Origin of the sequence: Paenibacillus sp. GYB004 (assembly GCF_036577605.1) — a bacterium.
Taxonomy (GTDB): Bacteria; Bacillota; Bacilli; order Paenibacillales; family NBRC-103111; genus Paenibacillus_AB; species Paenibacillus_AB oceani.
In genome coordinates, this window is record NZ_JARBDB010000004.1 from 230,687 (window position 1) to 346,029 (window position 115,343).

Sequence of the window (115,343 nt, forward strand, 5' to 3'; positions counted from 1 at the left end):
CGACATCTCCTTTTTGGATAAACCGGTTTTTGCTAAGGTCCCGGCCCATCCCTTCGACTTCCATGCCGGGTACATCGTATACCGATTTCAAAGCGGCCAGCCATGGAATCCACCTTTCGCTCATCAACTGCGCCCGTTCGGATTGCGGATTGGCCAGCGGAGCCAGCTTCGACATATGGTTCAGCAGGAGAGAGCGGTCTGCCGCGAAACCGACGTACCGGATCTCCCGGTCCACCCGTGTCAATCGGGCCGTCAGCTCCTTCGTCTCGCCCCAGGTCAGTCCTTCTGCGGGATAAGGAATCCCGAATTTATCGAAGATGTCCTTGTTAAAATACAGGGAAGCGCCCTTGCCGGGAGGCAGCAGACCATAGGTCCCTTCGGTGCTTCTAATTTTCTCCGCGCCGTTAAGCGGATCGGTGTCCTTCGGAAGCTGACCGAGCTTGCGAACTTCAACGGTCATTTCCTGGATGACGCCGGATAGATCGAGCCATTCGTTCGCAGCCTGCCCCGATTCGAGCTCGGACAGCGGAATAAGCGCAAGATCGGGGGATTCGCCGGCCAGAAGCGTCCGCCAGTCGGTTCCTTCCGGATAGGCGACCGGCTCGATGGTGATCATCGGCTGGCGCTTAAGCAGCAGATCCGTTACGGCGCTCTTGAACGTATCGGCCGGCATTCGGCTCGCATCGAGCAGACGGAGCTGGACGGGCTGCTGGATCACAGGACCTGCGTAGGCTGGCGTGGAGCCGGCACCGTTGCCCCAGCTGCCCCGCGATGTTTGGATGCAGCCCGCCGTGAGCGTCCCGATCAGGACGGCGGTTATCGCCAGCAAGCTTTTTCTCTGCATACGAAGCATCCTAATTACACCCTTTAATGTTAAAGTTTATATTTACTTGATTAGACGATCGGGAGAGGAAATAGTTTCGACACTCCGAACTTTACCCGCAAGGAGGATAACCAGATCCATGAGACAAACCGAGCAAACGTTCACCACCCCGGCCGTGTGGGAGCCGGTCTATCAGTTGGAGATTGCGGCCGAGCCATTCGAGGTTGAGCTGTTTCAATGCGCCGCTGTCAGAAGGTTAAAGCATTTGCATCATTTTGGCGCGGGCGCTCTGATCGGTCCGGTTACACATTCAAGATACGAGCATACGGTGGGGGTGTGGGCGCTGACGAAGCGGTGGTTCCCCGAGTGGCGGGAACTGCATGCCGCAGCCATTTTGCATGACGTCGGGCACTTGCCCTTCTCGCATTCCGTGGAAAAAGCGCTGGGCCAATGCCATCACGCGCTTACGGAAGAGGTGATCCGGTCGGCTCCCGTTGCATCGATTTTGGCCAGGCATGGGTTATGCGCGTCCCGGTTGATCGAGCTGTTGAACGAGGATACTCCGCTTAGCGGCCAATCGGACGGCATCCGCATCGATCATCTGGACAGCTTCCTGCGCGATACGTATGGCGCGGGTCTTTACATTAGGCATCCGTCGGACATTATCCGCGGCATCACCTTTTGTGGGAACCGAATTGCGGCGGACGACGAGACGGCCTTGCATATTTGCCGTGCGGTTGCGGCCGATAATCGGATTTTTGCGCATCCGGCTTATTTGGCGGCGGACGAGATATTGTCGAGGGCCGTGCTGGAGCAGCTTAAGGCGGACGGGAGCACAGCCGCTTCGCTGGATGGGCTGACCGATTACCAGTTGTTACAGCTGCTGGAGAGCTCCTCTTCCGCCATCGTTCGGGATTTGACGGGCGTGCTGACCTTCGAGCCCCATCGCATCGTGATCAGGCCGGGCGGAGGAGGGGCGTATAACGCCGAGCTAAGGAAGATTTACAACAAACAGCCGTTGGCGGGGGATCGGCCGGTATCCGACAGGCTGCCTGAGGCGAAGCGGCTGATGAGCGAGCTGGAGCAGCTGCCGCGGTCGTGCAGCTTCGATATTTTGCCTGCGGGCCGGTGACCGGGCAACCGCGGGTGGCCTGCTATGAGTTGCACGGGCGTACACAGGCTGTTGTCCAACCTCGTGAAAATCCGACATGGTTAGGGCGTGAAGCCGGGGTCGGCCGTTTTTCGACGGCAAGCGTGATGTCCGACATGAAGTAGGCGTTACGTCCCAACGGACGGGTCCCGTGCCCGTCTCCATAAGTAATGCTCTTTTGACAGCGGCCTTCGACAGTAATCTTACTGGAAGTGCGGTAGGATAAAAACTACTAATCTAGTAGTCCAGTTATTTTATTGAAGGAGGCCGAAGCCGTGGAACCGCATATCGAAACAGTCGCTAATGATCCAATGTCGTCGCAGCCGTCCGATCGTTCTGGAGAAGAGCAACAAAAGTCGCGTAAGTCGAGACTTACGATGAAAGTTTTGCTGGAGCAAATCGAGGAGCTGCAGAAGGAAAACGCTCAGCTTGCGAAACGTCTGCATGTGCTAGAAGGGAAAATGATCTATCCGCTCTGGCGGGAAGAGGCCGCAGCCGCTGTGGAAATCCCGGCGGCAGAGGGGCGCGGGGGAGACAGGGAGCTGGAGATTCCGCTGCTGCTGTCGCAGTTGATGCCGGATCGCGGCGGCGTGCAGGAAGCGCCGGATGCTTTCGCGAAAGACGCTTCAGCGCAAGCGGCATTGCCGGCTCTGTCCGATCTGGTGCAGGCCGTCACCTCGCAGCAGGCGGCTGCTCCCGCCTGGTCGACACTGCCCGTCCCGGTGAACGACCGTTCTGGCGGCGGCAAGCTTCTGGCAGGGGGGCTGCAGCCGGTCCTGACTCCGCGGTCCGTGCGCCACCCGGTGCGCCGCAGAAGCTTTTGGTTATTCTTCCCGTTTTTCCGAAATCGGTCGGTTTGATGGGGCGCATGAGTGTTGCGTGAAAGCGAATAAAGAATGAGACTGGGGCTGTCCCAAAAGTGCTCGTATGGCATGGGGACGCCCCGGTTTCCAAACGAAAGGACCTCAAACCCCGCTGCATTGTGGGAGCCGAGGTCCTTTTTTCGGGGAACCGAAGAAGGGAGAGGGCAATAGGAGCGATCTGTACCCCTTATTTAGTCGGAAATCGGTCGTGGCGAGAAAATGAGGGCGGTTTGCAGCAGCTATTTTCCTCGTAACGCCCCATTTGCCGCCGAGAGTGCCGGAATTAGAGGTACAAACCGCCCTTAAGTCGCCCCCATAGGCACAAAGCGGCCGAATAAGAGTCTCAAACCGCCTTTAAGAGGTATCGGCCGGCTCCCCGACTACTCATACGAGCGCTAACCCTCTTCCGCTGCGCTTCCGCCAGAGCCCGCCCCTGGCTCCGCCTCGTACCGCTCCCCGTCCGCTTCCCATGACGATCGGCCTCCGGCCCGGGGCGGATCTCCCATATTCCACCTGTATTGCTTAACAACCCGCCTACAGCTCGATGAGCTTTAAATTGCGGAACTCGATGTAGCCGCCGTGGTTTTGCAGCCCGATATGTCCCCGGCGGGGCTGGTCGCGCCAAGCGTACTTGAACTTATTGTCCGTGCCGTCCGGGTTTTTGCCGGCGACGGTCCACTGGTCGAGATCGGCCTTGACGACGAGCATCCCGTTCAGCGTGAGCTCGACGATGCTGCCGTCGCATTTGACGACGATCCGGTTCCACTCTCCCGCCGGCCGCACGGCGTTAACGGATGGAGCGACCAGATCGTACAAGGCGCCGGAGCTGTTTTTAACCATTTCCTCCTGGTGGAACGTATCCCAGATCTGCATCTCCAGTCCGGTGTTCACCGGGTCGCTCAGATCCGTCCATCTGAAAAATACGCCGCTGTTCGTCCCGGGCGCTCCCTTGTACTCGAGCTCCAGGATGAAGTTCTCAAACTGATCCTCCGTATGCGCATAGCCGTGACTGTCTCCGGTGCACACCAGGTTCCCGTCGCGGACGAGCCATTCCTCCGGCTGGCGCGTTACCGCCCAGCCGCCTAGCGTGCTGCCGTCAAACAACAGCCGGTATCCTTGCTGGCGTTCTTGTTCCGTCAGAGCGTTCATCGTGTTCCTCCCGGTTATCGGCGTCGGAATGCGGGTCTGCCCTTCCGCAAGGAGGACAGTTTTCCGCGTCTATGGCGGCCTTGCACTCCGGCAAAGCTCCACCCGCGCCATGATATGGAAACGTACGAAGCTACATATTCGTCCTCATCTCCGGATCTCCTGCCGCCATTTTCCAATTCGCAAATCGAGCAATAAAAATCAAATGAGGAGCAGGAACCGGCAATAAAAATCAAATTTCCGCCATGGAATTGTGATACAGTAGACTCAACATCATTTGATCAATCTTGCCCATCCATCGAAACCAACTAATCGAATTTGGAGGGATTATCGATGAGGCACCCCCGTCAGCATTTCCCTTTTGCCACGTATGAGTATAAGAAAAGCGACCCTGGCGTCACTCCCCACGACTGCACCCAATACCATTTTTATTACGTCCATAGCGGCCAATGCGATTACAGGCAAGGCGAGCATACGGTCCGTTGGGGGCGCGGCGACATGATCATTACGAACGGCATCACGCCTTACAGTCCGAAGGCGGAACCGGGATGGGACTGCGTGCAGACCCGGTTTTCGTTCGACCCGCAGCTGGCCCACGTATTCGACCCTTACTTCTGCACGGACTCGCCGCTCAAACCGTTCACCGAGCTGCGCAACCACCAGATCCGGCTGAGCGAGGAGCAGGTTGCGGATTGCGAGAACATTTTACTGCGGATCAACCATTTCTATGAAGAAGAGGAGAAGGCGTATTACAATCGTTTCCTGATGGCGTTTTACGATTTGCTGATGTTCATCAGCAATTTATGCAAAGAGACGATGGAGAGCAATCCGAAGATATCGGCGGAAAAAGAACGGAACGTGCAGAAGATGATCGCCTTTATTGAAAATTATTACATGCAGGACGTCACGCTGGAGCAGATGGAAGCCGAGCTTCATATGAGCAAATATTATTTGACGAGAATGTTCCGCGAGATGACCGGCATGACGATCTTCGATTACTTGCGCCATAGACGCATCAAGCAGGCCAAGCTGCTTTTTTATTACCGGAAGGACAGTACGGTTACGGATGTATGCTACCAGGTCGGCTACAATAATTTGGCTCATTTCAGCCGAGTGTTCAAAAAGCAGGTCGGCATGTCCCCGGATCAATACCGCCGGGAGCAAAGCGCCACGTCATGAGCGGGCCGTACGACGGGCTGGGCGGCAGGGACGGCAAGGACGCAAGAAAGCAAGATTAGGCAAATAAGAGTCGAAAACGATGCAAGATAGATCATATCCCGGAAATGAGGGTATGGTACGCTATAGTTGTGGTTCAGCATACGGAACGACATTCCGTCAGTTGAAAGAAGGGGGGGGCTAACCGTATATATCGGAGACGGGAGACTGCTTCACAAGATGCAGCAACATCATTGTAAGCGCATACAAATAGGGCGGTAACGAACCTTACACAGATAGGAGTGGAAGCAATGACTATAAAGATTGGAATTGCCGGGGTAAGAGGGTTAAGCATGATGCTCGGCTTCAACTCGATTCCGGGGGTTGAGGTAACCGCTTTATGCGATCTGCACGAAGGGCAGCTGCTGGATCGGGCGGCACGGCTCCGAATTCCGAACACGTACCGGATCTATGAAGACATGCTCGAGTCGGATATCGATGCGGTCTTCGTCGCCACACCAATGCAGTTTCATCTCCAGCAGACGATCCAGGCGCTGGAAGCGGGCAAGCACGTGTTGTGCGAGGTGACCGCGGGGGTGACGATGGATGAGCTGTGGTGGCTGAAAGAAGCGGTGGAGAAGCACGGCAAGGTGTATATGATGGCGGAAAACTACTGCTACATCCCGGAAAACCAGCTGATCGGCAATATGGTCCGGCAAGGGATGTTCGGCGATATTTATTACGCCGAAGGGGAATATTTGCACAGCAACCGCCATCTCGCCTTCGGACATAACCGCCGGGTGGCGAACGATCCGACGGCGAACCGGACCTCCTGGCGCCATTATTGGCAGTATGGCAAACGGGGCAATTTCTACCCGACGCACAGTCTCGGGCCGCTTATGCAATGGTTCCGCGGAGATCGGATCAAAAGCGTCGCCTGCTTCGGCACGGGCTGGCATACGGCCCCGCAGTTCCGGCAGGAAGACACGTCCGTCACGATGTGCCAGCTCGAGAGCGGCAAGCTGATCCGACTGCGCCTTGACTGCGTGTCGAACCGGCCGGGCAACTGCGGCTATTACACGCTGCAAGGAACGAAAGGCAGCTACGAGGCGCCGAGAGGGCTGGGCGATCAGCATAAAATATATTTTCATACCGACGGGGAACAGATGGATCATGCCAAATGGGAGCCGCTTGCCGGTCATTACGACAAGATGCCGGAGCGGTACCGCAATGCTACCGAGGAGCAGAAGCGGGCGGGCCACTGGGGCGGAGATTATTTTATCGTGCACGATTTTATCGAGGCGGTCCGCGGCGGGATTCCTCCGGCGATCGACGTGTATGACGCCTGCGAATGGACCGCGGTCGGTCTGCTGTCCGAACTGTCGATTATGAACGGCGGCCGGGTGATCGATGTGCCGGATTTCCGCAACGCTTCTTCGCGTCGCGATCAGGTGATCAAGCTTTGAGCGAGCAGGCAGTTGAACGGAAGCGGGAAAGACGGATGCGGCCGGGGTGTGAACCGGTTCGCTAGGCCGGTTATGGAATGATCATATCAGACAAACGAAGGGGTGTTCCGAATGAACGGAAAAAGATCGATTGTGATTGCGGGCATGACAATTGCGGCTCTGCTGGCCGGCTGCAGCGGGAACGGAACCGGAGGGAAAACGGCGGAACCGGGCGGAGACAGCGGCGCAGCCAAGAAGGACGACTTCGCCAGCAAAATTGCGGAAGCGACATCCAAGCCGGTCGTCATCAACGTGTTCGAGAACTCGCCTACGTATACGCAGGAGCAGTTTATGGAGCTGTACGGCAATCAGATCCGCAAGAAGTACCCGAACATGTCCTTCAAGCTGTATTCGGCCAATAAGGATAACGGAGGCGGGTCGCTGCCCGACCTGCTCGCCCAGGGCGTTCCGCTCGATCTGATCAAAGTGAGCGGAGCCACGTTTTATACGCTGATGGCGGATAACAAGCTGGAAAACGACGTCACCGACCTGATCAAGCTGTATGGTTACGATCTGAACAAACTGTATCCCGTCGTCCTGGAGCAGATGCAGCAATTCGGCAGTAAAAAGGAGATTTACGGGATTCCGAATGCGGCCGTATCGACAGCGCTGTTTTACAACAAAGACATTTTCGACAAGTTCGGGGTTTCCTACCCGAAGGACGGCATGACCTGGGACGAAGTTTACGAAATGGCGCGCAAGCTGACGAGACAGGACGGAGGCATTTCATATTTAGGCTTCCAGGAAGGTTACGGCCATCTGCTTCCGGTCAATCAGCTGTCTCAGGGCTATATCGATACGAAGTCGAACAAAGCAACGCTGAATAACGACAACTGGAAAAAAATCATCGATAACTTCGCCCGGTTTCACCGCATCGACGGCAATGAGTATGCCCCGACCTTTAACGATCTGTTCTGGAAGGAAGGCCGGGTGGCGATCATGGCCGCTCAGAGCGGGGGTTCGTGGGATATCGTGAAACAAACGCCGATCAACTGGGATCTCGTAGAGCTTCCGCGCTTCAAGGATGCTCCCAAGGCGGGACCCGGCTTGCAGCTTCCGTTTTACGCCATTGCGAGCACGAGTAAAAACCGCGACCAGGCGTTTCTCGCCGCGGCCTATATCGGCTCCGAAGAGTTCCAGAAGGAATTCGCCAAGCACGGGTATGTTCCGCCGATCAAGATCGACAATTTGACGGAGGTGCTCGGGAAAAACGTGCCTCAGCTGGCCGGCAAAAATGTAAAGGCAGCCGTGCCGCTGGAGTCCGCGGCTTCTCCGTATCCGTTCAATTCGTATTTCGGTCAGGTGCCGGGCTTCCTCAATACGGCTTACCTCTCGGTCATGAACGGGCAGAAGGATATCAATACGGCGCTTAGGGAAGCGGAGGAAGCGGCCAACAAAAAGATCGAGGAAGTGATGGCCGCCAAAAAATAACGCCATGCGCCGATCGTTCACAAACTGCTCATTTGTAGCGCATCGTTCCGGTTAGGTATACTAGAAGCATCATAGACGGAACGGAGACTTCAGGAGCATGGCGACGCAGCGGGCGATACTGGAAGAAGCGGAGACATTTATCCGGATATGCGGCGATGAGCTCGGCTGGGGCGCCGATCGTACGAACGATCGGCTGCTCGAGGTCCGGCGCCGGATCGCGGAGAGCGGGAGCTACGAGCATACGGAGGAGGAGCTTCGCCACGGAGCGCGGCTCGCCTGGCGCAACAGCAACCGGTGCATCGGTCGGCTGTTCTGGGAGACGCTCGAGGTCGTGGACGAGAGACGGCTCGAGACGGAGGAGCAGATTGCCGGGGCGCTGCTCCGCCATATCGGAAGTGCGACGAACGGCGGACGGATTCGCCCGACGATCACGGTATTCCGGCAGGCGGGGCGACCCGGCCGGGAGATTCGGATCGAGAATTATCAGCTGATCCGTTATGCGGGTTACGAGACGGAAGAAGGGATTGTCGGCGACCCGGATTCGGTCGATTTTACGAAGCGATGCCGGGAGCTCGGCTGGCAGGGGGAACGGACGGCTTTCGACGTGCTGCCGCTCGTCGTGCGGATCGGGGATCGGACTCCCCGGTTGTTCCCGATTCCCCGCGATCTCGTGCTGGAGGTTCCGCTCTCCCATCCGGAGCTGCCGGGACTTGCGGATATGCAGTTGAAATGGTACGCGGTGCCGATCGTCTCCAACATGAGGCTGGAGATCGGCGGCATCTCGTACACTGCGGCTCCGTTTAACGGCTGGTATATGGGGACGGAGATCGGGGCGCGCAATCTGGCCGACGAGCGCCGGTACAACTTGCTTCCGGCCGTAGCGTCGCTGATGGGGCTGGACATGCGGCACGAGTCGTACTTGTGGCGGGACCGTGCGCTGGTGGAGCTGAACGTGGCGGTTCTGCATTCCTACAAGAAGCACGGCGTGATGATTGTCGATCATCATACGGCGGCGCAGCAGTTTACCCGGTTCGGGGAGCGGGAGAGCCGCTGCGGAAGAGGCGTAACGGGAGACTGGACATGGCTTATTCCTCCCGTATCGCCCGCAACGACGCCGATCTTCCATAACCATTACGAGGACCGTACGGTGACTCCGAACTTCTTCCACCCGGATCATGACGGCCCGGCATCAGGCGATATCGGCGTTTGTCCGGTCAGCGGCGGTACACAAAGGGCATTCACTCCATGACGGAGCGAATGCCCTTAACGTTTACGCTGCTTCTTTGCCGGCCAACAGCTCCGGCACGGTTACGAACGTATATCCTTTTTGTTTCAGATAGTCGATCATTTGCGGCAGCACCTCGACGGTATTGTCCAGCTTGCCGTTTTTGCCTCCGAAGCTGTGCATTAAGATAATGCCTCCGGGCTTCGCATGCTCCTTGACGATCTCCATGATCTGCTCCGGCGGCGTGCCGGCCCAATCCTTCGTATCGACCGTCCAATGGATAAGCTCCTGTTTGGAGGCCGCTACCGTTTTCTTCACCTTCTCGTTGGTCGCACCGTACGGCGCACGGAACAGATCGGTTCCGCTTCCGAGCACTTTGCGGAGCGCTTCGTCGGTTTTGGCGATTTCTTCGGCGATTTGATCCGGGTTGCATTCGGTCAGTTTGGCATGATGATACGAATGATTGCCGATGGCGTGACCTTCTTTTTGAATCCGTTTCAGAACATCCCCGTACTTCGCAATCTGAATGCCAACGACGAAAAAGGTCGCCTTGACGTCGTGCTCCTTCAAAATATCCAATACTTGAGGCGTATACGTTTTGTCCGGACCGTCGTCGAAGGTGAGCGCGATCTGCTTCCCTTCCGGCTTCTTGACCGGACCGGTCGGCTTCCCGGCTTCATTTGGCTTCGCCGTTTCTTTCGGTGCTGCCGGTTTCGGTGTGCCGTCTTCCTTGCCCGGCTTCGCTGCTACGGAGCTGCCGGGCGCCGGCAAGCCGCTCTGTCCGCCGGTCATCGATGCGTTCTCTACCGGCGGAACCTGAGGGGGCGTCGTCGGACTGTGCACTTCCTCGGCTACAGCGGTCTGCGGACTTTCGCCGCCAATCCATGCGGTTTTAATCGTATAACCGGCAAAAATCAGCAGCATGACAACACTAACGACCGTTAGTCTTAATCTTCTACGTCTTCTCATAAGCTGAATCCTTTCTTTTCTTCCCATGCTGCCTGCCGATATTTAATTGAGGTCGATCGATGCTTGATTATAAGGAATGAGCTCCCGCAGCAAGCGCGGACGCCGTACCAACATTAGGCTCCGTTGTCGAAGCGTTTCATCACGGGTGAATCGGTTGCTTGGGGCGGCGCACCGCGGTTTGCGCCTGCAAGAGTTATGCGTACGCTATTGCCGAACTCTCTTATCTTATTTGACGGTTGCAGCGACACGAAAGTTTAGATGTTTTCGGGTAAATTCTACATTTTTTTTAGCGATGCAGAATATGTCTGTTTGTTAAAGCAAACCGGAGCGTTCCGGCATCATTTCGGCTCCATTACGGGACAAGTTCCTGCTGTCCGTTCGGAACGGATTTACGTATTCTGCTGCTATGTTCGAAATAAATCCCTTCTTCTGGGCTTCCGGGCAGTATTTTCTTGTTACCCCCGCGATTCGCCCCGTATAGTTCCATGGAATGGAAAAAACGGTTCTGTCGGCAGTTGCGTCTCTTTGTCGTAAATGGTAAAAATGAGAGTGAGGAACTTAAAGTGCGAGTTCAAAAAGTCCGGTTTTCAGCACCAAGAAGATGGGATGTAGCTAGGAAATGAGGAGCGGAGCGTAGTGAAAGCTACGTGAGCACCAGAGGTTCCGGCTGAATTCCATATTCGATGTCGATCAGGCTTCCTGTGCCTGCTTCGTGATCAAAAGTGGGCTTTTTGAACAACCTCTTAAACCTATTAAAAGAAAATAAGAGGACTGCTATGAAACCACCTATTGCACGGAAAGCTGTTCTGGTTCTCGGCATGATGCTCTGCATCTCTTTGCCTGTAACGGAAAAAGCGCACGCCGGCGATACGTATTCGGCTCGGGTGACCGCGGATCATCTGAACGTTCGCTCCGAACCGGCGGCTAGTTCGAAGATCGTCAGCTCTTTGTCGAATGGTGCGGTTATCACCGTCTCGGACGAGGCCTACGGCTGGCTGAAGATCAAATCGGGCCAGAAAACGGGCTGGGTAGCCGGACAATATGTGAAAAAGCTGAGCAACTCGACAGCAACTGCCGGCAGCACGGCGGCAAGTCCGGCCAAAACCGCAGCGACGAACACCTCCAAAAGCGAAGCGACGCCGAAGTCGGCGGTCGGGAACGCCACCGCAAGCAAGCACGGAGTCGTCTCGGCGGACAAGCTGTGGATGCGCAGCGGACCGGGTACGAATAACGAAGCGACGGAGCTGCTGCAGAAAGGCGCGGCACTTACGATCGTGAAGCGGGAGAACGGCTGGCTGCAGGTCCGTACGACCGCCGGCAAGACCGGATGGGTGTCCGGCCGATATGTGGACGAGACCGGAGGCAGCGTAACAGCGCAGGCGGTACGGAAAACCGGCGGTCTTAGCGGGAAAGTGATCGTGCTCGATCCCGGGCACGGCGGCGATGATCCGGGTGTGATCGGCAACAAATATAAGACGATAGAGAAGACGATTAATTTGAATACCGCCCAGTATGTTGCGGAGGAGCTGCGCCGCGCCGGGGCGAAGGTCGTCATGACCCGGACGAACGACAAGGAGCAGCCGGAGCTGTCCCAGCGGGCCGCGCTCGGCAGCAAGCAGCAGGCTGACGCCTTCGTAAGCATTCATTACAATGCGTCCCCCAAGAAAGTGTCGGGCACCTTGACGTTTTATTACTCCGAATCGAAAGACCGGCCCTTGGCCCGCAGTATCGAAGCTAGGCTCGGCCAAGGGGTCGGCATTAAAAGCAACGGGATCTCGTACGGCGATTACCATGTGCTGCGGGAAAACAAGCAGCCTTCGGTGCTGCTCGAGCTCGGTTTCCTGACAGATGCCGGCGACGAATCGGTCGTCCGCAAGGACGATTATCAGCGCAAGGCGGCGCGCGCGATCGCGGCCGGCCTGAACGATTATTTCGGCGGCTAACCCGATCGCGGCGCTTTTCTTGCGGGGAGCTGCCCCGAAAGCATTTGCAGGACCTGAGAACGCCCAACGTCCAAACGAAAGGACCTCAACTTCCACTGTAGCGTGGAGGCTGAGGTCCTTTTTCTTGGAAGAAAGTCGGTTCTATGCGAGATTCGAAATCCAAGCCTTAATGGAACGATTTCCAGAACGCCCCGTTCGTATCGAGAATATCCGCTATTTCCGCATACGGGATCTTGAAGGTCGGGAAACCTGCGACATACGGCGCGATCTCGTAAGGCGGGAACAAGATGTTCAGCGCATCCCGGTTTACGAAAAACAGCTGATCGGGCTTCACTTCTACCTTGCTGTCCGGGAAGACGTAATCGTATTCCGGATTCGTCGCGATCTGCTTCTTCACGATTTCCGTCAGCCTTTGCGTGTAAGGCGCTCCGGGCTTGAACAAGTCTTTCAGCGCATACATATCGCCGCTCGCCAGATTCAAGTGGACGTACACGCGGCTCGGCATCCCGTGGGCCGCTCCGAACGGATAGTTGTATCCGTACAGCTCGAGGACGAGCAGGTTTTTGTCGAAAAAAACAACCGCATAATCGCCGGTGTAGTTGTAGTCCAATTGCTTGTCGGCCGGAACCGGTTTCACGGCGGACAGCTCCGCGAGCTTGCGGTTGACCTTCTTCTGGACAGCCGGATCGGCCATGCCTTCGATCTGCGGATAGTAGACGAGGTAATCTTTGTTCGGCTTATACTTGACCTCCCGGACCTGATAAGGAGGACGGAGCGGCAGCACGACAGGGGGCCGCCAGACGAGCTTGCCGCTGCGGTCGTAATACGACAGCCGCTGATCGATATTGGCGCTGATCAGCTTGCCGATGAACGCCATCGTGCCGCTGCCCTCGAGCCGGGGCAGATGGGCGGCCTGCCTGCCGGAAGGGTCGATCCAGTACGTGTACCGGTCGTTGTACACGGAGGCGTACCCTTCGTGGAATTCGGTAATTTGGCCGAAATCAAAGCCGGTCAGCCGTTGTCCGCTGCCGCTGTCGGCAAGCGCGTATGTGGAGCCGAGATAAGGCCGCTTCGGATCAAGCGCTTTGCCAGCCGCCGCCCGCTGCTCTCCAAGCAGCGAGATGTCGTTATATTCGGGCTGCATAATATACGCGCCGGTTGTGTCGATCAGCCCGTATAAATTGTTGTAATCCTCCGCGATATTTACGACGGCCCGGCCGTTTTGGAAAGGCAGTGCGATGCTGAAGCGGGGAGGGATCACGATCTTCCCCTTTTCGTCGATATACCCGTACTTGCCGTTTTCCGTCTGCTGGAACGACAGGAGCCCGTCGCCCGGACTGCCGACAAAAGCATAGTTGTAGACGGCCAGACGTCTGCCGTCCGTTCCGATTAATGCATACTCGCCTTCCTTCACCTTCACGACCGCTCTGCCGTTTGCAAAGTCGGTCGCATCCAAGTATTGGGCGGGTATCGCTTCTTGTCCTGCCAGATTCAAATACCCGTAGCGGCTTAACCCGCCCGCATCCATCGTGTAGAACACCGCTCTGCCGTCATGGTAAGCGCCGATATAGTCGTAAGTGTTCGGAGTCAGAATATGGCCGAGGTCGTCGATGACACGGAACCCTTTCTTGTCGATGACAATGGCGCGGCCTTCCGAGAACGGGGAAACGGATTCGTAAACCGGCTCTACGACAAACCGCCCCCGGGCGTCGATAACGCCTTGCTTGCCGCCGGTCTCCACCACAGCGAGCCCGTTGTCCTGAAAGTCGTTCGCGTACTCGAACCGGGGAGGAAGGATCGTCTGCCCGCGTTCGTCGATATACCCCCACAGATTGCCCCCGATCGTCCTGACCGTGATCGGATACAGCGGGATCGTCCGGATGGCGGCGGCGGGCAGTCTCGTTTCGGCTTGTTCCGGCACCAGGACCGGGGCGTAACCGGAGCCGTAGCCGGTGCCGGAGATCAGCGGCCGGGCCGGGCCCGGACCGAAGTCCATCAGGCCGTATCCGGTCCATTCGTAGATCGCCAGCCGGGAGCCGTTCTCCGCATCGTGCCAGCCGGCGACGATGTTCCACCGGTCAGGACGGGTGAGCGGAGCGGCGTAGAATACGTTAAGCTCATTGCCGTACCCTCTTAAGGCGGAGGCCGGAGCCCAATTCGTTCCGCTCCAGCGGTACACCATCACATACAAGTCTCCATTGCGCCTATACACGCCGATCCACTCGGGGACGCCGTCTCCGTCCAGATCTGCGTTCAGACCGGGCTCGGCCCGATTCGGACCGCCGGCCGTCACCCACCCGTCGTCCTCCCGTTTCTCCAAGGAGGCAGTCTCGTTAAGCTTGCCGGCTTCAGCCGGGAACCGATAGGACATGCTGGTCAAACTTCCTTTCCGATTGGATGTTTGCCTACAGCATATGGAGAATGGGCGGGATTGGTGAGTACCGGTCCGAAGGAGATCATCTGTCCCGCGTGACGGAGAAGGCGGAGGGCGAGACGGACGTCGCCCGCTTGAATACCCGGTAGAAATAGGAGGTGTCGTAATACCCGAGGTAGTCGGCGATTTCAGTTACCGTAAAATCGCTGTTCAGCAGCAGATTGCGCGCCTCCGCGATACGCAGCTGCTGCATATAGGCGACCGGCGTCTGGCCGGTTACCTCCTTGAACAGCGAAATCGCGTAATTGGGGGAACGCTGGATGAGCTCGGCGAGTTCGCCTACATGAAGCGGCTCGCGGTAGTGTTCGCGGATATGCCGTTTCATTCGCTCGGCCAGCCTCCACTTCGTCGGGGAGGTGCCCGCAGATCCGGATTCGCGGCTTGCGATCGCCGCGATCTCTTGAACAATACCCGCAGCCGCCAAGCGGTGCATCGGCTTTTCCTCCTGCATTTCGCGATGCAGCGCTTCGAACCGTTTGGCCACGTAATCGATATCGCCGATTCTTTTTTTCGTAAAACAGCCGAGGTCGAACAGAGGAACGGTTCCGTGCGGGAACGAATGGTCGAACAGCGCCGAATATTTCCGGTGGGGGTGCGGCCCGTCATTCTCCGCGCTGCGGAACGTTCCTTTCGGGATGAAGACGAGATCGCCTTCTTCCGCCGTTATTAGAGTATGGTTGATGGTATACACGAGCCTGCCTTCTGTGACGAGGACGAGAATGTTGGATTCTACCGCGACCGGTGCCATGCGCCAGTTGGGAATCCTGTCGTCGTAATAGGCGGAATGGAGAGTGAGCATCCGGGAAACACCCCTAACACGCCATCATTTGTCCTCATCGTAACACGATCCGCGCTGTCATTGCCAATGTGATTTTGTACATAAAGCCGGAGTATTGTACATGGCTGGCGGCGATTCGAATTCGTTATAATGGGGGCAACCAAGCGTTGGAAGGAGCTGACGGAAGTGGAGCCACAAGCGGACAGCCGCCCGAATATCGTATTCATCATGAGCGACGACCACGCCGCCCATGCGATGAGCTGTTACGGCAGCCGGATAAATCGTACACCGAACATCGACCGGATTGCCGATGAGGGGATGCGCTTCGACCAGTGCTTCTGCACGAATTCGATCTGCGCCCCGAGCCGGGCAGCGATCCTTACAGGCGTTTACAATCATATCAACGGCGTGCGGACGTTGTCCGACCGGTTCGACGGCAGACAGCAAACGATGCCGAAGCTGCTGCAGGAGAACGGATACCAGACCGCTATTGTCGGCAAATGGCATCTCGGACACGGCGGGGAAAGCGACCCGACCGGTTTTGATTATTGGGACATCTTGCCCGGTCAAGGCGATTATATCGATCCGGCCTTCATCCGCGGAGGAGAGAGGCGGGTCATCCGCGGGTACGCGACCGATATTATTACGGATTTGTCCATCGACTGGATCGGAAGGCGCGACCCGGACCGGCCCTTTTTCCTGATGTGCCATCACAAAGCGCCGCACCGGCCGTGGATTCCGGACCCGAAGCACGCTAGCCTGTACGAGGATATCGATATTCCCGAGCCGGAAACGTTTCACGACGACTACACGAACCGGGCGAGCGCAGCAGCGGCGGCGGAGATGCGGATCGACCGGGATCTGACCGCGCGGGATCTGAAGATGGAGCCGCCGGAGCATCTGACGGGAGCCGCGCTCAAAAGCTGGAAATACCAAAGGTATATCAAAGACTATTTGAGGTGCGTCGCTTCCGTCGATGACAATGTCGGCCGCTTGCTCGATTATCTCGATGCGGAAGGGCTGACCGACAACACGATCGTCGTATACACGTCCGATCAAGGCTTCTTCCTTGGCGATCACGGCTGGTACGACAAGCGGTTCATGTATGAGGAATCGCTGCGCATGCCTTTTGTCATCCGTTATCCGCGCGGCATTCGGCCAGGGACTGTCGATGACCGGCATATGGTGCTGAATACGGATTTTGCCCCGACCTTCCTCGATTATGCCGGAATCGAAGCGCCGGCGGAGATGCAGGGCGTCACATTCCGGCCGGTGTTGCAGGAAGAGAGCCCGGAGGGATGGCGCACGTCGATGTACTACCGGTATTGGATGCATATGTCCGAGCATGCCGTCTATGCCCATTACGGCATCCGCACGGAACAATACAAGCTGATCTATTATTACGCCGACGCACTCGGCACTACGGGGTCGGAGGATAATCCGCAGCCGCCGGAGTGGGAATTGTTCGATCTGAAGAAAGACCCGCATGAGATGATCAACGTCTACGACGATCCGGACTATGCCCGTGTCGTGAACATTTTGGAACAGGAACTGTACCGTCTGCAGGCGGAAGTAAAGGACGAGAAGTACGAACCGAATCCGGCAAGGTGACCTGCCCGGATCAGGGACCAAACGGCTGACATGGTAAGAGAAGCAGTCAGTCTGTTTGGTCTGCCGGGAAGGGGAGCGTTTTTTCTAAAAGATGAAATGAGAACGGTTTCAAGGTTCGTTGGGAGGTTATCACGTGCCTGTTCCGGCAGCTCCGATTCAGCGCTGCTCGTGAGGAAGGGGAAGTTCGAGAGAAGGTTCGAGATAAGATACGATGGGAGGTGATCATCGCCGTTTTTATTTGAATGCGTTTACATATTGCAAAGGGGTACAGTCTGTTCATCCGCAGAGCAACAGTTGAAAGGTTCTATGACCAATGATGAGGGGGAGTTAGACGATGAGAAGACGCAAGGCGTTTGTGCCCGGACTGATCCTGGCGGCAGCTTTGGCCGGCTGCGGCAAAGAAACGGCTTTACCGGACGCCGAGGCTGCGGTCCAGCCCGTGAACGAGCCTGTGACTTTGAAAATTTACGATTACCAGGCCGGCATTAATGACCGCGAGCTGCAGGCGTATATCGTTAAGCCGATCCAGGCCAAATTCCCGCATATCTCGTTCGAGCTGTTGACGGCCAAATCTCCCGAGGATCTGGCTGCGTCGGGAATCGTCCCCGATCTGGTCGCCACGAGCAATGTGTACGTGAAATATATGCTGGATCTCGGGTTCGGCGAAGATATGCAGTCGATGGTGAAGACGAGCGGATTGAATCTGAACCGGATCGAGCCTGAAGCGCTGAATGAACTGAACAAGTTCGGAACGAAGGGAGAGCTGTTCGGCCTGCCTCTCTCGATGAATTACGGGGTTATGCTGTATAACAAAGAAATATTCGACAAGCTCGGCGTCCCTTATCCGAAGGACGAGATGACCTGGAGCCAGACGCTGGAGCTGGCCAAGCGGGTAACCCGGACGGAAGGCGGAATCCGCTATGTAGGCGTGTCGATGGGAGCGCCGCAAGGGTTGCTGCGGCAATATTCGCTGCCGGTCGTGGACGAGAAGCTGGGAAGGTCGGCGGTTACGTCCGAAGGCTTCAAGACGATATTTAGTTCCTTGAGGCAGCTGTACGATATGAGCGGGTATTTGGGACCGAACAAGGAATTCAACTACGGATTTAACGAATTCGCCAAAGACCAGACGCTGGCGATGAATCCGAACTGGATTGCGGCGACGACCGATACTTTGGCGCAGATGGAGAAGGAGGGCCGTTCGTTCAAATGGGATATGGTCTCGTATCCGGCCTTCGACGACCGTCCGAAGCTGGGACGCCAGATCGACTTCCACCTGTTCATGGTGCCGCCCGCATCCAAAAACAAAACTGCCGCCTATGAAGTGATCCGTACGCTGCTGTCGGACGAAGCACAGGTGGCGATGAACAAAGCCGGACGTCTGACGGTGCTGAAGGATACGTCGATGAAACAAAACTATGCAGCCGACTTGAAAGTGTACGAAGGGAAAAATTTGGCCGGTATTTTCAAAGTGTCCCCGGCTCCGGCCCCGATGAGCACGAACTACGATACGAAAATTTATTCGTTCCTCCAAGAGTCCAACAAAGAGATGGCGCAAAACAATATGGACGTCAATACGGCGCTTCGGCTTGCGGACGAGAAAGCGAACAAGCATATTCAGGAGATGAAACAGCAGGGCAAGTAGCGGGAGAGGCTCTCCCGATTGCCTGATTCTTGGATGTTTACTTGGCCTGCATACCCGGCGGCTCTCCCTCCCCTATTTCCGATTGAAAATAAAGGAAATAACGGAGATAATAGATGGACAATGAGGAACCGCTGCAGAAACTTGTGCCGCGCGTCGATGTGGAGGGGGAGAACCGGTTGCTGCCGAAAGCTTTGTTGGTGGATATGGACGATACGATCCTTGCTTATGAGCAGGGAATCGATCTGGATAGTTGCTGGGTAAGCGTGTGCGGGAAATATCTGAACGGGGAGAACGGCCCGGACGTAGGTACGATCGTCGCCGCCATCAAAGAGCACGCTCGTTGGTATTGGAGCGATGCCGAACGCCACAGACGGGGCAGGCTGGATCTGACGATGGCGAGAACCGAAATTATCGGAAGCGCGCTGGGGCTGCTCGGTATCGAGGATCGGTCGCTGGCCGGGCTGATTGCGGCCGACTATGGAATCGAGCGGGACGAGAAGATAGCTGTATTTCCGGGTGCCATCGATACGATTCATTACCTCAAAAGCTTGGGCATTCCGCTCGCCCTGCTGACGAACGGCGCATCAGCCCCGCAACGCTGCAAGATCGACCGGTTCCAGCTCGCGCCGTTGTTCGATCATATTGTGATCGAAGGGGAATTCGGCAGCGGCAAGCCGGACAGCCGCGTGTACGAGCACGCTTTGAAGCTGCTGGGAGCCGCCCCGGAGGAAGTGTGGATGATCGGCGACAATTACCAATGGGAAGTGGTTGCGCCCCAGCGGCTCGGCATCCGGTCGGTCTGGATCAATCATAAGGGCCAAGACCCGTTGTCGATGCACGAGATTCAGCCGTTTCGGACGATCCGCACGTTCAGCGAGCTCGTTCCTGTGATGGAGGAGCTGCGCGGACGCGGGCAGTCGGTTGGAGACAGGATGGATTAGAGACGTTTGTTGGAAAAAAGTTTGCGCTGGGACGAGCCGCTACGGCGGCATCGCTTCTCGCCGCGCCAAAAAAGTCCCCGTCTAGGGTGCCTGGAGCACCTCCGCGGGGACTTTTCGTGTACAACGGCCGCAGCCGGATAAGGGAACGCGGATACGTCGTCTACCGCGGCATTCGCCTATTCCCGATGCCGGTCCGCATAGACGGCCATCGCATCGCGCATAAATACGGCGAGACCTTCTCCGAACTGGTCGATGTTGCGGGTGAACCGTTCATCGTCCACGTACATTTGGCCAAGCCCTCTGAACGCCTCGGGCGAGTATTGACCCATCCGGTTCAGGAAGTCGTACCATTCCTTAATGGCGGCTTGCGACTCGTCGGACTCGGGCGAATTGCCGCGAAGCGATGCGAGCTTGGAGTAGATGGCGTTCATCGCCTCGCCCCAGGCGGCCTGCTCGTCTTTGGACAAACTTCCGACTTTGGCGTTCGCCTTGTCTACGGCTTCGTCTCCCCACCGTTTGCGGGCTTCTTTCTCGTACGGATTGTGGCTGAAGTCGAAGCCTTCGAATTTCTCTTTGTTGGACATTTGGATTTCTCCTCTCGTATGCTGAATCGTTTTCGTAATGGTGGCAATCCTCTTGTCGAGCTGGCGGCGTTTCTCCAGCAGCAACTTCCGATGCAGCTCCAGCGCTTCCTGACGGTCGAAGGAAGGACTGCTCATAATCTCTTTGATTTGTTTGAGCGGGAAGCCGAGCTCTTTAAAAAATAATATTTGCTGCAGCGTCTCCAGATTGCCGTCGGTGTACAGGCGGTATCCGGCCCCGGTCACTTCCTCAGGGGTCAGCAGCCCGATTTCATCGTAATGGTGGAGCGTCCTTACGCTGATGCCGGCCAGCTCCGCAACTTCGCTTACTTTTAGCGGAATCGCAATGACCTCCTTTCAACATTTACTCTAAAGTATAACGTAACGTGAGAGTCAACAAGAATTTGCAACGGATACGAAATAGAATTTTTCAGCTCCGTATCGTATGATTAGAGAATCAAAACCGAGTACGGAGTGGAGGATAAGAATTATGGATTCGCGGAAAGAGACGCATTCGAAACGATCCGGACTTATGTCGCGCAAATTTGGCCTGTTTCTGCTTGCCATCGTCCTCGTGGCGGCTTGTGCGGTTGTGTTCGTGAACGGGCAGCGGGCCGGACAGTCTCCGGCAGCGGAGTCCGAGGCGCCGCTTACGCCGGTACAGCCGCCTCCTCCGGAAGTCGTACAGTTCGGCATGACCGATCTGGACCGCGGGTGGATGCGTTATTCGGACGGCACTATGAAAGTAACCGAGGACGGGGGGAGCCGGTGGCGGCTGGTTGCGGACAGTCCAACAGGAGCAGGCAGCGCTGGCGCCGGCGCTGTTCCGGGGGTGTCGGCGGGCGGTGCGGCAACCGGGGCAAACGGCCCGGCGGCGAACCCGGGGACATCCGCCACGACACCGGGCGCAACACCGGGTACAGCCCCGGGCGTAACGCCGAGCACAACACCAGGCACAGCCTCGGGCGTAACGCCAGGTGCGACAAGCACAACACCGAGCATAACACCAGGCGCAGCGCCAGCTTCCCCGAACGGCACTGCCGGACCATCGGCCGTTCTGTTCGATTGGAGCACAGTGCCGGAGGGAGAGCCCAAACCCGCGGTCGTTACGGTCGGGATGAAGTCGTATGCGGTCAAGCAATCCCAGTTCGTAACCGACCGGGTCGGCTGGGTGCTGCCCGTGCAGCCGTCGGACCCGGCTGCACCGCTGCTGGTGACGACCGACGGAGGGACGAGCTGGCAGGCGGAAGTAACGCCGCAAGTTAAAGAAGCTCTGGAGGAAGAGAAGTCGCGGCTGCAGCGAATCGGCCGGGAAGCGGCATTGTATGCCACGCCGGAGCAAGCGAAGCAGACGATGGGGACCGAGTGGGTCATCCTGCCGGAGCAGGCTTCGCCCGGAGATGTCGTGCTCGTCCGGCACGACAAGCCGGGGCAGGTGGAATGGAACGGCAAGACGTACGCGCTTCAGCCGTTCGGCGCGGGTTACTTCACGTATATCCCGATTCCGCTGTCGGTGAAGGCCGGCTCGTACCCGATCGGGGACAAGCAGCTTACGATTCAAGCGAAAAAGTTCGACACCCAATATTTGCAAGTGACACAGCAGATGGAGAGCATGAAGCAGGATACGCAGCGCATCCAGGCCGATCAGAAAAAGATTAACGAGGCGCGCAGCAAATCCGAGCCCGAGTTTTTGTTTGATTCCGCCTTCATCCAGCCCGTCGAAGGCCGGCTGACCACGCCTTACGGACATACGCGTTATGTCAACGGCAAATACGACAGCTCTCATCTGGCGATCGATCTGGCGGCGAAGGAAGGAACTCCGATCAAGGCGACGAACGACGGTGTCGTCGTATTGGCGGAGATGTTGTATTTAACCGGCAATGCGATTTATTTGGATCACGGCATGGGGTTGTTTTCGCAGTATGCGCACATGTCCGAGCTAAAGGTGAAGGCTGGGGACCGGGTGAAAAAAGGCGACATTATCGGTCTTGTCGGTACGACCGGATTTTCAACGGGGCCGCACCTGCATTTTACGTTCTGGGTGCATAATGTGCAGGCCAATCCGAATCTGTTTTTTAACAAGCTGCCTTTCCAGTGGTAGAGAGGCGTTCCAGCGACCAACCTAACATCGGCTATTTGTCAGGCTGCTGAAGTGTACCTGGTCGATCATGATGCGCCGATGGAACGAATTATGTCAGAACCTACAGCGAAAAGACCGTTCGAAGCCATCTCACCAGGCTGAAACGGTCTTTTTGACGTTTCCGGAAAGCGGATAATACTTCGTTCGGCCGTTTTCCCTTGAGGCTGAATTGCGGGTGCAGTTGGAATTATGAAGCGGGCGAAGGCGGGACCAGTTAGGGAAGGGCTGCGGACACGTACACGAAGGGATTCACAAAAGTCTGCAGCAAGTCGGGCCCTCCCGGGGAGCTCAAGCAGAGGGAGCGGAAATCATGAAAAATGCGAGTCGAAAGGTGAAGAGAAACGGGGGAGCTGATGCCTAGTGCAACGCTACGTAAAAATCCCAACACTTGTACGAGCAGATTTTACCGAAGCGGCGAGTTTGCGCAGACGGGGAGGTTGGATGTACTAGTCGGCATATAGAGGTGTCGAATCAATATAGAAGTGATAGCAGGCCGTTCCAAGTGAAAAGTTACCTTCTTCTGCTCAAACAGGTTGTCCGGAATCCCTTGTTGAATAAGGATGGTAAGGTAGGGGATTCCAGACAAAACTCGCCAGAAGCTCATCTTTTCCCTTTCCACTTGGTTGTCCACATTGAATCGACAGCCTTATATAACAGGCGAGCGATGGTCGTTTGGCAAAGAATACGGTTCAACCTTGTTTTGCTCCCTGCAAATGATGATAGAGGAAACTTTACTTCCGCTAATTCATTGATCAAACTCTTTTATGGTCGTTAGCGGAAGTTTTATTTCCTCTATACGGAGGATTTCTCTGTATTTCAAGTAAATTTCCATAAATAACGGAAATAATAGTTCCGCTATCCACCTTTCTGGACGGTTTCAGGCACAGTAGCGGAAGTCTTTCTTCCGCTAATCGCTTCACCCTGCAAAAAACAACCCCTTGCTATCCTCATTCAGCGTGTTGGCGTAAATTCATTCGCCGCTGGATCCGGACACCGATCTCTGCTGCCCATACGCTGGTAGATTTATCCGTTGGTCTAATTTCGAGGTCTGGCACTAGTCGGATTTGGTATACTACATCCTATCTACAACCCAACCATTATTATATTTAAATTTATAACATCCTATCTACGTCCCAAATAAAATAAATAAACAATCAAATGTAACATTTATACGATTTCTTGTTTGTTTTAAGTGAAAAAACGTCCAAAACCCTCTTTACAGGATGTGGGAGACGAAATATAATGAGTTTCAAGGTCAATCTTCAAACGTCCTAAGTTGTCGGAAAACAATAAATTCATAATTAAAGGATGTAGATAGGACCTAATATAAACGGTCAGGAGGGAAGTTTCTTTTCTCTTGTGGAATGCAATCTCAAGCGTGATGTGGAGTAGCACTACCGTTATGAGCTAGGAAGTACGGAGACAGGCAATATGAAATGCGGATTATGAAACAAGTCCGAAAATGAAAGCGTTGTCAATAAAAGGGGGTCAAGCGATGTTTCGCAAACCGATTTCCATGTGCACGATGTTTGCTCTTGCCGCAAGTATGATCGCCGGATGCGGAGGAACGAAACCGGAGGCCGTAAACGTTCCCGGGCAGAACGTGCCCGAAGCGGGTGCGGCGGTTGCAACAGTTGAACCGGCTACGCTGAAGATTATGTATTTCGCCACGTTAATTACGCAGGAAGCGGTCGATCGGTTTATCGGCGAACCCGTAAAGAAGAAATATCCCCATATTACGATCGAATATGTGAACACGGGAGGAGGGGTCAGTTTCCAGAAGATGATCGAGCAAGGAACGCCTCCGGATCTCGTCATAACCGACTATCCGAACTTATCCGCCGTTACGGACTATGCGTATCCGCTCGACTTGAATCCTTACCTGGAGACATACAAAGTGAATCTGAATCAGCTGGACGCATCGCCTGTTCAAGGCATCCGGAACGTCGGACCCAAAGGCGAAATATTCGGTCTGCCGTGGTACGTCGATAAATTCATGCTGTTTTACAACAAGGACTTGTTCGACAAATTTGCGGTCGCGTATCCGACCGATCAGATGACTTACGAAGACCTGGTGAATGTATCCAGACGGCTTACACGCAAGGAAGATCAAGTTCAATACGAAGGCGTCCGCTGGGGCAATTTGCATACGGTCGGGATGCAGTGGGGCATTCCGATCATTAACAAGCAGACGGGAAAGGCCGATTTTCAAAACGATTTATGGAAGCGGGCCCTTGGTGTAGTGAAGGATATTCACGAAACGGGAATTACGAATTTGCCCAACGAGGCGTTTTATAAGGAAAAGCGGATGGCGATGCTTACCCAGTGGCTGAACCCGATGCTCGGTTTCGCCGAAAGCGTGGAGAAGAGCGGGCAGACGCTGAACTGGGATATGGCTTCCATTCCGCAGCATCGGGAGGCGCCCGGCATATCCGGTGCAGCCAAGCCGATTTATTTGCTAGTGTCCCAGAGCAGCAAATACAAGGAGCAAGCGTTCCAGGCCGTATCGTACATATCGACCTCGGAAGAAGTGCAGTCGCTGCTTTCGCAATACGGCAAAATAACCGCCCTGAATTCGGAGGCGATCCGAAAGCAGTTCGGCACGAAGTATGAGCTCGTCAAAGGCAAAAATATCGAGGCGATTTTCAAACATCAAACGGCTCCTCTGCCGTACAGCACGAATTACGAAAAATTGGCCAGCCCCGAGCTGAATATCGCGGGAACGGATGTCGCTTCGGGGTCCAAAGATGTCAATACCGCCCTGCGGGAAGCGGAAGAGCGGGCCAATAAAAAAATCGAAGCACAGCTGAAATAATTAAAAGTGCGTGATCAAAAGTGGACTTTTTGAACAACCTCTAAAAACGTACATGGGAGAGTGATCCGCATGAAAGGGAATCGGGTTGGATGGGAAAACGGGACCATCAGCCGCAGGAAGATGCTGGCGACGATCGGGGTGGCTGCGGCGGGCGCCATCGCGGCATCGGGCAGCACGGTCGGATTCGCCAAAAAAGCCGCCGGCGCGAGCTGCGCCATGTGCGTAGACAGTCTGGCCGACCTGACAGCTATAGACGAGTCCGAGCTTCAGGACGGACAGTGCTTCCGCTTGAAGGGCTACCGGGCGGGTACGCCGCATGGGGGCGGCGCTTATGTCTGGGATGCTTCGCTTAGCAAAGGTCTCCATAACGGCGGAACTGTCATCGATCCAAATCGGCCGCTGCCCGCGGACTGGACGAACGACGGACAAGTGGCGAATTGGTTCCTTGCGGACACAACCGGCCAAGGCTGTTATAGGAGAGTAGGAGATACGGCTATAACGCCCGAGGTGTTTGGCGCCGATCCCGGCGGTGTCATCCCGAGCCAGCGTCAAATCACCCAATGTGCGGCTGTTCACGGCGGCGTTCAACTGTCGGCGAAAGCAACTTATTTGTGCACGGGCAACATCTATCTCACCAAAGGCAACCGCGTCACCGGATACGGCCGAAGCACGAATCTTCGTTTTACGTCGGGCGGAGTCGTCCTGAGCGGAGCGGAGTCCAAGGAGTTCAGCCTCGATAATTTCCTGATCACGACAGCGGGGAGCGGCCAGATCGCGCTCGATATTATCGATGCCAGCGTTAATACGGCGCCTACGCGCTGGTCCCTAAGCAATCTCTTTTTGTACAGCGAGACCGTCGGGCAAGGGACCGGATGCCGCATACGCGGCGGATGGATCGCGTCCGTATTCAATCTGATCGCACAGCGTTTTGCTGTAGGTGTGGATATCGTAAGGAGCGACTCGCCGCCGCATGTCGGCTTTAACGGCATTTCGTTCGTCGGAGGGGAGCTGCAAGGAAACGGAGTCGGGTTCCGGTCCCGTTCTCCGCTCGGAGTCAACTTCTTCGGCACGGCCATCGAAGGGAATAGCCAGTTCGGCGCCCGTCTCGAGAACGGGACGCGTCAAGTCAACTTTGACGGCGTCTATTTCGAATCGAACGGCACGGCCAACGTGAACAATGGAGCCGATGTTGCGATCGATGTGGACGATCCGTTAGCTACGATTTACGGAATAGCCGTGAGAGGGAGCATTTTTTTACGGGGATCTTCCGGCTGCAAGCGGGCGATTGCCGTCAACAAAGCAATCGGGCTGTACATCGATCCGGCTTGTTCCTTCCATGGATATGAAAATGCGCTTGTGCTGAGTGAGATCGTTGCCAACGGGGTGAGGGGCGGCATGTTCGACGGGAGGTCGCTGCTCAGTGTAACGGGTCAGCCGGTCATCAACAATACGCTGCAGTACGGCAACCCGACAAGCCGCTCGTTCTCGCTCGGCCATGTAGCTGCCGGCCCGGATGTCGCTACTGACGGATGGCTCGGGTTCGTCGCCTTCGGGACCGGGATCGCCAATCGGGGAACCGTAGATGTGATCGTCCATGCCGACGAGCCGGGCAGCGCATCGTTTCGCCTTGCGGCTATCGATACGGCGACGAATGCGCCTTTGGGAACGGATAACGTGTTTCATGCCAGCTTGACGGCGGGAATCAATAAAGTCCAGGTCGCCTATAATTTCGAGAGCGGAGGACTCAAAGGCAAAAACGCCGCCTTCCGATTGACCCGGCAAGGCGATTCGACGACAGATACGAATGCGGGCAGCATCGCTCTGATCGAATGTATCGTCCACTATTACGGCTGACCGTTCACCCTGAACAGATTCGGCTTTTCCGTTTTGCCACCTTGGACGAATGGGTCTGTTGACTTTGAATCCTGAACGATACACAATGAAAGAAGTGAAGTTCCGGCGATTGGACAGGAGTGTAGAAACCGTTGCATAAAGAGGAGAAAACGAGCCGCAAAACATTTCATTCCCGGCTGAATCGAATGGTGGAGAAATTGGAGAGGGATATTGCCGAAGGCGTGTACAGCGTAGGCGATCTGCTTCCTTCCGAAACCGCACTGGCGGAGCTGTTCAAGATGGGACCGCGTTCTGTCCGCAAAGGCATCGATCTTCTGGTGGAACGGGGCATGGTCGTCAAGGAAAGGCGGGTCGGCGCGAAAGTCGTCCAAGCTCCCGAACTGGAGCAGGTGACGCTGGTGATCGCCTGTTATGCGACGGTCGTCCACGATTTTGCGCTGGAGCCGTTGATCGCAGACTTTCAGGCCTTGCACCCGTCGATACGCGTGAAAACGATTCTGGTCAATACGGACCACTACCACATGTTCACCCAGATGCTGGACAGCGGCGTGATCGACGCGGTGACGCTGAATCAGGATACGTTCCAGGATGTTGCGGTGCGTGACAAATTGTCCTTGCTGGAGCCGCTTCCGGACCATCTCCCGGGCGTGTACCGCTTTCTGACAGATGTGTTTTCCGTCGGAGGTCGGCGCTACGTGCAGCCTGTGACCTTTTCTCCTCTTATATTATGCTACAACAAAGCGCATTTTCGCGAGAATGGACTTCTGGAGCCGGACAGCACCTGGACGTGGAGCGATATGATCAAAAATGCGAGGCAACTCACCCGAAGCGACTCGTACGGCCTGTATTTCGATCCGTTGTCCATCAATATTTGGCCTGCCCTGCTCCTGCAGAGCGGCGTGAAATTTGAGCGCGATGCCAACGGACGTTTCGAGATCGGCCCGGACGGGAAGCTGATGGAGTGCATGCGGTTTTACCGGGAGATCGTCTCGGACCCGTCGATGTTCCCGCCATTCTGGAACGACCGGGAGATCGATTATATCCGGATGTTTAGAGAAGGGCGCATTTCGATGACGCTCGTCGGTTACAGCACCTTAACGAGGCTGGGAGGAAGCGGTCTCGATTACGATATCTCGCCGCTGCCGTTTATCCGTCATCCGCTGACCAATGCGGTCTCGATCGGAGTCGGCGTCAACGAACAGTCCAGACATAAGGAAGCGGTCCGCACGTTTATGGAGTATTTGAGATCGCCGAGAGCTCAGAGGCTGATCAGCACCCATTCTCTGAGCATCCCGGTTCATAAGGAGGTCGCCGACGAAATCCGGCCGGATGACGGTCTGCGTCCTTCCCGCTACAACTTGTTTAAAGAAATTATGCCGTCATTCCGCGTTCAACAAGATCTGAATCTGGCCAACTGGCAGCTGCGAAAAATATCCGGTCCGCTCCAGCTTTATTTGACCGGGCAGATCGGCGAGACGGCTTTGTGCGAACGGCTTGAACGTGCGCTTTCCTAGAAAGAACCGACCCCGCCCCCTTGAGCAGAGGGGGTTTTTGTTTGTCTGAACGTTCGCCATCGAATCGGGAGCGTTTTGGGGAGGCGAATTGCTGTCTGGCTATGTCCGCGGCCTTCTCTCTTAGAGCAGCTGCCGTTCAGGTGCGATCCGGAGCTGTCATCCGCTCCAGTGTGCTTAAATAGTCGAAAGCGTGCTCATTCGAATTGCCGCACATGTCTTCCGAGGGCCGCAAGCTTAGACATACGGCAGGACGTTCGGGCTTCCCGAACAGGCCGCACTTGTTATCGTCCGTAAGCTGGACGCACCGGACGCCGGCGGGTTTGCCTTCCGGCATTCCGGGGATAGCGGACGAGATCGACACGACGATACAGCAGGCGGCGCATCCGACCCGGCATTCCATCAAGCATCCCTCCTCCAAGGTTCTTATGCAGACCCCTTATGACAAGTATACCATAGGCGCTAGGCCCGGAAATGCAGACACTACATAAACCAAACCGGGCAACAAACGCCCCGTATGAGGAGTACCAGACAGGACGCTCTTTTACACGAATTGCGAGGGCGGCTTCTTGTAATACTTTTTGAATGCTTTCGAAAAGCTGTACGGATCGGGGTAGCCGAGCAGCTCGGCGATTTGTTTGATGGTGTACGTTCTCCGGTACAAGTAGTCGCGCGCGCGGTTCATGCGTACTTGATACAAGTAATATCCGGGTGTGACGCCGACGGTTTGCTTGAAAAACGTAATGAAATATTTCTCCGACATGCCGGCTTTTTCGGCAAGCTCTCGAACGGCGATCGGACGGTGCAGTTGTTCATGCACAAAGCGGAACACCGGCTGCAGGATGTCCATCTGACGGGAGGCCCTTGCCTTCGGGTTCGTGTCCGCCGGTTCGCCGCTTACGGCAGCGGCTTCGGATTCCGCCGCATTTTCGATAATTTTGGCAAGCAGTACGGTCAGGCAGCCTTTAAGCCGGACGCTTGACAAAACCGAACGATTGGAATACCGCTCGAAAGCTTGCCGGAACAAAACCGCCTCCTCCTGCACCGAGCCTCCCGCAACAATGCCGGATAAAGGGAAATCGTCCAATATCCGCGACCGGTCCCCGATGCCAAAATCAAAGTGAACGTAGATAAACCTGCAGCCTTCCTCCCCGTTCGAAGCGGTGTAAGGAACGTTCGGATAAAACAAGATCAGGTCTCCGGCCTTCGCCGTCCCGCTCACGTCCCCCATCCGCAGGGTAACCGTCCCTTCCTCTACGATCCATAGATCGTAATCGGAGTGCTCCTTGACTTCTCTCCACCTGCTGTCATGGTATAGCGAATGACAGGAGCCGATCCGCAGTGTTATATGCTCGGACAGCTCGTTGAACAGGTGAAAGGACCCCGTCTGACCCTTCATAGGTTACCGTCCCTTCGATACTTTTTGACGAATCGCGTTGGTTTCAATATAGCACAAGATCATGGCCGGTATATCAATCGTACTATTTGACATCCGCTTAAAACTACAATCCATTTGAATTCATTCCCATCCTTTTATAATAAAGGCGAGAAGGAAAAGGAGGATACGCTATGAATCGGGATGGCGGGAAATCTGGCAAACTTGGCAAACCGAAAGTTGTAGTACTGGGAGCGGGCAGTTTGTTTTTCGGAAGGCAGTCGATCTGGCAGATGGTCACTTCGCCGTATTTGAACGAAGGGACGCTCGCGTTGGTCGATACCGACGAAGCCAGGCTGAACAAGCTGCTGAAGCTGGCCCGTATGGCGGCGGCCGAGCACGGGGTGAAGCTGGCCGTGGAAGGTTCGACCGACCGCCGGGACGTACTGAAGGACGCCGATTTTGTCGTCCTCAGCTTTGCCAAAGATACGGTGAAGTACAGGGGCATCGACTGTACGGTGTCGGAGAAATACGGCATCCGCATGTGCTCCGGGGATACGATCGGACCTGGAGGCATATTCAGGGCGATGCGGGAGCTGCCGGTTATCATGGAAAGCGTCCGCGATATCGAGAACATGTGCCCGGATGCTTGGGTCATCAACTACATTAATCCGTCCGCCGTGCACGGTATCGCCTTAAGCCGGTATGCGCCGAAGCTGAAAAGCTTCGCTTTGTGCGACGGGCTGCATATGCCTCATGTGGAACGGAATTATTTGAGACGGTCCGGCCTTATTGGCGAAGCCGGTCAATTGACGGAAGACGTGTCGCGGCGGTTCGACCTCCGGATTGCCGGCGTCAATCATTTTACATGGATGTTGAAGGCGGAATTCGACGGTAAGGACATTGCTCCATTAATCGCCGAATCGCTTCGCAAAGCGGCGGAAACCGGTACGGACGGAGGCGACCGCGGAGCCAAGGCGGCGTACAACGACGCGATCGGGTATGAGCTGTACGGTATTTTCGGATACATCCCTACCTGTGTCGCCCATACGAAGGAATACGTGCGCTTTTGGCAGGGGCTCGGCAAGACGGTGGAGCCGGTTCCGCCGCTGCATATATGGGAGACGGAAGAACGCTACAAGCGGCATGACGAGATGTGGAAGCAGGTCGATGCTTTTATAACCGGCCGGAAGCCGATCTCCGAGTTTAAGACCGCCTTCGGTCCCGATCATGCCACGGATATTATTGAGAATATGGTCGGCGGACTGGGCAAGCCGTTTTATATCAACACGGTAAACCGCGGGGCGGTGTCCAATATGAGCGGCGACGCTTTTCTCGAGCTGCTCTGCGATGTGACGATGGAAGGGATCGTACCGCGGCCGGTAGGGGAAATGCCGCGGGGCATCCGCGGGATGCAGGAGCTCGTCCTCGATACGCACGAGCTTACCGCCGAAGCCGTGGTGGAGCGGAGCTTTGTCAAGCTAAGAAGGGCGATGATGACCGATCCGCTTGTCAGTTCGATCGGCGACGCCGACCATATCATCAGAGAGCTTCTGGAGCAGGAGCGGGAAGCGCTACCCGCCTATTGGTACGAGTAACGGCGGCGATATGCGTTTTGCCAAAGGCGAAAGGATAGGACGGGGCGAAGCGAATCGCAGTATTCGGCTCCGATCATGGTGCGTAGGGAGTAACGCTGTTTCTTCTGTACATTGTCGGAGCGAGGAAGAAGGGAGCTGAGGCGAGAGGCGGTATGCTATCGGGCGAGTGCGAGCCTGTCGGTGCCGGCGTGCTGGCATGCTGGCATGCTTCATGCGGTATACGGTAGGTGGTATGCAGTATGCTGCCGGGTAGTTTGGGCCTAGTTGGGCCTAGTGTGGGCTCCCTCCCCATAATAGCGGACGTTTGCAGCGCTTATTTCGTCCCGAACCGTCGATCCGCAACCGATAAGAGTCTTTGGAAGCTGCTATTTTCAGGTAAATTGGCTCAAGAGCTCATAACCCGAATAATAAGAGCTGCTAGCATCCGCTATTTTGCTGTAAGTGGTCAATTTACTAGAAATAAGAGGTGCAAAAGAGGCTGTCGATTCATTGTGTAGAAGTGTCAGCAGGCCGTTCCAAGTGAAAAGTTACCTTCCTCTACTCAAACAGGTTGTCCGGAATCCCTTGATTGAATAAGGATTGTAAGGTAGGGGATTCCAGACAAAACTCGCCAGAAGGTAATCTTTTCCCTTTCCACTTGGTTGTCCATAATGAATCGACAGCCTCGCAAAAGACTGCTAACGATTCTCTGGCGGGAAGCGTCCTTGACGCAAAAGGTGATATGGGCTTCCTTCACGAAATGAGGGAGGAAATCCGGGAGGTTATCCGATCAGCCGCATCTCTCAAACGCGGCAAATGTAAAAGACGCCCTCCTCGGGGAACCTGGGAAGGGCGTCTTTTACACCGCCGGGTTACACCGCCGGGTTACACCGCCGGGTTACACCGCCGGGTTACACCGCCGGGTTACACCGCCGGGTTACACCGCCGAGTTACGCCGCCATATCGGCACAGCTGCCGGCCGGCGTGGTCCCGTGCGCCGAATTTCCCTAAAAAAGACGGGCCGGAACCTTCGTTCCGCCCCTATACGATCAAGGCTGCGCCGTCGGTTTCGCCGCTGCGCCTTCCTGGGCCTTCCACTGCTTGCAGGCATTGTACAGGCCCGTATAATTTTTTTTGACGTACTCCACGACCCGTTCCTGCTTGCTGGACGGTTGGCGCTTGTGCATTTTCAGATGATCCATCGTACTCTCCCTCGCTGCATAAAGTGAACAACGAAAGCATTTATATGCGGCTCGGCGCGCCAATATGCTTGTCCGTAGCCAAAAACAGGCGTGTGACGGCACAAAAAAGGCTGTCCCACCAGGAAAAATCTCCACTGAGTCAGCCCCGCAGCTGCATAAGTTGAACGGATGCGCTCTAAGCTCCACTATCCGAAGCCAAGTCCAATCCAGGACATTCCAAACCTCGTTATTTCAAAAACAGATCCGCCACTTCCCGCCAATTGTTGACACGTGGATAGCGGGTCTCTTCGATGTTGTGCGAAGCGGTATACAGAATGCCTTGCCCCCGGAAGCGCTCGAATTGGTAGGCGTGGTCGTCGATCAGATAGTCGGCGTTGATGATGCTTTTGTCGCCGCAGAATACGATGTGGGTGTTCGGGATGAAGTCGAAATGCTCCTTCAGCCATTCGTACTTGGCGGCGAACGAAGCCGGCACCTCCATGGCGGCGGTGGCGATGAAGATCTCGTAGCGGGACTGCAGCTCCCGGATCACGTCCTGGCTGTCCGGTATCACTTTCAGATCCCGCAAAAAGGAGGGGTCCTCGAAATATTTCGATACTTCCGAGCCGCACTTGGCAACGTGGCGCAGCTTTTTGCCGCGGAGGTCGTCTACGGTGAGGCAGTCCGCGTAATCCCGGTTGTAACACTCGAGCATTTTGCCCAGCGTGTCCCCCATAACTTCGTCCATATCAATTGCGATGCGTGGTTTGACGGCGTCCATCCGACATGCTCCTATCCTGTTGTTGTACCTCTATGCTAGCCGTAAACGAAGGCAAGGTCAATGGATATTGGGTGCCCGGGCCGTGCAGGCCCGCATATGCCGGCAGACCTTGGCGCGTGGGAGGACGGGCGCATAGTGCTTGGCCGAAAGGCGTGATATAATGTACCAAAGAATGGGTCGTGATTCAATATAGGGGAAACGGCAAGTAGACAATCGCACAGAAGGATCGGAGCCGTGACATATGAAAGTAATCCTTGTTGATGATGAGCGCTTGGCTCTTGAAGTTATGGGGAGATTGATCGGGGAAATCGATAGCTTCGAGGTCATCGGCAAGTATACGAACCCTCATCAAGCGTTGGAGGCTATCACTCGCGAGGAGCCGGACGTGGCGTTTCTCGATATCGAGATGCCCGAGATTAACGGAATCCAACTGGCGGAGCGAATACGCAGCCGGCTGCCTTCAGTGAAGATCGTGTTCGTGACCGCCTACGACAATTTTGCAGTCAAAGCGTTCGAGCTGAGCGCAATCGACTATCTGCTGAAGCCGGTGAAGCGGGAGCGTCTGGCCGAAACGGCAAAGCGGCTCTTCGAGAAAACGGAGAAAGCGGCCATCCCTGTTCCGGATAGTCAGGTCCTCATCCGTTGTTTCCAATCGCTGCAGATCGAGCTGCCCGCAGGCTCGGCAGAGCAGGCCGCGATTCGCTGGAGAACGTCGAAGGCGCAGGAGCTGTTCGCTTTTCTGGTCCATCAGCGGGGGCAACTGGTCAGGAAAGACACGCTGCTGGATATGTTATGGCCGGAAGCGGATTGGAAGAAAGGGTATACTTTGCTGTATACGGCGGTGTACCAGATTCGTAAAATGCTGGAGAACGCCGGGGTCAACATGCGCATTTTAAGCTATGACGAAGGCTACCAGCTCGAGATGAACCAGGCGAAGCTGGACGTCGCGGACTGGGAGCTCGGCCTGCGCGAAGCGCCCCCGATCTCGGCCGCGACGCTGCCGGAGCATCGGAGCTTGCTGGAGCTGTACCGCGGCGATTATATGGCAGACAACGCCTATATCTGGGCGGAAAGCGAGCGCCAGCGGTTGAGGGTGCTTTGGATTCAGCACGCGATGGCGGTAGGGGAATATCTCATCGCTTCCCGCAACTACGCGGAAGCGATTGCCCTCCATCTCCGGGTCCAATCGCTCTATCCGTACATGGAGCAAACCTACTTCATCCTGATGCAGCTGTACGAAGCCGCAGGGGACCGCGGCTCCGTCGAACAGCAGCATAAACGTCTGGAAGAGATGCTGCGCGGGGAATATGGTACCCAGCCGCAGGAAGCCGTCCGCCTCTGGTACGAGAGCTGGAAAAGCAAGAGCTGAACAGCTGCCTCTGCGCGGCCTACTTCTTGGCGGGCTTGATCAGAACGGTGCCCAGCGCATAACGGCCGTCGGCTCGTTTCCCGTCGCTTGCAAACTCGACCCCGGGTTTCCCGGATTGCGGATCGAGAATGGCGGCGTTTACCGTGTACGTACCTTCCTGAAGATGATCCGGGATCGGCAGCGCATAGGAGGCTTCGTGCTCGCCGGGAAGCCACTTCCGAATATCGATATCGGTCCGGACGGCGGCCACGATCGTCCCTTGTCCGTCGGCAAGCGACAGCTCGAGCGGCCAATTGTAATAAAACGGCGCTACTCCCCGGTTGTTCACCGCAAGCGAAATATGCAGACTTTTGCCGGCCGTCGCTTCTTTCTCGTGCGTTTCTTTCGTCAAAACGAAGCGGTAGCCAATCGTTTTCAGAAAACGGTCGATGTTCGGCTGAATCGCTGCATCCTTCTCCCGGTAAGGCGCGCTGGGCCCCATCCAGGTGACATGCGTCAGCCGGGCTTGCCGCAGCGTCTCCTCAATCACGCTGTCCTTAAAATACGAGCCGCTGGAAAACTCGCCGCCGCTCGGCGAAGTCGCCCAGAAATCGGGCATCGCCGGCTCGTCCTCGTCCGTCAGCCAAGATTTGTATCCCTCCGTATACCATTTCAGGAAGCCGTCGATCGTCGATTTTGATTTTCCGAAGGCATCGTTGTACAGTCCCATCTTATGATCGAGCGCGACCTGATGCGGCCGCCTCATAAGCAGATGCTTGTCCGGAAACGCGCGGACATAATGCTCGGCATACGGGTCCGAGATGTTCCGCTTCGGAAACGGGATGAAGCCCTGATCGTCGTCCCGCGTATGCCACTCGCCCCAATGGCCGAGACTGCCGAGCTGGATGAAGGCGATCTGCGGATCTTGGTTATACCGCGCTCCCAGAGCGTTCAACAGCCGCTCATGGTGTTGGATCAGGGCGGGGTGGCCGTAGTCCGGGCTGAAGCCTTTCCCGTAATCGCTATCGTACCACTCTCCGCTTCGACCGATTTCTTCATACAACCAATCCGGTATATCCATATGCGATTGCTCGCGGGGGTAATCGAGAATGACGCGCAAAATGAGATGAACGCCCCGCTGCTTCCAAAGCGCAAAATTAAACCGCTTCTCCACCGCGTCAAATGCGTACTTTCCTTTCTCCGGCTCCAGTTCCCGCCACGAGAGATTGGCATGAGCGAGCCGGAACGGCTGCACCGCATTGTCGTATTTGGCATCGATCGCGAACCCCATATAGGGGTTGGCAAGCACAAGGTCGGTTTCGGCCGGCATGTAGCTGACGGCTTGGATTTTCTCATCGGCGCGAAGATGATTGGCGATCAGCAGGCCGGACAGGCCGGCGGCGATCAGGACAGCAACGAGTGCATAACTTCGGGTCAAGCGCAAAGGAAGTCCTCCATCCACGAATGCGTATAGTTCTATCATTATATATCGACTCGGGAAAATCTGGCTATACAGGAAACTCGTTCAGTTTTTGTTCAGATGCATGTCGTACAATCACTTTCATTGTCGAAATATTACGGGCGAAGAAGTGGTGATTAACTTGAGAGTACTGGTAACAGGAGGCTACGGATTCATCGGATCTTTTGTAGCCGAACGGTTTTATAAGGAAGGATATGAAGTCTCGCTTATAGACAGCATGTCCTCGGGGGACAAGAGCAACATTACCTTCAAGCACAAAAGTTATATCGTCTCCATCGAAGACCGCAAATGCGAAGAAATATTCCGGAGCACCAAGTTCGATGTGGTCGTTCATCTGGCCGCGCAAGTAAACGTATCGACCTCGCTTGACAATCCGCGTTTGGATACGAAATCCAACGTTCTCGGGCTCTCCAACATTTTATCTCTGTCGCACAAATATGGCGTCAAAAAGTTTATTTTCGCCTCCTCGGCCGCCGTATACGGGGAGAACGACCGGCTGCCGCTCGCGGAGTCGGAGGAGTGCGAGCCGATTTCCCCGTACGGATTGAACAAATGGATCGGGGAAACCTACTGCCGGAAATGGCAGGACATTTACGGGCTGGAGACGATTTGTTTCCGGTTTTCTAACGTGTACGGCCCCCGCCAGGGAAGTGTCGGCGAAGGGGGAGTCGTGTCGATTTTTACCGAACGGGCGCTCCATGCGAAGGAATTGATGATATTCGGCGACGGCGGTCAGACACGCGATTTTATTTACGTAGAGGATATCGCCGACGCGATTTACCGCGCCTCGTATTCGAGTCTGACCGGGGTGTACAACTTATCCACGAACCGGGAGACGAGCGTGAACGAGCTGGTCGACACGCTCCAGTCGCTGCATGGACCGATTCCCGTTACCTATAAGGACGGCCGCTCCGGCGATATTTACCGCTCGGTGCTCGACAATTCGCGGATCAAGAAAGATCTGGACTGGGCGCCGAAATATTCGCTGCAGGAAGGGCTCGGCCGGACGTACCGGTGGTTTGCCGACGAGCATAAGCGCTCGGAAGAACGGCCGGCTGGCGTGAAGGCGGACGGCTCTCCGGTCTGGACGACGGTCAAAAAAGCGCTCCCCTATGCGGAGAACGCGCTCGCGTTCGGGGTTACCGCCTGGATCACGCTGTCGCTGCAAAACGGCATGTACGATATTCTCGATTTCCGGCTGATCTACATTATCCTGCTCGGCATTCTCTACGGGAACCGCCAGTCGCTTATAGCCGTCGCGATGTCCGTCGCGCTTTACGTGTACCAGCAGTTGGACAACGGGCGCGAATTCGTGTCGCTGCTGCACGATACCGAGTTCTTTTTCCATACCGCCGTTTATTTGTTCATCGGCCTCGTCGTCGGTTATGCCATCGAGCGCAAAAACCTCGCGCTGCGCAATATGAAGCGGCAGACGGAAACGACGGAGGAGAAGTACGCATTCCTGAACGATATATACACGGAGACGCGGCTGGTGAAGGACGAGCTTCAGCTGCAGGTGATGAACAGCAGCGACAGCTTCGGCAAAATCTACTCCGTTACGAAGGAATTGGAAAGTTTGGAGCCCGAGAGCATCTTCAACTCGACCGTCAGCGTTGTCGAATCGATTATGAAGGTACAGTTCGTATCGATTTATACGGTCAACAAATACGGGAACTATCTCCGTCTCGTAACCCGCTCGGGCTCGGGCGATTATGAGGTCGCCAAGTCGATCAAGGTGGAGGACGTCGATTTCGCCAAGCACGTGCTGCACGACAAGAAGCTGTTCGTCAACAAGGAGCTTCAGGCCGACGCTCCGCTGATGGCCGCGCCGGTATGGAACGGAAGAGAAGTGGTTGCGGTTGTCGCGTTGTACGGGATGAAATTTGACCATTTCACATTGTACTATCAGAACTTGTTCAAAATTACGGTCGACCTCGTATCCTCCGCTTTGTCCAGAGCGCTCTCCTTCGTGGAGGCGACGGAAAACGTGAGATACATCGACGGCACGCCCGTTCTGAAGCCCGACGTGTTCCATGACATTCTCGTAAGCAAACGGATCGGCAGAGCGAAGCACGGGACCGAATACGTGCTGTTGTCCGCCGGAGAGGGCAATGAGCTGACCATCGACTTGTCCCATCTAATCTCCGGCTCGCTTCGCGAAACGGACTATATCGGGATCGGGCCGGGCGGAGAGCTGATGGTGCTGCTCAGCAACTCCAGCTTGGCGGAAGCGGCCTTCGTCCTGGAACGGCTGCGGAAGAACGGCGTTACCCTAACGGTCGCGGAAGAGGAAGCGGAGTATGTTTGAGATTGTGTGGCTCGTCTATATCGTCGTATGCGGCATCGTGTTCGGAATCGTTTACCGGCAGGACAGAAGAGAAGGGTGGACCCGCTTTGCGCTGGCCGCCTCGCTGCCCGTCGTCGGCTTCCTGCTGCCTCTTTTCCGCTCCGGGGGCGGAGGGCAGCGGAAATCCCGTCCGGTCGAATCCGGAATATTCGATCATTTCAGCATCCGGGACGTGGAGCATACCCATCAGTACGACAGCCCGGATGCCGCCAAAGAGATGAACGTCGTGCCGCTGGAGGAAGCGCTGCTCGTCAACGATTTTTCCACCCGGCGGAGGGTGATGATCGATCTGCTCAAGCAGGATTCCCTCGACTATCTGGAAGTTCTGCGGCTGGCGGTCAGCAATGAAGATACGGAGACGTCCCACTACGCGGTCAGCGCCATTACGGGCATCAAGCGCAAGCTGACGCTGGCGCTCCAGCAATTGTCGGTCCAGTACGAGGAGAACAAGGACGATCCGTACTTGCTCCGGTCCTACGCGGACGTATTAAAGAACTATATGCGCAGCGGATTTCTCGACGAGCGGACGCTCGCCAAGCACCGGTATACGTATTCGGCGGTACTGGGCCGCCTGCTCGAGCTGGAGCCGGAATCGGCGGAGGCTTACGCCGAGAAGATCGGAACTGACCTGGAGCTCGGCGAATACGCTTCGGCCGAAGCGTGCGCGGAAGGCTTCCTGCGGCATTGCCCGCATGACGAGAACGCCTATTTGAGCCTGATGAACGTATATTTCACCGTCCAGTCGATCGAGAAGCTGAAGGACACGCTGGACCTACTCAAGCAATCTCCGATTCGTTTGTCGAACGAGGCATTAACAACCGTGAGATTCTGGTCGGAAGGAACATGAGATGGATACGAAAGTGAAACTGAAACGAAACGTGTATATCATTATCGCCGGCGTGCTGCTGCTCGCGCTCGCGATCCAGCTGACGAGTTCCCGCTACGTCCTGCAGTTCAGCCGGAACGAGGCGGTGCCGGGCCAAGCGGGGACATGGAAGCCGGCGTTCGCGGAGCTCGGCTCCCTGGCCCCGTCCGGCACCCCGTACTGTGTCGCGTACGAGAGCGGCGAGTCTTACAGCGTGCAGATCATGGAGCAGGCGGAGCGAACTTTGAAGTATATGAAAAAGCCGGTCCGGACGTTCGATGTGGGCGGAGGCGGGTTTCAGCCGGGGGCCTGCGCGGCCGTTATCGTCGCGACGGAGCGTCTGGAGCTGCTGGGCGCAGACGGGACGGCACTTGCCGGATACGTGGAGAACGGAGGCTACGTATTTCTAGCGGTCATCCCCGTGTTGGACGACACCTTTTATCGCATCTACCGGAAAATGGGGATCGTCGCCGCCAAGGACATCGTACCTTCGAACGGAATCGAGCTGACCTCGAACGTATTGATCGGGGAGAAGGGGCTCGTCATCGACGCTCCGATCATTACGAATACGTCGGTCGTCGCCGAACTGGACGACAAGAGCCGGGTGCTGGCCAAATCGGCCGAGGGTATCCCGCTTCTCTGGGACTATGCGTACGGCAAAGGCAAGTTCATGGTGTACAACGGAACGATATTAACGTTGAAAGTAAACCGGGGATTGTTCGCGGGGGCGCTTAGCATGCTGGAGCCCGAGTTTATTTATCCGATTTTTAATTCCAAAATTTTCTATATCGACGATTTCCCCGCGCCGATTCCGAAAGGGATCAACGACGACATTTTCCGCGACTACCGCCGCGACACTCCGGCTTTTTTCAAGGAAATCTGGTGGCCGGACATGCTGAAGGTGGCCAAACGGTTCGATGTCAAATATACGGCGGCGCTGATCGAGTCCTATAACGACCAGATCAAACCTCCGTTCCATGAGCCGGTGGACGCGGATCTGAAAGGACTTCTCAGCTACGGCCGGGAGGTGCTCAAAAGCGGGGGAGAGATCGGCCTTCACGGCTACAATCATCAGTCGCTTCAGCGAAGCCGGGACGTAGCCGCCTGGTACGGCTATACGCCGTGGGAATCGGTCGAAGACATGACGGAATCGATCAAGGAATCGGTGGAGTTTGCGGGCAAGGCATTCCCGAACTATACGATGCTCTCTTACGTTCCTCCCTCCAATGTGCTCAGTCCGGAAGGCCGGGAGGCGCTCAAGCAAGGGTGGCCGAGCATGGCGGTGATCTCGTCGCTGTACGGAATCGACGAGGCCGGACGCGCCTACGTGCAGGAATTCGAGGTGGCGCCGGACGGAATATTGGAGATGCCGCGCCTGACGTCGGGGTATCTGGAACAGCCGTTCGACCGTTGGATGATGGCCAATTCCATTACGCTGTTCGGCTTCTTCTCCCACTTCATTCACCCGGACGATCTGCTCAGCGAGGACCGGAACAACGATATGTCGTGGGAGGAGCTGTACGAAGGCTTCTCCTCCATGCTGGAGCGGCTCGACCGCGTGTATCCGTGGCTGAGACATTCGACCTCTTCCAAAGCGGCCGTCGATATGGAGGAAGTGCTGACGAGCCGTGTCGAGATTACGCGCCAGGAAGGGAAGATCAGCGGCAAAATCGACTCGTTTCGCACCCGGCAGCACTTCATATTGAGGACGGAGCGGGCCATTCAAACGATGTCGGGCTGCAAAGTGCAGAAAATCGACGACTCGGCTTATCTGGTTACCGCGGTTCAGGCAAACTTTGAAATCGGGTTGGGAGATTGAAAACTATGCGAATCTGCATCATCGCCGAAGGCTCTTACCCCTATATAACGGGCGGGGTTTCCAGCTGGATTCATTCTTTGATGACCAGCATGCCCGAGCACGAGTTCGTCATCTACACGATCGGCGCGCAGGAGCAGCAGCGCGGTCAGTTCAAATACAAGCTGCCGCCGAACGTCGCGGAAGTCAAGGAAACGTTTCTGGACGCGCTGCTGGACGAGCCGGGAGGCAGCCGGAAGAGTGTCCGGCTAACGGCGGCGCAGAAGTCTTCGTTTCGTTCGCTGCTTTCCGGCGAAGGGGACGTCGACTGGGCCGGGCTTTTCGCGCTGCTGCGGTCGGAGCAGTTCGAGGTGGCGTCCGATTTTCTGATGAGCCAAGATTACTTCGATATCCTGGTCGAGCTGTGCAGCGCCAAGTATTCGCAAATCCCGTTTACGGAAATGGTATGGATGGTCCGTTCGATGATGTTGCCGCTGTTCCAGGCGGTGCGCCAGGATATCCCCGAGGCGGATCTGTACCACAGCGTATCGACGGGTTATGCCGGTGTGATCGGCGCGCTCGCCAAACATCTGTACGGCAAGCCGTATTTGTTGACCGAGCACGGCATCTACTCCCGGGAGCGGGAAGAGGAGATTATTAAGGCCGACTGGGTCAAAGGATACTTTAAGGACTTGTGGATCGAATATTTCTACCGGCTGTCCGGCTGCGCCTACGATTATACCGACCGGGTCGTCACTTTGTTCAACCGCAACCGGGAAATCGAGATAGAGCTGGGCTGCGATCCGGACAAGATCGAGATTATTCCGAACGGCGTGAACGATCAGGACTATGCGGATGTCGCGCAGATGCCTCCGAAGGAGGAGACGAAAATCCGCATCGGCGCGATCGTCCGCATCGTGCCGATCAAGGATATCAAGACGATGATCCACAGCTTCGCGCTCGTGAAGCAGCAGGTGCCGAATGCAGAGCTGTACATCATGGGGCCTGCGGAGGAAAACGACGAATATTACGAGGAATGCTTGCAGCTCGTAGAATCGCTGCAGGTGGAGGACATCATCTTTACCGGCTCGGTCCGCATCAAGGATTACTTGGGACGGATGGATCTCATGCTGCTGTCGAGCGTAAGCGAAGGGATGCCGCTTGCAGTGATGGAGGCGATGGCGAGCGCAAGGCCGGTCGTGACGACCGACGTCGGCAGCTGCCGCGAGTTGTTGTTCGGGCGGGACGACGGGATCGGTCCGGCCGGCATCGTCGTGCCGGTTATGCATTACGATCAGATGGCCGGCGCAGTCGTCCAGCTGTGCATGAGCCGCGCCCTGCGCGAGCAGATGGGCCGCAACGGGCTGGAGCGCATTCGTCTGCACTACACGCACCGGAAGTTTATCGACAGCTACAAGCGGCTGTATGCATCCTTTGAGGAGGTGAAACCATGGCGGGCATAGGTTTTGAGCTGAGAAAGCTGTTCCGCGACCAGGGACTGCTGAGCAGCATCCGGGCGTACGGCTATTCGTCGCTGACGACGGTCGGGCCGATGGTGCTGTGCATCTCGATGATCATCCTGATGCAGCGGTTGATGGCGTCGACCGGAGCCGCCTATTTGGAGCAGGAGCTGTTTCTGGCGACGGTCGTGTACTGCTTCATCTTTTCCGTGCTGATTACGGGAGGGCTGTCGCTCCTGCTCACCCGGTTTATCGCAGATATGATGTTCGAGAAGAAATACGAGCATATGCTCTCCTCGTTTTACGGAGCTGCGGCCGTATGCTTGCCGCTCGGCGCGGTGTGCGCCTGGCTGTTTTTGAGAGGCGTTACGGCGGGATTCGGCTACAAGGCGGCTGCGTTCCTCTTTTTCTCGGAGCTGATTATTATCTGGCTTCAGACGGTCCACTTGTCGGCTCTGAAAGATTACAAGCGGATCGTCCGCAACTTCTTGTACGGAGTATCGATTGCGGTATTGGGCTCTTGGCTCGTACTGGCGCTGACTCCGTTCAAAAGCGCGACCGCGGTGCTGACGATGATGGCGATCGGATTTTTTGTGATCGTGCTGCTGTCGGCCCGCCATTTCGAGGAGATGTTTCCCCCGAAGTCGAGCCGGCTGTACTTCCGCTTTCTCGGCTATTTCCGCAAATATCCAGCTTTGTTCGGGATCGGAACGTTTTTTTACTCGGGGGTGTACATACACAGCTTCGTTTATTGGTTCGGGCCTTACAGCGCGCGCGTTGCGGACCAGTATGCGATATCCCCGTTTTACGATTTGCCGGTTTTTTATGCCTATCTGACGATCGTGCCTACGCTGGTGGCGTTTGTCGTCTCGATGGAAACGTCGTTTTACGAGAAATACCGCGACTACTATGACAAAATTTTGAACGGCGGCACGTTTAACGAAGTGAAACGCGCCAAACAAGCGATGCAGCAAACTTTGATGCAGGAGATCAGTTTTATTATGGAACTACAGCTATTGTTTACCGTTATCTCGATCGCGCTCGGCATCAAGCTGCTGCCGATGATCGGCTTCTCCATGGTTCAGCTCGATACGTTTATGACGCTCGTGCTCGGTTACTTTTTGTTTATTACCGCCTTTATCGTCATGCTGCTTATGCTGTACTTCGACGACCGGAAGGGAGCGCTCGTCATCAGCGGCTTGTTCGTCGTCTTGAACGCCGGGATGACGTATTGGACGATGAGCTCCGAGAACCACGGGCTGGGCTTGTTTCTCGCCGCGTTCGTGACGCTCGTGCTAGCTTTGACGCGTCTGGTGGCCTACGTCCGGAATATCGATTATTACACGTTCTGCGCTCGGCCTTCCGCGTTTACATCCAAGACGTCGGGACCGGGATTCGGAACCAAGCCTCCGTTCTGGAAGCAAGGGGGCGGCAAGGCGGCTGCAACCGCCGTATCGGTGCTCGTCTTGTCCGTCGTGCTGGCTGCGTGCTCGGAGGAGGGCGGGGAGCCGGGCAAGACTGCCGCACCCGGGGCGACGGTCGTTCCCGCGATGTCCGGCGAACGTTTCATCGACGACAAGCGGCTGTACGAGCGGGATGAGGATACGTCGGTCATTCCTTTGTATTTGACGATACTGCCTGAAGATAAAAATGCGGCGAAACCGCTCAGCTGGTACCAATTGAACCGGATTACGGACCGGATGGAGGAAGGCGAGCTGAAGATGATCTTCCAGGAAGGCGCGCCCGACGGAAGCGGCCCGGTGCAAGGCGCCTTCGGCTACGGAACGACGGAGGCCAACGCCAAAATCAGCATTCGCGGCAAGACGGCCCGGTACGCCCCTCAGCGCTCATACAAAGTCAGGCTGAACAACCAGGCGGGGCTATGGCGCGACCAGCGCATCCTCAACCTGAACAAGCATTACTACGACCCATCGCGTATCCGCAACAAGTTCAGCTATGACATCCTGGAGACGCTGCCGGACATCGCCAGCCTGAGGACTCAGTTCGTACGGCTGTATGTGAAAGACTTGTCCGAACCGGGCAAAGCGAACCCGTCTTTCGTCGATTACGGCTTGTACACCCATGTCGAGAATCCGAACGAGATGTTTTTGAAAAACCATTGGCTCGATCCGAATGGACAGCTGTACAAGGCGGTCATGTTCGAGTTTTTCCGCTACTCCGACGCTTTGAAGTCGCAATCCGACCCGGGCTACAACAAAGAGGCTTTCGAAAAAGTATTGGAAATCCAGGGCCGCGAAGACCACGACAAGCTGCTTAAGATGCTGGACGACGTGAACAATATGGCGATTCCGATTCAGGATGTCATAGCCAAGCATTTCGATCTGGACAACTACTTGACCTGGCTCGCTGCCAATATATTGATGGACAATATGGATACGGACGCGCAAAACTACCTGATCTACTCCCCGTTAAATTCGGACAAATGGTACTTCGTTCCGTGGGATTACGACGGAGCCTGGGAATTGCAGCGGGGGCTGAACAGCATCAGCGAGTATGCGAACGGGATCAGCAACTATTGGGGCAACGTGCTGCACAGCCGGTTTTTCCGCAGCGAGGCGAACGTCCGTCTGCTCGAAAATAAGATTCACGAGCTGCATAAGTCGATCAACAACGAATCGGTCGCCGCCATGCTGGAGCCGTACCGGTCCGTCGTGGAGCCTTATCTTCGCCGCTCGCCGGACAAAGATTTCTGGACGATCCAGGCGAACAAGATGGACGCCGAATTCAAGCGCATCACGGAAACGCCGAGCCGTTCGATTGCCCGCTTCCAAGAGGATCTACAGAAACCGAAGCCGATCTTCCTCGGCGACGTGGTCCAGAACGGCCAGCAGCTTAGCTTCACCTGGGACCATTCGTTCGATCTGCAGGGGGACGACTTGTTCTACGACTGGTCGGTTGCCAAAGATCCGGCGTTCACCCAGATTGTCGGCCAGCAGTCGAACTTGACGACAACGAAGCTGACGATCGACAAGCCGAAGCCGGGAACGTATTACTGGAAAGTAATAGTCCGCGACAAAAACGGCAACAAGCAAGTCGCCTTCGACTCGTATGAGGACGAGAAGGGCGATCCCTACTATGGAATCAGGCAGATAAAGGTGGAGTAGACGTGTTATTTCTCGGACGAAAGCTACGGCATGAGTTGAAATATTACATTAACCCGCATGAATATGTCGCGCTCCGCCAGCGGATCTCGTCGCTGCTTACGCTGGACAAACATTCCGGAGCGTCCGACGGGTACTGCGTGCGCAGTCTCTACTTCGACGGGCCGCACGACCATGCGCTGTATGACAAAAATAACGGAGTATTCAGCCGCGAGAAATACCGGATTCGCGTCTATAACGGCAGCGACCGGGTCATCAAGCTGGAGCGCAAAAGCAAATACGGGGAATACGTATGCAAGGAGTCGGCGTCCTTAAGCCGCGACGTGTATGACCGTCTGCTCGTAGGGGACGGATCGGTGCTGAAGGATGCGACTGTCCCGCTCCTGAAAGATTTCTACATGGCCGTCGAAATGCGCGGATTCCGCCCGGCGGTTATCGTCGATTATATCCGGGAAGCGTACATCTACGAATATGAGGACGTCCGCATCACGTTCGACAAGAAGCTGTCGGGAGCCGTGAATACGTACGATCTGTTTGATCCGAATCTGGCCCTCGTCGAGGCGCTGGAGACCGGCCGGACGATTATGGAGGTCAAATTCAACGCCTTCTTGCCGGAATCGGTACGGCTGCTGGCGCAGCCTCACGCTCATAACCGGTCCGCGATCTCGAAGTACGTCATCTGCCGTGAGCTGGGGATCAAACATTTCACTCCGTAACGATATGGAGAATTAGGCGAGAGGAAGATTGCAGTGGGGGATTCTACTAATTTTCAGGATTTATTCAAGAAGAGCGTGCTTCATCTGGAGGCGTTCCGGAATGTATCCTACATCGACGTCATTATCGGACTGGCCGTCGCTTTCGGGCTCGGGCTGTTCATTTTCTACATCTACCGGAAAACGTTCCGGGGTGTCGTCTACAGCTACAACTACAACGTCACGTTCGTGCTGATGACGATGCTGACGGCGCTGATTATCATGACGATCAGCACGAATATCGTCTTGTCGCTCGGGATGGTCGGCGCGCTCAGTATCGTCCGGTTCCGTACGGCGGTCAAAGACCCGCTCGATACGATCTACATGTTCTGGGCGGTTTCGGCGGGGATCGCCACAGGGGCCAAGCTGTATCCGGTCGCCATCATCGGTTCGGCCGCCGTCGGCCTGGCCATGATCTGGCTGTCGAGACGGAAAGTGAGGGAGCAACCGTACCTGCTCATTATCCGTCACTCCGAATCGGCAACCGACAGCGTCCGCGAACAGATTCGCAAATTAAACTATCATCTGAAGTCGAAAACGGTACGCAAAGATTTTACCGAGCTGACGCTGGAGCTGAGGCTCCGGGACGACAATACGGCGTTCGTCAGCGAATTGTCCGATGTGGAGGGCGTCGTCGACGTTGCCTTGATCAACTATACGGGCGACTACGCGCAGTAAAGAGTGAAGTCAAGGAGAAGCGATCTGGATCGTCCGGGTCGCTTCTTCCCATAATACCTTCTCGCCGAGGGCTTCTCCGATGAAGCGAAGCGGGACGAACGTCGTTCCGTCCAGCAGCAGGGGCGGATGGCTAAGCTCTGTCCGCTTGCCGCCGATCGACGCTTCGGCGCTGCCGATCGCGATGCGGACGGTTTTGCCTTTGCGGATCGTCACCTCCGCAGAGTCCGGGTCCCAGCCGATGTCGGCCCCGAGCGATTCCGCTATCGCGCGCAGCGGCACGTATGTCGCGCCGTCGATCACTTCCGGACGCTGGGAAAAGAACTGCTCCTTGCCATCGATATAGAGGCGGGGAGCTTTTGTTTTCTCGCGGATTCCGAGCAGTCCGAAGGCCGGCGAAGCGCAGACCGCATCCCCGGAAGGCACGGCGGTACACTGCACCTTGTCGCGAATCCGTTCCCATTCCAGAACGTAGCGCTGCTGCCCGGCTTCGGTCAGCGAATACCAGTTCGAGGCGTCGTCTTGAAAGTAGATATGATTCCCCGCATCCGTTTGCAGCGTGTCCGGCAGTATCTTTCTGCTGCCGTCCGGCTTGTACGTCCACGCGATCCTGCTGTTTTCTTCCTTAATAATACCGTCCTCCGTCACCTTCACGCCGTCCGGCACGTCTGTTTTCGGACTCGGCGCCTTAGCCGCCGGTGTTCGCTCGCCCGAAGGCAGAACGGCGATCGTCCGCCCTGCGGCCTGGTAGTAGAACTTATTGTCGGCGGAGCCGGTCAACTGCCCGGGGGCCTGCTCGAGCAGCCTCCAGGCTATGTCGAATTGGTCGGCGCCTTGAAGGGTGGCGGAGGACGCCGGTGCGGAGGCAGCCGCCGAATGGGGCGGGCGAAATTCGAGTTTGCGGATCGTCTCGGACGTCTCGGGAGCCGCATAGGCCGCAGCCGGCACCAGGAGAACGAGGAGTAGGGAAGGAAGCTTTAACAGTCGGGCCGCTCGCATGGGAATCATCCTTAGTCGGGTAAGTGTACTTGTCTATTCCTCCATCATAATGGATATTGGAGGAAACGACAATCGCGCCCCCGGATGCTGGCTGCTTGCGGCCTGCAGCCGGTGCGGGTGATTGTCTTCCTGGAGAATAGGGCAGGATCTCAAGCCGGAGTTCCGTTACATTTTTAATTCGCCGGGAGTTACCCCCCAATATTTGCGAAACACCCGAATGAAATGACTCGTATCTTTATAGCCGAGCTGCAATGCCGCTTCCGAGACGCTGCTGCCTGCGATAAGCAGCGATTTGGCACGCTCCATTTTCCGGATCATCACGTAATCGGTGAACGACTGCCCGACGGCTTGCTTGAACATCCGGCTCAAGTGGGAGGAGTTGACGTGCAGCCGATCGGCCATCGTGTGAAGCGTTATATTGCCGTCGATCTCTTTTTCCACGATATCGGTTATTTGTTTAATCAGCGGGTGGATATCGGACTTTTTGGCGGAACGCCGGTACTCGATAACCTGTTGGATCGCTCGCCGCATGAGGTCGTAACCATGTTCTTTCCTGAAAACGGCTTGTATATTTACGAAAGCGTCGTATTCGCCGTCGAGTACGGTCTGTACGTTCCATCCTTGGCGATTGCAGATGCGAACGAACAATCCGCAAATCATAAGCATGTTGACGCGTGCTTCGTCCGGGTTCGGGATACGCTCGATCCGTTCGACCCACCATTCCTCCAGCGCCGCTAACGCCTTTGCGCGATCCCCTGTTTCCAAACCGATTTCAAGTTCCGTCTCCCAATGCGCGTTCGTTCCGGGCGAATCAGGCGTATCGTGATGGAAATGCCTCGTCTGGCTCTCTCGGTGAAAAGTGGCGTCGTAGCATACTTCGATCGTCACTTCCTCCAGTTTATCCTCATGCTCTTGTGAGCCAAGCCGGACGATCCGGGATGACCGGTCAAAATACCAGCCGCCCCGCGCCGAACCGGTTTCCGGCGGATGGACCGTTTCCTCGGCCAAGATTCCGTCTATCGTCACTTGCAGCGGTTTGGCCGGAACATGCAGGTAGACATCGTAGCCGCGTCTGCACGGCATTCCCTCATAATGACCCTTCCGGGTACCGATCCGAACCGTGGTTCGCTTATCTTTGGTCCGGCAGCTTATTTTCGTTTCGGCGACCCGATGCTCCATATACCCGTAAGTTACCCCATCGTCTTCCATGAGAACATATTCGCTTTCGCCATACGGGTACAGGTAGAGACCGATGGTCTCCGGCTGCTTCGGCCCGATATGGCTCATCTCCGGCCATACGGGGATGATGGCGCCTGCTTTGACGAACAACGGTCCGCCGGCCGGCGCGACCGCGGCATATTCCAACTGCTTCGGCCCCGTATGCCGTTCGCCGGTCCAATAGTCGAACCAGACGCCTTCCGGCAAATAAACGGTACGGGTATATGCGGCTACGAGAAGCGATTCCCCGAACATATACTGATGCAGCAGCCCGTCCGAATGCGGATCATCGGGAAAGGCCAATGGCATTGCGCGAAGGATCGGCATACCGGTGCGGGCGGCGTTGTGAGCGGCCGAATAAATATAGGGTAGCAGACTGTAGCGCAGTTTGGCATACGTTCGGAACGTTTGCAGCAGTTCGTGTTCCAGCAAGCACGGATGGCGCCAGTAAGCCCAACTGTTCACCTGCGACCACGGCTGCAAAAAACCGAAGTGGATGCCCTCTGGAGTAGAGACGTCCATATCCTCGGTAGTATGGACATGACCGGACATTCCATGATTGAGCATAGAGACGAGAGCCGGCTGCTGTTCGGACGTTCCGGCCCATGTGGCGGCGTATCTTTGCATGCCGGCGTACCCGTTGGCCATATAGATCATCGACCGCAAACCCGTCTGCTCTTTATACCCCAGATGCAGCTGCTTGGCGAGTAAAATCGGATACAGATTGTGCATCTCATCGTCGCTCATCCCGTTGCCCCACCTTCGTCCGGACGTTTCCAGCCCGAAGGGCGCACCGCTCAGCTTGAATGCGCTTACGCCTTGATCGACGAACTTCCGCAAATGATCGTACCAGGGCGCTTCGGTAAACGCCTGGATTGCGCTCGACGCCGACACCGACAACGAACGCTCTTCCTCTATGCTCAAGTCATGCGTGCAGGTAAGCCATAAGCTGAGCTTAAAGCCGAGCTTGTCCAGCGCGCCGATAAACGTATCGGATTTTTTGGAGTAAGGAGGGAGGGCAAATCGTTCCGGATGCCAGTTCATATCCACCGAATGATCGTAATTTTTTTCCATCCAGCCCGGTTCGAGCCCGATCGTATCGCAGGGGATACCCGCCCGGCGGAAATTGAGCGCATCGTCCACCATCTCGCGCGCATTGACTTGTTGGTGGCATACGTAAGTCAGGCCATAAGCCCAGACGGGCAGCAATACCGGCTTTCCGACCACGTCGGTATAACGATCCAGCAGCTCTGCATAGGAGTCGCCGACAAACAGGAAGAAGTCCGGCTTCCCGCCGGTCCCCTGGAATGTCAACAAGTCGCGCTCCGCATGGCCGATATCGATCTCGTGACACCAGGTCGTGTTTAAGAAAAGCCCCCATCGGCGGCTGCTCATTATAAATGGAACGGGGGCGTAGCGGTGTACATTCTCGATCCGCATCTCGGCGCGATGTCCCCGGTGCTGAATACGATCTCTATTCACATCGCCGAGCCCGTATATCCGCTCCCCGTCCGCCAGCGTGAAATGAGCGCCGAATCCTTGGGCGGCATCGGACCAGGGGCGTTCGGCCTGGCACGTCAGCAATTCGCCGCGTTCATTGCGCAAAGAAAGACGGCCGTTCCGCGTATCGACCGTAAGCGCCGCTTTGTCCGTTCGGATTGTGCAAGCAGGACCGTCGTATTCCAGCACGTAGTCGCACGAGCTGCGATGTAAGACGATTCCGTAGCGTTCGAGGGCGGATTCCGGAAAGTCGTTCGTTTCATGAAGGCGAATCCGCAGCGTACCGGGAGATACCGAATCTACGCGCAAATAGCCGCCGCTGGCAATTTCAAATACGATACCGTTCGATTTTGCGCACAACTCGCTATGCCTCCTTATCCAAAACAGTCATCGATAGACGATGGGTTGCAATCGATCGTCCTACGAAATGTATGCGATTCCATATACAATGATTGTAATTCGACGAAAGCAAAGAAAGCAATAAGGAAGGTTATTCAGGAAAGGAGGCAACGATCCCGTGAAGCGAACCATGTCCGACAAAATGTCCAGAAGAACGATGCTTGCCACTTTGGGAGCGGCCGGCACTGCTGCCGTTGCCGGGAGTTTGCTCGACAGTGAAACGGTGTTTGGGAAGAAGGTAACCGATGACGTTTACGGGAACGGCAATGGAAACAGCTGGGTCGATAGTGTTAAAAATAAAATGGGTCAGTATAGATTCATAACCGACTTTGCAACAATCGAAGATGCGGCTGAATGGGTTAAGCAAGACCCCACTCGCTTTGTTTACCTGCTTGATGGACAGACTTACAACTTAAATACGGCGGGTACGCTGTTTTTCAACCGATTCATTTGCAACAAGGGTCGAGCAATTGTTAATGTCTCGGAAATTACAAACCTGACCTATCTTGAAAAAACAGACGGCACCGAAGTTTTACATTTGGAGAATATCGAATTTCATGTTGCCGGGCATCGCGGCACACTCACAACGTCAACTTCATATGTCTATGCTAATGCAGGTACGGTGAAAACTTCCAATATTGAAAATTTAAAAGTTTACGGCCTTACCAATGTGGGTGATACATCATCTTGGAGTGATGATGCAAACCTGACACGTATGCAAGGATTTATAAATTATAAAGTTTCAGAGTATTCCAGGATCAATCATGTCGAAACATATGGGGTCGCGTTGTTTGCCATTGTTAACACGGCTAATTCTGGCGCAACCCATTCTGAAAAAAACATAACTTGCTACAACGCCGAAACAGGAATTTATCACCCGGAAAATGTTTGGCGCAGCGGAGAAGCATCGAACATTAAAATCATCAATAATGCAGCGCAAAAAGACTATTGGATTAAACGTGACGCAGTACCCCCGATCGGTCGCAACGGTAAAAACTGTGTCATGTGCGAAGCTGATCATAATGAACTCTATGTTATTGACAATATTTCGGCAAAACGAGCAATTGAAAAATCGGTTTACAATACATCCGCTAATAGCGTGACCCGAAATACGTTTGACGATGACTGCTTTAGCATGGCGACAATCAAAAGCCCAAAACAAGCAGGAACTCCCAAATCCAAAGTGGACGCATTTAACTTGATTTGTAAAAACCCGACCAATACAAATGGTGTGCAGGACACTTACGGCTGGTTAAGAGCGACATTGGAGCGAGTGAGCATTGAAAACGATGTTAAAAATGTAACCAAGCCTTTTATTTTTTCTGATCTAGGAGAGCTGCATTATAAAAATATTCGCGCGAGAAATACAGGGATTCCCTTCTACTTTGCCGACAATCACGACATTTCGGCTATAAGCGTAACCGATGCAGAGCTTATAGATTGTTACGATGCGAATCTGGCCGCTGTTTATTATAAAGCTGCCGGCGCAAAAACAATCGGGACATTAAAACTTATCAATGTCGACCATTATTCAGCGGACTTATCTGCTGTGTCGGTCTCATCTATACCAATCGTCGGTGCAGCACTTGATGGGGTCGTGAACTTTAAATGCTCGCAATCAAAGTGGTTCTCCAAGGTTTCCCCGTTTGTCAAACGTGCCGCAACAATTTATTTAGAAGTGACGAGCTGTGACTTCACCTTGAAAAACTCTGTGCTCATCTCGGAAATGTGGAACAACCTAAAGTCTACGGCCACTTACGCGCCTCAAGCTAACATTTTCGATTTCTCAATTGACTTTGTAACAACAAACACAACGTCGCCACAGCCAAAAGTAAAGGCGCGATTTAAGAAACTGAACAACAACGGTATTGTCTTGTGTGCTGACTATTGGTCGCAGATCGATATTGATTACAGTATAACGGGGGCTAACGGCGTATCTTTGATGACAGTCGGCGATAAGTCATTCGAGCTTACCGCATCTTTTAACGACAAATTCTTAAAATTTTATTGGGATGCGACTACCAAGACGATTACGTCCGTTGTCAATCTCGGCGGGCAGCTTGCGACCGTACTAACCTCAGACAAGATCAATATTTACGTGAACGGTTCTGATAATAGACTGATCCTAAATATCGGTAATGGCACTTGGACTGGCGGTACCGGAAACTTATCAGTAAAACTCGAACGTTTTTAACTTCAGGCGCAGTCGTCCATCCGATCCTGACTGACCGTGTGATTTCAGAATAAATGTGGGGAGAAGACGAATGGGAACAGAGCGGAATTACGATTTTCGCAAGAGACTGGACGTGGTGCACAAGCCGGATAGGCGCGATCCGGACGTCAAGGCGGCGATGTCCGAAGTGGAAATTACCGCGGATTGGAGCATTGTGCTCGGCGGAAATGACAGCGCTTTTATACGGCGTATAGCCGCCGACCTGCAAGATTACCTGTATACGAGCATGAACGTCGCGATTAAGATGGAGCAGGTGCCGGATCTGGCCGAAACTGCCTCATCGGGAGAACGGGTCATCGTGCTTGCGACGAAGGAGACGCTGCCGGAGTTCGGAGCATCGCTCGGCAAAAGTCGCAGCTACCGCATTGCGGTAACGGAGGAGAAAATCGTTCTGTGCGGTTTCGACGACCGCGGAGTCGGACAAGGGAGCTATTATCTGGAGGATTTGATGAATCTGAAGGAAGCGCCGATCGTGCAGCGGCAGGATGAGCGAAGAGAGCCGCTTTTCGCGCCGCGCATGATCCATTCGGGCTACGGGAAAGACCTGTTCCCGGATGCGCACCTGAATGCGCTGGCCCACGCCGGTATCGATGCGATTCTCGTCTTTGCTACAGACCTCCATATGACGCCGGGCGGACCGCTTGATTTCAACGATCTGATTGACAGGGCCGACCAGTATGGCCTGGACGTGTATATGTACAGCTATCTGCCCAGCAGAGTGCATCCCGAAGATCCTGGCGCAGAGGAGTACTATGACGGAACGTATGGGCGTATTTTTCAGGCTTGCCCCCGGTTTAAAGGCGTCATCCTCGTAGGGGAATCATGCGAATTTCCGAGCAAGGACCCGAACACGACGGGGGTTCCCCGACGCGATTGGCCCAAGGACAAGCCGAAGACGAAGCCTTCTCCGGGCTGGTGGCCTTGTTACGACTATCCGCAATGGCTCAATCTGCTCAAGAAAGTGATCCGCAAGCACACTACGGACGTCGATATCGTCTTCTGGACGTACAATTGGGGCTATGCTCCGGAGGAAGAGCGCTTGAAGCTGATCCGGATTTTGCCGCAGGATATTACGCTGATGGCCACCTTTGAAATGTTCGAGCAATACCAGCATGTGGAAGGGGTTACGCACCGCTGCGTCGATTATACGGCCAGCTTCGAAGGTCCCGGCGTTTATTTTGCGTCCGAAGCTCAAGCGGCCCGCGAGCGGGGATTGCGTCTCTACACGATGGCCAATACCGGCGGCTTAACATGGGATATCGGCGTCATCCCGTACGAGCCGATCCCTTATCAGTGGGACAGAAGGCATACCAACTTGATCCGGGCGAACCGCGATTGGGGCTTGAGCGGATTGATGGAGTCCCACCATTTCGGCTGGTGGCCTTCATTTGTCTCGGATTTGGCTAAATGGGCGTACTGGGAGCCCAAAAAGCCCGTAGAAGACTTGTTCGCGGCTGTGGCCCGCAGGGATTTCAGCGCCGAGGCTGTCCCGCATGTCCTGAATGCTTGGCGTCATTGGAGCGACGGTATTCGCGACTATATTCCTACGAACGAGGACCAATACGGCCCGTTCCGCATAGGGCCGTCCTACCCGCTGACATTCAGGGAGAAAGCGGTGATTCCGCATGACGGCTATGTCCACTTTATTTTGGACTACCATTCCGCCGGCAAACAGGAGCACCCGCTCGATTTCAAGCCTATCAACGTGGAGATCCGTTACCTGAGCAGCATGCTGGCCAAGTGGGAGAGCGGCAATGCGTGCCTGGAGAAAGCAATGGCTCTCATACCGGAGCGCAAGCGTGCGGATGCGGAGCTGCTGCTGAACTTAAACCGTTTTATCGTCAACTGCGTTCGCACCACGATCCATACGAAGGAATGGTGGAAATGGAAGCAGCAGCTGTTCCATGAAACGGATTCCGCGACTGCGGCCGTCATTGCCGATCAAATGATCGAGCTCGCCAAGCGTGAAATCGCCAATGCGGAAGCGACCATTCCGCTTGTCGAGATGGATTCCCGGCTCGGCTGGGAGCCCAGCATGCTGTATATGACGGATGCCGAGCACCTGCAGTGGAAACTGGAGCAGGTGAGAACGATGCTTGCAAACGAATTGACGGCGTACCGGGCGGAGCTTGCGCAAACTTGACATCGATAGACGATTGGTTGCAATCGATCGTCCTACGAAATGCAAGGGATTCCATTTACAATGATTGTAAATTCCAAGCAATAAGGAAGGACCCGAATACAATCCACTCCGATTGAGGGGGACTAAGAAAAGATGGAGCAGCAAGCGGGGAAAGGTTTGGAACAGGAACGGCCGGAGGAGCCCGGCATCCATGTAAGCCGCAGAAAACTGCTAACGGTCTTTGGTATGGCCGGTGCGGCCTTGGCCGCGGGCAGCATACTCCCGGGATCGACGGAGGCTTATGGAATAGAGGATTTATCGGTTGCCGGTACCGTATACGAAGGGGCTGACGGCAAAGGGAAAATTCCCCCGGGAATAGCGGCAAAGCTTGAGCTTGTATCCCATAACGAGCTGGCAGGTCGTGATATGGCCGAGGCGCATCCAGCGAGTGCGATCAGTTACGGCAATGGCAGTCAAGCGGATTTTAACGATAAAAAGCAAGCTGCGCTGGTTTCTATTTTTGACTACATGACAGTGTCCGAATTCAGAGATTGGAAAGCAGATCAAGAGAATTACAATGTAACATTTGCTTTACAAGCGGCATTAGACGCGCCGAATGTATATGAATGCTTGTTGCCGCAGGGTACTTATCTGCACAGCGGGCTTGTATCGGACAAAAATAATTTTACTTTTTACTCTAACGGTTATGCGCGCTCCATACTAAAGAGCGATCATACGGCTCACGTTGCTTTACACATTGCAAAGAATGTACCTGGCGTGAGCGGGTTTGTCTTAAGAAATGTGAAATTGCAGGGTAATGCAAATAATTTACGCGCCATTCAGCTCGGTGATTCGACGAAGTATGTCCAATTCTGTCAGCTGGACGGCTGTATGATAGATGGATTTAGCAATTCGGAAGCCTGCGATATTTATCTGGGCTCCGTGCAGGAAATTGATATCAATAACACGATGTCTTGGCGCGGAAATATCGGTATTTACAGACCTAATAGCGGGTATGGAACTTCGATTCAAATAAGAGGTAAAGCCGGATATTTAGGTCGTCATGCCAAACACGGGATAAAACTAGATGGCCAGATTGATGATATGTATATCCAAGATACCCCTATAGAGGGCAACGGCCTTGAGGGTATTTACATTAGCGATACGGCCTTCAAGGGTACGCAAGGTGTGACGCTGTACTTGCAAAATGCTTATCTCGAAGCAAATGGCAATGCTGGTGCAGGATTAGGCGCGGTTTATGCCAAAGGAACATCAGATTACCTGAAGTTGCACAGAATCTATAGTTCAGGGTGCAATTTTGCCGACAATCCTAATGCTCCATCCGGATTTAAAAATTTTGCTGGTGCACACGTTGCTTTAGACGTTAGCGGTACGTCAAATGTCTTGCCGAATACGATCGGTATTACGAATAGTTTTATCTCTTATCATGCAAATCTTACGGTTTCCTCCGGTGATGTTCTGCAACAGCTAAAAGATTTGAATGCCGCAACCGGAAACAAAGTTTTATCAACCGGCTTCAACTATTTGCGTGCGGTTCAAGTCGGCAAAAACGTTCAAGCCAATTTGTTAAGTTCTATTACGTTCCCTAACACTGCTGTTTTGTCCGCGGATACAAATACGCTGGATGATTATCGCGAGGTGGATTTTACACCGACAGTTACAGGGAACGGCGGTACGGTATCTTCGGCAACCGGCAAGTACACAAAGGTCGGAAATGTTGTTCATTTCTGGATTTCGATTATTTGCCAGAACTTCACATCAACATGGGGGATGACAAAGGTTAGTTTGCCGCACAGCTTTACAATTGGCGGAGCAGCGAATTATCTGAATAACCAAAACGGTTCAGGTGGCGTCTGTATGCTTGCGAGTCAGGCTGCAAACTTGCCGACGCTTTCCAGTTTAGGCAGCTCTGCAACACTCTTTATTAGCGGCAGTTACCAAACTACTTAATAAGACGCCTTCGTCCGCATGGAATATAGAGAATGAGAGAGGGGGGATGCCGATCCGATCGTTTCGAACGGCAATGCTGCGATGATGGTTTGGGATTAACCTTAAAGGGAGTCAACCTGTTCAAAATTTAAAACAGCTTCCCGCATTCAATGAATGGAACGGCCTCCGGCGATATTGCCAACCTGCAGCTTGCGGTGGCAGCTCCAGCTCCGGATTAACACTTTCCATAGGTTCAACAAGTTTCATAGAAAAAAATAACAGACGGGGTGTTCGCCATGCAAAAAACTTGGACATTCAAATCATTCACCATTTTATCGCTCGCTCTTTTGGTGAGCGCTTGCGGAAGCTCGACTCCGGGCAAAAACGAAGATTCTTCCGCGAAACCTAGCCCGGCCGTCAATAACCAGCCGGTGACCGTTAAAATCGCGGTCCATGCCGGAATCGTGAACGACGCCGACATGAAAAAGTATTTTATCGATCCGGTCAAGCAGAAATTTCCCCATATTACGATTGAACGAATCAACACCGCCGACAAAGGCTCCACGCTGAACGAGCTGGTGGCCGCCGGTTCGATTCCGGACATGGTTATCAACTACCCTTACAACTTGACGGATTTGACGAAGCTCGGGATCGACTATAACATGGATGCTTTAATCAAAACGCATGGCATCGATCTGAACCGGATCAGCCCCGAATATTTGGAATCGATCAAAGTTGTAAACGGTTTCAATTATTACACCGGCCTGCCGATGAACAACAATACGTTCGCCCTTTTTTATAACAAGGATATTTTCGATCGGTTCGGCGTTCCGTATCCGAAGGACGGCATGACCTGGGACGAAGTCCGCGAAGTAGCCGTCAAATTGACGCGGAATGAAGGCGGAGTTCAATACTACGGCTTATTCCCGGATAACGTATATCGCGGAGCGTATCAGGCGAGCTTGCCCTTCGTCGATTTGAAAAATAACAAATCCGTGTTCCAGACCGAGGAATGGAAAAATTTGTTTCAATTGTGGTATAACCTGTACGCGTACCCGGGCGCACCGGTCATGCCGAAAGAGCTGAACACGGTCCACGGCTTCAAAACAGGCCAAATCGCCATGTTCTCCGGATATTCCGGCCAGCTGCCTGACCTTCTCGGCATGAAAGACTTGAAGTGGGACGTCGTGACGTATCCGTCTAATAAAGTGGCTCCTGGTGTAGGACAACGGGTGGACTCGCCGATGATGTCGATCACGAGCACGAGCAAGGTGAAGGATGCGGCGATGCAGATTATATCCGTCCTACTGTCGGATGAGGTCCAAACCGAGATGACCAAAAATTTGCAGGCGTCTGTGCTGAAAGATCCGAAGATTAACGCTGAGTTCGGCAAAGCGACCCCGGAGCTTTCTTCGAAAAACGTAGTCGCCTTTACGAAGCCCAAAGTAGCGGTATTGAAGTCGTTCGGTTTCGTACCGGTAGGCAGCGCGGCCGGTATTCCGATCGCGGCCTTTACGGATCTGCTCTATGCCGGCAAAGACGTGAACACGGTGCTGCGCGAAGCTGATGAGAAGATGACCAAAGTCATTGCGGAAGAGCTTCAAAAAATAAAATGATCCGGCCATAGATAGACTAGCCTGCGAGCGATTGCAGGCTATCTTTTTTTCACGATAGCCGTCCGTTCCACAATTCACTAAGCCTCCTTATCCAAAACAGTCATCGATAGACGATGGGTTGCAATCGATCGTCCTACGAAATGAATGCGATCCCATATACAATGATTGTAATTCCAAGAAAGCAATAAGGAGGTCATTCATGAAAGGAGGCAACAGCCTCGCGAAGCGGATCATGTCCGGCAACATGTCGTCCAGAAGAATCTAACTCGCCGCTTTGGGAGAGCAGGTACTGAAGTGCAAGGGATTCGGAGTTTCCAACTATCTTCACAAAAGGAGATAAAGAGATGGCCCATAAAAACGGAAAAGCGAGCGCGGCGGCACTGTTGTCGCTCCTACTGGCAACTGCCTTGACGACGGCATGCGGAAGCGGACAGGAAGGACAGGAAGGACAGGAAGGACAAACTAACGAATCAAATGCATCTCCGCAAGAGCCGGTCGAGCTGGTCCTGTATTATCCGTTTATTAACGATTGGGACGAAGAAGGATTGAATCAATTGTTGGGGGAGCCGCTCAAGAAAAAATTTCCTTATATGACTCCCAAGTTTATCGTGGGCGGTTCGAGGCCGGGAACGGGCATCGCCGAACTGATCGCGGCAGGCCAAACAATCGATATCATTTTTTGCTCGATCGGAGCGACGCCGCCTACGCTGCTCGATCAGAAGCTGGAATTCGACATTTCCCCGATGATCAAAAAGGCAGGTTACGATCTGAGCAAGCTGGATCCGACAACGGTCGATATGGCCAAGCAAATCGCAAAAGGCGGCATGTACGGTCTCCCGGCGTACGTTCCTCCTTCGGCGCTTTATTACAATAAAGATGTGTTCGATAAATTCGGCGTTTCCTATCCGGAGGACGGCATGAATTGGGATGATCTAGAAGAACTGAATAAGAAGCTTACGCGAAAAGACGGGGATACGCAATACTACGGGATGGCGATGCCGTTCGGACATTTGGCGCTGATGAACGCCCGTTCGCTCAATCCGATCGACCCGGCGTCGGAGAAAGCCGTTATTAATACGGATGGCTGGAAGAAGTTTGCCGATAATTTCATCCGCTATTATACGGTTCCCGGCTACGAGAAGACGGTTAAAGCACTGGACGTCGGCGTTCAAACGAACCGGTTTTTCAAAGACCGCAATACGGCCATGTTTCTCGAGATAACCGGCACGCATGCCGCCCAGCTGGAAGGAATGAACTTCGACATCGCTACGTTTCCCGTATTTAAAGATGCGCCATCCGTCGGGCCTCAGCCTTACCCCGCGTACTATTACATTACGAATACGAGCAAGTACAAGGATCAGGCGTTCGAGGCCATCTCCTACTTCACATCGGAAGAGTTCCAACTGCAGAAGTCGAAGGAAGGAAAGATGCTGACCGTATTGCAAAGCAAGGCGGTCAGAGAATCGTTCGGTCAAGATGTGCCATTGTTCAAAGGCAAAAATACGAAAGCGATGCTGCCGCAAAAATACGGTCCCGCGAGCGCTGTGACGAGATACAACAGTATCGCCACTACCGAATTTTACAATGCCGTCATTGCAGCCATCAGCGGCGCGAAGGATCTCAATACGGCGCTGCGCGATGCCGAAGAAACGGCTAATCAAAAAATTCAGACGGCAAAGCCGAAATAGGCGTATAACCCGGAGAAGAGGTATAAAGCGTGGAAAATAAATCGCTGAAAATTATATTGCAAAGCGGCGGGCATATGTGCATTCAAGTTGTTGCGCCGGATACGTTCCGCGTCCGCTTAAGTGCGGCTGACGATTTCCGCGAGCCCGCGCTGATCCGTTACGGCATATTGGACAGCCGGCAAAGGGATGCCGCTTGTACGGTTAACGATCAAGAGCATATGCTGGATATCCGTACGGAACGAGCGCAGCTTCGAGTGGAGAAAAGCAGCGGCCGCATCGAACTTATGAATGCACGAGGTGAGATGCTGACACGCCATGCGATACCGCCGTGGTCCGATCCGCAGAGGGGGTTCGGCGCGGAATTTCTGTTGTCCGAGCAGGAGCGGGTGTACGGATTGGGCGACGAAACGCGTGAATGCATTCAAAAACGCGGTCATCGGGCGAACATGTGGGTGGCGAATGTGAAAGCGTATGCTCCGATTCCGTTTCTTATGAGCAGCAACGGATGGGGGCTCCTTATTAACACGACATGGCGACATTCTGTAGATGTAGGCAGCACGGTGAATGATCGGCTGCGATTTTGGGGCCGCCGCGGCGAGCTGGACTATTTCTTGTTCGCGGGAGAAACGTATGCCGATCTGCTTCAAAGCTACACGTCCGTCGCCGGCAAGCCGCAGGTTCTCCCGATCTGGGCATACGGCCTTACTTTCGTGTGCAATGAACAGGCCAATGCGAGAGAGATGATCGACGATGCGCTGAACTTTCGCCGCGAGGGCATCCCTTGCGACTTGATCGGGCTGGAACCGGGCTGGATGGAAAAAAATTACGATTATTCGGTGAATAAGAACTGGCATCCGGAGAGGTTTGCGGTTCCGTATTGGTTGCCGGACGGCGGACCTTCCACTTTCTTCGGCGCCTTGGAACGACTCGGCTTTAAATTGAGTTTGTGGCTATGTGCCGATTACGACATGAGTTTGCATGAGGAGCGGCTGATCCGGGAGAAAGAAAATGCCGGCGGCGGTTCAAGCGGCTTGAGTGCGGAGGATGCGGGCTTCCAAAGGACTCATCCGGACGATTATGAACAAGATACGAAGCTGCAGCACCCGGTCTATATGGATAGGGTCACGAAGCATGGCGAGGCGTGGTATGAGCATTTAACCAAGTTTGTGAGGCAGGGCGTCTCCGCGTTCAAGCTGGATGGCGCCCAGCAAGTTCTCGACCACCCCGACCGGCTTTGGGGCAATGGAATGATCGACGAAGAGATGCACAACCTGTATCCGATTTTGCTCGCCAAACAGATGCATCTCGGCTTTAAGGAGCAGACGGGACGCAGACCGATGATTTATACGGCAGGCGGATTTGCAGGCATCCAGCAATATGCGGCCACTTGGGCAGGGGACACCGGCGGAGGGCCGAAGCCGCTCGTATCGCTGCTGAATCTCGGGTTGTCCGGACATTCCAATACGAGCTGCGATATGGAGGTGTTTACTCCGGCCGGTCTCCACTTCGGGTTTTTGCAGCCATGGTCGCAGGTGAACAGCTGGGCCTACTGGCGCCATCCGTGGCTGCTGGATAAGAAGATGCTGGCTATGTTCAAAATGTACGCGAAGCTGCGGTATCGTCTTCTGCCGTACATCTATTCCGCGGCGCATGCTGCCGCTCGTACGGGAATGCCGATTATCCGTGCTATGCCGCTCGCGTATCCGAACGATCCGAAGTCGGACGACCTGCTCGGACAGTATATGTTCGGCGATTCCTTCCTCGTCGCCGCTTTTACGGACGAAGTCTATTTGCCGGAAGGCGAGTGGATCGATTATTGGACGAAGGAGCGGTACACGGGCCCGCAAACCGTCGCCTGCAAGATACCCGCATACGCGGGAGGAGCATTATTCGTTCGCGCCGGAGCTATCATCCCCGAATGGCCCGAAATGGACTACGTTGGAGAGAAGTCTGTCGAACGTTTAGGGGTGCAGGTTTACCCGCATGACGCCAGCAATTTTACGCTGTATGAGGATGACGGGACGACTTTCCTTTATGAGGAGGGGAACGTTGCCGAGACGCGGATCGAATGCCGGCAACAACAGGATGCCGTCGTTCTGCGAATAAGTCCGCGAATCGGGATGTATGAGGGAATGCCAGCGAAGCGCAGCTACGATATCCGGATCCATTCGGATAAGAAGCCCGCCTTCATTGAAATCAACGGGGAGAAGCTGCCGGAACGAGTGGAGAAGAATACTCGGGACGATGCCTCTTGGGGCGTCGAGGGAGAAGGCTGGGCTTACGATCGAAGCATGCGTACGGTTCGGCTGATCGCCGAGGAAGATGAACGGAAGAAGGACGTTGTAGAAATCGTAGTTGTTTCTTGAAGGAATAAGGTGACAGAAGACCGATGCGGCGATGACCGTATCGGTTTTTGATCGTGCTGGAACAGATAACGGAACTGTAGTGCGTTCAAGCCAGAAACATGAGTTGACATTCGAATCGTAATATGTCATTATGACATTATCAAAACAACAATTTGAAGGAGACGCTCATGCATCCGACCGACGAGATCGAGAACGAATCCAACTATACGCCCGCCAAATACCGGACGCCGGACGGGGCTCCCTCCGATATCGTCATGTTTACGATCACTTCGGAGGACAAAGGGACGGGCAAGAAGGCTTTGCCGGACCGCAAGCTGGAGGTGCTGCTCATCCAGCGCAAGAAATGGCCGTTCGAGGGCCAATGGGCGCTGCCCGGCGGGTTCAGCAATGAGAACGAGAGCATGTACGATTGCGCGCGGCGCGAGCTGATGGAGGAGACGAGCGTAGCCGACGTTCATCTCGAATATTTTAACGTGTACAGCGAACCGAACCGCGACCCGAGGGGCTGGATCATCTCTCACGCCTTCTTCGCCCTTGTGCACGAGCGTTATTTGGCCGCTCGCAAAGCCCAGGACGATGCGGCGGACGTCCGCCTGTTCCCGGTGGATGAGGTCCTTGCCATGAAGCTGGCCTTCGACCACGGCCGCATTGTGCGGGACGCTCTGGAGAGAGTCCGGGCCAAGATGCTGACGACGACGATTGCGAAGGAGTTTTTGCCGGACGAATTTACGATCGGAGAATTGTACCAGGTGATCCGCACCGTCGTACCGGATTTTGAGGAACCGAACTTTATCCGCAAAATTACGTCAACCCGGAGCCGGCACGGCTTGCTGGAAGAAGCGAAGGATGAGCAGGGAAGGCCGAAGCAGTCGAACCGCTACTCGCAGCGGGCCGCCCAGTTGTACAGGTTTACCGGTTTTGTGCCGGAGTTGTCGATTTACGGATAAACAGCTGAGCTGCAAGGAGCAGTACAGCGGCAACATGCACGGAACCATAAAACCATCTTCTCTACAGGAGGTTACCCCTATGAAAGCTTTGATCGTCATCGACTATACCGTGGATTTCGTCGTAGGCAAGCTGCCGTGCGGACAGCCGGCGATCGATATCGAAGACCGCATCGCAGAGCTTGCGGAGTCGTTCGCGGCGCAAGGAGACTGGGTCGTTATGGCCGTCGATCTTCATGAGGCGGGAGACACGCTTCACCCGGAGCACAAGCTGTTCCCTCCGCACAACATCCGGGGAACGGACGGAAGAAACTTGTACGGCAAGCTGGATGACGTATACCGCCGCAACCGCGACGCCATGTACTGGATGGACAAGACGCGGTACAGCGCGTTTTGCGGCACGGATCTGGAGCTGAAGCTGCGTGAGCGGGGGATTCGGGAGCTGCACCTGGTCGGTGTCTGCACCGACATCTGTGTCCTGCACACGGCGGTGGATGCGTACAACAAAGGGTTCGGCATTGTCGTCCATACGGATGCGGTCGCAACGTTTAACCCTCCCGGCCACGACTGGGCGCTCGGCCATTTCCGGGGCTCCCTCGGCGCTACGCTGCTAAGCGGCGGCCAACCGGTTCCGGATTGATTCCGGGAGCCGGCACCAAAAATCCGTCCGGATCGAACTGTCCGGCACTCTACGGGGAACCCCCTGCCGAAAGGATGACAACCGATGAATTACGGGGATTTGACACTGCATACGGATAAATACCAGATCAATATGATCTACGCACATTGGAAGCTGAACCGGCATAACCAGGTTCGCGTATTCGACGCTTATTTCCGCAAAAATCCGTTTAACAACGGGTACGCGGTATTTGCCGGACTGGAGCGGATCGTTCATTATATCAACGCCCTGCGCTTCGACGAGGACGATATCGCCTACTTGCGCGAACAATCCGAAGGGTACGAGGAAGCGTTTCTCGACGAGCTGAAGCGGTTTAAGTTCACGGGCTCGCTCCATGCGGTTCCCGAAGGGACGGTCGTGTTCCCGAACGAGCCGATCATCCGCGTCGAGGCGCGCATCTTCGAAGCCCAACTGATCGAGACAGCACTGCTGAACTTCATGAACTACCAGACGCTGATCGCTACCAAAGCGTCGAGAATCCGCCGGGTCGCTCCCCGCGATACGCTGTTCGAGTTCGGAACGCGCAGAGCGCAGGAAGCGGATGCGGCGATCTGGGGATCGAGAGCGGCCTACATCGCCGGCTTCGACGGCACGAGCAACATGGAGTCGGGCAAGCTGTTCCGCATCCCGACCGTCGGTACGCATGCCCACGCCTGGGTGATGGATTTCGATACCGAGCTGGAAGCGTTCGAAGCGTTCGCGCAGGTTCACCCGGACCATGCGGTGCTGCTCGTCGATACGTACGATACGTTGAAATCGGGCGTTCCTAATGCGGTCCGTGTAGGCAAGCAGCTCGAGCAGCGCGGACACAAGCTGAAAGGCATCCGGCTGGATAGCGGGGATCTCGCCTACTTATCGATCCAGGCCCGAAAAATGCTGGACGAAGCCGGTCTCGGCTATGTAACGATTACGGCCAGCAACGATCTGGACGAAAACCTGATCTTCGATCTGAAAGCTCAAGGAGCGCGCATCGATGCATGGGGGGTCGGCACCCAACTGATTACCGCAGCGGACAATCCGTCGCTCGGGGGCGTATACAAGCTGGTCGCCCGCAAGCAGGGAGACGACTACGTGCCGGTTATTAAAATATCCGGCAATCCGGAGAAAATTACGACGCCGGGGATGAAAACCGTATACCGGATCGTCGGTCAGCACGGCAAAGCCGAGGGTGATTACATTGCGTTTGTGCACGAGCGGGTGAAGGAAGCAAAGAAGCTGAAGCTGTTTGATCCGGTGCATACGTATTTGCAGAAGGATGTAACTGATTTTGAGGCAGTCGAGCTGCTCCAGCCCGTCTTCGAGGGCGGCAAGCAGGTAGGCCGTCTGCCGGGATTGGATGAGATCCGCGCTTATCACAACAACCAGCTTGACTTGTTCTGGGACCCTTATTTGCGCAAAATGAACCCGGAGCCTTATCCGGTCGACATGAGCGAGACCGTATGGAACACCAAGATGGATCTGATCGCGAAGTACAAATAGAGGTTGTTCAAAAAGCCCACTTTTGATCACGAAGCAGATCAGGAAGCCTGCTCGACATCGAATATGGAATTCAGCCGGAACTTCCGGTGCTCACGTAGTTCCCACTACGCTACGCTCCTCATTTCCTAGCTTCATCCCATCTTCTCGGTGCTGAAAACCGGACTTTTTGAACACGTTCAAAATAGGAATACAATCAGGCAGCCCGTTCGTTCGGCTCACCCGTCCCGGGTCAGCCCGACCTGCTGCTCGCTCCAAGCCCATAGCCGTTTCGCCGAGAGGGCATCGCTCGCCTTGGCGGATACGGCTGCGGGCTTTTTCTTGTAGAAATATTGTCCGCTCACCCCCGCCGCCTCGTCGCTCATCGCCAAATACAGCGCGGTCGCCGCGCCTTGCGCAGGCGTCTGCATCCAAGGCCTCAGCAGCCTGTAAGCGAACTTGCCGAAGCCGGTCTGCCGATCCACTCCGAGATTGGTTGCTACGGCTCCGGGATGTACGGCGTTGACGGTGATGTTCGTATCTTTCAGCCGTTCGGCCAGCTCCCGCGTAAACAAAATGTTGGCCAGCTTGGATTGGCCATAGCCGGCTACGACATGAAACCGTTTCGCCAGGTGAGGGTCTTCGAACCGGATCGTTCCGGCTTTGTGCGCCCCCGAGGATACGACGACGATGCGACCCTGGGGTGAGCGGCGCAAGGCGGGGAGCAGCAGGTTCGTCAGCAGAAAGTGGCCGAGATGGTTAACGCCCATCATCGCTTCGAAGCCGTCCGAGGTCGTATATCTCCGGACCGTGACGACTCCCGCATTGTTGACCAGCACGTCCAGCGTATCGAACCGGGTCAGAAAACGATCCGCGAACTCCCGGATGCTCGCCAGCGACCCGAGATCGCAAGTCATCGTTTCGATCGCCGTCGAGCCGCTCTGCCGTCCGGCCTCCCGTCTGGCGGTCTCCCCGCGTTCCGCGTTCCGGCATGCCATGACGACCCGATATCCGCCCCGGGCCAGCCCGATAACCGTAGCCAGCCCCATGCCGGAATTGCCTCCGGTGACCAGCGCAATTTTTTGCCTCAATACACATCCCTCCCGTCTACTATATATATTCATCATAAAGTTCCGTTTGCCGGTTGTCTATCGGAGATCCGGTCCGGCGCCGGGCATCTTGAGAAAATTGTGGAGGCATAAAAAATCGGCTGGACTACACATTTCGACAGTAAATTTCCGTCTAAAAAGTTGGTTCTTGTCGAAAGGGTAATATTTCCATTAAGTATTTTTTAAGGGAAAGATAAGGGACGAAGGACATGAGCGGATGCGGCGTTTTAGGTGAAAATACCTTGTTTATCCCGGTGCGTCAGTCGTGCGGAAGTCGGAGCCGAATAGGACGGGGGTTAGGATCGGCCGTAAAAGCCGAGGCTTTCGTTCTAGTTATTTATGCAATCTTAGTCTAAATTTAAATGAAAATTTATGTGAATACCCGACACACTTTGACAGTATTTACACCGCCATCGTGCGATAACTATTACTAGGGATTAATTTCCAATCATCGGGGGGAGTTAGATGAATACTGCCGGAGTGAAGATCAGTTTGGACATCCGGGTGATTATGAGACAGTTGGGTGTTACGGGGTACGTTGTGAAGGAACAGCCGATACCGCCGAACCCGCCGAAATCGCCGCTTGCGGTGCAGACGGATTGTACGACGTATACAGTGGACGGACTGCCGGCCGTTCTCTAGTTGGATTTTGCAGGATTGGAATGCAGGGAGCGCGTTGCCGCTCCTGAACAGGCTTCGGAATGAAACCTCGGTTAACCTTTTATTACCCGCATATACATCCGCTGAAACACAGTCGTTCTCCCTAAGGACGATTGTCGTTTTTATATAGAAAGCAGCATCTACGGGTATCTCGCTTCATCGGGTACATTAACGTCAGGATTACGATCTAGCAGTTCGAGGCGGAGGAGGTGTTTCACCTCTTTTTTTGTTGTTGGCAAAGAGTGCAGCCCCACCAACAGGTTGATATAAGGGGGCAAACCACCTTTATTGGGTACAGTTAACGTATGCATTTGCATTTGGATTTGCGCAAGCCAAAGGAGGGGCTGTCCCAAAAGGTTTGCAGAACACGCGAATGCCCCCATTTCCAATCAAGGACCTCGACTTCCACGGTAATGTGGAGATTGAGGTCCTTTTTTCTCAAGGTCATCCGGTTCAAAGTTTGGCTCGAAAAATCGCAAAACAACGTTGGAGACAGACAGCCCGTTTTAATTATTCGTTTTCTGTTTTTTCATTGACAGTCAGTAGTTTGTCATGTAAATTATGCATGTAAATAATAATTCTCAAAAGGAGGGAGGCTCCGCCCGGAGCATGGGCGCCGGACGGATAACGCGCAGCAAGAACCGCAGAACGGCTTCACGTATCGGACAACATGTAACCGCTTGCAAATGCTGTAAACGAACTGCCATTTTGTAAGAGGAGTTGTTCTCAAATATGGGATCTCGCCTTCATTTCAAAGCAATAAGTTTGTTGCTGGTTTGCGCACTCCTGCTTTCTTTGTTTGCTTTACCGATTCCAACTTTATCCGCGGAGGCAGTTGCCGTGAATGCCGAACAATCTTTGCAGCCGAAAAACCGGGACTTCGAAAGCCAAACGAACGGGAAGCCGTCCGACTGGACGATTTACGACAACAACCAGCTGTATCAGACGTCGACCGAGCAAGTGTACGCCGGCACCTACAGTGCAAAGATCACGAATCTCACCCTGTCGGCGGGGCTGCGCAGCTCCAAAATTCCGGTAACGCCCGGGCATAACTACGAAGCCTCGGTCATGTCCTACAACGTGGATACGAACTCTTATCTGTATTTGGAGTTTTGGGACGCGGCTGGCAAACGTCTGACTCCGGTCAGCACCAAGGTGAACGATACCCGGGGGCAGTGGGCCAGGACAGAGATCCGGGCCGCCGCGCCGGCCGGGGCTGTTGCCGCCACATTGCTGCTCTATTTGTCCAGCGCCAATAAAGGGACGACTTATTATGACGAAGCCGCATTCCGTGAAGTTACGTCAACCCCTTCGTCGCTGTTCGACCATCTGGTGCCCGCCACCTCCAAGACGCTGTATCAGATCGGGGATACCGGCACGGTAGAATGGTACGGCACCCGAACGGACGGATCGCTGCTGGAAGCGGCGGACATCTCGCAAGTGACGTATGCCAGCACCAATCCCGGCGTATTCGCCGTACATCCGTCAACGGGCGTCTTCCAGGCGCTGTCGGCGGGAAGCAGCGAGATCAAGATCAAAGTGACCGCCGAAGGAACGACGAAGACGACCATGCTGACACTGAGAGCGGACGATTTCACCGGGAATGTCACGGGCAGCAAAACGAAGAGCACCTATTACACCGACGCCAAACGGGCGAACGCCCAAGCCAATATTGCAGCCTACGACTGGGCGCGGGCCCAGAGAGACTCGGCGGTGACCAGCGCGGCGCCTTATGCGGCGCTTGACGACGATCAGCTGTGGAGTATCGTGACGCCGCAAAGCGTCTCCCGCAGTCTCGGGATCGCCACGCGGTACAAATTAAGGCAGAAGGGCAGTCCCGATCCGGACGATTCCACGATTAGCAGCTACGGCAATTATCCTTGGAAAATCGATCCGATCCAGTACCCCTGGAAGCTGCAAAGTCCGGTAACCGGTCGATTTTTCCCGACTAATGACTTCGCCTCCTTCTACCAGAGCGGGATAAACGAATACGGCGTGTTCGACTACCGGCAGGCTTTGAGCAACGGAGCCCCCTATTTGACGAATACCGGCGACCCGCAATCGGAATGGGGAGTGGACGACGGCTGGGGCTGGACGGAAGCGAATGGCGACATCTGGACCTTTATCGCCTACTACAACCACTGGGGCATTTGGTACAACGGCTTTATTATGAAAGCTCTGAACAGCTTGCGGGATGCGTATCTGTACACGGGCGATGCGGAATATGCCTATAAAGGTCTAATTCTGCTCGACCGGGTGGCCGATCTGTATCCGGACCTCGACGTGACCGCTTATCCGTGGGCCAAAGGATTCGATAACGGCGATCCGGCCGTTCATTCCGCCCAAGGGAAAGCGGTGAACGACATCTGGGAGACCGGACTCGTCAAAAGCCTTCTGTTCGCCTACGACGCCTTTTTCCCGGAGATCGAGGTTCTGGAGGATCGGCTGACCGCCTTTTTGTCGGCCAAGGCGCAGACGTACCAGATGGCGAATCCGAAACATTCCGCGGCGGCGATCCGGAAAAACATCGAAGACAATATCGTGCGCATCGTCTATCCGGGCATGCAGAAGTCGCAAATCCGCGGCAACAACGGGATGCACCAAAGCGCGCTGGCACTGGCTGCGGTCGTGCTCGACGAAGAGGTCACCTCCAAGCTGTGGCTCGATTATGTATTCCAGTCGGGCGGGCTCGTCGTGGTTCAGGACCCGGACCGGCCTTACGGCAGACAATATCAGGTGACCGGCGGGGACCTGAACCGGCTGCTGGCGGACGAGATCGACCGGGACGGGATGGGCAACGAAGCGGCGCCCGGCTACAACGGTTTATGGCTGAACACGTTTCTGGAAGCGGCGGAGGTTCTTGACGGATACGAACGTTATCCGGAATTCGATCTGTACCGCAACGTCAAATTCCAGAAAATGTTCTCCGCCTTTTACCGTCTGACGATGCTGGGCAAATATACGCCGTCGATCGGGGACTCCGGATTTCTCGGCTCGCCTGCTCTGGTCGGGGACAAAAACCATGATATTCTGGCATTCGAACGGTGGGGCAATCCGCTTCACGCCCAACTGATTTACTTGAAAAACGGCGGCTCGGCAAGCGGCATTCATGGAAGCATCTTCTCCCCGAATCCGGAGCAGGTCGCTATCGATATCGCGAATGTGATCGCGGCGGAGGGACCGATGCAGCTGGACAGCTCGCTGATGAGCGGCTACGGACTGGCGGCGCTCCGCGACGGAAGCCCTCCATTTTATGCGAACGGGGCTGTCTACGAGTTTAACGATCTGGAGATCGTCTCCGCGAACCGGGGAACGAAATATTTGCCCAATTACAACGCGCTGCTGTTCCAGAATACGGACGGTGCGGGCGCGGCGATCACGTTCCGGTTTTCCGTACCGGCTGCGGGCGAATACGATATCGACATGCTGCCGAACAAAGCGCCCAGCTACGGCAAATACAAGGTCGCCATCGACGGGGTGGACGCAGGCTCGTATGACTTTTACGGCGCTTCGGCTCCGGACAGCTTCTCCACGCTGGCGACCCGGTGGCTGGAGGCGGGCCTGCATACGATCTCGTTCGTCTACGAAGGACAATCGCCGGGAGCGACAGGGTATTACGCGGCGTTCAAGAAGCTGGCTCTGGTCCGTCCGGAAGACAGGGAACGGGAGCAGAACGCGCAGAAGGATACGCAGCGGGATGTATGGCTGTACTTCGGACGCAACGGCGGGCACGGGCATAAGGATACGCTGAATCTCGGCATTCACGCGTACGGGATGGATCTGGCCCCGGATCTCGGTTATCCGGACGTCACCGGCAGCGATCCGAAACGAATGGAATGGACGGAGAATACGATCTCCCATAATACGGTCGTAGTCGATAAGTCCAAACAGAGCGGCTCGATCGTCGGCATTCCGCATCATTTCGACGGAGACGGGAATGTGCAGCTGGTCGACGTAGAAGCCCCGCGGGTGTATCCGAACACGGAGACGTACCGCCGGACGACCTCGATGATTCGGGTCGATGAGGAGAACTCGTATGCGGTCGACTTCTTCCGCGTAGAGGGCGGAAGCAGCCATACGTTCAGCTTTCACAGCGCGGATGCGTCGGCGGTAACGGCGGAAGGGCTCACGCTCGTCCCGCAGCAGGACGGCAGCGGCCGGTATGTCGGCACGTATGCGGGCATCGACGTTCCGTACGGGCAGAAGGAGCCGGGCAGCGGTTCGGGCGGCGGGTACAAGGGCAGCGGGTTCCACTATTTGTTCGATGTGGACCGGGCGGCGAATCCGCAAGCGCCGTTCAGCGTCGACTGGAAAGTGAAGGATACCTGGGGCATTCATCCGGAAGATCCGAACGTTCATCTTCGTCTGACGATGCTTAGCGACGTCGATCAGGTCGCGCTCGCGAGCGGGCAGCCGCCGCAGAATAACGCCAAGAGCCCGCCTTCGGTCCGCTACATGGTGGCCGAGAGACAGGGAGTGGACTTGAAATCGACGTTCACGTCCGTGATCGAGCCGTACCGGAACAGCCGGACGATCGCATCGGCAGAGCGGCTCAGCGTGTATAAGGACGGGGCGATCGTAACCGATGACGCCGTTCAGGCAGTAAAGGTCCAGCTCGCAAACGGAAGAGTAGACTATATCTTCTATTCGCTGGACCCCAGCGCCGTGTATACGGTGGAGAACCGGCTCCGGTTCCAAGGCTTTTTCGGGGTATATTCGGAACGAGACGGGGCGTACGAGTCGGCTTATCTGCACGACGGCACGTTAATCGGCCCGATCAGCGGTCCGGCTATCCAGAAACCGTTCGGCAGCTTGAACGGGACAGTCGCCGATTTTACGAAAGACATGTCGCTGACAAACGAGATCGTCGTGAATCTGGATTTGCGCGGACTCTCGCCGCAGACGCTGGTCGGCCGGATGATCCACGTCGACAATGACAATATCCGCAACGGTACCTACGAGATCAAGGGCGTCTCGCAGGCAGCGGGGGACCAGCAGTATCGTCTCGATCTCGGAGATACGACGCCGATCCGCTCTTACCGGGACGCGAACGATTTCAGCAAAGGGTACGTGTACGACATCGCGCAGGGAGCGTCGTTCCGCATCCCGCTGTCTTACCGGGATTCGTACCCGGCGCCGGGCCTTGCGTCGATCCGCCTGGAAGGGATCACTTCGCCCGCACCGGCAGGCACGGTGTCGCAGACAGTGGTGACGGCCGTATACCGCAGCGGCGCAGTTGCGGATGCCACCGGCTGGGCGCACTATGAGAGCTCGGACAGCAGTGTGGCCGAATTCATGAATACGGGACTGCTGCTGCTTAAAAAAGCCGGTACGACCGTGCTGAAGGCGACCTACGGAGAGCTCGCGTCGGAGCCGGTCACCTTGCTCGTGACGGGTACGACGAACAGCACGGCCAAGCCGGGCATGCCGGTGCTGTCGGATAATAATGGTCACGACTACGGCATACTGGACGGCAACTACGACATTACGATGAACTTGTGGCACGGGGAGAACGGCTGGCTCTACAGGTTGTATGAAGACGGCGTACGGATCGATACGCAGCCGTTATCCGACCGGACGCCGTCGGCGCAATCCGCCGTCACCCCGATTAGCGGCAAGAACAACGGCACATACCGGTACCGTGCCGAGCTTACGAACGCGTACGGCACTACCGTGAGCGCCGAGCACATCGTCACCGTGACGGGAGCAACGCCGGGCAAGCCGGTTATCGCCCATAACAATTGGGACGGGGACGGCAGCTACCAGGTGAGCATGAATTTATGGTGGGGCACGAATGGAACGGAGTACCGGCTGTACGAGAACGGCGTATTGATCGATACCCGGACCTTGACGGACCGGACGCCTGCGGCGCAGTCGGCCGTGACGAACATCGCGGGCCGGGGGCCGGGCACGTATGAATACCGCGCCGAGCTGACCAACGAAGCAGGCGCCGCATCGAGCGACATTCTCATCGTGACCGTCGGCGGGTAAGCGGACGGAATCGGGAAGAGCCGGCCAATCGAGCCGGCTTTTGCCGTCTGTCCGGGTGTGATATGATAAGGCCATATAGACAGGACGGGACACCGCCCCGGGAGCGGGGCCAATCTATGGGGAGGACCGGATGTGAGAGCAGGCTCCAAGAAATACGCGAAATTGCTGCATGATCTGAAGCTGGGGATTATGAGCGGAGAGATGAAGGAGGGCGAATACATCCCTTCCGAGAATACGATCGCCGAGCAATACGGGCTCAGCCGTCCGACCGTCCGCAAAGCAGTTGCGGAACTTGCCGGGGAGGGGCTGATCCGGACGATCGCGGGCAAAGGCAGCGTCGTTCTCGCGCTCGGGGACAGCCCGGGGAACCGGAAGGTGACGCTGCTGAATCTGTACTGGATGCTACCCTCCTACGAGTACCCGATGATCGAGGAAATCGTCGGACGTTTCAACCGGGAGCACGCTCATATTCAAGTCCGGCTCGTGCCGTTCTCCAGCGAGATCACGCCGCTTGTGTACGCGGGATACAAACAGCAGGATATGCAGGAGCTGAAGCCCGATCTGATCAGCATCTCCAACCGGTTTCTGTTCGAGCTTGAAGCGGAGAAGATCGAAGCGGTGCTGCAGCCGCTAACGGATCTTCATCTGGAGACGGGGAACGACATTTACGATTTTTTGTGGAAGCCGGCCAGGCGCGGCGGGCAACTGTTTGCGGTACCGGTTTCCTTCTCCCCGGTTATGCTCGTCTACAACCGGTCGATGTTCGAGGAGGGCGGACTGGACGTTCCGGACGGCGGCTGGACGTGGGACGATTTCGTACAGGCTGCGGTGCGGCTGAGCCGGCAGATCGACGATTCGACCGTTCAGTACGGATTCGCGCTGTCGCCTTCCTTTTACCGGTGGCCGCTGTTTTTTATGCAGGAGGGAGGGCAATTCGCCCGCAGCGGGAAGGCGTTTCCGCCGCTGAACGGAGCCGGGGAGGCCGGCATTCAATTCATCCTCGATCTGATCTACAAGCACCGGGCGGCGCCGCTGCTCCATACAGCTTCGGACCTGAGCGAGCAGATTTTCCAGCAGGGCAAGGTCGGCATGATCTTGTCCACGTATTACCTGTGCACGCTGTACCGGGAGTGCCGGTTTGACTGGGGCGTCTGCAAATTCCCGGCCGGCCGGCACGACCGCTCCCTGGCGATCTCTACGAATATCGGGATCGGCAAAGGGTGCGAGAACGTGCACGAGGCTCGTTATTTCATCCAATACTTGCTGTCGACGCCGATTCAGGCGCTTGTGAAAGAGAGGAGCACGACGATCCCTGCGGTCCGGACCGTCGCGGAATCCGCCGAGTATCCGCACTCCGCCTTTGCAGGCTCCGGGTATGAGTCGTTCAGGGAGACGCTCGGCGATATCCAATTGGTCAACGATCTGGGCTTGACCTGCGAGCAAGTGACGAAGCTGTCCCGGGCTATGGAGATGGTCTGGTTCCGGACGGAAACGTTCGAGCAGGTCTGGAAGTCATTGGCCCGGGAATATGGCTGAGCCGGATTTGCTGCCGTTGGGCGCCACCTAACGGCCGATAGATTCGTAGTGTACAAGTACGGCCCTCTTTTTTGTGAAGAGGGCTTTTTTTCAATTCACCTCGCGCGGAGGGATGTTCCACCACTTTTCATAAAAATAAACGAGGCGTTTGCCGATAATACATGAAGTGGCGGAAATAGACACCTTTTCGAAAACTTACAAGCGCGAGGTAATGGACATGACAATGATAGGAATTGATTTGGGGACTTCCAACAGTCTCGTAGCGTACTGGACCGACAACGGACCGGCGATTATCCCGAACGTGCTGGGGGAGCGGCTGACGCCGTCGGTGATCAGCGTCGACGATAACGGCGAGGTGCTCGTCGGGCAGATTGCCAAGGAACGGCTGATCACCCATCCGGACCGGTCCGCCTCGGTCTTCAAGCGATATATGGGCACGGAAAAAGTGGTTCGTCTGGGCGACTATTCGTTTACTCCCGAAGAGCTGTCCTCTTTTGTCATCCAATCGTTGAAGGCCGACGCGGAGGCGTTTCTCGGACAGGAAGTGGCGGAGGCGGTCATCAGCGTCCCGGCTTACTTCAACGACACGCAGCGCAAAGCGACCAAACGCGCGGCGGAAATTGCCGGCCTGAAGGTGGAGCGGCTGATCAGCGAGCCGACGGCGGCCGCGATCGCGTACGGGCTCCATCAGGAGGAATCGGATACGAAGTTCCTCGTCTTCGACCTGGGAGGCGGCACGTTCGACGTGTCGATTCTGGAGTTTTTCGAAGGCGTGATGGAAGTGAAGTCGATCGCGGGCGACAATTACCTGGGCGGGGAAGATTTCACCAATCAGCTCGTCACTTATTTTGTCGAAACCAGCGGGATCGATCTGCAGGCGCTCGACTACAAAGGCCGTTCCGCCCTGTTCAAGCAGGCCGAGTTGTGCAAGAAGGCTCTCGGGCAGGAGACGGTCGGCCGGATGAGCTTCCAGTACGGGGAGAACACCTGCGAGCTCCGCATAGACCGCCAGCAATTCGAGAAAATATGCAGCCAGCTCATGCTGCGTTTGCGCCATCCGATCGAGCGCGCCTTGCGGGACGCGTCGTTGTCGCCAAGCGATCTCGATGCAGTCATTCTGGTCGGAGGGGCTACGCGGATGCCGATTATCAAGTCGGTGGTCAGCAAAATGTTCGGGCGGCTTCCGTTCTCGCAGATCAATCCGGACGAGGCCGTGGCGCTGGGGGCCGCGATCCAGGTGGCGCTCAAGGAGCGGAACGAAGCTCTGAGGGAAGTGGTGTTGACCGACGTATGTCCGTATACGCTCGGCACCGACGTGATCAGGCGGCTGGGCAACGGCAAGTACGAATCCGGGCATTATATGCCGATTATCGAACGGAATACCCCGATTCCGGTCAGCAAGGTGGAACGGTTCTACACGGTAAACGACAACCAGACGGAAATATCGGTCAATGTGTTCCAGGGCGAAAGCCGCAAGGTCGAGAACAATATCAAAATCGGCGGCTTTGCGGTGATGGTGCCGTCCGACCCGGCGGGCAAGCAGGCGATCGACGTCCGTTATACATACGATATTAACGGAATTTTGGAAGTGGAAGTGACGACCGTCTCGACCGGGGAGAAAAAGAAGCTGATTATCGAGAAAAATCCGGGAAGCCTGACGCCCGAGGAAATCGAAGCCCGGCTGGCGGAACTAAGAGACATTAAAATTCATCCCCGCGAACGAACGGAGAACCGGCTGCTGCTCGCCAAGGGAGAGCGGCTGTATGAAGAGGCGCTCGGGGAAAAGCGCAATGAAATTGCGTTTTATCTCAGTCAATTTGAAAGTGTGCTCGCTACGCAAAACGAGCCGGACATCAAAAAAGCCGCGACCGAATTTAAAAAGCAGCTGCTTCATTTCGAGAGGTGGCTGGAATACTGATGAACATCTGGGAGCTACTCGGCATCGAGCCGACCCGCGATGTCACGCACATTAAGCGGGCTTACGCCCGAAAGCTGAAAATTCACCATCCCGAGGACGACCCGGCGGGGTATCAGCGGTTAAGAGAAGCGTATGACGAGGCACAGAGGTTTGCCAAGCGGCCGGAGCCGGAACGCTGCGATGAAGTGGAAGAGGAAGAAGGGGAAAACGAGCGCGAAGCCGGCTGCCCAGAAGACGATGAACAGGACGCCGAAAGGAATGCCGAAGAAAACGCCGAGGAGGACGGCGACTACGAGGAAGATGACCGGGAGGACGACTATAGACTTCCAAGGTTCACCCTGCTCGACACGCACGACGAATTCCGGCAGAGTAACTCGCCGATCGGGGAGTTTATGGAAGAGGCCGAATCGTTGTACGACGACTTCGCCGCCCGGATTCAGGTGGAACGATGGCAGGAGCTGCTGAGCGCGGACGTCGTCTGGAATGTGGAGCTGAAGCAGACGCTGAGCGATCGGATGGCGGATTTTCTGGAGGAGCGCGATCAGCTTCCGCGCAGCATCTGGCAGCTGCTGGAGGACAACTTCGGATGGCGGAACCGGGCGCAGGAGGAAGCGTATTTCGGCGACCGCTACTCGGATTTCGTCGAGTATTTGACCGGACAGCTCGAAGGGCCCGGGCTGCGCTTTACATTTCTAAGCGGCGGGGGAGGACGGGACACCGATACGTTTTTGCGTCTGCGTTACGACGCTTTCCAGTCGCTGCGGCACAATGATCTCGATTCCGCCGCCGAGGCGATCGGCCAGGCTGGCGCGATCTATCCGGACGATCCCGATCTGCTTCGGCTGCAAGGGGAGTACTACCTGCGCACGGGAGAGACGGAGCTCGCTCTCGCCGCCTTCGGCAGAGGGATCGCTGTACATCCGGACGACATCGACGGGTATATGTACCGGGCCCGGATTTATTACGATCAAGGCTTGTACGCCGAGGCGATCGAGGCATGCAGCATCGTGCTGGAGCGTCAGCCGGAGCTGACGGACATCCGGTATATTCGCGGGTTATGTGAGATGAAGGCGGGAAACCTAAACCGCGCCGTATCGTCTTTCGAACAGGTGCTGCAAGCAAGCCCGAACGACATCCAGGCGACGACCGCGCTGATCGAAAGCCGGCTGAAGCTGGAGGAAGCGATCCGGACAGGCCGTCTCAAGGGACGCAAGTCCGAGCTGCGGCAGCTTCGGGGCGGGCTTGAGCCTTGGGACCGGAAGACCCGGCTTCGGATGGTATATACGTTTTTCCCGAAAATCAAGTTTGTTTTCCTCATGCTGCTTATTCTGTTCACCCACAACCTGATCGCAACCACTTACGAGAAGCATACCGGATCGACGCTCTCGGAATTATGGATGGACAAGAAGGGCGGGGAGGAGCCGGCACCGCCTGTACCGGTTGGCAGCGCGGCAGAGATCCCGGCGGGAGCGCCGCATGTTCAGTTTACGTACAACAACATTTCCTTCATCGGTTTATATGAATTCAAGAACCGCGATGAGAGCGGCAAGGAGACGGCGGAATACGTGTCCTATTTGGAGCTGGCCAAGAAGGAGACGAGTCATTCGAATGAAGTTCCATCCGGCTGGATCTATGCGGGCTATCTCGGCGATTCGCTCGTCATCGCGGTAGCGGACGCGAAACAGGCGGATCAATGGAACAAAGAAAAGACGATGCAGGTAACGGGCCAAGTGCTGGATATGCCGCCCCGGCAGCTCCCGAGGCTTGTGCAAGAGATGCTGAAGCTGCCGGGTTTGTCCCTGTATCAAGACGCGGCTACGGTGACGGATCGTCTGATCGACACCCGGATCATTCCGGAGGAGCAGGACCCGAAGCGAACCAAACTGCCGTTCCGGCTTACTCTGTACGTGATCGTATTGCTGTTGCTGTATGCGTCACTGATTCGCGTGCTTGCGGTAGGTTATAGAGCGGCCCGTTTCTGAAGCGGCAACAAGGAGGCGCGAGCGCATGGCTACTGAAGCCAAAACCGATAAACATAAAAAGCTGGAGCTGTACGGGCAGTGCTTATCGATGATTTGCCTGAGCGGTCCGGCATCCTTTACATTTCCGATCAAACGAAAACCGGTCGACCGGTCGGTGCAGCGCAGAGTGCTGGAGAACTGGGATGTGAAGGACGCGGGCAGCCTGAAAGAAATGCTCAACTGGCTCCTGTGCGAGGGGCGGAGGGAAAATTACGAGCGGCAGGCGTATTACTTGTCCGCGCTGCCCGAATCGGAACGGCTGCGGTATATCGGATCGTTGAAGGAAGAGAAGCTGCGGACCGAATTCAGCATCGTCCATTATTATTTGCGGCGGCTGCCTGCCGGGGGAATCGCCGCGGTAGACTTTGCGTGGTGTGCCTTTATGTGCCGGGCGGGGCTGGAATTCCGTTATATGGGGGAAGACGATTACTGGACTTATCTGTTGCAGATCACGCGTGCCGCACAGCGGGCGTATTCGGGCTGGGGCGAGTATGTGAACGGCTTCGCGGCGGGCGTGCAATATGTGGATGCCGACCTGACCTTCGACTACGTCAGCCGCAACCGTCCCGTTCTGACGAAGCTGCTCGCTTCTCCTCATAGTCCGTATCGGCAAGTCGATTGGAATATGGTACTGGAGAAGCCTTCCTGAAAGGTCTGCGCGAATCGCCCGCCGGATTCCGGTACAAAGACGCTTCCCGTCCCGATGATTCGTCGGGATAGGAAGCGTCTTTGTGTTGGTACGGGAAGTGATGAGTTCGGTTTAATGAGGGGTAGGCCCCCAGATCAGCCAGTCAGAACATGCTCCAGTCATACCGCTCAGAGAGCAGCCGGAGCAGATGGACGCCTGCCGTGCTGTTGCCCTTGTCGTTAAGCGCCGGTCCGATGATGCCGATGCCGAGCTCGCCCGGGACGAGCGCCAGAATGCCGCCGGCAACGCCGCTTTTGGCGGGGATGCCGACCTGGATGGCGAATTCGCCGGAAGCGTTGTACATGCCGCACGTCACCATGAACGACTTGGCGATTCGAACGTACCGTTTCGGGACCAGCTCGCGGCCGGTGAACGGGTCGGTGCCGTCATTTGCCAGAACGAGCCCCATGCGGGCGACCTGGGCGCATGTAACCTCGATGGCGCATTGACGGAAGTAAACGTCCAGCGTCGGTTCGACTTCCTCGTCCAGCACTTTGTTATCTTTCAGAAAATAAGCGAGCGATCGATTGCGGTTCGCCGTCTCCGCTTCGGAGCGGTAGACGTCTTCGTTGATCGAAGGTCCTTCGTCTCCCGCCAGCTCGCGGATGAACCGGACGATGCGCTCCGCCTTGTGTTCCGGGCGGTCTCCCCGGATGAGCGAGGAGATGACGATCGCTCCCGCGTTGATCAGCGGATTGAACGGCTTGCCGGGCTGGACGAGCTCCAGCTTCAGCATCGAGTTGAAGACGTCGCCGGTCGGCTCCATGCCTACTTTCTCGAATACGGCTTTTTCGCCGCGGTCCATGAGGGCCAGCAGCAGCGTGAATACTTTGGAGATGCTTTGCAGGGTAAAAGGCATACCGGCGTCACCCGCAGAGATAACGGCTCCGGACTTATGGTGCAGCGTGATGCCGAGCGCTTGCTGCGGTGCATGAGCGAGCTCCGGAATATAAGTGGCGACCCGGCCCTCTGCGGCATAAGCGCGGTACGCTTCGACCCAGTCGGGCAAATTGTCGGTCAAATCTTGGAATGCGGTTACGGAACTCATTGCGGATTCTCCTTCGGCTGGTGCTGTCTTGCTTTCATTATACATGGCCCGGCGGAGTCTCCGGAACAACTTTTTGGGTGTTCCAAATCGCTCTAGCGGATGGAGTTACTTGGCGTCTTCGTTCAGCGAGTCGACGAGCCGATCGACTTCCGGAGAAACGCTGCTTTGTTTCGTCAACCAGCCGATTCCGATAAACAGCACGGCGGAGACGACGACCGGGGAGGCGACCAGCACGGCGGTGGAGGCGTTCTCCATGATATATTTCACGTACCCGAACGTCAGCAGGCCGCAGGCCCAGGATAGGATCGCCGCCGCCGAGCCGCTTCGCTTGAAGGCCGGCAGCAGGCCGAGCAGCATCGGGATCGAGATCGGCCCGACGAGGGCGCCGAACCAGGTGATCAGCAGGCTGAGAATGCCTCCGAAGTTTTGCTGGTTGATAGCGACGATCAGCGTCAGCGTCGTGAAGACGACCAGCGTTACGCGTGCGGCGAGCAGCGACGCTTTGCCGCTCATCGTGCGGAACCTGCCGAACAGTTTCGGCAAAATGTCGCGGGTGACGACAGCCGTAATCGCGTTCGCATCCGATGTGGTCATCGCCATCGTATGGGCGAACATCGAGGCGAGCACAAGCCCGATCAGCCCGGGCGGCAGCAGGTCCATCGCCATAATCGAGTACGACTGGTTCGGATCGGCCAGAGACGGATAAAACACCGGGGCGGCCCACATCGGGAAAAACAGAATGAGCGGCCAGATCAAATAAAGAGCGGAGGACAAATAAGCGGCTTTGCGCGCTTCTCTGCCGTTCGGAGCCGCTATGAACCGCTGGGCCAAATTCCACGTGCCGCCGTTGTAGCTGAGGAAATTGATCAGCAGGTAGGCGAGCACGAAGCCGAGCGTATACGGTCCGGCGAACGCATCGTTATGGGTCGGCGGCAGACGGTCCCACAGGTCGACGATCGAGCCGAGACCGCCGAGCTTGATCAGCACGATGACGAACATCGCGAGTCCGGCAACGAGCTGGACGATGAACTGGGCAAAGTCGGTCAGCGCGTCCGCCCACAATCCGCCGATCGTGATGTAAAACAGCGAGAGCAAGCCGGATACGACAATGCCGGTCGTCAGCGGCACCCCGGCGAACACATTTAAAATAACGGCGATGGCGGCCCACTTGGCGCCTACGTCGAACAGCTTCAGCAACACGCCGCTCCACGCCATAATTTGCTGAGTCGGCACGTTATACCTTGCCGCCAAATATTCCGTAGGCGACTCGATATGAAGCTGCTGCCGCAGCCGGGACCAGCGCGGGGCGATCCAGCGAGCGCCGAAGAAGACCGCCACCGCGACCGGTACGGCCCACCAGATATAAAGCGTAAAGCCGTACTTGTAGGCGACGCCCGCGTAAGCGACGAACACGGCGGCGCTGTAGCCGGACATATGGTGGGAAATGCCCGCTAACCACCACGGCATCCGGCCGCCTGCAGTGAAGAAATCCCGGGTTCCCTTCACCTGGCGGTACGACCATAATCCGATCCCGACCATGAGCAGGAAATAGAGCCCCATGACAACCCAATCCAGCGTGTGCATGCGATCCTCTCCTTTTAAGATAGGAATAGCGCTTATCCGAAAGCGCATTACTAGAGCATATCGGATTTTCGTCCTTTCATGACAGCTTATTCGGTTTGGGCCGGAGGGCGGGAGGGGAGTATGCATACGAAGGGCGCCGCCGTTGTGCACGCCGCCAAACGATGGTACAGTACTAACAGCAGGATCAAAATCCATACTATAGCGAGGATTGCAGCTGTGAGAACCGGTAGAATCAAACGTATGTTGGCTTTTAGCTTGCTTCTGAGTCTTAGCCTGCCTGTGCAGGCCGTATTGGCGTCTGCGGCGGGTGCCGCCGCCTCCGGCGCTCCCGTGATATGCATCGATCCGGGACATCAGTTGCGAGGCAATAATCAATTGGAATCGGTCGGACCCGGCTCTTCCGAGAAGAAGCCGAAAGTATCGTCCGGTACGCGCGGCGTCGCGACCGGCAAGCCGGAATACGTGCTGACGCTGGAAGTGTCGAAGCGGATCCGAGACAAGCTGGAGGCGCTAGGATACCAAGTGGTGATGACGCGAGATACGCATGAGGTCGACATCAGCAACAAGGAGAGAGCGGAGCTGGCTAATGGAGCGGGAGCGGATCTGTTTTTGCGCATTCATGCGGACGGCTCCACCTCGCCCAAGGCGAAGGGAGCCTCGGTCTTGTATCCGGCGATATCGGTGGCCGTATCGAATGAGCAATATTCGCTCAGCAAGACGGCGGCGGAGATCGTGCTGACGGATCTGGTGGCCGCGACGCAGGCGAATTCGCGGGGGACGGTAGCGCGCGACGATTTGTCCGGCTTCAATTGGTCTGAAGTGCCGAACATCCTGATCGAGATGGGCTTCATGAGTAATGCCGAAGAGGACCGGCTGCTTGCGACGGAGGCGTATCAGGAGAAGATGGCGGAAGGGATTGCGGCGGGCGTGCACCGGTATATGACGGACGCGGCGGGCAAATCTCCCTGGGACCCGCAGCCGTTCGAGCAGCCGTTGACACTGCTGGGCGATACGGATCTGTATGACCGGGTTAGCGGCAGGTTAACGCCCGTAGGCGCCTACCTCGGTCCGCAAACCGTATCGGCCCGGGAGCGAGCGGGCGACTGGTACCGGATCGACACATGGCTCGGCAGCAACTGGGTCCGCGTGCCGAAGGCGGTAACCGGACAGATCGAGAGCGAGACGCAGTTGGTCGAGCTCCCGGCTGTCACGACCTTCCGCCGATTGCCTTTTGCGGACGAGCCTGCCATGGGCGAGCTGTCTCCGCAGACGGTGCAAGCTTTCGGGAGCTGGAACGGCTGGCTCCATATCCGGACGTGGCTCGGCGACGCTTGGGTGCAGGCGCCATGACCGGCGCGCTGTTATAGCTAGAGTAGCGGTTAGGCCGTACAACCCAAAACCCCCGAACGCCGTGTGTTACGGCAGATCGGGGGTTTTGGTCATTTCGGCTCTTGTCCGGTGCCAATGCGACGACTCGTACTCTTTCTGGAACGTCCAGTATTGGATGATTGCAAAGGCGGAGAACATAAGTAGTACGATGATGATGGTATAGTCGCTCAAATAATACAAAAAATTAAAGCTGGAGAGTGCTCCGTACCCTGCAAATGTTAGCAGCAGCAGTTTCAGGTTGGTTCCCCTCAGCCGTACCCTCGTAATTTCGTTTGGGGTCACAAAGGAAAACCCGAGACGATATTTCAAGGCAAACCCGATGACGATAAATGCGACTGCAGCCGTTACGGCTTGCGCCAAGTAAGCGAGAGCCGTTCCAGGATGGATCATAATGCCGAGAAGCTCGTACACATAAAAGACGATCGATTGTATTGCGGCATAACCTAAATACCCATTCACTACGCATAAGCCGGCATAATAGACAGGCACTTTGAAGAAGAGCCAAAAAAAGAGAAAAACGAATAAGGGCTGAATAAGCGTGGCCAGTATATCGATATCCAGATATTCAAACAAAACTAAGGAAATGACCGATAAGAAAAGGACGGCAATTCCAACCTGTGCCGCATAGTCCCGAATCGGGAACCGATAAATCGAAAAGGTAAGCAAAATCAATGCGATCCATTCGAGCATGGAAAAGAACAGGAATATCAAAGCGCTCATTATGTTTCTCCGTATCGGTTAAGGTTATCGAAAAGGCCGCTGCATGAAGTGAAAAAACCGACATCAGGAATGTCGGTCCAATGCAGCAATCGTGCTCATGTTGTGAAAATCCGGTATTGAGTCGTCATTCTTATATGTGAAAGCCGTACGGATAGGAGCGGCTTAATCTGCGTGAAGGAGATTCTACATATTGAAGCCGTCATCCGTCAGCTTTTTGGGCTTCTGGATGATTTCGATAATATCTTTTTTCACTTTATTTTTTTCTCTGTTCGAGATTGTAGCAAATTTGCTTTTATTTGTAAGTTCGGCATCAAAAAAAACGAGCGCGCGCTCTTCATCAAAGTGAGTTATTTTGTTCATATTCACCAAGTTGTTGCGGTCCAGCCTTTGAAAACCGTGTTCCAGTACATGCGGCTCTAGTGTAGAAATGTTCCAGGCCAAGGGGTAGTAAACCTCTTCGGTTGTATGAAAGGTTACGCTGCGGTTATGTACTTCTATTTTAACAATGTCTTCTATATCAAGCATGATGACTCGACCATTGTTATCCGGATCGTGAGTAACGGGATACTTCATTATAGTGTCAACTCCAGCAAAAAGGGTAGGCTGTCAGAAGGCTCTGACAGCCTTAATCAAAGATTACTTCTTCAATTCCTCCGGTATTTCTGGACGATGAGTCGAAGGAGAGGCAGTCTGCACGAAGCAACGAGCTACAAGATCAAGGACATGGGCGACTACGTTTGCTGCTTTTTGTACCATCGGTTTACACCTCCTTCCATCGAAACAATAAAATGCCTTGGATTAGAAACACGGATGCGATCACAGAGGAGTGGAAGAAAAAATTGCTGCATATGAGTAAGACGGAAGCAGCCTTCATTAAAGGATAGTATTTTTCCGGCATCGTGTGGTATCCGCGCAAGTTGGAAGGAGCCAGAAGAGCTGCCAGGATGAGAGCGGCGATCGTAAAGGCTGTACTCCACATATCAGGCAAGCTGACATGTGGAGGAACGGCGGTTATAACGACCATCGTGATCATACACGGGATCGGGGACTGGAAGTGGAAGCCGCCCGACAAGAGCCGCAGAACTACGAAAAAGGTTATGGCCGTTAAGGTTTCCAGAAACTTGCCCGTCAACAGACCGATCAATAAGGAGACGACCACCGGTATCGTAAAGTTGATGATGATAATCAGGGCAAATTTCATCACCGGGATACTTACCGTTATGTTTTCATTGGTGTTTTTAATGGATCGGGCGATTTTCTCGGACCAGGCTTCAATGATCATCGGAAAACTCCTTTTTCAGTACCCAATATTGTAAGAGGACTAGAGATACTGTAATCGGAATAATAATAAACTGGGTGTAGTTGCCCAAAAAGTATAAGAAATTAAAGCTGGTTAAAGCCAGATAACCCATAATCGTAAACAGCAAAAGTCTGGTATTGATTTTGGTGAACTTAATATTCGAGTTCGGGTAATACGGAACAAAGGTGTACCCGATCCGGTATTTATAAATAGCGTACGCAACCAATAAAGCTACAAGGGCCGTGACCGATTGATTGGCAAAGCTGATCGTCGTATCCGGAACGACGAGGATCGAACCCAACTGTTGCAAGACGATATACGATATCGATGTAAGGAAAATATAAGCCAAATAGCCGTTGGTCATAATCAGTCCGGCATAAAAGGCGGGGATACGGAACATTTGCCAATAAAAAATAAACACGATCGGAGGCTGCAGGAAGGTCGCATATCCTACCAGATCTAAGGCGACTATTAATATATAAGAAAGTAGAGACAGCAAAAACGATGTGAAAACGATTTGTCCACGGAATCCCCTGATCTCGATCTTGAACATCGTGAAGGACAGGATAATCAGCGAAAACCATTCCAGCATCGAAAAAGCCATGAACGATAAAGCTTCCATAATGACTCCCCAATCTGCATCTGTGAGATCGTTTCCAGTCCAGTATACTATAAGCCGATAGAACTATAAAGCAAAATAATGGGAACCTGATAGATTTTGTAAATTCATGAGTAATCATTATAATTTTGGTCGAATATTGGGGTCGAACTATGACAACTACCCTGATTTATAACGATTACTAGCACGCTTCTGAGATAAATCAACCCGGCTGAACGGGTGTCTGCCCAACGGTTTGCGAGCAGAAAATAAAGCTGGAAAAATAATCGTAGCCAGAAAGTTCATCTTTTGATCATATACTTCATGTTCAAAAAAATAGCTTTATGATTACATAGAACTGAACTTGCTAACGTATATAAAAGAAGTAGCGGAAGCGAATAGTAGGAGGGTGTAAATTTCATGGCAAACGGAAAATTGAGAATCGGCATTATCGGTACAGGCGGAATCGCCAACGGCAAACATATGCCGGGACTGGCTAAAGTTAAAAATGCGGAAATGGTAGCATTTTGCGACATCGTGGAGGAGCGCGCTCAGGAAGCGGCTAAGAAATACGGCGCGGAAGGTGCGAAAGTATATACGGATTACCGTCAGCTGCTTGAGGACAAAACGATCGACGTCGTTCACGTCTGTACGCCTAACGATTCTCACGCGGAGATTTCCATCGCTGCTATGGAAGCAGACAAGCACGTTATGTGCGAAAAGCCGATGGCCAAAACGGCCGAAGGCGCCCGCCGTATGGTGGAGACCGCAAAAAGAACGGGCAAAAAGCTCACGATCGGATATAACAACCGGTACCGTCCGGACAGCCTCCATATGAAGCAAGTGGCTGAAAGCGGCCAGCTCGGCGAGATCTACTACGCCAAGGCTCTGGCAATCCGCCGGCGCGCGGTTCCGACCTGGGGCGTATTCCTGGACGAGGAGAAGCAAGGCGGCGGTCCGCTTATCGATATCGGCACGCACGCTCTCGACCTGACGCTCTGGATGATGGACAACTACAAGCCGGTCAGCGTGACGGGCTCGGTATTCCACAAGCTCGGCAGCCGGGAAAATGCGGCTAACGCATGGGGCCCGTGGGACCCGAAGAAATTTACGGTAGAGGATTCCGCATTCGGCTTTATCAAGATGGAGAACGGCGCTACGATCGTACTCGAATCGAGCTGGGCGCTTAACACGCTGCAAGTCGGCGAAGCCAAATCCGTACTGTGCGGAACCGAGGGCGGAGCCGATATGGAAGACGGGCTGCGCATCAATGGCGAGCAATTCAGCCGTCTGTTCGACACGAAAGTGAAAACGGACGCCGGCGGCGTAGCGTTCTACGACGGCAAGAAGGAAGGCAGCGGCGATATGGAAGCGCGCTTGTGGGTTGAAGCGCTGTTGGAAGGCAAAGAGCCGCTCGTTAAGCCGGAGCAAGCGCTTGTCGTAACGGAAATTCTTGAAGCGCTGTATGAATCCGGCCGTACCGGCAAAACCGTTTATTTGAACCAATAATCGGTGCAAGCTGCTGTTATCACGTACATGCTACTTTCAGCGAAAGGCTTCAACCGAAGCCTTTCGTATAACCGGGAAGGAGGATATCCGCTATGAAACTTGGCGTATTTACCGTATTGTTCTCCGGCCGTCCGTTCGAGGAGGCGCTGGATTACATCGCCTCCAAAGGACTGGAAGCGGTCGAGATCGGCACAGGCGCATACCCCGGCAACGCTCACTGCGATCCGGATATGCTGCTCGCCGACGAGTCCAAGCTCAAGGCGTTCAAGCAGGCAATTGAATCCCGCGGGCTGACGATCAGCGCTCTTAGCTGCCACGGCAATCCGCTCCATCCGCAGAAGCATATCGCGAAGGAGTTTCACGATACGTTCGTGAAGACGGTCGATCTGGCGCAGCGGCTGGAAGTTCCGGTGGTCAACACGTTCTCCGGCTGTCCGGGGGATTCCGACGATGCGAAATACCCGAACTGGCCGGTAGCTCCATGGCCGAACGATTACCAAGAGCTGCTGACGTGGCAGTGGGAGACCAAAGTGATCCCTTACTGGACGGAGTGGGGACGTTACGCCTCGGAGCGTAATGTCAAAATCGGCCTCGAGCTTCACGGAGGTTTCTCCGTGCACAGCCCGGGAACGCTGCTCCGCCTGCGCGAAGCGGCCGGCGAAGTGATCGGCGCGAACCTCGATCCGAGCCATATGTGGTGGCAGGGCATCGATCCGGTCCAGGCGGTTCATATTTTGGGCCGCGCCGGAGCGATTCACCATTTCCACGCCAAAGACACGACGATCGATCCGATCAACGTGAACAAACACGGCATTACCGATATGCAGTCGTACTCGCTGATGCTCGACCGGGCATGGCAGTTCCGTACGGTCGGCTTCGGTCACGATCTGAAAACCTGGGCGGATATTCTGAGCGCTCTTCGTCTGGTCGGCTACGACTATGTCGTCAGCATCGAACACGAAGACGGCCTGATGTCGGTCGACGAAGGCTTCACGAAAGCGGTGACGAATTTGCAGCAAGTATTGCTGCGCGAGCCGCTTGGACAAATGTGGTGGGTATAATCATCGAAGGCGCTTCTCCGATTGGGTTCGGGGGAGCGCTTGTTTTTGTCGTGTACCGTCAGTCGATCCAGTTCATGTCGCCGGCCCGGTATTCCTTTGGGCTCATGCCGTAGCGGGCCCGGAACACGCGATAGAAATACGTGTAGCTGTTAAAGCCGGACGTCTCGGCGATTTGCTCCAGCGACATTTTGCTGAATAAGATCCGCTCGCGCGCCACCGACAGACGAATCTGCTGAACGTATTGCATAATCGTCTGGTCGAACACCGATTTGAACAAATGGACGGCCCGGGATACGCTCAAATCCACATGTTGTGCGACGTCTTCGATTTTGAGCGGGGAGAGGGCATTCTCTTCGATGTACCGCTTCATCTCGTAAGCGAGAAACGACCGGCCTTTTTCCTCGGGGGACCGCTGTTCCCGGCTGGCCCGCTCGATTGTCAGGCAGAGCAGACGCATATAATATTCGGTCATTTCCTTGGCCGGATCTTTGCTGCGCCGATGCTCCAGTATCGTTTGCCGGCACAGATGGAGTACTTCCTTGCTCAGCGGGAGCTTCATATGTCTGGATTTGACCGTGCGGCTCCACCATTCCTCGAGCCACGACCCGCGGCAGAAAAAGTAGTAGTCCCCGCTCGACACTTCCCGTTCCCCGCCAGGCTGATGTTCGGCTTCGATCCGCAGATCGTAGGCGTCCTTCGGCTTGTACAGCAGCAGATCACCCGGGACGATCAGGCGAACTTCGCCGTCTACGAGGATGCGGCAGCTGCCTTCGACCTGGAATCGGATCAAATAGTTGCGCAGTCCCCGTGTCGTCGCAATATGAAACGGCTTCGTATGATACGAATACCCCGCAGCCAACACTTCGCATTCCGTCACGATTGTTGCCTCCCCTGCTTTTACGCAGCATGTCCGGTTTTTTATCCTGATTGTACCATAGGTGCGGCGGTGTAGAACATGCGGCTGATACTTTGCCCGGTTTGTCCATAAGGTGACGCATGAGTTCGTTATAGAAGTTTTTGCCGGATGAGGAAAGAGGAGTTTCGCGAAGGCGTCTGGAAAGTAGTACATGTGAATAATCGGATGAAAGGGTGAGCGCGCATTGAACATCCGTCCAATCGACAGGGAACACGACAAATCGCTGCTGCTGGCGCTTCACTGTGAAGTGAACTACGCCTGTGACACGTCTTGGTCGAGGGAACTGCCGTATGAGGAGTACAAGGCGAAATGGATGTCCACGTCGCAGCCGGAACAGTTTTATTCCGCTTTGCTGGAAACGCTGGACGATCCCCGGACGATCGCGGAGCTTGCGGAGGACGACGGGCGGCTGATCGGATACGTCTGGGCGACGTTCGCCGATGTGCCTGAGTATGCGCTGACGATCGCCGAGATTCGCGATTTCTATATCGCCCCGGATTATCGGAGAGAGGGGTACGGCATGCGGCTGCTGGCCTATGTGGAGGACAGCGTCAGACGAAACGGAGCGAATCTGCTTCGCTCGGAAACGGGGACGGAGAACGCGGCTTCCCGCTCGCTGCACCGGAAGTACGGCTTCGGGGAGTACCGGATTTGCCTGGAGAAGAGGCTGTAGGTCCGGAGGAAGGATAACATCCCATTGCCTGGGAAGGAGAGGAACGGCTGTGACGGTAAAAGCGGTTTTTCTTGATTTGTATTCATTGGACCGGGCGGAGCAGCCGGCGAAAATCATCAGCAGTGAAACGGAGGAGTACGATTGTATAAAGCGGTCATTTTCGATCTGGACAATACGTTGCTGAATTACGACCTATGCGAATCGGATTCGATGCGCCTGACCGGCCGGAAGCATGGGCTGGAGCAGTGGGAGCGGTTTACTTGGGAGCTGTTCTGGGAAGCTTTCGCCCCGATCAATTGGGTGTACTGGAGCGAGAGGATCGAACGCAAGCTGACGATCCACCAGGTGCTCGAATATTCGTTCCGCGATACGCTGCAGCGGCTGGAGTGGGACTCGGTTCACTCGGTTCCGCTTGCACGCACCTACTGGGAGCACTTCTGCGAGTTATGCCATTTCGAGGACGGCGCTCAGGAGCTGCTAACGGAACTGCACGGCAGCCGGAAGCTGGCCGTCATCTCCAACGGCATCGGCGAAGCCCAGCGTAAACGGACGGCAAGCGGGAACATCGCTCATCTGTTCGACTCCTTTATCATCTCCGACGAGGTGGGTTTTCTGAAGCCGGACCGGAGTATATTCGAGATCGCGCTTGGGGAGCTTGGGCTGGACCGGACGGAAGTGCTGTACATCGGCGATTCGCTGGAGATCGACGGGGTAGGGGCGAGCAATGCCGGGATCGACTTCTGCTTCTACAATCGCGGCCGGCTGCCGGTTCAGGGCCCGTTCGCGCCTCAGTATGCGATCGAGCGGCTGAGCGAGCTTCCGGCCGTGATCGCCTCCAGAGTCTGAGGCCGTGGCAGCACAGTCCGGAGCGGACTGCGGCAAACGGATATGAATTCACAATCAAAGCTCTTCGTGCAGGCAAAACGGCACAAGAGCTTTTTCGATTCCGTTAACGATGACGCTAAGGCCGTGTTCGCCCGGGTAATGCTTGCGTGTCGTCAACTGCGCGAAGCGGTGGGTAAAGGCGACCGCGCACGCTCCGGGAGCGTACGTCTTCTCCGACAGCTTGAACAGCTTGCGGGAGCTGCTGCCATTCGCTTTGACGAAATCGATGCCGTATTCGATGCGAAGCCGCGCAGGCTCTTCCCCGAGATTCACGAGTGTAAAACCCATCGACGCGGAGCCGCCGATGTGAATAGCTTCCGGAGCGACCGACAGGCCGCTAACCTCGATCGCCTCCGCCGGAACGAACCCGAAGAAGCGAAGCGCCTCCGGGTCGCACCGCTTGAGCAGCCCTCTGCAGCCGTGCCGGACGATCCAGTCGGTGTGAGGATGCCGGTCGTACCAGCGGCGGGCGGTCTCCAGCACGAGTGCAGGATGATCCTTGGCGATGTCGTTCAAGTGATTCGCCACGCTTCTCCGCACATACTCCGACTCGTCTTCCTTCAGCAGTTCCAGCAGCGCCAGCACAGGGCGGGGGTCCCGCTTGAACTCGCTCAGCGCCATCGCCCAGGGCAGGCGCGGCCGGCTCCCTTCGCTCGCCAGCCGGCGGACGTGCTCGTCCGGGTCAGCCGCCCACTGCTTCAACCGTTCCAGCATAAGAGAGGGATAGCGGACGATAAATGGCCGGACGGCGAATTCCGAGCTGGAATACCGGGTGAACCAGGCAAGCGCTTCGATCGAGGCTTCGGGGTCTTCCAATCCGTACACTTCCACGAAATCCGGATACAGCATGTAAGGGAGCCCGCGGCTGTCGACGGCGGTACGTTTCAAAATATCCAGCGCTTCCCGGTAATCGGACGGAAGCGTCGCACGCAGCGATTCCGAGATCCGCCTCATCCGCTGCTTGAGCGCAAGCGACTCCCAATCGTCCGCGTAAACGAGCTCCAGAAACGTCCGCTCCGGAAAGGCCGGATACTCCGCCCGCAGTTTCCCTGTCAACTGCCCGAAAAACGCCTCGTTGTAAATCTCTTTCAACAGCTCGGCCATGTTGTGTTCACGATCCTTCCTCGGACTCTAAGTGGTACGGGAATGTATGTTCCCATACCTTGCAGTATACCACAAAACGATTCCCCGTTGGAACTTAAAATAGCTTTGGGAGTGAACCAACGTCCCCTTCCCTGCGCCTAAGTATTGAGCGCGCGCACCACAGCACAAGGAGATTTGTGAGCACATGAGAAGGGGATTTGCGAAGTTTATTTTGTGTATAACAATAACCGGATTGCTTGTTTTGTCGGGTTTTGGACTGGTCGGGAGGATGGATTTCGGGAAAGAGGCGTTCTACACCGGCAAAGCGCTGGTTTTGTTGTACCACGATGTCCGCCCGGAGGGAGCGGGGGCAAACGATCCGTTAACCGTAAGCGCGGGGCAGTTCGAGGAGCATATGCGGATGCTGCGCGACCGCGGCTTCCGGGTCATTGAAATGGACCGATTCGTCCGATTCATGCTAAACGGGGGAAGCCTGCCGCCCAATGCGGTAGTGGTTACATTTGATGACGGATACGAAAACTTCTACGAAGCCGCCTTTCCCATCCTGAAACGATACGGCATGACCGCTTCCAATTTTATTGTCGGCATTTCTTCGGATTTATTCGACCCGGAAGCCGATCCGCATTTGACTTGGGATCAGATGCGGGAAATGAAAAAGCACGGCATGGGGTTTTACAGCCATACGTATCATTCGCACCGGACGGTCCCGACGGATCGCGGCGATTTTTCCCAGCCGGCTTTAACGGCCAGAATGTACGTGTCGAAACATCGGCAGCCGGAATCCGTGTCCGACCATCAAAAGCGAATATTCAGCGATTTGGCTTTTATGGAGAAACGGTTTCGGGAGGAGCTCGGCGACCAGCGCTCTTTGCTGGCTTTTCCATACGGGGCCTACGACGAGACCGTTCTTGAGGAAGGGGAGAGGGCGGGGATCGAGCTGTTTTTCTCGACGGAGGAAGGAAGCAATACGCCCGGAAGCCGGATCGTGAAACGAATAAATGCTGGTGAGCCTTACATGTCCGCCGCTTCGCTGTGGAGCAGGCTGGAGCCGTTTTTTTGAATGCTAAGAGAACTTAACCCGGGTGTCTGCTTGGCGGGGAGCCGGACAATGGATACGCGAAGCGGCCAGCTCCAAGCAGCAAGTGGAAGAATTTGGGGTAACGGGAAAGAGGGCAGCGAATGGTAGGGTGTACTATAATGACAAAGTGTCCGCCGAGGCAGGCGGAACCGCAGTGTAGTCAAGCGGATCGAACAGGAATCGGGAACGACGATCCAGAATTTTCTTGTGTGTTTCCTTGAACCAAAAACCGATTTTTTACGCCATACCTATAGAGTAAGCAAAAGGAGTGGCAGTATGGATTTGGAAACGGAAAGACAATTGTGGGATGAAGTCAGGCGCGGAAATAAGGAAGCGTTCCAGAGCTTGGCGAATCCGTTGATTCCGCGGGCTTACCGGTCCGCCTATATGATATTGCGGTCCAAGCAGTTGGCCGAAGAAGCGGTGCAGAATGCGTTGATCGAACTGTATTCCGCGATCATAAATGGAAAGGAAGTTATCCATCTCCGGGCGTGGTTCGGCCACCTTATCGCGCTAAGGGCGCTGGATGTAGCCAGGAAAGAGCGCGGCTACAAGTATATGGTGGATATCAACGGCCTGGAGTTTCAGGACGGCTCAGCTTCCCCGCTGGACAGCGTATTGAAAAAAGAACAATCCGAGAGGCTGATCGAGTCCATTATGGGACTGGAGCTGAACCAGCGAATTGTAGTGGGGCTTTACTATTTTCAGGATATGAAAATCGAAGAGATTGCCGAGCTGCTGGATATCAAGTCGGGTACGGTCAAATCCCGGCTGTACCATGCCAGAGTGAAGCTGGGCGGAATGCTTCGCCGTTTACAGACGTCGACAAAGGAGATTACGATCATATGAAGCGCGATAATGGTCTAAAAGCAACCCTGGAGGTAGCGCTGGATCAAATTCCGGTACCAGAGTCGCTGTTTCGGTTCGCGGAGGAGCTGCCCGAACGGTTCGAGAAAGGCGAGTTTGAGCAGCGGGCCGAGGTCGCTGTACCTAAGCGGCGCCAAGCCCGATTTATGCCGGTGCTGGTCAAAAGCGCATCTGCAGCCGTCATCATGGCGATTGTGCTGTCCGTCGGGGTGAAAGTGTCGCCGGCCTTCGCCGACTTGGTCAAGGGAGTGCCCGGCATCGAAATCGCAGTCGATTGGCTGCGGCAAATTCGCGAGAAGGACGGCGTCCAAACGGCGGTCAATAACGGTTATACGCCGATAGAGCCGGTGACGCTGCAATTAAACGGAACGACGATAACGATCGGCGATATGTATTTGACGGACGAGGAGCTTCTATTTAAAAGCTTCATACGCTCCGACGTGTACGATGTGACGAATGAACGGGGCGCCGTACGGTTTTGGATACATCCGGAGAATATGATGGCAGGGGGTTCGACCACCGCCTCTTCCGTCGTAACGGCAATGGATGGGAGCGGCAAGCCGGTGCTGCAGGAGACGTACAAGTATCTGCTGAATGAGGGCGAGGCCGAGCGGTTTTTGGCTCAAGGCAGTGAGCTGCAGCTGAAGGTTATGAAAGATACGGCCGATGAACAATCGCGAACAAACAATAGCAAGGAAGTCGGCCAAATAGCCGTTCCGATCCAGGCAAGCAAGCTGCTGCACAATAAAGTGCTCGAACCGATACAGGCGCTGCCGTTGGGAGATCCGGATATGCCGGAACTCGTCGTCCGGAAGCTGACGATCCAGCCGACAACGATGAATGTCATTTTGAAAGGGCCAAAAGGGTGGCGGTTCGATTTTCCGAGGGATGATGCACATGCTCCTTATTTGCAGGACGATAAAGGAAGAGTGTACCGCTACGATCCTTCCGGGCCTGGTCTTCTTTTGGAGGAAGGGGCTCTGCAGCTGCCTTTCGCTTCATCCGTCTTCTTCGATCCGGACGTACGGTCACTGACTTTGCATATCGGGAACATGACCGTAGGCGAACGGGAGCCGAGCGGCCGGGCAGAGTTGATCTTGGACGGCGAGTTTCCGCAAACCATCCGCTTCAAAGGCAAAGACATCGTGATCGAAGGGGCGGACTATAGACCCGAAGGATTCTTACATTTGAAAGTGAAGAAAGACGTGCCCGGGCAAACGGTGCTGAAGAATGTGCATTTCAGCGTTGCGGAAAGGAAAGACTTGACGTCATTCGAACTGGAAGCCTACAACACGTACGTCCGGCAACAGGCCGAGTATAGAGAGGCTTTTCAAGTCAGCGGGTTCGGAACTGCGGAAGACGGGCGCAACCAGTCTTTCCTTGATGTATACATCCAAGCGCCCAAGCTGGAGCGGTATACGCTTACGATGGCCCGGACCAACGATACGATCGTCGTCGATCAAGATTATCCGATTTCGTTGAAGTGGTGAGCAAATAGGCAATCCATAAGAAACCCTTATACGCATCCTATGCTATCATGAGTATCGAACATAAAATCGTATAGGAAGTAGACACATTCGGAAAGGAGCAAAGTATGGCAAATATCGAGCATTTGCAAACCGTGAATGTTCCGGCATCGAAGGTATATGAAGCCTTAACCACGGCTGAGGGGTTGTCGGAAGTTTGGACCAATGAACTCATTGTCCGTAATCAGGTTGGCTCCCTGAATGAATTTCGATTCGGCGGCCATGACGCAGACAAGATGAGGATCGAGGAATTGATCCCGAACCACCGAATCGTTTGGCGGTGTATGGATTCGGACCCGGAATGGATCGATACGGTTATCTCTTTTGACATCGAAGAGAAGAACGGGAAGTCCTTTGTGACTCTGCGTCATATGAACTGGAAAGAAGTGACGCCCTTTTATCGATCTTGCAATTACAATTGGGCCATATTCCTTTATAGTCTCAAATCCTATTGTGAACAGGGTGAAGGTCTTCCTTATCAAAAACGCAAGTTTTAATCGTGCAAGCAAAACCAGCAACGGCCGTCCAAGACTTGTTTCAAGTCCCAAACGGCCGCTTTTTTTCATTTATCGTTCCGAACTACTCCCGAAATACCCGCAAGAAAGCAGGGGGCACCTTGCTTTCGAAGCGCATCGTTTGACCGGTGACGGGGTGTCGGAAGGAGAGGATGTGGGCATGAAGACCGAGTCGTCCGATCGAGCCGGAGGAAGCGCCATATTTTTTGTCCCCGACTACGGGATGGCCGATGTCCTGCATATGGACGCGGATCTGGTTTTTCCGTCCGGTCTCCAGCTCTACCTCCAGCAGCGAGAAAAGTTTGCTCGACTTCATCAGCTTATAGCGGGTCACCGCGAGCTGTCCGTCGTCCGGCTTCTGGCTGGAATACACGCGCATCGCTTTGTTTTCCTTCAGCCACGACCGGATCGTGCCTTGCTCTTCCCGCACTTCGCCCTCCACCAAAGCTACGTACGTACGCTCCAGAACGGATTCCTGCCACGTGTTCTGCAACTGCTGCTGGATTTGTTCGCTCTTGGCGAACATCATCACGCCGGATGTGTCGCGGTCCAGACGGTGCACGATGAAGATCCGGCTGCGCGGATCGGCGCGGCGCACGTGATCGGACAGCTGGCGGTAGGCCGTCATCTCTTTTTCCTGCTCGGAGGCGATGGAGAGAAGTCCGGCATCCTTATGCACGACGATCACATCGTCGTCCTCATGGAGGATGGACAAGCCGACCAGCTTGTCCGCCTTGACGATCTTCGCCCAACTGACGGTTACCTGGTGACCGGGAAGCAGGGGCTGATCGTGCCGGGTTACCGTTCTTCCGTTCACCGACACTTGCCCGCGCGCGAGAATCGACTTGACCGCGTTGCGCCCATGGGCGCTTAACGATTGAATCAAGAAGGCCAGCAGCTCGTCCGGCTGCTGCACCGTAAGCTCGGTAGCGGGCGGGTGTTTGCCCCAAGGGGCTTTGGCCGGCGTTGCGTTTTTGTGCGGCTTGGCGCCCGCGGCCGTGTCGCCAGCCGGAGGGTGCTTGCTCCAGCCCGATTGGGCGGCTGCCCGCTTCTGGGGCTTTCCGGCCGGTCTGCCGGCGGAAGGCTGCTTGTCCCAGGAAGCTTTGGCATCTGTACGCCTGCCCTGCTTCCCGTTGGATTCTGCGACCGGGGCCGGTTTGCCCCATGCGCTTTTCGGCTGTTTGCCGGCCGCTTGTGCAGCGGCGGTTGGTTTTCCGAATGCCGGTTTGGCGTCCGTGCGTCTTGCTTGTTTTTGGCCCGGTTTCGAAGCGGGAGCTTGCTTACTCTCTGTAAATTTGGCGGGTGTGCGTTTCTTCTTGTCCATTCCGTTCTCCTTTGACTGTGCAGTTCCTGTTGCTACTATATCGCATCCGACGCAAAAAAGCATCCGCCCTCCCGTTCCCCGGCGGTTTGCATGCGGCCGTTCCGGAACAATGGTATAATAGTGCCATTCGCTGGAGGAGGGTGTGTATGGGCGATCCGATCAACACGGCGGCTGCCTTCGGTAGCGGCAAGAAACCGGTGATCCGGGCCGAAGGGCTCATCAAACGGTATGGTTCTTTTACCGCCGTGGACCATGTAAGTTTCGAAGTACACAGAGGCGAAATATTCGGCCTGCTCGGACCGAACGGTGCCGGCAAAACGACGACGATGGAAATGATGGAAGGCTTGCGCCGTCCGGATGAGGGAACGGCCATCGTAGCCGGCTTCGATACGCAAAAGGAGCTGAAAAAGGTCAGACAGGCGATCGGCGTTCAACTGCAATCGACCTCGCTGTTTGACTTATTGAAAGTGAAAGAAATCGTACGCATGTATGCGAGCTTTTATCCGAGCTCGGTTCCGATACAACCGCTTCTTCAGGATATGATTCTGGAGGAGAAGAAAAACGACCGGGTGAAGCATCTGTCCGGCGGCCAGCGGCAGCGGCTTGCGATTGCTCTGGCGCTCGTCAACGATCCGGAAGTGATCTTTCTCGACGAACCGACTACCGGACTCGATCCGCAGGCGCGGCGCATGTTATGGGACATCATCCTGAAGCTGAAAAACCGCGGCAAAACGATCGTGCTGTCCACCCACTACATGGATGAAGCGCATATTTTGTGCGACCGCATCTGTCTGATGGACAAAGGGAAGGTGATCGCCCTCGATACGCCGGAGCGGCTTGTGCGCAGCCTGCATTCCGAGAGCGCTGTCGAATTCCGGCTGCCCCAGCTGGAGAGAACGGACTTGCCGGACGAGGAGCGCCGTGCCGTCCTGGCGGTGCTGGAGAGCGTGCAAGGGGTTACCGGGGTGGATATGAAAAAAGAAGTCTACGTGCTGTACACGGATCGGCTGCAGTCGACCTTGACTGATTGGATCGCGGTTGCGGGAGCAAGGGGACTGGAGTTCGTCGACCTGCGCACTCGCATAGCCACGCTGGAAGACGTGTTCATCCATATGACGGGAAGGAGCCTGAGAGAGGAATGAAGGCTTACTTGCAGTTGACGCTCGCTCAGCTCCGGTTGTTTATTCGAAACCGTCAGGTGCTGTTCTGGTCGCTGTTATTCCCGGTTTTTTTTATGGGCATGCTGGGAGCTTTTCTCGGCAACGGCAGCGGCATATCGCTGAATGGAGCGATCATCGACGAGGATCACAGCAGCGCTTCGCGTACGCTGGTCGGTTCGCTCCGCCAATTAAGCCATGTGATCGAACTGAAAGAGGAATACAACAAGGAACAAGCGATGGAAGAGCTGAAGCGGGGCGATCTGCATATTATCGTAGTCATCCCGGACGGCTACGAGGAACAGCTCGGGAAGCATTCCACCAATGCGTATCTCGATCCGCTGTTCGAACCGATGCCCGAGGTGGCCAAGGTCAAGGCGTATTACGACGAGACCAATATGACGACGTCCCAGTTGGCGCTGGCGGTTTTGTCGCAGGTGGTGGACGGCCTGAGCAAACAGCTTGCCAACTATTCGCCGGTCGTAACGGTGGAATCGGTCGCGGTTCAGTCGCTGAATTTGAAATATATCGATTTTCTCGTCCCCGGCATTCTGGCTATGATGATTATGTCTACCAACCTGAATGGAGTAGCCGGTCAAATCGCTTCGTGGCGCGAGCGCGGCATTTTGCGGAGAATGCAGAGCACGACGCTTAAAGCGTCGACGTTCATCGCCGCGCAAATAACGGCACGGCTCGTGATGAACGGCATGCAAGCGTTTATCGTCGTGTTCGTCGGCTCGACGTTTTTCGGCACGCAGGTGAATGGGGCGTGGTGGCTGCTGTTTCTGTTCGTCGTGCTCGGGACGCTCACCTTCATGTCGCTCGGCTTCATTATCGCCTCTCTGGCCAAGACGCCGGAAAGCGCCGGACCGATTGCCGGCTTCGTATCGTTTCCGATGCTGTTTCTCGGCGGAGTGTTTTTTCCGATTAAGGAGATGCCGGTGTTGCTGCAATATGTGGTGAAGCTGCTGCCGATCTCGCATCTGACGACGGCAATGCGCCAGGTGATGAACGTCGGGGCGGATTTTACGGCATTGTGGCCGGAGGCGGCGCTGCTCGGCGGCTGGATTGTGGTGGCGTTTACGATCTCGAGCTTTACGTTTAAGTGGGAGTAAAGGCATAACTGGAAGCCCGGCGCCTCGTACTTATAGTCGTATTAGAAGAGGACAAGCGATAGTAACGGTTCTCACGGATCGCACAAGGCCGGGCGGATTGGCCGGTCAAGCGATTCGGAGAGCCGTTTTTTGGAGTTTGGACGAAAACGCATACATAAAAAGTCCGCAACGTGGCAAACTGGTAATGCCGGCATGAAACGTAACGTTATGTAAAGCTGACGCACCTTGTTACACGATTGACACATAAAGTTAATGCTGCGCTAATGATCCGCTAATGCTCCCTTAATGTTTCCGCCTTACAATAAGTTCAGAGGGGAAAGGAGTGTTCGACTGATGATTTTGTATCGTTTGGCGAAATGGATGGAGGAACGTAAACGGTTAAAGCGGCTGATCGCCGAAACCGACGGGGATTCCGCCGTTTACATCAAACAAAAAGCGGATGTCGAGCGTCTCATGATCCGGGAAGCGCACAGATGGCTGGAGCCGGGAAAAGCGGCCGGCGGCCCTGTGTTAACCGTCCGAGAGCAGGAAGAAAGCTATACGCTGATGCTGGCGCAAATGCCTGTGCAGGAACGGATCGCTCCGCTTCCGGAAGTGCTGGCCGAAGTGCGCAGAAGCTCGCTCGAGACGGCAGCCCATCCCGGCCGGGGCAACACGGGACCGGTGCGCGCCGAAGAGCTCGTACCCGAAGAACTGCTGCATATGCCGCTCGTCGGGGAAGATACGATGCAGCCGCAGCTTTGAAACGCTGTGGCATGAGAATAACGACAAGTCGATTATTTATAATGAAGATACGGGAGCCCGGGCGAATGTCCGGGCTTTTGAATGATTTCGGAGGGGCGCGCTAAGGCGATAAATGATAATAAAGCGAACTGGGAGGCCTTCTGCCCTGCTTATAGCTGGGAAGGAAGCGGTTAAGAGCGGTTTGCAGCCTTTATTTTGTCCGAAACCCGCTTGGAGGAGGAAATAAGAGTTGTTTGAGGCTCTTAAAATGGGGGAAAAGGATGCGGACCGGTCACCGACTGCCAATTGATTGCCCCACGCCGCCCCAGCGTGCGCTCATCGCCGCCAATTGACCACCCAACGTTCGCCCAACGCTCGCACATCGCCGCCGCGCAACCGGTTTTTCGTAACATTGTACTTTTTTTCACAAATTCGAAACGGAATCGGCCCAATCGTGTGATAAATGTCACGCCGGAAGCGATCGATTATCGCCTATACTCAAGGTAGATAGAGAAATGGAGGGATCTGGCATGATCGGCACAAAACCGGCACAAACACAAAACGTTGAAGCATGGCGGGAATTCCGGCCGGGGAACTGGCAGACGCGGATTGACGTGAAAAACTTTATTGATACGAACCTGACTCCCTATCTGGGAGACGAATCGTTCCTCGCCGGTCCGACCGGACATACGACGGAGCTGTGGGCGCAAATTATGGAGCTGACCCGCGCGGAGCGGGCCAAGGGAGGAGTGCTGGACGTAGACGTCGATACCGTATCGACGATCGTTTCGCACGGCCCGGGCTATCTGGACAAAGAGAAAGAGAAAATCGTTGGCGTGCAAACGGACAAGCCGTTCAAACGTTCCGTCCAGCCGTTCGGCGGCATCCGCATGGTGGCCGATGCTTGCGAAGCTTACGGGTTCAAGCTGCCGGAAGAGATGATCCGGCTGTTTACCGATATCCGCAAAACGCATAATCAAGGCGTGTTCGACGCTTACACGTCGGAGATGAAGACGGCGCGCAAAGCCGGGATCATCACCGGTCTGCCCGATGCCTACGGCCGCGGCCGGATTATCGGCGACTATCGCCGGGTTGCGCTGTACGGCGTGGATCGGCTGATCGCGGGCAAGAAGGAAGAGCTGGCCAGACTCGAAGTGGATCAGATGTCCGAGGACGTCATCCGTCTGAGAGAAGAGCTGTCGGAGCAAATCCGCAGTCTGGACGAGCTGAAACGGATGGCGGCCGCCTACGGTTACGACATCTCGCTGCCTGCACAGACTGCGCGGGAAGCGGTACAATGGCTGTACTTCGCCTACCTCGGAGCGATCAAAGAGCAGAACGGCGCCGCGATGAGTCTCGGGCGCGTATCGAGCTTCCTGGACATCTACTTCGAGCGCGATTTGAAGGAAGGCATGCTGACCGAGCAGGAAGCTCAGGAGATCGTCGACCATTTCGTCATGAAGCTGCGTATCGTCAAATTTTTGCGTACACCCGACTACAACGAGCTGTTCAGCGGAGACCCGACCTGGGTGACCGAATCGATCGGCGGCATGTCGCTGGGCGGCGAGCCGCGGGTTACGAAAAACTCGTTCCGCTTCCTGCACACGCTCTACAATCTGGGCCCGTCGCCGGAGCCGAACTTGACGGTGCTCTGGTCGCCGCACCTGCCGTATAAGTTCAAGGCATACTGCGCCAAAGTATCGATCGAGACGAGTTCGATCCAGTATGAAAACGACGAGCTGATGCGCCCGTACTATGGGGACGATTACGGCATTGCCTGTTGCGTCTCGGCGATGCGCATCGGCAAGCAAATGCAGTTTTTCGGCGCAAGGGCGAACTTGGCCAAAGCGCTGCTGTACGCCATCAACGGAGGCGTCGACGAAGTGCTCGGCATCCAGGTCGGTCCTGCGATGAAACCGATCGACTCGGATGTGCTCGACTACGATGAGGTGGCGAAGGCTTATGACTCTGTCCTGGAGTGGCTGGCGAAGCTGTACATGAACACGCTCAACGTCATTCATTACATGCACGACAAATACTGCTACGAGCGGCTCGAGATGGCGCTGCACGACCGCGACATCGTCCGTACGATGGCTTGCGGCATCGCCGGCTTGTCGGTTGTAGCCGATTCGCTCAGCGCGATCCGTTACGCCAAAGTGAAACCGGTCCGCAACGAGAAAGGGATCGCCGTCGATTTCGAGATCGAAGGCGAGTATCCGCAATATGGCAACAACGACGAACGGGTGGACAGCATCGCCGTGGAACTGGTCGAATCGTTCATGAGCAAGCTGAACAAGCATAAGCCGTACCGCAATGCGGTGCCGACGATGTCGGTCCTGACGATCACCTCGAACGTCGTTTACGGCAAGAAAACAGGGACGACACCGGACGGCCGTCAAGCCGGCCAGCCGTTTGCGCCGGGCGCGAACCCGATGCACGGCCGGGACCGCAAGGGCGCTCTCGCCTCGCTCGCTTCGGTGGCGAAGCTGCCGTACGCCTGCAGCCTGGACGGCATCTCGAACACGTTCTCGATCGTTCCGAAGGCGCTTGGCCGGGAAGAAGGGCCTCGTGTGCAAAACCTCGTGTCGATGCTGGACGGGTACGCGACGCTCGGCGGCCACCATCTGAACGTGAACGTCTTCAACCGGGAGCAGTTGCTTGACGCGATGGAGCACCCGGAGAACTATCCGCAGCTGACGATCCGCGTATCCGGCTACGCGGTCAACTTCATCAAGCTGACCCGCGAGCAGCAGCTCGACGTGATCAGCCGTACGTTCCATGGTGAGGTATGACGGGCCGCATCCATTCGCTGGAGACGTTCGGCACCGTGGACGGGCCGGGAATCCGCTTCGTCTTGTTCATGCAGGGCTGCGCGCTGCGCTGCCGGTACTGCCATAATCCGGACTCGTGGGATACCGAAGCGGGCCGCCGGGTGGAAGTCGAGGACATCCTCGCCGAGATTGAGCCGTATGTGGAGTTTTACCGTCTCTCCGGCGGCGGCATTACCGTATCGGGCGGCGAGCCTTCGCTGCAGGCGCCTTTTGTCGCGAAGCTGTTCGCCGCGATCAAGGAACGATGGGGACTGCACACCGCTCTTGACAGCTCGGGTTTCTGCGAGCCGGTGCATGCGGAAGAGCTGCTGCGCCACACCGATCTCGTCCTGCTCGATCTGAAGATGATGAACCGGGAAGCTCATCAGGAACTGACGACCCAGCCGAACGACAAAATTCTGCGTTTCGCCGAGCATTTGTCCACCCAAGGAAAAGCGATGTGGGTCCGCCGCGTGCTCGTCCCCGGCTGGACGGACTCGATGGAGGAGCTTCGCGAGCTGGGACGGTTTATCGGGAAGCTGCGCGGGGTAGAGAAGGTGGAGGTGCTGCCGTACCACCGGATGGGCGTATACAAATGGCAGGAGCTAGGCCGGGAATATTTATTGGAAGGATGCCCGGAGCCGACAGACAAAGAAGTGGAGCGGGCAATCCATTTAATCGAAGAAGGACGGAGAAGCGTGACGGAACCGCCTCTGCACGTCCAATAGAAAGAAATCGAAAAAACCTCCGAACCCTTGATTTCTCAGGGCTTTCGGAGGTTTTTGCATCGATGGCGGGACCGCAGTCGATCAATCGAACTCGATCGCCCAGTTGCCGTCGCGGAAAATCGGTTCCGCCCGGCCGTCTGCGGTAATGCCGTCGATATTCATGCTGGACGAGCCCATCATGAAGTCGACATGGATGAGACTGTCGTTGGCGCCGCGTTCGGACAGCTGCTCCTTGGTCATCTCCGCCCCGCCTTCGATCGTGATCGGATAAGCGCGGCCGAGAGCGAAGTGGCACGAAGCATTTTCGTCGAACAGCGTATTGTAGAAAATCAGGTTCGTGTCCGAAATCGGCGAACGGTGCGGCACAAGCGCCAGCTCTCCCAGCATGCGCGCCCCTTCGTCGGTGTCGAGCAGCAGCTTCAGCGTCTCGTAGCCTTTCTCGGCGGCGAAGTCGACGACCTTGCCGTTCTCGAACCGGAGCGTGAAGTTGTCGATCAGATTGCCACCGTAATTAAGCGGCTTCGTGCTGCGCACGGTTCCGTTGGCTCCGTCCTTATGCGGCATCGTAAATACTTCTTCCGTCGGCATGTTCGGGTTAAATGTGACGCCCTTCTCATTGTCGGTCGAGCCGCCGTGCCAGACGTGGTTGTCCGGCATATTCACCGTGAGATCGGTGCCTTCTCCCTTATAGACGAGCTGGCGGTACTGCTTTTTGTTGAGGTAGTCCACCGTTTTGGAGAGGCGCGCGTTATGCTCTTTCCACTCCTGCACCGGATCGTCCAGATCGACGCGGGTTGCTTTCAGGATCAGCTCCCACAGCTTGGCAACCGCTTCGTCCACAGGCAGATCGGGGAACATTTTGGCGGCCCACTCGGGCGTCGGAGTCGAGATCAGCGACCAGGCGACCTTGTGCGCCATCGTATAGTGGCGCCAGCCTTGAAGCGCCGTTCCGGCCGCTTTCGTAGCCGCTGCCACCCGTTTCGGATCGATGTCCTTCAGCAGGTCCGGATTGGTGGAATAAATGCTCAGGAAGCCGGCCCCGTTCGCCGCGAATTCCTCCCAGCCTTTCGCCCGGAACATCGGGTACTCGCTGAGCGCTTCGTCCGGCGCCAGCTCGTATTTGATTTTGGTAATCTCCTCGTCGTTCCACTCCACGTGCACGTTTTTGGCGCCAGCCTCGTACGCTTTGCGGGTAATTTTGCGAACCAGCTCGACCGCAGTAAGCGGCGCGGATACGACCAGCGTCTGTCCCTGCTGCACGTTAATGCCTACGCGTACCGCCAGCTCCGCATATTTCTCCAGATCCAAATCCGTTGGCATCGCAATCGCTCCTTCCAATTCGAACCGTTATGTAGAATGTCTAAAGTGTACCCGGGTGTACTTGCACTATATCATGCTCGTCTCGGATTTTCAAAATCCGTCCCCAACAAGTTTTTCACAAAAAAGCGATTTTGTGTTCATCCGGTTTTGATGTAGAATTGAGTGTGATCCTACTATTAGAAGACTGAAAGGTTTGAAGCAAATGAACGTGGTCGTCTCCAGTCTGAACGCCAAATACATTCATACCTGCCTTGCCCTGCGATATTTGAAGGCGTTTTGCCGGGACGAATTCGATATCGAGATGGCTGAATATACGATTAAAGATCCGGCGATGAATATCGTATCGGATCTGTTCCGGCGGGACCCGGACGTGCTGGGCTTCTCCTGTTATATCTGGAATATCGAAGAAACGATCCGGGTCGTGCGGATGATGAAGAAAATCAAGCCGGAGCTGAAAATCGTGCTGGGCGGACCGGAAGTGTCCTACGATACCGACCATTGGATGAACGAGCTACCAGAGGTCGATTTCATCGTCATGGGCGAAGGGGAGGAGACGTTCCTCCACCTGCTGCGCGAGATTTCGGGCGACCGGAAGTACCATTTCGTATTCGGCGTCGCTTACCGGAACGCGGACGGCGAGGTGTGCGTCAATCCGGGCAGGCCGAAGCTGAAGCTGGACGATATTCCGTCCCCGCACCGTTTCGCTGAGGACGAGGCGGCGCTGCCGAACCGCGTCGTTTATTTCGAGACGAGCCGCGGCTGCCCGTTCAGCTGCCAGTTCTGCTTGTCGAGCATCGAGGTCGGAGTCCGGTACTTCGATATGGAGCGGACGAAGGCCGACCTGCTGCATCTGATCGATTCCGGGGCGAAGCTGATCAAGTTCGTCGACCGCACCTTTAATATTAAACGCGACTATGCGATGGAGATTTTCCAGTTTCTGATCGACAACCACCGCGGCTGCGTGTTCCAGTTCGAGATTACGGCTGACATCATGCGTCCGGAAGTGCTCGACTTTTTGGCCGAGCATGCGCCTCCGGGCATTTTCCGGTTCGAGATCGGGGTCCAGTCGACCAACGATTTGACGAACGAGCTGGTGAAGCGCCGGCAAAATTTCTCCAAGCTGACCCGGACGGTAATGAAAGTGAAGGAGAGCGGCAAGATCGACCAGCATCTCGATCTGATCGCCGGGCTGCCGGAGGAAGATTACGACTCGTTCCGCCAAACGTTTAACGACGTATTTGCCCTTGGGCCGGAGGAACTGCAGCTCGGATTTTTGAAAATGCTGCGGGGAACCGGTCTGCGCCATGAAGCCGACAAGTACGGCTACGTGTATATGGATCAGGCGCCTTATGAGATACTCGGCAACAGCATCCTGCCGTTCTCCGACCTGATGCGCATCAAGCGGGTAGAGGACGTCCTGGAGAAATATTGGAATTCGCACCGGCTCGACCGCACGGTCCGTTATTTGATCGACCGGCAGTTCGATTCGGCGTTCGACTTTTTCCAACTGTTCGGCGATTACTGGGAAGAGCGCGGCTGGCAGAAGATCGGTCATCAGCTTGAAGATTTGTTCGAGCGGCTGCAATCGTTTCTGGAGCAGCGGGGGACGCCGGACCGGGACGTTGTGCTCGGTCTGATGAAGCTCGACTATTTCATGAACCACAGATACAAGCCGCGCAAAATATGGTGGGACTTCACTTACGACAAAAATGCCCAGGCGTCGTATTTTCGCATAATGGCGGAACGTCCGGAGCAGGCTTCGTCCGGATTCGCCGCTCTGGGGATGAGCGAGAAAGATCTGTACAAGCACGCCGTGCTGGAGACGATTCCGTTCGATCTGCGCCGTTACGAGGCGGAAGGGACGATCGACCGCAGCCGGAGTACGCTGCTTGTTGTCGTATACGCGGCGGACGGATCGGGGCCTCAGTATTTTACGATGCCGATGCCGTCGCCGTCCCGTGAAGCGGAGTCCGTTGTCCGGAACTAACGCCGATGAGCGGATCGGGGGACAACTGCAGCCCAGCCTGGAGACGTCGGAGGCGGCGTATTTCGGCGAAGACGAGCTGCCTGAGCTGTCGCTCGACCCGGAATACGGAATCGCAGATCCGATCGATGTTCGAATATATGCGAAACCCCAGTAAAGAGATCGTTCTCGATTGAGGCGGCTGGGGCATAGGTGGGGATGACCGGGTGCAGACCCTGAAACGGATTTTGAGGATATCTACGTTAAAAGGGCGTCTTCGGTTGTGGGTGGGCCTGCTGATCGCCGCGATGTGTTTGCTGATCGTGCTGTTCATGTCCCTCCCCGTCAAAGTCATCAAGGAACGGGAGATCCATGCCGCGCTGAAAGAAGCGATCGAGGTGCAGCGGCATTTCATCGATAACTGGAAAGCGGAGCGTGCCGCGGATGTCGACTATTTGGCTTCCTTGCCGGGGAGCCGGTCGCTGCAGCTCGATGAGATGAGCAGGCAGATCGAATTGTTCCGGCAGTCGCATGCCGAGTTCGACTCGATCAACTTTGTCAACGCCGCGGGGAAGATGTACTCGGCGAACGGAGGAGGGCTCGAGCTCGACGTATCCGACCGGAATTACTTTACGGCTGCGCGCAGCGGGAACCGCTACGTAACCGAAGTGATGACCGGCCGGGTGAAAGGGCAATCGATCATTGCGTTCTCCTCACCGGTCCGCAGCTACAGCGATGAGTTCGCGGGAGCGATCGTCGCCACGGTCAAGCTGACGACACTGGAAGGCATCGTCAACAGCTTTCAGTTCGGCGAAAGCGGCGAAACGTTTATGCTCGACCATCACGGGTATCGGATTACGAACTCGCCTGGCGGATCGGAAGTTTCGGAGAAGGGCAGACGGTACGATACGGAGATTTACAAGCGGGCCATCGCCGGCGAGCTGACGAGCAAGGCGTACAACAATGTAAACGGCGAGCCTGTATTCGGCGCCTATGCCTGGTCTTCGGACGGAAAGTGGCTGATTGTCGGCGAGACCCGTACGGTCGATATTTATATGCCTTACTGGAAGCTGCTCGTCGTGATGGGCCTCATCTCCGGCCTGGTTCTGCTGGCCAGCTATGCCGCCGCTCTATTGATCACCCGGCCGGTAATCGATCTGCTCAGCGCTCTGCTCCAAGGCACGAACCGGATCCGGGAAGGGAAGTACGGATACCGGATCGATCCGGCTACGTTCCGCACCGCCCCGATCGAGCTGAAGGAGCTGGCGGCGAACTTCAATATGATGTCGGACAAGCTCCAATCGACGGTTCAGCTGCTCAAGGAGTCGGCGGTCGTCGATCATCTGACAGAGGTGTACAACCGCCGGTTTCTGATGAATGAAGGGGCGAAGATCGAGGAGGCGTCAGCCAGGGCCGGCAAGCCTTCGTGTATTTTAATCGTCGATGTGGATTACTTTAAGCAGATCAACGACAAATACGGCCATCTGACGGGAGACCGGGTGCTGAAGCATGCTGCGTCGCTGCTGGTCGCCTGCGTCCGCAAATCCGATGTGGTCGCCCGCTACGGCGGGGAGGAGTTTATCGTACTCGCGACCAATTGCGATATAAGCCACGGCCGGGAACTGGGGGAGCGCATCCGGAAATGGTTTTCGAGCGCCCCTTACCGCGAAGAAAAAATGGAGGTCGGAGTTACGGTCAGCATCGGCGTATCGCAGACGTGCCCGCGTCGAACTTATGGAACGAATACGCTTGAGGATATGATCGAGAGGGCGGACAAGGCGCTGTACCGGGCGAAAAACCAAGGGCGCAACCGGGTGGAGTGCGACGATGCAAGCGTCGAGCCCGAGCCGTAAGAGGGGCTGTAATGGAAACGGCCGCTTGGAATCGGAGCGATTATCGGAAATAGAAGACCGCGTCTGGAACGGATCGGCCGTTCGGAGGATGCGGTCTTTTTTTTGAGCGGACGTTTCCTTATATAGCGGGAGGAACCGATCGTTGATCGCTATCGTGCCGGAATCCAAGCGTTGGCCAATCGCCCGATTCCATCTTCGATCTGTGATTCGCCGAGCCCTCCGAAGCCGAGCAGCACGGTGCAGGACGGTCTCTCCGGGTCGTCTCCGATCCGATAAACGGAGGTCGGATAGACGCGAACCCCGGCTTCGCCGGCGAGCCGGATGAGCTGTTCCTCTTCCGGACCGTCTGCCGCTTCGAGCAGCACGTGCAGCCCGGCGCTCCCGCCGATGAGGCGGAAATGCGGCTCGAGCCGATGCTTGACCTCCGAGATAAGAGCGGCGAGTTTGCGCTGATAGACGCTGCGCATTTTACGGATATGCCGCTGCATGTAGCCTTGCGTCATGAACAGCTCCAGCGTTTTCTGGTGCAGCGGGGACGCCAGACGGTCGAACGGATGAAGCGCGGCTCTCGCGAAGTCGGCGAGCGCCGGCGGCAGCGCCGTGTAGCTGAGCCGGAACGCGGGCGCCAGCGCGCGGGAGAAGGTGCCCATGTAGATGACCGAGCTCGCCGTATCCAATCCTTGAAGGGACGGGATCGGCAGACCCGCATAGCGGAACTCGCCGTCATAGTCGTCCTCGACAATCAGGCCGCCCGTCTCCGCCGCCCAGTTCAGCAGCCTCCGCCGCTTGCCGACCGACATGACCATGCCGTGCGGAAACTGATGCGACGGCGTCGTGTAGACGAGTCGGGCGCCGGAGTCGTACAAGTCCTCGATCCGGATGCCGTCCGGCTCGAGCGCGAGCGGTATGAGCCGGTAGCCGTGCAAGCGAAGAATTGCGGCGATGCCATTGCTGATCGCGCCTTCTACGGCGAATGGCGTAGCTTCCGGCGAATAGGGCGTATTTTGCAGCAGACGGCATATTTGCTCGACCGAGTGGTGCGTGCCTGCGCCTACGACGATGCGTTCCAGCGGACAGACGACGGCGCGCGCCCGGTAGGCGTAGTCGGCTACCGCTTCGCGGAAGCCGGGCTCGCCAAGCGGATCGCCGTACCGGAACAAGTCCCGGTGCTCGGGCAGAAAGCAGCTGCCGAGCAGTCTTTTCCATAAGGAAAACGGAAAGTGGTTCAAGTCCACATCTCCATAGGCGAAATCGATTGCGATATCCGGCTGCCTGAGCGGAGCGGACGGAAAGCTGCCGGTCCCGGACAGGGAACGGGCAGAAGCGCCGTCGTTACCGGTGCTGAGGATGGGAGGCGCCGGACTTCGGCGTTCGAGGTCGGGCTCGGACGGCCGGATTGTTATGCCGCTGCGGGGACGGCTCTCGGCATAACCTTCGGCGAGCAGCTGCTGGTACGCGGCTTCCACCGGCGTGCGGCTTATGCCGAGATGGGAGGCGAGCTTGCGGACGGAAGGCAGCTTCGAGCCGGCGACCAGTCGTCCGGCTTCGATCTCGCGGCGGATATGGCGGTACAGCTGGCTGTACAGAGGTTCGGAAGACGTATGGTCTAATAAAGGGAGAAGCTCCATCAGATGTGCCCCGCTCCTTTCTTCCCTTGAAGGAATCGTTCAACTGTCATCTTGAATATTGATAATCTGGATATTTTCGAAATGTCAGAATTGCCATATCGTAATAGTAACACGAACGATTCCGTTAACGAAAGGAGCAAACCAAGCCATGATCCCGATTCATCCCCGTATCGAAAAACTGCAGCCTTATGTGGCCGGAAGCCGCCCGGAGGAAGGCGTCCGCGCGCTCAAGCTGAACCAGAACGAGAACCGTCACCCGCTCTCGCCCAAAGTGGAGGCGGCGATCCGGACGCTTAGCCCGGAGATGCTGCAGGAATATCCGGATGCCCGCTGCGACCGGCTCCGGGAAGCTTTGTCCGCCGTGCACGGCGTTCCGGCACCGTCCATTCTGTGCGGCAACGGGTCGAGCGAGCTGATTACGCTGCTGTTCCGCACCTTTCTCCGTGAAGGCGATACGGTGGCCATACCGGACCCGACCTTCGCCCTGTATGCCAATGTGGCGGATATTGCCGGCGTCCATGTACGTGCCGTGCCGACGGACGCGAACTTCCATATCGAGCCGCTCGCGCTGGCGGCCGCCGCTCCGCAGGCTGTCATTTTGGCCAATCCTAACGCTCCTACCGGGGTATGTGTCACGGCGGATCGCATCGAGAAGCTGCTGCAGTCGTATAACGGGCTTGTCGTGATCGACGAGGCGTACATCGATTTCGCTCCGGACGGCACTTCGGTGCTCGGTCTGACCGAACGGTACGACCACCTGCTCGTGCTGCGAACGTTCTCCAAGGCGTATTCGCTCAGCGGAGCGAGAGTCGGCTTTGCGGCTGGCAACAAACGTCTGATCGACGCGATGCTGAAGGGCCGGGAGACGTTCAGCGTCAACGGGTTCGCCCAGCTCGTAGCCGAAGCGGCAGTCACCGATCAGGCTCACAAGAACGAGATGGTGGGCCGTATCCTGAGCACCCGTGAACGGTTCGCCGCATCCTTGCAGGCGGCCGGCTGGACCGTATGGCCGAGCACGACCAATTTTATGCTCGTCTCCCCCCCTCCCGGAAGCCTGGGGGCCCAAGAGGTGTACGAAGGGCTGCTCGCCCGGCATATTTATGTGCGGTATTTCGCCGCTCCCCGCCTGGATGACAAGCTGCGTATCAGTGTCGGAACGGACGAAGATATGGATCTTTTGCTGGATGCGCTGCTTCGGATCGAACGGGGCGGAGACGCGGCGATGAATCGGTAAGACGAGTTTGCGAAAGGCTGGCCGGTTGATGGCCGGCCTTTTTACTTCCATTTATAATCCTGCGTACCCATGTGCTGTTTAGAAAAACCTGTTTTTGGTTGAAGGATTGTACAGCTGGAGATTTTTCGCCGAAAATAGCTTCTCCCGATACGAGATGCTTTCACTCTTATTTTGTTATAAGTCGGCGATTATTCATTTATTGGCAAACGCACTTACGGGCTATCCGCCTGACCGAACGGTATAATGTAACTATCGATTGTTTGCGCAAGCGTCGGAAGGGGAGAAACAGAAATGAGAGAGTCGTCAGCGTACGGAGGTGGAAGAACGGCTGTGGTAGCCGGTGCGACCGGACTGGTCGGGAGAGAGCTGGTACGGCAACTGCTCGAGGAGAGCGCCTATTCGAAAGTGATCGCGCTGGTCCGCCGCACAACGGGGATGGAGCATCCGTATCTGGAGGAGCGGCTGACGGACTTTGACCGGCTCGAAGCGGCGGCCGGCGATTTCGCCGGAGCGGATCTGTTCTGCGCGCTCGGGACGACGATCAAGAAGGCGGGATCGCAGGAGTTATTCCGCAAGGTCGATTTCGATTATCCGCTGCGGTTGGCAGAGCTCGGCAGGCAGGAAGGGATTCGCTCGTATTCGCTGGTATCGGCGATGGGAGCGAATGCCCGGTCCGGTATTTTCTACAACCGGGTAAAAGGGGAGGCGGAGGAGCGCATCGCGGCGCTTGGACTTCGTGCGGTGTTCCTGTTCCGGCCTTCTCTGCTGCTTGGCGAGCGTGACGAATTCCGCAGAGCGGAGCGGTTCGCTTCGGCTGTCGCCAAACCTTTGTCCTGGATATTCGCCGGTCCGCTGCGCAAATACAAGCCTGTGGAAGGGGCGGCGATGGCGGCGGCGATGATTGCTTCCGCGCTGCCCGGAAATGCCGGAGTCCATATTCTCGAATCCGATGAGATCGCCCGCGTCGCCCGGCTGTACAACGCCCGCCATTCCCGGTAACGGGGATAGGAAGTTGATCGGATCGCCCTATGGCGAACGCTCGTCCGTGCCGCCTATAATGGGATGGACAGCACGATTAGACGGGAAGGGGAGTACACCAGTGAACCAGAAAGCAAGTTCCGGCTATCAGCGCGCTCCAGCCGCCGCATTATCGCTGTGGTTGTGGAGCCGATTGCATAAATTCGCCGCGCCCCTGGTCGCCCTGCTGGCCTCGGCCTCGATCTTAACCGTACAGGTGGGATTGGCGGGAAAGCCTGCTTCTCAGCACGGCAGCACGAAAGCGACTTGGCTGTGGGAGGCGGAAAGGCTGGCGGACGCGCGCTCGCGAACGGAGATCGTGCAATTCGCGAAAAGTGAACAGGTTGGACGGATATTTGTACAGATCGATACGGATGTGGAGGTTAGCCATTATCGGCAATTTATCCGTACGGCGGCGGAGGCAGGCATCCGGGTTCATGCGCTGGCCGGCGCGCCGGACTGGGTGCTGCCGCAGCGACGGCACGTCATGGCGGAGACGGTCGAATGGGTCCGCGCCTACAACCGTTCAGCCGAAGGAGTGGAGCGGTTCGACGGCATTCAGATCGATGTGGAGCCGTATTTGCTGGACGAATGGAAGCAGGAGCAGACCCGGATTGCGGCTGATTGGGTCGAAACGGTGAAACTTTTTCGTCAGTTGGTCGATAACGTCGGAGGACTGCTGGCCGGCGCCGCGCTTCCGTTCTGGCTGGACGAGCTCCGCTCGCCGGGCCGTTCTGTTACGATGGCCGAGACGATCATGTCGGAGCTGGACGAGGTCGCGCTCATGACGTACCGCAATCGTGCGGATGCGGTAATCGGTTTGGCGGACAAGGAGCTCGGAATCGGCAACCGGATCGGAACCAAGGTATTCGTGGGCGTGGAGACCAATCGGACGGACGAAGGGGAGCATGTGTCGTTTTACGGAGCCGATTCGAGCGAGTTGAATCGCCAAATGGCGGAGATCGAGGAGAAGCTGAGAAACCATCGGTCTTATGCGGGGATTGCGGTTCATGATTATACGGGCTGGAGCAAGATGAAGCCTTAACTTGATTGCAGGCCGGGGAACGGAGTGGAGAGAAGAGGCCGTTTGGCCCGGAGGAGCCTGATTAGGGCTCCTCCCGGACAACCGCGCTGCTTAGGCAGACGGTCGTTCCCGATTTGATCAGCGTCAGCGGATTGTCGCAGCGTAGCGGAGTTTCTTCCCGGAACGGGATTCCATAATTCTCGAAGCGGACCCGGTTCGACCAGCTGAAGGAGAAATCCGTTCTCAGCGGCTTGTCCATCGCAGCCAGCTCCGCGTACTGGGAGCGGAGCTTTTCGCTCCAATTCCA

85 protein-coding genes (2 of these 85 running past the window's edge) are annotated in these 115,343 nt (G+C 55.7%); 58 read left to right on the forward strand and 27 right to left on the reverse strand.

Annotation, left to right across the window (positions count from 1 at the left end):
* Positions 1-844, reverse strand: partial view of an ABC transporter substrate-binding protein gene (locus PV433_RS03025; protein ID WP_332070715.1) — the 5' portion only. Its footprint begins 344 nt before the window's first position; 844 of the gene's 1,188 nt are visible here — the first part of the coding sequence; its start codon is at positions 842-844; the stop codon falls past the left edge of the window.
* 118 nt (positions 845-962) lie between these two features.
* On the opposite strand from PV433_RS03025, the gene PV433_RS03030 reads away from it, so the two are divergent.
* The gene (locus PV433_RS03030; RefSeq protein WP_332070716.1) at positions 963-1,955 is read left to right on the forward strand and encodes an HD domain-containing protein; all 993 of its coding nucleotides are present in this window, start codon (positions 963-965) and stop codon (positions 1,953-1,955) included.
* A gap of 293 nt (positions 1,956-2,248) precedes the next feature.
* Positions 2,249-2,833, forward strand: a complete 585-nt coding sequence (locus PV433_RS03035; RefSeq protein ID WP_332070717.1) for a hypothetical protein — start codon at positions 2,249-2,251, stop codon at positions 2,831-2,833.
* A 537-nt stretch (positions 2,834-3,370) separates the two neighbouring features.
* Here PV433_RS03035 and PV433_RS03040 read toward each other — a convergent pair.
* Positions 3,371-3,985: a 3-keto-disaccharide hydrolase gene (locus PV433_RS03040; protein WP_332070718.1), complete on the reverse strand. Its 615-nt coding sequence runs from the start codon at positions 3,983-3,985 to the stop codon at positions 3,371-3,373.
* A 330-nt stretch (positions 3,986-4,315) separates the two neighbouring features.
* Between PV433_RS03040 and PV433_RS03045 the strand changes: the two genes are divergently transcribed.
* From PV433_RS03045 to PV433_RS03060, 4 genes are all read left to right on the forward strand, one after another.
* Entirely contained in the window at positions 4,316-5,161 is an 846-nt protein-coding gene (locus tag PV433_RS03045; RefSeq protein ID WP_332070719.1) for a helix-turn-helix transcriptional regulator, read from the forward strand.
* Between the two features lie 287 nt (positions 5,162-5,448).
* Positions 5,449-6,603, forward strand: coding sequence for a Gfo/Idh/MocA family protein (locus PV433_RS03050; protein ID WP_332070720.1), 1,155 nt, complete (start codon positions 5,449-5,451; stop codon positions 6,601-6,603).
* Positions 6,604-6,714: 111 nt separating this feature from the next.
* Positions 6,715-8,073, forward strand: coding sequence for an ABC transporter substrate-binding protein (locus PV433_RS03055; protein ID WP_332070721.1), 1,359 nt, complete (start codon positions 6,715-6,717; stop codon positions 8,071-8,073).
* Positions 8,074-8,170: 97 nt separating this feature from the next.
* Complete coding sequence (locus PV433_RS03060; protein WP_332070722.1) at positions 8,171-9,322, forward strand: nitric oxide synthase oxygenase; 1,152 nt, start codon at positions 8,171-8,173, stop codon at positions 9,320-9,322.
* Between the two features lie 21 nt (positions 9,323-9,343).
* On the opposite strand, the gene PV433_RS03065 is transcribed toward PV433_RS03060, so the two are convergent.
* The gene (locus tag PV433_RS03065) at positions 9,344-10,267 is read right to left on the reverse strand and encodes a polysaccharide deacetylase family protein (RefSeq protein ID WP_332070723.1); all 924 of its coding nucleotides are present in this window, start codon (positions 10,265-10,267) and stop codon (positions 9,344-9,346) included.
* A 776-nt stretch (positions 10,268-11,043) separates the two neighbouring features.
* Between PV433_RS03065 and PV433_RS03070 the strand changes: the two genes are divergently transcribed.
* Positions 11,044-12,210 (forward strand): N-acetylmuramoyl-L-alanine amidase, encoded by a 1,167-nt coding sequence (locus PV433_RS03070; protein ID WP_332070724.1) that lies wholly within the window; start codon positions 11,044-11,046, stop codon positions 12,208-12,210.
* A 166-nt stretch (positions 12,211-12,376) separates the two neighbouring features.
* Here the strand turns inward: PV433_RS03070 and PV433_RS03075 are convergent, their stop codons facing one another.
* Complete coding sequence (locus PV433_RS03075; RefSeq protein ID WP_332070725.1) at positions 12,377-14,581, reverse strand: WG repeat-containing protein; 2,205 nt, start codon at positions 14,579-14,581, stop codon at positions 12,377-12,379.
* Positions 14,582-14,666: 85 nt separating this feature from the next.
* Entirely contained in the window at positions 14,667-15,443 is a 777-nt protein-coding gene (locus tag PV433_RS03080) for a helix-turn-helix transcriptional regulator (protein WP_332070726.1), read from the reverse strand.
* A 165-nt stretch (positions 15,444-15,608) separates the two neighbouring features.
* Between PV433_RS03080 and PV433_RS03085 the strand changes: the two genes are divergently transcribed.
* The 3 genes from PV433_RS03085 (at position 15,609) to PV433_RS03095 (ending at position 19,616) form a co-directional block, all read left to right on the forward strand.
* Positions 15,609-17,033 (forward strand): sulfatase family protein, encoded by a 1,425-nt coding sequence (locus PV433_RS03085; protein ID WP_332070727.1) that lies wholly within the window; start codon positions 15,609-15,611, stop codon positions 17,031-17,033.
* A gap of 334 nt (positions 17,034-17,367) precedes the next feature.
* A complete protein-coding gene (locus PV433_RS03090) occupies positions 17,368-18,675 on the forward strand; it encodes an ABC transporter substrate-binding protein (RefSeq protein WP_332070728.1) in 1,308 nt (435 codons plus the stop codon).
* Positions 18,676-18,788: 113 nt separating this feature from the next.
* A complete protein-coding gene (locus tag PV433_RS03095; RefSeq protein WP_332070729.1) occupies positions 18,789-19,616 on the forward strand; it encodes an HAD family hydrolase in 828 nt (275 codons plus the stop codon).
* Between the two features lie 176 nt (positions 19,617-19,792).
* Here the strand turns inward: PV433_RS03095 and PV433_RS03100 are convergent, their stop codons facing one another.
* Positions 19,793-20,539, reverse strand: a complete 747-nt coding sequence (locus tag PV433_RS03100; protein ID WP_332070849.1) for a MerR family transcriptional regulator — start codon at positions 20,537-20,539, stop codon at positions 19,793-19,795.
* A 148-nt stretch (positions 20,540-20,687) separates the two neighbouring features.
* Here PV433_RS03100 and PV433_RS03105 point away from each other — a divergent pair, with 148 nt between their 5' ends.
* The 4 genes from PV433_RS03105 (at position 20,688) to PV433_RS03120 (ending at position 28,520) form a co-directional block, all read left to right on the forward strand.
* Positions 20,688-22,298: a peptidoglycan DD-metalloendopeptidase family protein gene (locus PV433_RS03105; RefSeq protein ID WP_332070730.1), complete on the forward strand. Its 1,611-nt coding sequence runs from the start codon at positions 20,688-20,690 to the stop codon at positions 22,296-22,298.
* Between the two features lie 1,534 nt (positions 22,299-23,832).
* The gene (locus tag PV433_RS03110) at positions 23,833-25,152 is read left to right on the forward strand and encodes an ABC transporter substrate-binding protein (protein WP_332070731.1); all 1,320 of its coding nucleotides are present in this window, start codon (positions 23,833-23,835) and stop codon (positions 25,150-25,152) included.
* 69 nt (positions 25,153-25,221) lie between these two features.
* Entirely contained in the window at positions 25,222-27,006 is a 1,785-nt protein-coding gene (locus PV433_RS03115; RefSeq protein ID WP_332070732.1) for a hypothetical protein, read from the forward strand.
* A 131-nt stretch (positions 27,007-27,137) separates the two neighbouring features.
* Positions 27,138-28,520 carry an extracellular solute-binding protein gene (locus PV433_RS03120; RefSeq protein ID WP_332070733.1) on the forward strand — a complete coding sequence of 461 codons (1,383 nt, stop codon included), beginning with the start codon at positions 27,138-27,140 and terminating at the stop codon, positions 28,518-28,520.
* 136 nt (positions 28,521-28,656) lie between these two features.
* Here PV433_RS03120 and PV433_RS03125 read toward each other — a convergent pair whose 3' ends face one another.
* Both PV433_RS03125 and PV433_RS03130 read right to left on the reverse strand, forming a co-directional pair.
* The gene (locus PV433_RS03125; protein WP_332070734.1) at positions 28,657-28,920 is read right to left on the reverse strand and encodes a YkgJ family cysteine cluster protein; all 264 of its coding nucleotides are present in this window, start codon (positions 28,918-28,920) and stop codon (positions 28,657-28,659) included.
* Positions 28,921-29,061: 141 nt separating this feature from the next.
* Positions 29,062-29,916, reverse strand: a complete 855-nt coding sequence (locus PV433_RS03130) for an AraC family transcriptional regulator (RefSeq protein WP_332070735.1) — start codon at positions 29,914-29,916, stop codon at positions 29,062-29,064.
* Positions 29,917-30,086: 170 nt separating this feature from the next.
* Between PV433_RS03130 and PV433_RS03135 the strand changes: the two genes are divergently transcribed.
* On the forward strand, positions 30,087-31,490 hold the full coding sequence (locus tag PV433_RS03135) for a family 4 glycosyl hydrolase (protein WP_332070736.1): 1,404 nt from the start codon (positions 30,087-30,089) through the stop codon (positions 31,488-31,490).
* A 1,028-nt stretch (positions 31,491-32,518) separates the two neighbouring features.
* On the opposite strand, the gene PV433_RS03140 is transcribed toward PV433_RS03135, so the two are convergent.
* Both PV433_RS03140 and PV433_RS03145 read right to left on the reverse strand, forming a co-directional pair.
* Complete coding sequence (locus PV433_RS03140) at positions 32,519-32,671, reverse strand: hypothetical protein (protein WP_332070737.1); 153 nt, start codon at positions 32,669-32,671, stop codon at positions 32,519-32,521.
* A 226-nt stretch (positions 32,672-32,897) separates the two neighbouring features.
* Positions 32,898-33,431 (reverse strand): 5' nucleotidase, NT5C type, encoded by a 534-nt coding sequence (locus tag PV433_RS03145; RefSeq protein ID WP_190929869.1) that lies wholly within the window; start codon positions 33,429-33,431, stop codon positions 32,898-32,900.
* 241 nt (positions 33,432-33,672) lie between these two features.
* Here PV433_RS03145 and PV433_RS03150 point away from each other — a divergent pair, with 241 nt between their 5' ends.
* Positions 33,673-34,800 carry a response regulator gene (locus tag PV433_RS03150; protein ID WP_332070738.1) on the forward strand — a complete coding sequence of 376 codons (1,128 nt, stop codon included), beginning with the start codon at positions 33,673-33,675 and terminating at the stop codon, positions 34,798-34,800.
* Positions 34,801-34,819: 19 nt separating this feature from the next.
* On the opposite strand, the gene PV433_RS03155 is transcribed toward PV433_RS03150, so the two are convergent.
* Positions 34,820-36,223, reverse strand: coding sequence for a DUF4832 domain-containing protein (locus PV433_RS03155; RefSeq protein ID WP_332070739.1), 1,404 nt, complete (start codon positions 36,221-36,223; stop codon positions 34,820-34,822).
* Between the two features lie 157 nt (positions 36,224-36,380).
* On the opposite strand from PV433_RS03155, the gene PV433_RS03160 reads away from it, so the two are divergent.
* The 7 genes from PV433_RS03160 to PV433_RS03190 are packed head-to-tail and all read left to right on the forward strand — an operon-like array spanning position 36,381 to position 47,278.
* Positions 36,381-38,567, forward strand: a complete 2,187-nt coding sequence (locus PV433_RS03160; protein ID WP_332070740.1) for an NAD-dependent epimerase/dehydratase family protein — start codon at positions 36,381-36,383, stop codon at positions 38,565-38,567.
* Entirely contained in the window at positions 38,560-39,453 is an 894-nt protein-coding gene (locus tag PV433_RS03165; protein WP_332070741.1) for a tetratricopeptide repeat protein, read from the forward strand. Before PV433_RS03160 ends, PV433_RS03165 begins: the two co-directional genes overlap by 8 nt.
* A 1-nt stretch (position 39,454) precedes the next feature.
* Positions 39,455-41,290 (forward strand): DUF2194 domain-containing protein, encoded by a 1,836-nt coding sequence (locus PV433_RS03170; RefSeq protein WP_332070742.1) that lies wholly within the window; start codon positions 39,455-39,457, stop codon positions 41,288-41,290.
* 5 nt (positions 41,291-41,295) lie between these two features.
* Entirely contained in the window at positions 41,296-42,729 is a 1,434-nt protein-coding gene (pelF, locus tag PV433_RS03175; RefSeq protein ID WP_332070743.1) for a GT4 family glycosyltransferase PelF, read from the forward strand.
* Entirely contained in the window at positions 42,717-45,851 is a 3,135-nt protein-coding gene (gene pelG, locus PV433_RS03180) for an exopolysaccharide Pel transporter PelG (protein WP_332070744.1), read from the forward strand. Before pelF ends, pelG begins: the two co-directional genes overlap by 13 nt.
* Before the next feature lie 2 nt (positions 45,852-45,853).
* Positions 45,854-46,564: a polyphosphate polymerase domain-containing protein gene (locus PV433_RS03185; protein WP_332070745.1), complete on the forward strand. Its 711-nt coding sequence runs from the start codon at positions 45,854-45,856 to the stop codon at positions 46,562-46,564.
* A 33-nt stretch (positions 46,565-46,597) separates the two neighbouring features.
* The gene (locus PV433_RS03190; protein ID WP_332070746.1) at positions 46,598-47,278 is read left to right on the forward strand and encodes a DUF4956 domain-containing protein; all 681 of its coding nucleotides are present in this window, start codon (positions 46,598-46,600) and stop codon (positions 47,276-47,278) included.
* A 9-nt stretch (positions 47,279-47,287) separates the two neighbouring features.
* Here the strand turns inward: PV433_RS03190 and PV433_RS03195 are convergent, their stop codons facing one another.
* A complete protein-coding gene (locus PV433_RS03195) occupies positions 47,288-48,274 on the reverse strand; it encodes a copper amine oxidase N-terminal domain-containing protein (RefSeq protein WP_332070747.1) in 987 nt (328 codons plus the stop codon).
* 165 nt (positions 48,275-48,439) lie between these two features.
* A complete protein-coding gene (locus PV433_RS03200) occupies positions 48,440-51,352 on the reverse strand; it encodes a TIM-barrel domain-containing protein (protein ID WP_332070748.1) in 2,913 nt (970 codons plus the stop codon).
* A gap of 157 nt (positions 51,353-51,509) precedes the next feature.
* On the opposite strand from PV433_RS03200, the gene PV433_RS03205 reads away from it, so the two are divergent.
* The 9 genes from PV433_RS03205 (at position 51,510) to PV433_RS03245 (ending at position 66,468) form a co-directional block, all read left to right on the forward strand.
* Positions 51,510-53,585 carry a hypothetical protein gene (locus tag PV433_RS03205; protein WP_332070749.1) on the forward strand — a complete coding sequence of 692 codons (2,076 nt, stop codon included), beginning with the start codon at positions 51,510-51,512 and terminating at the stop codon, positions 53,583-53,585.
* A 70-nt stretch (positions 53,586-53,655) separates the two neighbouring features.
* Entirely contained in the window at positions 53,656-55,767 is a 2,112-nt protein-coding gene (locus PV433_RS03210) for a hypothetical protein (protein ID WP_332070750.1), read from the forward strand.
* Between the two features lie 132 nt (positions 55,768-55,899).
* A complete protein-coding gene (locus PV433_RS03215; protein ID WP_332070751.1) occupies positions 55,900-57,717 on the forward strand; it encodes a hypothetical protein in 1,818 nt (605 codons plus the stop codon).
* 275 nt (positions 57,718-57,992) lie between these two features.
* Positions 57,993-59,312 carry an ABC transporter substrate-binding protein gene (locus PV433_RS03220; RefSeq protein WP_332070752.1) on the forward strand — a complete coding sequence of 440 codons (1,320 nt, stop codon included), beginning with the start codon at positions 57,993-57,995 and terminating at the stop codon, positions 59,310-59,312.
* A gap of 344 nt (positions 59,313-59,656) precedes the next feature.
* Positions 59,657-61,000 carry an ABC transporter substrate-binding protein gene (locus PV433_RS03225; protein ID WP_332070753.1) on the forward strand — a complete coding sequence of 448 codons (1,344 nt, stop codon included), beginning with the start codon at positions 59,657-59,659 and terminating at the stop codon, positions 60,998-61,000.
* Between the two features lie 29 nt (positions 61,001-61,029).
* On the forward strand, positions 61,030-63,366 hold the full coding sequence (locus tag PV433_RS03230; protein WP_332070754.1) for a glycoside hydrolase family 31 protein: 2,337 nt from the start codon (positions 61,030-61,032) through the stop codon (positions 63,364-63,366).
* Between the two features lie 167 nt (positions 63,367-63,533).
* On the forward strand, positions 63,534-64,313 hold the full coding sequence (locus PV433_RS03235) for an NUDIX hydrolase (RefSeq protein ID WP_332070755.1): 780 nt from the start codon (positions 63,534-63,536) through the stop codon (positions 64,311-64,313).
* A gap of 79 nt (positions 64,314-64,392) precedes the next feature.
* Entirely contained in the window at positions 64,393-64,950 is a 558-nt protein-coding gene (locus PV433_RS03240; protein WP_332070756.1) for a cysteine hydrolase family protein, read from the forward strand.
* 84 nt (positions 64,951-65,034) lie between these two features.
* Positions 65,035-66,468, forward strand: a complete 1,434-nt coding sequence (locus tag PV433_RS03245) for a nicotinate phosphoribosyltransferase (protein WP_332070757.1) — start codon at positions 65,035-65,037, stop codon at positions 66,466-66,468.
* A gap of 215 nt (positions 66,469-66,683) precedes the next feature.
* Here the strand turns inward: PV433_RS03245 and PV433_RS03250 are convergent, their stop codons facing one another.
* Complete coding sequence (locus tag PV433_RS03250) at positions 66,684-67,535, reverse strand: SDR family oxidoreductase (protein ID WP_332070758.1); 852 nt, start codon at positions 67,533-67,535, stop codon at positions 66,684-66,686.
* Positions 67,536-68,018: 483 nt separating this feature from the next.
* Here PV433_RS03250 and PV433_RS03255 point away from each other — a divergent pair, with 483 nt between their 5' ends.
* The 6 genes from PV433_RS03255 to PV433_RS03280 all read left to right on the forward strand — a co-directional run bounded on the left by PV433_RS03255 (position 68,019) and on the right by PV433_RS03280 (position 80,328).
* Entirely contained in the window at positions 68,019-68,195 is a 177-nt protein-coding gene (locus PV433_RS03255) for a hypothetical protein (protein WP_332070759.1), read from the forward strand.
* A gap of 858 nt (positions 68,196-69,053) precedes the next feature.
* Positions 69,054-74,204 carry a heparinase II/III domain-containing protein gene (locus tag PV433_RS03260; RefSeq protein ID WP_332070760.1) on the forward strand — a complete coding sequence of 1,717 codons (5,151 nt, stop codon included), beginning with the start codon at positions 69,054-69,056 and terminating at the stop codon, positions 74,202-74,204.
* Between the two features lie 132 nt (positions 74,205-74,336).
* Positions 74,337-75,740, forward strand: a complete 1,404-nt coding sequence (locus tag PV433_RS03265; protein ID WP_332070761.1) for an extracellular solute-binding protein — start codon at positions 74,337-74,339, stop codon at positions 75,738-75,740.
* Positions 75,741-75,957: 217 nt separating this feature from the next.
* Positions 75,958-77,658, forward strand: coding sequence for a molecular chaperone HscC (locus PV433_RS03270; RefSeq protein WP_332070762.1), 1,701 nt, complete (start codon positions 75,958-75,960; stop codon positions 77,656-77,658).
* Positions 77,658-79,640 (forward strand): J domain-containing protein, encoded by a 1,983-nt coding sequence (locus PV433_RS03275; protein ID WP_332070763.1) that lies wholly within the window; start codon positions 77,658-77,660, stop codon positions 79,638-79,640. Before PV433_RS03270 ends, PV433_RS03275 begins: the two co-directional genes overlap by 1 nt.
* Positions 79,641-79,665: 25 nt before the next feature.
* The gene (locus PV433_RS03280; protein WP_332070764.1) at positions 79,666-80,328 is read left to right on the forward strand and encodes a DUF1266 domain-containing protein; all 663 of its coding nucleotides are present in this window, start codon (positions 79,666-79,668) and stop codon (positions 80,326-80,328) included.
* 142 nt (positions 80,329-80,470) lie between these two features.
* Here PV433_RS03280 and glsA read toward each other — a convergent pair whose 3' ends face one another.
* Together glsA and PV433_RS03290 are read right to left on the reverse strand one after the other, a co-directional pair.
* The gene (glsA, locus tag PV433_RS03285; protein ID WP_332070765.1) at positions 80,471-81,415 is read right to left on the reverse strand and encodes a glutaminase A; all 945 of its coding nucleotides are present in this window, start codon (positions 81,413-81,415) and stop codon (positions 80,471-80,473) included.
* Between the two features lie 105 nt (positions 81,416-81,520).
* Positions 81,521-82,999 carry a sodium:solute symporter family protein gene (locus tag PV433_RS03290; protein WP_332070766.1) on the reverse strand — a complete coding sequence of 493 codons (1,479 nt, stop codon included), beginning with the start codon at positions 82,997-82,999 and terminating at the stop codon, positions 81,521-81,523.
* Between the two features lie 216 nt (positions 83,000-83,215).
* Between PV433_RS03290 and PV433_RS03295 the strand changes: the two genes are divergently transcribed.
* The gene (locus tag PV433_RS03295; protein ID WP_332070767.1) at positions 83,216-84,349 is read left to right on the forward strand and encodes an N-acetylmuramoyl-L-alanine amidase family protein; all 1,134 of its coding nucleotides are present in this window, start codon (positions 83,216-83,218) and stop codon (positions 84,347-84,349) included.
* Positions 84,350-84,415: 66 nt separating this feature from the next.
* On the opposite strand, the gene PV433_RS03300 is transcribed toward PV433_RS03295, so the two are convergent.
* The 5 genes from PV433_RS03300 to PV433_RS03320 all read right to left on the reverse strand — a co-directional run bounded on the left by PV433_RS03300 (position 84,416) and on the right by PV433_RS03320 (position 87,030).
* Positions 84,416-85,108: a hypothetical protein gene (locus PV433_RS03300; RefSeq protein WP_332070768.1), complete on the reverse strand. Its 693-nt coding sequence runs from the start codon at positions 85,106-85,108 to the stop codon at positions 84,416-84,418.
* Positions 85,109-85,291: 183 nt separating this feature from the next.
* Positions 85,292-85,681: a LytTR family DNA-binding domain-containing protein gene (locus tag PV433_RS03305; RefSeq protein WP_190929895.1), complete on the reverse strand. Its 390-nt coding sequence runs from the start codon at positions 85,679-85,681 to the stop codon at positions 85,292-85,294.
* 63 nt (positions 85,682-85,744) lie between these two features.
* Positions 85,745-85,864 carry a cyclic lactone autoinducer peptide gene (locus tag PV433_RS03310; protein ID WP_190929896.1) on the reverse strand — a complete coding sequence of 40 codons (120 nt, stop codon included), beginning with the start codon at positions 85,862-85,864 and terminating at the stop codon, positions 85,745-85,747.
* Positions 85,865-85,868: 4 nt separating this feature from the next.
* Positions 85,869-86,390: an accessory gene regulator B family protein gene (locus tag PV433_RS03315; RefSeq protein WP_223836814.1), complete on the reverse strand. Its 522-nt coding sequence runs from the start codon at positions 86,388-86,390 to the stop codon at positions 85,869-85,871.
* Entirely contained in the window at positions 86,380-87,030 is a 651-nt protein-coding gene (locus PV433_RS03320) for a hypothetical protein (protein ID WP_190929897.1), read from the reverse strand. The genes PV433_RS03315 and PV433_RS03320 overlap by 11 nt, the downstream gene beginning before the upstream one ends.
* A gap of 396 nt (positions 87,031-87,426) precedes the next feature.
* On the opposite strand from PV433_RS03320, the gene PV433_RS03325 reads away from it, so the two are divergent.
* Positions 87,427-88,515 carry a Gfo/Idh/MocA family protein gene (locus PV433_RS03325; protein WP_190929898.1) on the forward strand — a complete coding sequence of 363 codons (1,089 nt, stop codon included), beginning with the start codon at positions 87,427-87,429 and terminating at the stop codon, positions 88,513-88,515.
* A gap of 92 nt (positions 88,516-88,607) precedes the next feature.
* Positions 88,608-89,576, forward strand: coding sequence for a sugar phosphate isomerase/epimerase family protein (locus PV433_RS03330; protein ID WP_332070769.1), 969 nt, complete (start codon positions 88,608-88,610; stop codon positions 89,574-89,576).
* Between the two features lie 58 nt (positions 89,577-89,634).
* On the opposite strand, the gene PV433_RS03335 is transcribed toward PV433_RS03330, so the two are convergent.
* The gene (locus PV433_RS03335; protein ID WP_332070770.1) at positions 89,635-90,453 is read right to left on the reverse strand and encodes an AraC family transcriptional regulator; all 819 of its coding nucleotides are present in this window, start codon (positions 90,451-90,453) and stop codon (positions 89,635-89,637) included.
* 223 nt (positions 90,454-90,676) lie between these two features.
* Here PV433_RS03335 and PV433_RS03340 point away from each other — a divergent pair, with 223 nt between their 5' ends.
* Positions 90,677-91,165, forward strand: coding sequence for a GNAT family N-acetyltransferase (locus PV433_RS03340; RefSeq protein ID WP_332070771.1), 489 nt, complete (start codon positions 90,677-90,679; stop codon positions 91,163-91,165).
* A 141-nt stretch (positions 91,166-91,306) separates the two neighbouring features.
* The gene (locus PV433_RS03345; protein ID WP_332070772.1) at positions 91,307-92,011 is read left to right on the forward strand and encodes an HAD family hydrolase; all 705 of its coding nucleotides are present in this window, start codon (positions 91,307-91,309) and stop codon (positions 92,009-92,011) included.
* A 54-nt stretch (positions 92,012-92,065) separates the two neighbouring features.
* Here the strand turns inward: PV433_RS03345 and PV433_RS03350 are convergent, their stop codons facing one another.
* The gene (locus tag PV433_RS03350; RefSeq protein ID WP_332070773.1) at positions 92,066-93,154 is read right to left on the reverse strand and encodes a DNA alkylation repair protein; all 1,089 of its coding nucleotides are present in this window, start codon (positions 93,152-93,154) and stop codon (positions 92,066-92,068) included.
* A gap of 184 nt (positions 93,155-93,338) precedes the next feature.
* On the opposite strand from PV433_RS03350, the gene PV433_RS03355 reads away from it, so the two are divergent.
* From PV433_RS03355 to PV433_RS03370, 4 genes are all read left to right on the forward strand, one after another.
* Entirely contained in the window at positions 93,339-94,214 is an 876-nt protein-coding gene (locus tag PV433_RS03355; protein WP_332070774.1) for a polysaccharide deacetylase family protein, read from the forward strand.
* Positions 94,215-94,508: 294 nt separating this feature from the next.
* A complete protein-coding gene (locus tag PV433_RS03360; RefSeq protein ID WP_332070775.1) occupies positions 94,509-95,081 on the forward strand; it encodes an RNA polymerase sigma factor in 573 nt (190 codons plus the stop codon).
* On the forward strand, positions 95,078-96,589 hold the full coding sequence (locus PV433_RS03365) for a DUF4179 domain-containing protein (RefSeq protein WP_332070776.1): 1,512 nt from the start codon (positions 95,078-95,080) through the stop codon (positions 96,587-96,589). Before PV433_RS03360 ends, PV433_RS03365 begins: the two co-directional genes overlap by 4 nt.
* A gap of 104 nt (positions 96,590-96,693) precedes the next feature.
* A complete protein-coding gene (locus PV433_RS03370; protein WP_332070777.1) occupies positions 96,694-97,122 on the forward strand; it encodes an SRPBCC family protein in 429 nt (142 codons plus the stop codon).
* 82 nt (positions 97,123-97,204) lie between these two features.
* Here the strand turns inward: PV433_RS03370 and PV433_RS03375 are convergent, their stop codons facing one another.
* A complete protein-coding gene (locus PV433_RS03375; protein ID WP_332070850.1) occupies positions 97,205-98,056 on the reverse strand; it encodes an RluA family pseudouridine synthase in 852 nt (283 codons plus the stop codon).
* Positions 98,057-98,610: 554 nt separating this feature from the next.
* Here PV433_RS03375 and PV433_RS03380 point away from each other — a divergent pair.
* The 5 genes from PV433_RS03380 (at position 98,611) to pflA (ending at position 104,997) form a co-directional block, all read left to right on the forward strand.
* Positions 98,611-99,606: an ABC transporter ATP-binding protein gene (locus tag PV433_RS03380; protein ID WP_332070778.1), complete on the forward strand. Its 996-nt coding sequence runs from the start codon at positions 98,611-98,613 to the stop codon at positions 99,604-99,606.
* Complete coding sequence (locus PV433_RS03385; RefSeq protein WP_332070779.1) at positions 99,603-100,736, forward strand: ABC transporter permease; 1,134 nt, start codon at positions 99,603-99,605, stop codon at positions 100,734-100,736. Before PV433_RS03380 ends, PV433_RS03385 begins: the two co-directional genes overlap by 4 nt.
* Before the next feature lie 333 nt (positions 100,737-101,069).
* Positions 101,070-101,480, forward strand: a complete 411-nt coding sequence (locus PV433_RS03390) for a hypothetical protein (RefSeq protein WP_332070780.1) — start codon at positions 101,070-101,072, stop codon at positions 101,478-101,480.
* Positions 101,481-101,989: 509 nt separating this feature from the next.
* A complete protein-coding gene (gene pflB / locus PV433_RS03395) occupies positions 101,990-104,251 on the forward strand; it encodes a formate C-acetyltransferase (RefSeq protein ID WP_332070781.1) in 2,262 nt (753 codons plus the stop codon).
* A complete protein-coding gene (gene pflA / locus PV433_RS03400) occupies positions 104,248-104,997 on the forward strand; it encodes a pyruvate formate-lyase-activating protein (protein ID WP_332070782.1) in 750 nt (249 codons plus the stop codon). The genes pflB and pflA overlap by 4 nt, the downstream gene beginning before the upstream one ends.
* An 81-nt stretch (positions 104,998-105,078) precedes the next feature.
* Here pflA and PV433_RS03405 read toward each other — a convergent pair whose 3' ends face one another.
* Positions 105,079-106,317 (reverse strand): aminopeptidase, encoded by a 1,239-nt coding sequence (locus PV433_RS03405; protein ID WP_332070783.1) that lies wholly within the window; start codon positions 106,315-106,317, stop codon positions 105,079-105,081.
* A gap of 202 nt (positions 106,318-106,519) precedes the next feature.
* On the opposite strand from PV433_RS03405, the gene PV433_RS03410 reads away from it, so the two are divergent.
* The 3 genes from PV433_RS03410 to PV433_RS03420 are packed head-to-tail and all read left to right on the forward strand — an operon-like array spanning position 106,520 to position 110,133.
* The gene (locus PV433_RS03410; protein WP_332070851.1) at positions 106,520-108,304 is read left to right on the forward strand and encodes a B12-binding domain-containing radical SAM protein; all 1,785 of its coding nucleotides are present in this window, start codon (positions 106,520-106,522) and stop codon (positions 108,302-108,304) included.
* Complete coding sequence (locus tag PV433_RS03415) at positions 108,291-108,458, forward strand: hypothetical protein (RefSeq protein ID WP_332070784.1); 168 nt, start codon at positions 108,291-108,293, stop codon at positions 108,456-108,458. The genes PV433_RS03410 and PV433_RS03415 overlap by 14 nt, the downstream gene beginning before the upstream one ends.
* Before the next feature lie 49 nt (positions 108,459-108,507).
* Entirely contained in the window at positions 108,508-110,133 is a 1,626-nt protein-coding gene (locus PV433_RS03420; RefSeq protein ID WP_332070785.1) for a sensor domain-containing diguanylate cyclase, read from the forward strand.
* A gap of 149 nt (positions 110,134-110,282) precedes the next feature.
* Here the strand turns inward: PV433_RS03420 and pdxR are convergent, their stop codons facing one another.
* Positions 110,283-111,761, reverse strand: a complete 1,479-nt coding sequence (gene pdxR, locus PV433_RS03425) for a MocR-like pyridoxine biosynthesis transcription factor PdxR (RefSeq protein ID WP_332070786.1) — start codon at positions 111,759-111,761, stop codon at positions 110,283-110,285.
* A 148-nt stretch (positions 111,762-111,909) separates the two neighbouring features.
* Between pdxR and hisC the strand changes: the two genes are divergently transcribed.
* From hisC to PV433_RS03440, 3 genes are all read left to right on the forward strand, one after another.
* Positions 111,910-112,995 (forward strand): histidinol-phosphate transaminase, encoded by a 1,086-nt coding sequence (gene hisC, locus PV433_RS03430; protein WP_332070787.1) that lies wholly within the window; start codon positions 111,910-111,912, stop codon positions 112,993-112,995.
* Positions 112,996-113,286: 291 nt separating this feature from the next.
* Positions 113,287-113,994: an NAD(P)H-binding protein gene (locus PV433_RS03435; protein ID WP_332070788.1), complete on the forward strand. Its 708-nt coding sequence runs from the start codon at positions 113,287-113,289 to the stop codon at positions 113,992-113,994.
* Between the two features lie 100 nt (positions 113,995-114,094).
* Complete coding sequence (locus tag PV433_RS03440) at positions 114,095-115,057, forward strand: hypothetical protein (protein ID WP_332070789.1); 963 nt, start codon at positions 114,095-114,097, stop codon at positions 115,055-115,057.
* Between the two features lie 61 nt (positions 115,058-115,118).
* Here the strand turns inward: PV433_RS03440 and PV433_RS03445 are convergent, their stop codons facing one another.
* Positions 115,119-115,343 carry the 3' portion of a hypothetical protein gene (locus tag PV433_RS03445; RefSeq protein WP_332070790.1) on the reverse strand. It continues 1,584 nt past the right edge of the window, so only the last 225 of its 1,809 coding nucleotides appear in the window; its start codon lies beyond the right edge, outside the window — the gene reads right to left on this strand; it ends in the stop codon at positions 115,119-115,121.

What these genes read in the sequence shown, in the direction of transcription:
- PV433_RS03365 (WP_332070776.1), top strand. Translation starts at nt 95,078, where the DNA reads ATGAAGCGCGATAATGGTCTAAAAGCAACCCTGGAGGTAGCGCTGGAT.
- PV433_RS03245 (WP_332070757.1), top strand. Translation starts at nt 65,035, where the DNA reads ATGAATTACGGGGATTTGACACTGCATACGGATAAATACCAGATCAAT.
- PV433_RS03435 (WP_332070788.1), top strand. Translation starts at nt 113,287, where the DNA reads ATGAGAGAGTCGTCAGCGTACGGAGGTGGAAGAACGGCTGTGGTAGCC.
- PV433_RS03130 (WP_332070735.1), bottom strand. Translation starts at nt 29,916, where the DNA reads ATGAAGGGTCAGACGGGGTCCTTTCACCTGTTCAACGAGCTGTCCGAG.
- PV433_RS03075 (WP_332070725.1), bottom strand. Translation starts at nt 14,581, where the DNA reads ATGTCCTATCGGTTCCCGGCTGAAGCCGGCAAGCTTAACGAGACTGCC.
- PV433_RS03105 (WP_332070730.1), top strand. Translation starts at nt 20,688, where the DNA reads ATGGATTCGCGGAAAGAGACGCATTCGAAACGATCCGGACTTATGTCG.
- PV433_RS03370 (WP_332070777.1), top strand. Translation starts at nt 96,694, where the DNA reads ATGGCAAATATCGAGCATTTGCAAACCGTGAATGTTCCGGCATCGAAG.
- PV433_RS03355 (WP_332070774.1), top strand. Translation starts at nt 93,339, where the DNA reads ATGAGAAGGGGATTTGCGAAGTTTATTTTGTGTATAACAATAACCGGA.
- PV433_RS03255 (WP_332070759.1), top strand. Translation starts at nt 68,019, where the DNA reads ATGAATACTGCCGGAGTGAAGATCAGTTTGGACATCCGGGTGATTATG.
- PV433_RS03320 (WP_190929897.1), bottom strand. Translation starts at nt 87,030, where the DNA reads ATGGAAGCTTTATCGTTCATGGCTTTTTCGATGCTGGAATGGTTTTCG.
- PV433_RS03065 (WP_332070723.1), bottom strand. Translation starts at nt 10,267, where the DNA reads ATGAGAAGACGTAGAAGATTAAGACTAACGGTCGTTAGTGTTGTCATG.
- PV433_RS03315 (WP_223836814.1), bottom strand. Translation starts at nt 86,390, where the DNA reads ATGATCATTGAAGCCTGGTCCGAGAAAATCGCCCGATCCATTAAAAAC.
- hisC (WP_332070787.1), top strand. Translation starts at nt 111,910, where the DNA reads ATGATCCCGATTCATCCCCGTATCGAAAAACTGCAGCCTTATGTGGCC.
- PV433_RS03410 (WP_332070851.1), top strand. Translation starts at nt 106,520, where the DNA reads ATGAACGTGGTCGTCTCCAGTCTGAACGCCAAATACATTCATACCTGC.
- PV433_RS03220 (WP_332070752.1), top strand. Translation starts at nt 57,993, where the DNA reads ATGCAAAAAACTTGGACATTCAAATCATTCACCATTTTATCGCTCGCT.
- PV433_RS03325 (WP_190929898.1), top strand. Translation starts at nt 87,427, where the DNA reads ATGGCAAACGGAAAATTGAGAATCGGCATTATCGGTACAGGCGGAATC.
- pflA (WP_332070782.1), top strand. Translation starts at nt 104,248, where the DNA reads ATGACGGGCCGCATCCATTCGCTGGAGACGTTCGGCACCGTGGACGGG.
- PV433_RS03240 (WP_332070756.1), top strand. Translation starts at nt 64,393, where the DNA reads ATGAAAGCTTTGATCGTCATCGACTATACCGTGGATTTCGTCGTAGGC.
- PV433_RS03270 (WP_332070762.1), top strand. Translation starts at nt 75,958, where the DNA reads ATGACAATGATAGGAATTGATTTGGGGACTTCCAACAGTCTCGTAGCG.
- PV433_RS03350 (WP_332070773.1), bottom strand. Translation starts at nt 93,154, where the DNA reads ATGGCCGAGCTGTTGAAAGAGATTTACAACGAGGCGTTTTTCGGGCAG.
- PV433_RS03195 (WP_332070747.1), bottom strand. Translation starts at nt 48,274, where the DNA reads ATGCGAGCGGCCCGACTGTTAAAGCTTCCTTCCCTACTCCTCGTTCTC.
- PV433_RS03115 (WP_332070732.1), top strand. Translation starts at nt 25,222, where the DNA reads ATGAAAGGGAATCGGGTTGGATGGGAAAACGGGACCATCAGCCGCAGG.
- PV433_RS03050 (WP_332070720.1), top strand. Translation starts at nt 5,449, where the DNA reads ATGACTATAAAGATTGGAATTGCCGGGGTAAGAGGGTTAAGCATGATG.
- PV433_RS03165 (WP_332070741.1), top strand. Translation starts at nt 38,560, where the DNA reads ATGTTTGAGATTGTGTGGCTCGTCTATATCGTCGTATGCGGCATCGTG.
- PV433_RS03300 (WP_332070768.1), bottom strand. Translation starts at nt 85,108, where the DNA reads ATGAGCGCTTTGATATTCCTGTTCTTTTCCATGCTCGAATGGATCGCA.
- PV433_RS03215 (WP_332070751.1), top strand. Translation starts at nt 55,900, where the DNA reads ATGGAGCAGCAAGCGGGGAAAGGTTTGGAACAGGAACGGCCGGAGGAG.
- pelF (WP_332070743.1), top strand. Translation starts at nt 41,296, where the DNA reads ATGCGAATCTGCATCATCGCCGAAGGCTCTTACCCCTATATAACGGGC.
- PV433_RS03405 (WP_332070783.1), bottom strand. Translation starts at nt 106,317, where the DNA reads ATGCCAACGGATTTGGATCTGGAGAAATATGCGGAGCTGGCGGTACGC.
- PV433_RS03235 (WP_332070755.1), top strand. Translation starts at nt 63,534, where the DNA reads ATGCATCCGACCGACGAGATCGAGAACGAATCCAACTATACGCCCGCC.
- PV433_RS03305 (WP_190929895.1), bottom strand. Translation starts at nt 85,681, where the DNA reads ATGAAGTATCCCGTTACTCACGATCCGGATAACAATGGTCGAGTCATC.
- PV433_RS03135 (WP_332070736.1), top strand. Translation starts at nt 30,087, where the DNA reads ATGAATCGGGATGGCGGGAAATCTGGCAAACTTGGCAAACCGAAAGTT.
- PV433_RS03380 (WP_332070778.1), top strand. Translation starts at nt 98,611, where the DNA reads ATGGGCGATCCGATCAACACGGCGGCTGCCTTCGGTAGCGGCAAGAAA.
- pflB (WP_332070781.1), top strand. Translation starts at nt 101,990, where the DNA reads ATGATCGGCACAAAACCGGCACAAACACAAAACGTTGAAGCATGGCGG.
- PV433_RS03360 (WP_332070775.1), top strand. Translation starts at nt 94,509, where the DNA reads ATGGATTTGGAAACGGAAAGACAATTGTGGGATGAAGTCAGGCGCGGA.
- PV433_RS03090 (WP_332070728.1), top strand. Translation starts at nt 17,368, where the DNA reads ATGAGAAGACGCAAGGCGTTTGTGCCCGGACTGATCCTGGCGGCAGCT.
- PV433_RS03280 (WP_332070764.1), top strand. Translation starts at nt 79,666, where the DNA reads ATGGCTACTGAAGCCAAAACCGATAAACATAAAAAGCTGGAGCTGTAC.
- PV433_RS03310 (WP_190929896.1), bottom strand. Translation starts at nt 85,864, where the DNA reads ATGGTACAAAAAGCAGCAAACGTAGTCGCCCATGTCCTTGATCTTGTA.
- pdxR (WP_332070786.1), bottom strand. Translation starts at nt 111,761, where the DNA reads ATGGAGCTTCTCCCTTTATTAGACCATACGTCTTCCGAACCTCTGTAC.
- PV433_RS03385 (WP_332070779.1), top strand. Translation starts at nt 99,603, where the DNA reads ATGAAGGCTTACTTGCAGTTGACGCTCGCTCAGCTCCGGTTGTTTATT.
- PV433_RS03170 (WP_332070742.1), top strand. Translation starts at nt 39,455, where the DNA reads ATGGATACGAAAGTGAAACTGAAACGAAACGTGTATATCATTATCGCC.
- PV433_RS03080 (WP_332070726.1), bottom strand. Translation starts at nt 15,443, where the DNA reads ATGCTCACTCTCCATTCCGCCTATTACGACGACAGGATTCCCAACTGG.
- PV433_RS03055 (WP_332070721.1), top strand. Translation starts at nt 6,715, where the DNA reads ATGAACGGAAAAAGATCGATTGTGATTGCGGGCATGACAATTGCGGCT.
- PV433_RS03210 (WP_332070750.1), top strand. Translation starts at nt 53,656, where the DNA reads ATGGGAACAGAGCGGAATTACGATTTTCGCAAGAGACTGGACGTGGTG.
- PV433_RS03070 (WP_332070724.1), top strand. Translation starts at nt 11,044, where the DNA reads ATGAAACCACCTATTGCACGGAAAGCTGTTCTGGTTCTCGGCATGATG.
- PV433_RS03275 (WP_332070763.1), top strand. Translation starts at nt 77,658, where the DNA reads ATGAACATCTGGGAGCTACTCGGCATCGAGCCGACCCGCGATGTCACG.
- pelG (WP_332070744.1), top strand. Translation starts at nt 42,717, where the DNA reads ATGGCGGGCATAGGTTTTGAGCTGAGAAAGCTGTTCCGCGACCAGGGA.
- glsA (WP_332070765.1), bottom strand. Translation starts at nt 81,415, where the DNA reads ATGAGTTCCGTAACCGCATTCCAAGATTTGACCGACAATTTGCCCGAC.
- PV433_RS03045 (WP_332070719.1), top strand. Translation starts at nt 4,316, where the DNA reads ATGAGGCACCCCCGTCAGCATTTCCCTTTTGCCACGTATGAGTATAAG.
- PV433_RS03030 (WP_332070716.1), top strand. Translation starts at nt 963, where the DNA reads ATGAGACAAACCGAGCAAACGTTCACCACCCCGGCCGTGTGGGAGCCG.
- PV433_RS03095 (WP_332070729.1), top strand. Translation starts at nt 18,789, where the DNA reads ATGGACAATGAGGAACCGCTGCAGAAACTTGTGCCGCGCGTCGATGTG.
- PV433_RS03390 (WP_332070780.1), top strand. Translation starts at nt 101,070, where the DNA reads ATGATTTTGTATCGTTTGGCGAAATGGATGGAGGAACGTAAACGGTTA.
- PV433_RS03125 (WP_332070734.1), bottom strand. Translation starts at nt 28,920, where the DNA reads ATGGAATGCCGGGTCGGATGCGCCGCCTGCTGTATCGTCGTGTCGATC.
- PV433_RS03110 (WP_332070731.1), top strand. Translation starts at nt 23,833, where the DNA reads ATGTTTCGCAAACCGATTTCCATGTGCACGATGTTTGCTCTTGCCGCA.
- PV433_RS03040 (WP_332070718.1), bottom strand. Translation starts at nt 3,985, where the DNA reads ATGAACGCTCTGACGGAACAAGAACGCCAGCAAGGATACCGGCTGTTG.
- PV433_RS03290 (WP_332070766.1), bottom strand. Translation starts at nt 82,999, where the DNA reads ATGCACACGCTGGATTGGGTTGTCATGGGGCTCTATTTCCTGCTCATG.
- PV433_RS03060 (WP_332070722.1), top strand. Translation starts at nt 8,171, where the DNA reads ATGGCGACGCAGCGGGCGATACTGGAAGAAGCGGAGACATTTATCCGG.
- PV433_RS03330 (WP_332070769.1), top strand. Translation starts at nt 88,608, where the DNA reads ATGAAACTTGGCGTATTTACCGTATTGTTCTCCGGCCGTCCGTTCGAG.
- PV433_RS03150 (WP_332070738.1), top strand. Translation starts at nt 33,673, where the DNA reads ATGAAAGTAATCCTTGTTGATGATGAGCGCTTGGCTCTTGAAGTTATG.
- PV433_RS03140 (WP_332070737.1), bottom strand. Translation starts at nt 32,671, where the DNA reads ATGGATCATCTGAAAATGCACAAGCGCCAACCGTCCAGCAAGCAGGAA.
- PV433_RS03145 (WP_190929869.1), bottom strand. Translation starts at nt 33,431, where the DNA reads ATGGACGCCGTCAAACCACGCATCGCAATTGATATGGACGAAGTTATG.
- PV433_RS03225 (WP_332070753.1), top strand. Translation starts at nt 59,657, where the DNA reads ATGGCCCATAAAAACGGAAAAGCGAGCGCGGCGGCACTGTTGTCGCTC.